At 59.5% G+C, this 112,388-nt stretch carries 111 protein-coding genes, 1 tRNA gene and 1 pseudogene (1 of these 113 running past the window's edge); 58 read left to right on the top strand and 55 right to left on the bottom strand.

Annotated features, from left to right (window positions below; translation table 11 throughout):
* Positions 1–890, top strand: partial view of a mandelate racemase/muconate lactonizing enzyme family protein gene (locus BMX04_RS12145; protein WP_074786859.1) — the 3' portion only. 214 nt of this gene lie to the left of the window's left edge; only the last 890 of its 1,104 coding nucleotides appear in the window; its start codon lies beyond the left edge, outside the window; the stop codon is at positions 888–890.
* A gap of 158 nt (positions 891–1,048) precedes the next feature.
* Positions 1,049–1,750 carry a Crp/Fnr family transcriptional regulator gene (locus BMX04_RS12140; RefSeq protein ID WP_074786857.1) on the top strand — a complete coding sequence of 234 codons (702 nt, stop codon included), beginning with the start codon at positions 1,049–1,051 and terminating at the stop codon, positions 1,748–1,750.
* A 363-nt stretch (positions 1,751–2,113) separates the two neighbouring features.
* Here BMX04_RS12140 and BMX04_RS12135 read toward each other — a convergent pair whose 3' ends face one another.
* The 6 genes from BMX04_RS12135 to betI form a co-directional block, all read right to left on the bottom strand.
* Positions 2,114–2,497, bottom strand: a complete 384-nt coding sequence (locus tag BMX04_RS12135; protein WP_074786855.1) for a DUF3307 domain-containing protein — start codon at positions 2,495–2,497, stop codon at positions 2,114–2,116.
* 223 nt (positions 2,498–2,720) lie between these two features.
* Entirely contained in the window at positions 2,721–2,957 is a 237-nt protein-coding gene (locus BMX04_RS12130; RefSeq protein WP_050661976.1) for an HP1242/YdcH family protein, read from the bottom strand.
* 129 nt (positions 2,958–3,086) lie between these two features.
* Positions 3,087–3,755, bottom strand: coding sequence for a thermonuclease family protein (locus BMX04_RS12125; RefSeq protein WP_074786853.1), 669 nt, complete (start codon positions 3,753–3,755; stop codon positions 3,087–3,089).
* Between the two features lie 66 nt (positions 3,756–3,821).
* Positions 3,822–5,477, bottom strand: a complete 1,656-nt coding sequence (gene betA, locus BMX04_RS12120) for a choline dehydrogenase (RefSeq protein ID WP_074786851.1) — start codon at positions 5,475–5,477, stop codon at positions 3,822–3,824.
* A gap of 58 nt (positions 5,478–5,535) precedes the next feature.
* Positions 5,536–7,044: a choline-sulfatase gene (gene betC / locus BMX04_RS12115; RefSeq protein ID WP_074786849.1), complete on the bottom strand. Its 1,509-nt coding sequence runs from the start codon at positions 7,042–7,044 to the stop codon at positions 5,536–5,538.
* Positions 7,041–7,631, bottom strand: a complete 591-nt coding sequence (betI, locus tag BMX04_RS12110; RefSeq protein ID WP_083398173.1) for a transcriptional regulator BetI — start codon at positions 7,629–7,631, stop codon at positions 7,041–7,043. Before betI ends, betC begins: the two co-directional genes overlap by 4 nt.
* Positions 7,632–7,863: 232 nt before the next feature.
* Here betI and BMX04_RS12105 point away from each other — a divergent pair, with 232 nt between their 5' ends.
* The 5 genes from BMX04_RS12105 (at position 7,864) to choV (ending at position 13,035) form a co-directional block, all read left to right on the top strand.
* Entirely contained in the window at positions 7,864–9,417 is a 1,554-nt protein-coding gene (locus BMX04_RS12105) for an ABC transporter substrate-binding protein (protein ID WP_074786847.1), read from the top strand.
* Between the two features lie 102 nt (positions 9,418–9,519).
* On the top strand, positions 9,520–10,446 hold the full coding sequence (gene choX / locus BMX04_RS12100) for a choline ABC transporter substrate-binding protein (protein WP_074786921.1): 927 nt from the start codon (positions 9,520–9,522) through the stop codon (positions 10,444–10,446).
* Positions 10,447–10,448: 2 nt separating this feature from the next.
* Positions 10,449–11,174, top strand: coding sequence for a GIY-YIG nuclease family protein (locus BMX04_RS12095; RefSeq protein WP_074786845.1), 726 nt, complete (start codon positions 10,449–10,451; stop codon positions 11,172–11,174).
* Positions 11,174–12,010 (top strand): choline ABC transporter permease subunit, encoded by an 837-nt coding sequence (gene choW / locus BMX04_RS12090; RefSeq protein WP_074786843.1) that lies wholly within the window; start codon positions 11,174–11,176, stop codon positions 12,008–12,010. Before BMX04_RS12095 ends, choW begins: the two co-directional genes overlap by 1 nt.
* Positions 12,007–13,035, top strand: coding sequence for a choline ABC transporter ATP-binding protein (gene choV, locus BMX04_RS12085; protein ID WP_074786841.1), 1,029 nt, complete (start codon positions 12,007–12,009; stop codon positions 13,033–13,035). Before choW ends, choV begins: the two co-directional genes overlap by 4 nt.
* Positions 13,036–13,292: 257 nt before the next feature.
* On the opposite strand, the gene BMX04_RS12080 is transcribed toward choV, so the two are convergent.
* The 3 genes from BMX04_RS12080 to BMX04_RS12070 all read right to left on the bottom strand — a co-directional run bounded on the left by BMX04_RS12080 (position 13,293) and on the right by BMX04_RS12070 (position 17,750).
* Positions 13,293–15,650 (bottom strand): TRAP transporter large permease, encoded by a 2,358-nt coding sequence (locus BMX04_RS12080; RefSeq protein WP_074786839.1) that lies wholly within the window; start codon positions 15,648–15,650, stop codon positions 13,293–13,295.
* Positions 15,651–15,664: 14 nt separating this feature from the next.
* Positions 15,665–16,555, bottom strand: coding sequence for a TRAP transporter small permease subunit (locus BMX04_RS12075; RefSeq protein WP_050661968.1), 891 nt, complete (start codon positions 16,553–16,555; stop codon positions 15,665–15,667).
* Between the two features lie 112 nt (positions 16,556–16,667).
* Positions 16,668–17,750 carry a TRAP transporter substrate-binding protein gene (locus BMX04_RS12070; protein ID WP_074786837.1) on the bottom strand — a complete coding sequence of 361 codons (1,083 nt, stop codon included), beginning with the start codon at positions 17,748–17,750 and terminating at the stop codon, positions 16,668–16,670.
* A gap of 222 nt (positions 17,751–17,972) precedes the next feature.
* Here BMX04_RS12070 and BMX04_RS12065 point away from each other — a divergent pair, with 222 nt between their 5' ends.
* From BMX04_RS12065 to BMX04_RS12055, 3 genes are read left to right on the top strand one after another with little or no spacing between them, the layout of a single operon-like run.
* Positions 17,973–19,235, top strand: coding sequence for a SulP family inorganic anion transporter (locus tag BMX04_RS12065; protein ID WP_074786835.1), 1,263 nt, complete (start codon positions 17,973–17,975; stop codon positions 19,233–19,235).
* A 47-nt stretch (positions 19,236–19,282) separates the two neighbouring features.
* The gene (locus BMX04_RS12060) at positions 19,283–20,716 is read left to right on the top strand and encodes a cache domain-containing protein (RefSeq protein WP_074786833.1); all 1,434 of its coding nucleotides are present in this window, start codon (positions 19,283–19,285) and stop codon (positions 20,714–20,716) included.
* Positions 20,713–21,360, top strand: a complete 648-nt coding sequence (locus BMX04_RS12055) for a response regulator transcription factor (RefSeq protein WP_074786831.1) — start codon at positions 20,713–20,715, stop codon at positions 21,358–21,360. Before BMX04_RS12060 ends, BMX04_RS12055 begins: the two co-directional genes overlap by 4 nt.
* A gap of 9 nt (positions 21,361–21,369) precedes the next feature.
* On the opposite strand, the gene BMX04_RS12050 is transcribed toward BMX04_RS12055, so the two are convergent.
* Positions 21,370–22,878 (bottom strand): PqqD family protein, encoded by a 1,509-nt coding sequence (locus BMX04_RS12050; protein ID WP_217644472.1) that lies wholly within the window; start codon positions 22,876–22,878, stop codon positions 21,370–21,372.
* A 527-nt stretch (positions 22,879–23,405) separates the two neighbouring features.
* Between BMX04_RS12050 and BMX04_RS12040 the strand changes: the two genes are divergently transcribed.
* The 4 genes from BMX04_RS12040 to BMX04_RS12025 all read left to right on the top strand — a co-directional run bounded on the left by BMX04_RS12040 (position 23,406) and on the right by BMX04_RS12025 (position 27,288).
* Positions 23,406–25,160 carry an acetolactate synthase 3 large subunit gene (locus BMX04_RS12040; protein ID WP_050661962.1) on the top strand — a complete coding sequence of 585 codons (1,755 nt, stop codon included), beginning with the start codon at positions 23,406–23,408 and terminating at the stop codon, positions 25,158–25,160.
* Positions 25,161–25,239: 79 nt separating this feature from the next.
* Complete coding sequence (gene ilvN / locus BMX04_RS12035) at positions 25,240–25,800, top strand: acetolactate synthase small subunit (protein WP_050661959.1); 561 nt, start codon at positions 25,240–25,242, stop codon at positions 25,798–25,800.
* Positions 25,801–25,918: 118 nt separating this feature from the next.
* On the top strand, positions 25,919–27,079 hold the full coding sequence (locus BMX04_RS12030; RefSeq protein ID WP_074786827.1) for an aromatic ring-hydroxylating oxygenase subunit alpha: 1,161 nt from the start codon (positions 25,919–25,921) through the stop codon (positions 27,077–27,079).
* Positions 27,076–27,288 carry a hypothetical protein gene (locus BMX04_RS12025; protein ID WP_074786825.1) on the top strand — a complete coding sequence of 71 codons (213 nt, stop codon included), beginning with the start codon at positions 27,076–27,078 and terminating at the stop codon, positions 27,286–27,288. Before BMX04_RS12030 ends, BMX04_RS12025 begins: the two co-directional genes overlap by 4 nt.
* Positions 27,289–27,305: 17 nt before the next feature.
* On the opposite strand, the gene bla is transcribed toward BMX04_RS12025, so the two are convergent.
* From bla to BMX04_RS12000, 5 genes are all read right to left on the bottom strand, one after another.
* Positions 27,306–28,178: a class A beta-lactamase gene (bla, locus tag BMX04_RS12020; protein WP_083398176.1), complete on the bottom strand. Its 873-nt coding sequence runs from the start codon at positions 28,176–28,178 to the stop codon at positions 27,306–27,308.
* Between the two features lie 65 nt (positions 28,179–28,243).
* On the bottom strand, positions 28,244–29,029 hold the full coding sequence (locus BMX04_RS12015; RefSeq protein ID WP_074786823.1) for a DUF2189 domain-containing protein: 786 nt from the start codon (positions 29,027–29,029) through the stop codon (positions 28,244–28,246).
* Between the two features lie 68 nt (positions 29,030–29,097).
* A complete protein-coding gene (locus tag BMX04_RS12010) occupies positions 29,098–30,489 on the bottom strand; it encodes an amidase (protein WP_074786917.1) in 1,392 nt (463 codons plus the stop codon).
* Between the two features lie 90 nt (positions 30,490–30,579).
* Positions 30,580–34,038 (bottom strand): transcription-repair coupling factor, encoded by a 3,459-nt coding sequence (mfd, locus tag BMX04_RS12005; protein WP_074786821.1) that lies wholly within the window; start codon positions 34,036–34,038, stop codon positions 30,580–30,582.
* A gap of 30 nt (positions 34,039–34,068) precedes the next feature.
* Positions 34,069–34,596 (bottom strand): component of SufBCD complex, encoded by a 528-nt coding sequence (locus BMX04_RS12000; protein WP_074786819.1) that lies wholly within the window; start codon positions 34,594–34,596, stop codon positions 34,069–34,071.
* A gap of 123 nt (positions 34,597–34,719) precedes the next feature.
* Here BMX04_RS12000 and hemB point away from each other — a divergent pair, with 123 nt between their 5' ends.
* The 7 genes from hemB to BMX04_RS11965 all read left to right on the top strand — a co-directional run bounded on the left by hemB (position 34,720) and on the right by BMX04_RS11965 (position 41,351).
* Positions 34,720–35,715: a porphobilinogen synthase gene (gene hemB / locus BMX04_RS11995; protein WP_074786817.1), complete on the top strand. Its 996-nt coding sequence runs from the start codon at positions 34,720–34,722 to the stop codon at positions 35,713–35,715.
* A 133-nt stretch (positions 35,716–35,848) separates the two neighbouring features.
* Positions 35,849–36,409 carry a lipid-binding SYLF domain-containing protein gene (locus BMX04_RS11990; RefSeq protein ID WP_082237464.1) on the top strand — a complete coding sequence of 187 codons (561 nt, stop codon included), beginning with the start codon at positions 35,849–35,851 and terminating at the stop codon, positions 36,407–36,409.
* Between the two features lie 292 nt (positions 36,410–36,701).
* Entirely contained in the window at positions 36,702–37,601 is a 900-nt protein-coding gene (locus BMX04_RS11985) for a 5-bromo-4-chloroindolyl phosphate hydrolysis family protein (RefSeq protein WP_074786815.1), read from the top strand.
* Between the two features lie 12 nt (positions 37,602–37,613).
* Positions 37,614–38,813 carry a toxic anion resistance protein gene (locus tag BMX04_RS11980; RefSeq protein WP_074786813.1) on the top strand — a complete coding sequence of 400 codons (1,200 nt, stop codon included), beginning with the start codon at positions 37,614–37,616 and terminating at the stop codon, positions 38,811–38,813.
* An 8-nt stretch (positions 38,814–38,821) separates the two neighbouring features.
* Complete coding sequence (locus BMX04_RS11975) at positions 38,822–39,772, top strand: DUF2927 domain-containing protein (protein WP_074786811.1); 951 nt, start codon at positions 38,822–38,824, stop codon at positions 39,770–39,772.
* 24 nt (positions 39,773–39,796) lie between these two features.
* The gene (locus BMX04_RS11970) at positions 39,797–40,924 is read left to right on the top strand and encodes an SPFH domain-containing protein (RefSeq protein WP_074786810.1); all 1,128 of its coding nucleotides are present in this window, start codon (positions 39,797–39,799) and stop codon (positions 40,922–40,924) included.
* 4 nt (positions 40,925–40,928) lie between these two features.
* Positions 40,929–41,351, top strand: coding sequence for a hypothetical protein (locus tag BMX04_RS11965; RefSeq protein ID WP_074786809.1), 423 nt, complete (start codon positions 40,929–40,931; stop codon positions 41,349–41,351).
* 23 nt (positions 41,352–41,374) lie between these two features.
* Here the strand turns inward: BMX04_RS11965 and BMX04_RS11960 are convergent, their stop codons facing one another.
* Positions 41,375–41,743 carry a CZB domain-containing protein gene (locus BMX04_RS11960; protein ID WP_074786808.1) on the bottom strand — a complete coding sequence of 123 codons (369 nt, stop codon included), beginning with the start codon at positions 41,741–41,743 and terminating at the stop codon, positions 41,375–41,377.
* 77 nt (positions 41,744–41,820) lie between these two features.
* On the opposite strand from BMX04_RS11960, the gene BMX04_RS11955 reads away from it, so the two are divergent.
* From BMX04_RS11955 to BMX04_RS19420, 7 genes are all read left to right on the top strand, one after another.
* Entirely contained in the window at positions 41,821–42,918 is a 1,098-nt protein-coding gene (locus BMX04_RS11955; protein ID WP_074786807.1) for a TFIIB-type zinc finger domain-containing protein, read from the top strand.
* Positions 42,918–43,958, top strand: a complete 1,041-nt coding sequence (locus BMX04_RS11950) for a trans-3-hydroxy-L-proline dehydratase (RefSeq protein ID WP_074786806.1) — start codon at positions 42,918–42,920, stop codon at positions 43,956–43,958. Before BMX04_RS11955 ends, BMX04_RS11950 begins: the two co-directional genes overlap by 1 nt.
* The gene (locus tag BMX04_RS11945; RefSeq protein WP_074786805.1) at positions 43,955–44,629 is read left to right on the top strand and encodes a nitroreductase; all 675 of its coding nucleotides are present in this window, start codon (positions 43,955–43,957) and stop codon (positions 44,627–44,629) included. The genes BMX04_RS11950 and BMX04_RS11945 overlap by 4 nt, the downstream gene beginning before the upstream one ends.
* A gap of 360 nt (positions 44,630–44,989) precedes the next feature.
* Complete coding sequence (gene dtd, locus BMX04_RS11940; RefSeq protein ID WP_074786803.1) at positions 44,990–45,427, top strand: D-aminoacyl-tRNA deacylase; 438 nt, start codon at positions 44,990–44,992, stop codon at positions 45,425–45,427.
* Positions 45,428–45,510: 83 nt separating this feature from the next.
* Positions 45,511–47,166, top strand: coding sequence for an energy-dependent translational throttle protein EttA (ettA, locus tag BMX04_RS11935; RefSeq protein ID WP_074786801.1), 1,656 nt, complete (start codon positions 45,511–45,513; stop codon positions 47,164–47,166).
* 94 nt (positions 47,167–47,260) lie between these two features.
* Positions 47,261–48,004, top strand: a complete 744-nt coding sequence (locus tag BMX04_RS19080) for a hypothetical protein (protein ID WP_478013374.1) — start codon at positions 47,261–47,263, stop codon at positions 48,002–48,004.
* A 188-nt stretch (positions 48,005–48,192) separates the two neighbouring features.
* Entirely contained in the window at positions 48,193–48,336 is a 144-nt protein-coding gene (locus BMX04_RS19420; protein ID WP_175477357.1) for a hypothetical protein, read from the top strand.
* A 142-nt stretch (positions 48,337–48,478) separates the two neighbouring features.
* Here the strand turns inward: BMX04_RS19420 and BMX04_RS11925 are convergent, their stop codons facing one another.
* Together BMX04_RS11925 and ygfZ are read right to left on the bottom strand one after the other, a co-directional pair.
* Positions 48,479–48,799: a BrnA antitoxin family protein gene (locus BMX04_RS11925; RefSeq protein ID WP_244888538.1), complete on the bottom strand. Its 321-nt coding sequence runs from the start codon at positions 48,797–48,799 to the stop codon at positions 48,479–48,481.
* A gap of 127 nt (positions 48,800–48,926) precedes the next feature.
* Positions 48,927–49,676, bottom strand: a complete 750-nt coding sequence (gene ygfZ, locus BMX04_RS11920) for a CAF17-like 4Fe-4S cluster assembly/insertion protein YgfZ (RefSeq protein ID WP_074786795.1) — start codon at positions 49,674–49,676, stop codon at positions 48,927–48,929.
* A gap of 64 nt (positions 49,677–49,740) precedes the next feature.
* On the opposite strand from ygfZ, the gene BMX04_RS11915 reads away from it, so the two are divergent.
* Together BMX04_RS11915 and BMX04_RS11910 are read left to right on the top strand one after the other, a co-directional pair.
* The gene (locus BMX04_RS11915; protein WP_074786793.1) at positions 49,741–50,418 is read left to right on the top strand and encodes a TIGR04283 family arsenosugar biosynthesis glycosyltransferase; all 678 of its coding nucleotides are present in this window, start codon (positions 49,741–49,743) and stop codon (positions 50,416–50,418) included.
* A 98-nt stretch (positions 50,419–50,516) separates the two neighbouring features.
* Entirely contained in the window at positions 50,517–51,713 is a 1,197-nt protein-coding gene (locus tag BMX04_RS11910) for a pyridoxal-phosphate-dependent aminotransferase family protein (protein WP_074786791.1), read from the top strand.
* 56 nt (positions 51,714–51,769) lie between these two features.
* Here BMX04_RS11910 and efp read toward each other — a convergent pair whose 3' ends face one another.
* The gene (efp, locus tag BMX04_RS11905) at positions 51,770–52,333 is read right to left on the bottom strand and encodes an elongation factor P (RefSeq protein ID WP_074786789.1); all 564 of its coding nucleotides are present in this window, start codon (positions 52,331–52,333) and stop codon (positions 51,770–51,772) included.
* A 216-nt stretch (positions 52,334–52,549) separates the two neighbouring features.
* Here efp and BMX04_RS11900 point away from each other — a divergent pair, with 216 nt between their 5' ends.
* Together BMX04_RS11900 and BMX04_RS11895 are read left to right on the top strand one after the other, a co-directional pair.
* Entirely contained in the window at positions 52,550–52,870 is a 321-nt protein-coding gene (locus tag BMX04_RS11900) for a DUF6280 family protein (RefSeq protein ID WP_037248548.1), read from the top strand.
* A 109-nt stretch (positions 52,871–52,979) separates the two neighbouring features.
* On the top strand, positions 52,980–54,431 hold the full coding sequence (locus BMX04_RS11895; RefSeq protein ID WP_074786787.1) for a cobyric acid synthase: 1,452 nt from the start codon (positions 52,980–52,982) through the stop codon (positions 54,429–54,431).
* On the opposite strand, the gene BMX04_RS11890 is transcribed toward BMX04_RS11895, so the two are convergent.
* The 3 genes from BMX04_RS11890 to BMX04_RS11880 all read right to left on the bottom strand — a co-directional run bounded on the left by BMX04_RS11890 (position 54,428) and on the right by BMX04_RS11880 (position 57,439).
* A complete protein-coding gene (locus BMX04_RS11890; RefSeq protein WP_244888537.1) occupies positions 54,428–55,126 on the bottom strand; it encodes a hypothetical protein in 699 nt (232 codons plus the stop codon). The genes BMX04_RS11895 and BMX04_RS11890 overlap by 4 nt on opposite strands.
* 213 nt (positions 55,127–55,339) lie before the next feature.
* A complete protein-coding gene (locus BMX04_RS11885) occupies positions 55,340–56,755 on the bottom strand; it encodes a TolC family outer membrane protein (protein ID WP_074786783.1) in 1,416 nt (471 codons plus the stop codon).
* A gap of 30 nt (positions 56,756–56,785) precedes the next feature.
* Positions 56,786–57,439: a protein-L-isoaspartate O-methyltransferase family protein gene (locus BMX04_RS11880; protein ID WP_050664110.1), complete on the bottom strand. Its 654-nt coding sequence runs from the start codon at positions 57,437–57,439 to the stop codon at positions 56,786–56,788.
* A 154-nt stretch (positions 57,440–57,593) separates the two neighbouring features.
* Here BMX04_RS11880 and BMX04_RS11875 point away from each other — a divergent pair.
* Positions 57,594–57,667, top strand: a tRNA-Cys gene (locus BMX04_RS11875).
* 62 nt (positions 57,668–57,729) lie between these two features.
* On the opposite strand, the gene BMX04_RS11870 is transcribed toward BMX04_RS11875, so the two are convergent.
* On the bottom strand, positions 57,730–58,806 hold the full coding sequence (locus BMX04_RS11870; protein WP_083398170.1) for a tyrosine-type recombinase/integrase: 1,077 nt from the start codon (positions 58,804–58,806) through the stop codon (positions 57,730–57,732).
* Between the two features lie 471 nt (positions 58,807–59,277).
* Between BMX04_RS11870 and BMX04_RS11865 the strand changes: the two genes are divergently transcribed.
* Positions 59,278–59,583: a hypothetical protein gene (locus tag BMX04_RS11865; RefSeq protein ID WP_074786781.1), complete on the top strand. Its 306-nt coding sequence runs from the start codon at positions 59,278–59,280 to the stop codon at positions 59,581–59,583.
* A 2-nt stretch (positions 59,584–59,585) separates the two neighbouring features.
* Here the strand turns inward: BMX04_RS11865 and BMX04_RS11860 are convergent, their stop codons facing one another.
* The gene (locus BMX04_RS11860; RefSeq protein WP_074786779.1) at positions 59,586–60,227 is read right to left on the bottom strand and encodes a hypothetical protein; all 642 of its coding nucleotides are present in this window, start codon (positions 60,225–60,227) and stop codon (positions 59,586–59,588) included.
* A 157-nt stretch (positions 60,228–60,384) separates the two neighbouring features.
* On the opposite strand from BMX04_RS11860, the gene BMX04_RS11855 reads away from it, so the two are divergent.
* Together BMX04_RS11855 and BMX04_RS19070 are read left to right on the top strand one after the other, a co-directional pair.
* Positions 60,385–60,597, top strand: a complete 213-nt coding sequence (locus tag BMX04_RS11855; protein WP_074786777.1) for a helix-turn-helix domain-containing protein — start codon at positions 60,385–60,387, stop codon at positions 60,595–60,597.
* 2 nt (positions 60,598–60,599) lie between these two features.
* A complete protein-coding gene (locus BMX04_RS19070) occupies positions 60,600–60,800 on the top strand; it encodes a hypothetical protein (RefSeq protein WP_139194545.1) in 201 nt (66 codons plus the stop codon).
* Between the two features lie 335 nt (positions 60,801–61,135).
* On the opposite strand, the gene BMX04_RS11850 is transcribed toward BMX04_RS19070, so the two are convergent.
* The 4 genes from BMX04_RS11850 to BMX04_RS11835 all read right to left on the bottom strand — a co-directional run bounded on the left by BMX04_RS11850 (position 61,136) and on the right by BMX04_RS11835 (position 64,509).
* Positions 61,136–62,074, bottom strand: a complete 939-nt coding sequence (locus BMX04_RS11850; RefSeq protein ID WP_244888536.1) for an alpha/beta fold hydrolase — start codon at positions 62,072–62,074, stop codon at positions 61,136–61,138.
* Between the two features lie 132 nt (positions 62,075–62,206).
* Positions 62,207–63,124 carry a PDR/VanB family oxidoreductase gene (locus BMX04_RS11845; protein WP_074786773.1) on the bottom strand — a complete coding sequence of 306 codons (918 nt, stop codon included), beginning with the start codon at positions 63,122–63,124 and terminating at the stop codon, positions 62,207–62,209.
* On the bottom strand, positions 63,121–64,074 hold the full coding sequence (locus BMX04_RS11840) for a pyridoxamine 5'-phosphate oxidase family protein (protein ID WP_074786771.1): 954 nt from the start codon (positions 64,072–64,074) through the stop codon (positions 63,121–63,123). Before BMX04_RS11840 ends, BMX04_RS11845 begins: the two co-directional genes overlap by 4 nt.
* Before the next feature lie 57 nt (positions 64,075–64,131).
* Positions 64,132–64,509 carry a DsrE family protein gene (locus BMX04_RS11835; protein ID WP_074786769.1) on the bottom strand — a complete coding sequence of 126 codons (378 nt, stop codon included), beginning with the start codon at positions 64,507–64,509 and terminating at the stop codon, positions 64,132–64,134.
* A 122-nt stretch (positions 64,510–64,631) separates the two neighbouring features.
* Between BMX04_RS11835 and BMX04_RS11830 the strand changes: the two genes are divergently transcribed.
* Positions 64,632–65,237, top strand: a complete 606-nt coding sequence (locus BMX04_RS11830; protein WP_074786767.1) for a TetR/AcrR family transcriptional regulator — start codon at positions 64,632–64,634, stop codon at positions 65,235–65,237.
* On the opposite strand, the gene BMX04_RS19415 is transcribed toward BMX04_RS11830, so the two are convergent.
* Positions 65,203–65,508, bottom strand: a complete 306-nt coding sequence (locus tag BMX04_RS19415; RefSeq protein WP_074786765.1) for a thioredoxin domain-containing protein — start codon at positions 65,506–65,508, stop codon at positions 65,203–65,205. The two genes, BMX04_RS11830 and BMX04_RS19415, sit on opposite strands and share 35 nt — an antisense overlap.
* A 157-nt stretch (positions 65,509–65,665) precedes the next feature.
* Between BMX04_RS19415 and BMX04_RS11820 the strand changes: the two are divergent.
* A pseudogene (locus BMX04_RS11820) lies at positions 65,666–66,297 on the top strand (tyrosine-type recombinase/integrase).
* A 295-nt stretch (positions 66,298–66,592) separates the two neighbouring features.
* Here the strand turns inward: BMX04_RS11820 and BMX04_RS11815 are convergent.
* Positions 66,593–66,997 (bottom strand): winged helix-turn-helix transcriptional regulator, encoded by a 405-nt coding sequence (locus BMX04_RS11815; RefSeq protein ID WP_074786763.1) that lies wholly within the window; start codon positions 66,995–66,997, stop codon positions 66,593–66,595.
* A 90-nt stretch (positions 66,998–67,087) separates the two neighbouring features.
* Here BMX04_RS11815 and BMX04_RS11810 point away from each other — a divergent pair, with 90 nt between their 5' ends.
* Both BMX04_RS11810 and BMX04_RS11805 read left to right on the top strand, forming a co-directional pair.
* The gene (locus BMX04_RS11810) at positions 67,088–67,504 is read left to right on the top strand and encodes a 4-oxalocrotonate tautomerase (protein WP_074786761.1); all 417 of its coding nucleotides are present in this window, start codon (positions 67,088–67,090) and stop codon (positions 67,502–67,504) included.
* Between the two features lie 87 nt (positions 67,505–67,591).
* Positions 67,592–68,308: a cupin domain-containing protein gene (locus BMX04_RS11805; protein ID WP_074786759.1), complete on the top strand. Its 717-nt coding sequence runs from the start codon at positions 67,592–67,594 to the stop codon at positions 68,306–68,308.
* A 246-nt stretch (positions 68,309–68,554) separates the two neighbouring features.
* Here BMX04_RS11805 and BMX04_RS11800 read toward each other — a convergent pair whose 3' ends face one another.
* Genes BMX04_RS11800 through BMX04_RS11790 form a run of 3 tightly spaced genes read right to left on the bottom strand, consistent with a single transcriptional unit; the run spans position 68,555 to position 70,473 of the window.
* Entirely contained in the window at positions 68,555–68,983 is a 429-nt protein-coding gene (locus BMX04_RS11800) for a DUF6326 family protein (RefSeq protein ID WP_074786757.1), read from the bottom strand.
* Between the two features lie 4 nt (positions 68,984–68,987).
* Entirely contained in the window at positions 68,988–69,689 is a 702-nt protein-coding gene (locus BMX04_RS11795; RefSeq protein ID WP_074786755.1) for a DUF2306 domain-containing protein, read from the bottom strand.
* A 10-nt stretch (positions 69,690–69,699) separates the two neighbouring features.
* A complete protein-coding gene (locus tag BMX04_RS11790; protein ID WP_074786753.1) occupies positions 69,700–70,473 on the bottom strand; it encodes a class I SAM-dependent methyltransferase in 774 nt (257 codons plus the stop codon).
* Positions 70,474–70,569: 96 nt separating this feature from the next.
* On the opposite strand from BMX04_RS11790, the gene BMX04_RS11785 reads away from it, so the two are divergent.
* Positions 70,570–71,454 (top strand): LysR family transcriptional regulator, encoded by an 885-nt coding sequence (locus BMX04_RS11785; RefSeq protein WP_074786751.1) that lies wholly within the window; start codon positions 70,570–70,572, stop codon positions 71,452–71,454.
* Between the two features lie 246 nt (positions 71,455–71,700).
* Here the strand turns inward: BMX04_RS11785 and BMX04_RS11780 are convergent, their stop codons facing one another.
* Positions 71,701–72,573 (bottom strand): LysR family transcriptional regulator, encoded by an 873-nt coding sequence (locus BMX04_RS11780; protein WP_074786749.1) that lies wholly within the window; start codon positions 72,571–72,573, stop codon positions 71,701–71,703.
* Positions 72,574–72,667: 94 nt separating this feature from the next.
* On the opposite strand from BMX04_RS11780, the gene BMX04_RS11775 reads away from it, so the two are divergent.
* The gene (locus tag BMX04_RS11775; RefSeq protein ID WP_074786747.1) at positions 72,668–72,949 is read left to right on the top strand and encodes a DUF1330 domain-containing protein; all 282 of its coding nucleotides are present in this window, start codon (positions 72,668–72,670) and stop codon (positions 72,947–72,949) included.
* A gap of 139 nt (positions 72,950–73,088) precedes the next feature.
* Here BMX04_RS11775 and BMX04_RS11770 read toward each other — a convergent pair whose 3' ends face one another.
* The 7 genes from BMX04_RS11770 to BMX04_RS11740 all read right to left on the bottom strand — a co-directional run bounded on the left by BMX04_RS11770 (position 73,089) and on the right by BMX04_RS11740 (position 77,059).
* On the bottom strand, positions 73,089–73,658 hold the full coding sequence (locus tag BMX04_RS11770; RefSeq protein ID WP_074786745.1) for a hypothetical protein: 570 nt from the start codon (positions 73,656–73,658) through the stop codon (positions 73,089–73,091).
* A gap of 161 nt (positions 73,659–73,819) precedes the next feature.
* A complete protein-coding gene (locus tag BMX04_RS11765) occupies positions 73,820–74,143 on the bottom strand; it encodes an NIPSNAP family protein (RefSeq protein ID WP_338101070.1) in 324 nt (107 codons plus the stop codon).
* An 11-nt stretch (positions 74,144–74,154) separates the two neighbouring features.
* Complete coding sequence (locus tag BMX04_RS11760) at positions 74,155–74,658, bottom strand: GFA family protein (protein WP_074786741.1); 504 nt, start codon at positions 74,656–74,658, stop codon at positions 74,155–74,157.
* Between the two features lie 44 nt (positions 74,659–74,702).
* Positions 74,703–75,131: a lactoylglutathione lyase gene (gloA, locus tag BMX04_RS11755; protein WP_074786739.1), complete on the bottom strand. Its 429-nt coding sequence runs from the start codon at positions 75,129–75,131 to the stop codon at positions 74,703–74,705.
* Positions 75,132–75,208: 77 nt separating this feature from the next.
* The gene (locus tag BMX04_RS11750; RefSeq protein ID WP_074786737.1) at positions 75,209–75,694 is read right to left on the bottom strand and encodes a hypothetical protein; all 486 of its coding nucleotides are present in this window, start codon (positions 75,692–75,694) and stop codon (positions 75,209–75,211) included.
* Positions 75,695–75,820: 126 nt separating this feature from the next.
* Positions 75,821–76,252, bottom strand: a complete 432-nt coding sequence (locus BMX04_RS11745) for a tautomerase family protein (RefSeq protein ID WP_074786735.1) — start codon at positions 76,250–76,252, stop codon at positions 75,821–75,823.
* A 24-nt stretch (positions 76,253–76,276) separates the two neighbouring features.
* Positions 76,277–77,059 carry a YdhR family protein gene (locus BMX04_RS11740; protein ID WP_217644468.1) on the bottom strand — a complete coding sequence of 261 codons (783 nt, stop codon included), beginning with the start codon at positions 77,057–77,059 and terminating at the stop codon, positions 76,277–76,279.
* Positions 77,060–77,212: 153 nt separating this feature from the next.
* Here BMX04_RS11740 and BMX04_RS11735 point away from each other — a divergent pair, with 153 nt between their 5' ends.
* The 15 genes from BMX04_RS11735 to BMX04_RS11660 all read left to right on the top strand — a co-directional run bounded on the left by BMX04_RS11735 (position 77,213) and on the right by BMX04_RS11660 (position 90,029).
* A complete protein-coding gene (locus tag BMX04_RS11735; RefSeq protein WP_074786733.1) occupies positions 77,213–77,791 on the top strand; it encodes a TetR/AcrR family transcriptional regulator in 579 nt (192 codons plus the stop codon).
* A 130-nt stretch (positions 77,792–77,921) separates the two neighbouring features.
* Entirely contained in the window at positions 77,922–78,389 is a 468-nt protein-coding gene (locus BMX04_RS11730) for a nuclear transport factor 2 family protein (RefSeq protein WP_074786731.1), read from the top strand.
* A gap of 825 nt (positions 78,390–79,214) precedes the next feature.
* Positions 79,215–79,532: a hypothetical protein gene (locus BMX04_RS11720; protein ID WP_244888534.1), complete on the top strand. Its 318-nt coding sequence runs from the start codon at positions 79,215–79,217 to the stop codon at positions 79,530–79,532.
* 64 nt (positions 79,533–79,596) lie between these two features.
* The gene (locus tag BMX04_RS11715) at positions 79,597–80,175 is read left to right on the top strand and encodes a lytic transglycosylase domain-containing protein (protein WP_074786729.1); all 579 of its coding nucleotides are present in this window, start codon (positions 79,597–79,599) and stop codon (positions 80,173–80,175) included.
* Positions 80,175–80,465 carry a TrbC/VirB2 family protein gene (locus BMX04_RS11710; RefSeq protein WP_074786907.1) on the top strand — a complete coding sequence of 97 codons (291 nt, stop codon included), beginning with the start codon at positions 80,175–80,177 and terminating at the stop codon, positions 80,463–80,465. The genes BMX04_RS11715 and BMX04_RS11710 overlap by 1 nt, the downstream gene beginning before the upstream one ends.
* A gap of 7 nt (positions 80,466–80,472) precedes the next feature.
* Positions 80,473–80,751 carry a VirB3 family type IV secretion system protein gene (locus BMX04_RS11705; protein ID WP_074786727.1) on the top strand — a complete coding sequence of 93 codons (279 nt, stop codon included), beginning with the start codon at positions 80,473–80,475 and terminating at the stop codon, positions 80,749–80,751.
* Positions 80,741–83,101, top strand: a complete 2,361-nt coding sequence (locus BMX04_RS11700; protein WP_074786725.1) for a VirB4 family type IV secretion/conjugal transfer ATPase — start codon at positions 80,741–80,743, stop codon at positions 83,099–83,101. The genes BMX04_RS11705 and BMX04_RS11700 overlap by 11 nt, the downstream gene beginning before the upstream one ends.
* Before the next feature lie 150 nt (positions 83,102–83,251).
* Positions 83,252–84,400, top strand: coding sequence for a lytic transglycosylase domain-containing protein (locus tag BMX04_RS11695; protein WP_074786723.1), 1,149 nt, complete (start codon positions 83,252–83,254; stop codon positions 84,398–84,400).
* Positions 84,397–85,176, top strand: a complete 780-nt coding sequence (locus BMX04_RS11690) for a type IV secretion system protein (protein WP_074786721.1) — start codon at positions 84,397–84,399, stop codon at positions 85,174–85,176. The genes BMX04_RS11695 and BMX04_RS11690 overlap by 4 nt, the downstream gene beginning before the upstream one ends.
* 4 nt (positions 85,177–85,180) lie before the next feature.
* Entirely contained in the window at positions 85,181–85,831 is a 651-nt protein-coding gene (locus BMX04_RS11685; RefSeq protein WP_074786719.1) for a VirB8 family type IV secretion system protein, read from the top strand.
* 3 nt (positions 85,832–85,834) lie between these two features.
* Positions 85,835–86,530, top strand: coding sequence for a TrbG/VirB9 family P-type conjugative transfer protein (locus BMX04_RS11680; protein WP_074786717.1), 696 nt, complete (start codon positions 85,835–85,837; stop codon positions 86,528–86,530).
* Positions 86,523–87,839, top strand: a complete 1,317-nt coding sequence (locus tag BMX04_RS11675; protein ID WP_074786715.1) for a TraB/TrbI/VirB10 family type IV secretion system protein — start codon at positions 86,523–86,525, stop codon at positions 87,837–87,839. The genes BMX04_RS11680 and BMX04_RS11675 overlap by 8 nt, the downstream gene beginning before the upstream one ends.
* A 2-nt stretch (positions 87,840–87,841) precedes the next feature.
* The gene (locus tag BMX04_RS11670) at positions 87,842–88,837 is read left to right on the top strand and encodes an ATPase, T2SS/T4P/T4SS family (RefSeq protein ID WP_074786713.1); all 996 of its coding nucleotides are present in this window, start codon (positions 87,842–87,844) and stop codon (positions 88,835–88,837) included.
* Positions 88,830–89,021, top strand: coding sequence for a DUF4177 domain-containing protein (locus BMX04_RS11665; RefSeq protein ID WP_074786711.1), 192 nt, complete (start codon positions 88,830–88,832; stop codon positions 89,019–89,021). Before BMX04_RS11670 ends, BMX04_RS11665 begins: the two co-directional genes overlap by 8 nt.
* 9 nt (positions 89,022–89,030) lie before the next feature.
* Complete coding sequence (locus BMX04_RS11660; protein WP_074786709.1) at positions 89,031–90,029, top strand: TrbL/VirB6 family protein; 999 nt, start codon at positions 89,031–89,033, stop codon at positions 90,027–90,029.
* A 125-nt stretch (positions 90,030–90,154) separates the two neighbouring features.
* Here BMX04_RS11660 and BMX04_RS11655 read toward each other — a convergent pair whose 3' ends face one another.
* The 9 genes from BMX04_RS11655 to BMX04_RS11615 form a co-directional block, all read right to left on the bottom strand.
* Entirely contained in the window at positions 90,155–92,857 is a 2,703-nt protein-coding gene (locus BMX04_RS11655; RefSeq protein WP_074786707.1) for an AAA family ATPase, read from the bottom strand.
* 109 nt (positions 92,858–92,966) lie between these two features.
* Positions 92,967–95,243 carry an nSTAND3 domain-containing NTPase gene (locus BMX04_RS11650; RefSeq protein ID WP_074786705.1) on the bottom strand — a complete coding sequence of 759 codons (2,277 nt, stop codon included), beginning with the start codon at positions 95,241–95,243 and terminating at the stop codon, positions 92,967–92,969.
* 186 nt (positions 95,244–95,429) lie between these two features.
* Positions 95,430–97,307, bottom strand: coding sequence for a type IV secretory system conjugative DNA transfer family protein (locus BMX04_RS11645; RefSeq protein WP_074786703.1), 1,878 nt, complete (start codon positions 97,305–97,307; stop codon positions 95,430–95,432).
* On the bottom strand, positions 97,300–99,117 hold the full coding sequence (locus BMX04_RS11640; protein WP_074786701.1) for a relaxase/mobilization nuclease domain-containing protein: 1,818 nt from the start codon (positions 99,115–99,117) through the stop codon (positions 97,300–97,302). The genes BMX04_RS11645 and BMX04_RS11640 overlap by 8 nt, the downstream gene beginning before the upstream one ends.
* Entirely contained in the window at positions 99,104–99,694 is a 591-nt protein-coding gene (locus BMX04_RS11635; protein ID WP_074786699.1) for a hypothetical protein, read from the bottom strand. The genes BMX04_RS11640 and BMX04_RS11635 overlap by 14 nt, the downstream gene beginning before the upstream one ends.
* A gap of 177 nt (positions 99,695–99,871) precedes the next feature.
* Positions 99,872–100,153: a hypothetical protein gene (locus BMX04_RS11630; RefSeq protein ID WP_074786697.1), complete on the bottom strand. Its 282-nt coding sequence runs from the start codon at positions 100,151–100,153 to the stop codon at positions 99,872–99,874.
* Positions 100,150–100,365, bottom strand: a complete 216-nt coding sequence (locus BMX04_RS11625) for a hypothetical protein (protein ID WP_074786695.1) — start codon at positions 100,363–100,365, stop codon at positions 100,150–100,152. The genes BMX04_RS11630 and BMX04_RS11625 overlap by 4 nt, the downstream gene beginning before the upstream one ends.
* The gene (locus BMX04_RS11620; RefSeq protein WP_074786693.1) at positions 100,362–100,565 is read right to left on the bottom strand and encodes a hypothetical protein; all 204 of its coding nucleotides are present in this window, start codon (positions 100,563–100,565) and stop codon (positions 100,362–100,364) included. Before BMX04_RS11620 ends, BMX04_RS11625 begins: the two co-directional genes overlap by 4 nt.
* Positions 100,562–101,440 (bottom strand): ArdC family protein, encoded by an 879-nt coding sequence (locus BMX04_RS11615; RefSeq protein WP_074786691.1) that lies wholly within the window; start codon positions 101,438–101,440, stop codon positions 100,562–100,564. Before BMX04_RS11615 ends, BMX04_RS11620 begins: the two co-directional genes overlap by 4 nt.
* Positions 101,441–101,917: 477 nt before the next feature.
* On the opposite strand from BMX04_RS11615, the gene BMX04_RS11610 reads away from it, so the two are divergent.
* Positions 101,918–102,835 (top strand): GIY-YIG nuclease family protein, encoded by a 918-nt coding sequence (locus BMX04_RS11610; RefSeq protein ID WP_074786689.1) that lies wholly within the window; start codon positions 101,918–101,920, stop codon positions 102,833–102,835.
* Positions 102,836–103,009: 174 nt separating this feature from the next.
* Here BMX04_RS11610 and BMX04_RS11605 read toward each other — a convergent pair whose 3' ends face one another.
* From BMX04_RS11605 to BMX04_RS11585, 5 genes are all read right to left on the bottom strand, one after another.
* Positions 103,010–105,796 carry a phospholipase D-like domain-containing anti-phage protein gene (locus tag BMX04_RS11605; RefSeq protein ID WP_074786687.1) on the bottom strand — a complete coding sequence of 929 codons (2,787 nt, stop codon included), beginning with the start codon at positions 105,794–105,796 and terminating at the stop codon, positions 103,010–103,012.
* A gap of 16 nt (positions 105,797–105,812) precedes the next feature.
* On the bottom strand, positions 105,813–108,749 hold the full coding sequence (locus tag BMX04_RS11600) for an anti-phage-associated DUF1156 domain-containing protein (RefSeq protein ID WP_074786685.1): 2,937 nt from the start codon (positions 108,747–108,749) through the stop codon (positions 105,813–105,815).
* 10 nt (positions 108,750–108,759) lie between these two features.
* Positions 108,760–109,332 (bottom strand): anti-phage-associated DUF3780 domain-containing protein, encoded by a 573-nt coding sequence (locus BMX04_RS11595; RefSeq protein ID WP_074786683.1) that lies wholly within the window; start codon positions 109,330–109,332, stop codon positions 108,760–108,762.
* On the bottom strand, positions 109,332–112,109 hold the full coding sequence (locus tag BMX04_RS11590; RefSeq protein ID WP_217644466.1) for a DUF499 domain-containing protein: 2,778 nt from the start codon (positions 112,107–112,109) through the stop codon (positions 109,332–109,334). The genes BMX04_RS11595 and BMX04_RS11590 overlap by 1 nt, the downstream gene beginning before the upstream one ends.
* Before the next feature lie 66 nt (positions 112,110–112,175).
* Positions 112,176–112,388: transposase (locus BMX04_RS11585; protein ID WP_139194544.1), on the bottom strand; the 213-nt coding region annotated here is incomplete at its 5' end.

Here is a 112,388-nt window from a genome sequence, read left to right as displayed (position 1 = left end):
AATTCCCCGGTGCCTACCTGCGCCGGGCCATGGGCGGGGTGGACACGGCCGTTTGGGACATGCGCGGGCGGCGCGAGGGCAAGCCGGTCTGCGCACTGATCGGCGGCACGCCGGGTCCGGTCCGGGCCTATGGCTCGTCGATGAAGCGCGATATCACGCCAAAGAATGAGGCCACGCGCCTGCTGCGGCTGCGCGACACGCACGGGTTTGACGCCTTCAAGTTCCGCATCGGCGCAGAGGTCGGGCGCGACCGCGACGAATGGCCCGGCCGCACCGAAGAGATCGTGCCCACCATGCGCCGCGCCATGGGCGACGACGTGGCCCTGCTGGTCGATGCCAATTCCTGTTACTCCCCCGCCCGCGCCATCGAGGTCGGGCGGATGCTGCAGGACAACGGCATCTCACATTACGAGGAACCCTGCCCCTATTGGGAATTCGCGCAGACGAAGGAAGTGACCGACGCGCTCGGGATCGACATCACCGGTGGCGAGCAGGATTGCATGATGGAACGCTGGCAGACCATGATCGGCGACCGCGTCGTCGATGTGATCCAGCCCGATATCTGCTATCTGGGCGGCTTGTCGCGCACCCTGCGCGTGGCCCGCATGGCCGAGGCTGCGGGCCTGCCGGTGACGCCGCACGCGGCCAACCTGTCGATGGTGACGCTGTTCACGATGCACCTGCTGCGGGCGATCCCGAATGCCGGGAAGTATCTGGAATTTTCGATCGAGGGGCTGGACTACTACCCCTGGCAACAGGGTCTTTTCACCTCTGACCCCTACCGGATCGAGGACGGGCACGCCACGGTGACCGACGCCCCCGGCTGGGGGGTCGAGGTCAGCCCAGAGTGGCTGGCAAAGGCGCAATACCGGGTAACCGAGACGGAGTGACGACACAGGACTCGGACCGCGCGCGACGGCACGATCCGGGCGGTCAACCGTGCCCCCTTCCGGATTTCTCGCCGATCAGCGGCCGCGTGCCGGTCATTTCACCTTGAACCCGGTCGCGCGGTCTGTATCGTCGCGCGCATGTTCAGACGGACTGCACCATGAAAATCGCCGCGTCCCAGAAGGAGCGGTTCCTGCGGGCCTGCCCGCTGTTCGACGGGCTGGAACCCGAGGTGATCACCCGCATGGCGACGTGGACGCGCGGCGTTGCACTCGCCAAGGGCGAGGCGCTCTTTCACGAAGGCGATCCCTCGGACGGGCTCTATGTGCTGTGCAGCGGGCTGGTTCAGGTCAGCATCACCGATGCTGACGGCAACACGCTCGTGCTGGCGCTGCCCGAACATGGTGCACCGCTGGGCGAAATGACCCTCGTGACGCCCGATCCCCGCTCGGCGACGGTCACCGCCCTGGAGGATTCGGTGCTTTTGCATGTCGGGACCGGGACCATGGTCGCGCTTCTGGCAGAGGAACCCGCGCTCGCGCGGCATCTCATCGCCTTTCTGTCGCGGCGCCTGCGGCAATCGAATGACAGCCTGCACCGATTTGCCTTTGACAACCTGCAACGCCGGCTCTTGCAAAAGCTGACGGAACTTGGCCTGCAACATGGCGACTTGCGCCCCGAAGGTCTGAGCCTGGGGCGAAAGTTTTCGCAAACCGCGCTCGCCGAAATGCTGGGCGTGACCCGCGAAGCCGTCAACAAGCAATTGAAATTGCTGCAGGATCAGGGGGACATTGAAATCGAGACAGGCGTCATTCGCCTGTGCCACCCCGCCGAAATCATAAAAAACACGCCCAACCTGTGAAGCGGATCACAGCGGCGTGAGCGCGCCCGTCGCATAGTGGATTCAGGAAATCGGGGTTTACCCCTTCGGCGGGCAGGTGGCGATCACGAGTTGGTCCCGATCGACACCGGATCAGCGCAGTGAGTGTATGCTGATCAACGTCCGGAACGCATCGTCGAGACTCCCGTGCGGTGCGGGCACCCGGAGGGGCTGGGTAGTGAGTGGCCCTCTGGCACCGGTTTCCGAGGGTGGCGTGCAGTTTTTTCCGTCACCTGTCCTCTTGATTGTAAGCAGTCATTTTTATGACCAACTGATGCCCTCGATCGAACCCAAGACCGTGTCCAAGCGTGTTGCCGGTTCGGTCGGGGGCTTTTCCCTGCCGGATCACCCCTGGATGGCCAGCACCGCGAGCACACCCAGATAGGTCATCTGATGCGCCATCTGGTCGAGCCCCACAAGATGCCAGAATTCCCGGTCGTCAGGTCCGATGTCGCGCGCCGCACCGAGGCGCAGCTTGAGCCAGTCGATATGGTAATGAACCAGCCCTTCCGCGATCAGCACCCCCGCGACTGTCCCGCTCCAACCGCCTGTCACGAAGAGAAGGATCGGCAGCGACAAGAGCGCATGCAGCCCGGCATGCGCCACGCCGCCCGGATGGCCATACCGCGCCTTGCCCGCGATCATCCAGCCGTTTTGCCATTGGAAATCCGCCAGATAATGCTTGATCTGAAAGAGCGCGAGCGCGATCAGGGCGAGCGCGACGCTCATGCCACGGCACCGACATGGCCCATCGGGTCCAAGGCGTGCAGCGCGAGAATCTGTGACATTGTGGCACTCGTGGCGAATGAATGGGCTGATGAAAGGCGTTCGATCAACCCGTCCATGGTGGAAAACCCCGCGCCACATTGCAAGAATTTTTACGCTCCGGACGACCGAAGGGCCGGGCGGGACACGTCCCCCCGGCCCCTTTGGCCGTGCCTGCTCCGGCCGTTCAGGCGGTCAGCATGCGATAGATTTCATCCTTGAGCACCGCGCGCTGTTTGCGCATTTCCACCTCAGTCAGCTCTTCCACCGGCGAGACGAGGGTCTCGGCGCGGTGAACCCGGCGGTTGATCTCGTGATATTCATCCGCCAGCCGGGCGAAATGCGCGTCGGACTGTTTCATCTCGCTGATCTTCTCGGCCAGATCGGGAAATTCCTCATGCAGCTCATGGGGGGTGTGGGACATCGCGCGTTGCTCCTTCTGTGTCGTTCGACTCGGAGCCTAGACGCCACACAAGCGGCAAGCCTTGATCCGGATCAAGAAATCCGCCGCAGCGGTCATTCCTTGGCGCGCGGCGCAGCCTGCCCCTGCAGGCTAGCGTTTGGCCCGGCGCCAGCCCGCCGCCCGGGCCGCGGCCTCGTCGCAGAACCAGCGCTCGCCGGTCGCGGGCCGGATCACGGTGCGCGCGTAATCGGCCTGCCCCGGCATGTGGTAGATGCGCCGCCCCTTGGAACTGACGTTGCCCTTGATCGGGCAATCGGCATTCGGCGCGGCATTCTGCTGCGCCCGCTCCTCGCGCACGGCGCGGCGGTGATCCTCGGGGCGGGCCATGAGATGCCCGTGCAAGCCGCGCCCGGCCACGACCGCCGATTTTTCATCGAGGTCATAGGCCATCGAATACTTGCGATAGGCGAGCGCCAGCCCGTCCGTCACCAGCATCCGCCCGACATCCTGCCCCGCCACCCTGCAGGTGGCCACGGTGCGCCCATAGCGATCAGTGTCCACCGTCTCGCAGCGCGCGTCGCGGGTGGCGATCCGCGCGCGCACCTGATCGGCGACCCAGGTGCCGCAATCCCAGGTCGCACCGTCGGGATTGGTGCAGATCTGCCCCAGTTCCGGTGCGTCGATGCCGTGCAGCCGCACCCGCACCGCGCCCACATCGAGCGTATCGCCATCTACCACCCGCACGGGCCCGCCGAACCCCTGCGCCGTGGACGCCACAGGGAACAGACTAAGAACGATGAGTAAAGAAATCCTTAACATGCCCCCTTATGGGCGCAGGTCCTGCTGCCTTTCAAGACGAAAGGTGAACAAAAGGTTAACGCACGCTCAGCGCTGCGCGATCTGCCAATCAGGATGCACCCAGGGCGCGGCGTTGTCGGGCGGAAGGCGACGGCCTAGCACGGCATCGGCGATCTTCTCGCCCGCCATGATCGAGGGCGCGTTGAGATTGCCGTTGGTGATGCGCGGGAAGATGCTCGAATCGGCCACGCGCAAGCCATCGACCCCGATCACCCGGCCTTTTGGGTCGACCACCGCCTCCGGATCATCCGCGCGCCCCATCTTGCAGGTGCCGCAGGGGTGATAGGCGCTTTCGGCATGTTCGCGGATGAAATCATCGAGGGCGTCGTCGCTCTGCACCGCCGCGCCCGGCTGGATTTCATGGCGCACATAGGGCGCAAACGCCGCCTGCTCGAAGATCTCGCGCGTGAGCCGGATGCAGCGCCGGAAATCGACCCAGTCGCTGTCCTCGCTCATGTAGTTGAAGCGGATCACCGGATCATCAGAAGGATCGGCACTGCGCAGGGTCACCGCGCCGCGTGAGGCGCTGCGCATCGGCCCGACATGGGCCTGAAACCCGTGCCCCTCGGCCGCAGCCTTGCCGTCATAGCGCACCGCAATGGGCAGAAAATGGAACTGGATATCGGGGAAATCGACGCCCGCCGCCGAGCGAATGAAACCGCAGCTTTCAAACTGGTTCGACGCCCCCGGCCCCTGCTTTCCCAACAGCCATTGCAGCCCCACCCAACCCTTGCCGACAAGGTTCCAGTATTTGTAGAGGCTGACCGGCTGGCTCGCGGCCATCTGGATGTAAAGCTCCAGATGGTCCTGCAGGTTCGCGCCCACGCCGGGGCGGTCGGCCTGTACCTTTATGCCGTGTTCCGCGAGATGCGCCGCCGGACCGACGCCCGAGAGCATCAGGAGTTTCGGCGAGTTGATCGAGGAGGCCGCAAGGATCACCTCCTCGCGGGCGCGCACGACCTCGGTCCGCCCCCCGCGCAGCACCTCGACGCCGGTCGCGCGGCCCTCTTCGATCACCACGCGCTGCACCAGACCGCGCAGCAGATCGCAATTCTCAAGCCTCAGAGCGGGGCGCAGATAGGCGTTGGCCGCCGACCACCGCTGGCCCTTATAAACCGACATCTCAAAGGGGCCGAAGCCCTCCTGCTTTTCGCCGTTATAGTCGTCGGTGCGCTCATACCCCGCCTGCACCCCCGCCTCGACAAAGGCGCGCACCAGCGGGTTGTCACGCTTGCCACGGCTGACATGCAGCGGGCCGTCGCTGCCGCGCCAGTCGGCATCGCCGCCATGGCCGCTATCGTCCCAATTCTCCATGCGCTTGAAATAGGGCAGCACATCGGCATAGCCCCAGCCGTCGCAGCCCTGATCGCGCCAATGGTCGTAATCATGGGCATGGCCGCGCACATAGACCATGCCGTTGATGCTGCTCGACCCGCCGATCACCTTGCCGCGCGGACAGGCCAGCCGCCGCCCGTTCAGATGCGGCTCGGGCTCGGTGCGGTAGCCCCAGTCGTAACGCTTCATATTCATCGGGTAGCTGAGCGCGCCTGGCATCTGGATGAAGGGGCCCGCATCGGTGCCGCCATGCTCGATCACAAGCACGGATTTGCCCGCCTCGGCCAGACGGTAGGCCATGGCGCAGCCCGCGCTACCGGCGCCGACGATGACGTAATCGGCCTCCATCAGCGGTGCCCTTCGTGGCCGGGGTGAGTATTTGAGTATTTATGGCAAGATGAAGCCATCATTCGCCTCTCGGAAAGCGGGCGTTTTTCTCAACCACGTTGAGATCCATGTGGTTGCGCATGTAGCGCTCGGACGCCTGTTGCAGCGGCTGGTAATCCCAGGGGTAATAGCCGCCCTGGCGCAGGGCCTCGTAGACCACCCAGCGGCGGGCCTGGCTCTCGCGGACCTGCGCATCGAAGGCATCGAGATCCCAGCGCGCGGCGGCCTTGGCCTGCAACTGCGCCAGCGTCCCGGCATGGGCGGAATCGTCGGCGAGGTTGGTCAATTCATGCGGGTCGGCCTCCAGATCGAAAAGCTGATCGGGGTCGAGCACGCAGCGGGTGTATTTCCACTTGCCATAGCGCAGCGAGACAAGCGGCGCGTAGGACGCCTCGGCGGCGTATTCCATCGCCACCGGCGCGTCGCGGCGCGCGCCCTGCCCCAGCGGCACGAGGCTCTGGCCCTCGGTCCATGGCATGACCTCGGACATGTCGGCCCCTGCCAGATCGCACAGGGTGGGGCAGACGTCGATATTGCTCACCGGGTCGGTCACAAGGCCCAGCGTCATGTCCGGCGCGCTGATCATCAGCGGCACGCGCGCCGAGCCCTCGTAGAAGGACATCTTGAACCACAGCCCGCGCTCGCCCAGCATGTCGCCGTGATCCGACACGAAGAGGATCACAGCCTCCTGCCGGGTGGCTTCCAGCGCCTCCATCACCTCGCCGATCTTGTCGTCGAGATAAGAGATATTGGCGAAATAGGCGCGGCGGGAGCGGCGGATATCCTCTTCCGAGATGTCAAACGAGCGCCAGTCATTGGCATCGAAGATACGCTTCGAATGCGCGTCGTGATCCTCGTATTCCATCGCCGGAACCTGCGGCAGAAGATGCTCGCATTCCTCGTAGAGATCCCAGTACTTGCGCCGCGCCACGTAGGGATCATGCGGATGGGTGAAGCTGACCGTCAGGCACCAGGGCCGCGCGTCTTTCCCGCGTGCGAGGTCGTAGACCTTGCGGGTGGCGTTGTAGGCCACCTCGTCATCGTATTCCATCTGGTTGGAAATCTCGGCGACGCCGCTGCCGGTGACCGAGCCGAGATTGTGATACCACCAGTCGATCCGCTCGCCGGGCTTGCGATAATCCGGCGTCCAGCCGAAATCGGCAGGGTAGATATCCGTGGTCAGCCGCTCCTCGAAGCCGTGCAGCTGATCGGGGCCGACGAAATGCATCTTTCCGCTCAGGCAGGTCTGATAGCCCGCGCGGCGCAGGTGGTGGGCATAGGTCGGAATATCCGCCGAGAACTCGGCGGCATTGTCATAGACACGGCTGCGCGACGGCAGCAGCCCCGACATGAAACTCGCCCGCCCCGGCGCGCAGAGCGGCGAGGCCGTGTAGGCATTGGCAAAGCGGGTGGAGCGCGCCGCCAGACGTTTGAGGTTGGGCGCATGCAGCCAGTCCGCGGGGCCGTCGGGAAACAGCGTGCCGTTGAGCTGATCGACCATGAAAATCAGGATGTTCGGGGCGGTCATGTCGGCTCCTTGGATTGCTGGAGAGAGGTGCCGAGATAGCGCAGCAGCACGTCGATGGCGGGCCCCGGTGCGGTTTCACCCTCGCCAAGCGCCTGGCGGATATAGAGCCCGTCGATCATCGCGGCCAAGCCGCGCGTCAGGGTCTGCGCCTCGGTCTGTGTGATCTGGCGAAACGCGTGATAGAGGTTCGAGCGCAACCGCCGCTGATAGATATGCAAGAGCCGCCGGGCGTCGTCAGAGCGCTGCGCCTGCACGTAGAAATTGAGCCAGGCCGAGACCATCTCGGGCCGGAACTGCGCCGGGGTGAAACTGGCGCGAATGATCGCCTCGACCCGCTCTCGCGGGGTCCTGGCCATGATCAGCGCGCCGCGCACCTCGGCCCCGTATAGCGTCAGAATATGGCGCATCGCGGCCACGAAAATCTGCTCCTTGGAGCCGAAATAGTGATGCGCCAAGGCCGAGGACATGCCCGCCCGCTTGGCGATCTGCGCCACCGTCACATCGAGCGAACCGCGCGCGCCGATCTCGTGGATCGTCGCCTCGACCAGCGCACTGCGCCTGATGGGCTCCATTCCAATCTTGGGCATTCGCCCCTCCGCTTGCGTGCTTGCCTGACCGGCGTAATCGTGTTTAATTGACTCGTCAATCAAGAAAACAAGGGGACGCACCGACCGACAGGGACAGATAACGACGTTGTATTTCACTGCGCCGTCATATTAGCCTATTCTTATCGCAACTGACCGCCGCGGCGCGTGGGCCACTAGGCCGACCGCCCGCAGAGCAAGGTCAGGATGAATAACTCGAAGGGAGACCACCAAGATGACCATCCTCAATTCCGGCCGCATGAATCGTCGCGGCTTCATGGCCACGACCGCCGGTGCGGCACTTGTCGCGGGCCTGCCGCTGAGCGCGCGCGCCCAGCCCAAGCGCGGCGGCCACCTGCGCGCCGCCATCGGCCACGGCCAGACCACCGACACGCTGAACCCGGCGACCTATGAAAACAGCTTTACCACCTCGATGTCCTTCGCCATTCATGGCCGCCTGACAGAGGTTGCCGCCGACGGCTCGCTCAAGCCCGAACTGGCCGAAAGCTGGGAGGCCTCCGACGATGCCTCGGTCTGGCGCTTCAAGATCCGCAAGGGGGTGACGTTCCACTCCGGCAAGGAACTCGATCTCGCCGATGTGGTCAATTCGCTCAACCATCACCGGGGCGAGGATTCGACTTCGGCCGCCGGGCCGATCGTGGCGCCCATTCAGGACATCGCAACCGAGGGCAATGACACCGTCGTCTTTACCCTCGATGGCGGCAATGCCGACTTTCCGTTCATCCTCAGCGACTATCACCTGGTGATCTGCAAGGCAGATGGCGACGGCATCGACTGGCGCTCTGGCGATGGCTGCGGCAGCTACAAGCTCAAGGATTTCAGCCCGGGCGTATCCTTCGCAGTGGAACGCCACGAGGGCCACTGGCGCGATGACGTGGCCTGGTTCGACAGCGCCGAGGTTCTGGCCGTCGTCGATCAGAACGCCCGCACATCCGCACTCGTCTCGGGCGATGTGGACGTGGCCGACCGGCTCGACCTCAAGACCGTGGGCCTGTTGGCGCGCCGCCCCGACATCCAGATCAACTCGGTCGCGGGCACGCAGCATTACACCTTCGCGATGGATACCCGCGCCGCGCCCTATGATGACGTCAACGTGCGCCTTGCGCTTAAATACGGCATCAACCGCCAGGAACTCGTGGACAAGATCCTGTTCGGCTACGGCTCGGTCGGCAATGACCACCCGATCGGTCAGGGCCAGCGCTTTTACAATACCGAGTTGGAGCAGAAAGCCTACGATCCCGACAAGGCGAAATTCCACCTCAAGAAGGCCGGGGTCGACAGCGTCGATGTCTCGCTCTCGGCGGCCGATGCGGCCTTTGTCGGGGCCGTGGACGCGGCCGTGCTCTATCAAAGCTCCGCCTCCGAGGCGGGCATCAACCTGACGCCGGTACGCGAGCCCAATGACGGCTACTGGTCCGACGTCTGGATGAAAAAGCCGTTCTGCGCCGTCTACTGGTCGGGCCGCTCGGTCGAGGACCAGATGTTCTCGACCGCCTATAAGTGCGGCGCGTCGTGGAATGACAGCTTCTGGTGCAACGACCGCTTCGACGAGCTGATGCTCAAGGCGCGCTCGGAACTCGACGAGGCCAAGCGCCGCGAGATGTATTTCGAGATGCAGGCCCTGGTCAGCAACGAGGGCGGCGTCATCGTCCCGATGTTCGCCAATTACGTCTTCGGCAACTCGACCAAGGTCGGGCATTCCGACGTGATGGGCTCCAACTGGGATGTCGACGGCCAGCGCTGGATCGAGCGCTGGTGGATGGCCTGACCCTGACCGCCTGACAGACATGCCGGGGCCCGGGGGTATCAACCTCCGGGCCCTTGGCCAAGCGGGCCATGCGCCCGCACCACCGATAACGGGAGAGACATGATGACCCTCAAGACCACCCTTTCCGCCCTCGCGCTCGCCACCGCCGCAGGCCCCGCGCTTGCCAATTGCGAGAGCGTCACCTTCTCAGACGTGGGCTGGACCGACATCACCGCCACCACCGCCGCGACCACCGTGGTGCTCGAAGCTCTGGGCTATGAGACCGAGACCAAGGTGCTGTCGGTGCCGGTCACCTATACCTCGCTCGCGGCAGGCGATATCGACGTGTTCCTGGGCAACTGGATGCCCACGATGGAGGGCGATATCGCCCCCTACCGCGAGGCCGGCACCGTCGAAACCGTACGCGCCAACCTCGAAGGCGCGAAATACACGCTCGCCACCAATGCCGCCGGGGCCGACCTCGGCATCACCTCCTTCGGCACCATAGCCGAGCATGCCGACGCGCTCGACGAGACGATCTACGGCATCGAGCCCGGCAATGACGGCAACCGCCTGATCCTCGACATGATCGAGGCCGATGCTTTTGGACTCTCGGACTTCGACGTCAAGGAAAGCTCCGAGCAGGGCATGCTGGCGCAGGTCAGCCGCGCTGACCGCCGTGAAGAGCCGATCGTGTTCCTCGGCTGGGAACCGCACCCGATGAACGCCAATCACGACATGACCTACCTGACCGGCGGCGACGACTGGTTCGGCCCTGATCTCGGTGGCGCCACGGTCTACACCAACACCCGCGCGGGCTATGTCGGGGAATGCCCGAACGTCGGCAAACTGCTGGAGAACCTCTCGTTCACGCTGGCGATGGAAAACGAGATCATGGCCGCGATCCTTGACGATGGCACCGACCCCGGAGAGGCGGCCACCGCATGGCTCAAGGCCAATCCTGGTGTACTCGACGGCTGGCTCGACGGCGTCACCACCCAAGGTGGCGACGACGCGATGGCGGCGGTCAAGGGTGAGTTGGGGCTGTGAAGATGACGCTCAGGGATGACATCCTCACCCTGATACAGGAAAGGCCCGGGATCACCGATGCCGAGATCGCAGGCATGATCCCGGGGCCAAAATCGCGTCACCAACAAGTAAACGCACGCTGCCGCAAACTTGCCGAAGACGGCCTCATCCAAAGGGTCAAGCCCTCTTTCGGCGCAATTGCCAATCATCCCAAAACGTCAAAATATGTCCCCGAGGGCAGCCCCCGACCGCGGGCGGGGGAGAAGCCCCCGCCCTGGGGGGCGGTCGGGGGCTGCCCGGCGGTGCCGCCGGGCGTCGCGACCCTTGCCGTTGCGCCGACGCGCCTGAGCGTCGAGTTTTATTGGCAAAGCGTGGGTGAAATTACCCTGCAAGCCTCAGCCCTGCGCTTTCCGCGATTGCCAGAATGCGCCGGAATCTACCGTATCAGGCTCCCGATCAGCCGATCCGTCTATGTAGGCGAAACCCTAAACCTACGCCGCCGGATGCAGAATTACCGCACCCCCGGCGCTAGCCAAAAAACGTCGATTTGGGTCAACAGCCTACTACTGGAACGTCTCGACAAAAACGAGCCTGTCATGCTCGAAACCTGCACCGAGGCCGTGATGAGGTTTGAGGCCAACTCGCAAGACGCCGAACTCACCTCCAAGACCGTGCGCGTCATGATCGAACACGCAGCTATCCTATCCGAGCGGCACACCAACTGGAATCCACTGAACAAGGCGAACTGATGGAGTGGCTGAGCGATCACAAGATCCCCGTGGGGACATGGGCCGAGGATTTCTTCCTCTGGCTGCAAGACAATGCCGCCGGGTTTTTCGATGCGCTGGCCGTGCTCATGGAAGCGCTGATCGACGCGTTCCTCTGGGTCCTGCAATCCCCGCATCCGCTGGTGATCATCGCGGTGTTCGTCGGCCTCACATGGGCGCTTCAGCGCAACTGGAAGACCTGCCTTTTCGTGGCCCTCGGCTTTCTCTTCATCCTCAATCAGGGCTATTGGGAGGAAACCACCGAAAGCCTTACGCTGGTACTGTCCTCCTGCATCTTCTGCATGGCCATGGGCGTGCCCATCGGCATTGCGGCGGCCCACCGGCCCCGGCTCTATGACGGGATGCGCCCGGTACTCGACCTGATGCAGACGCTGCCGCCCTTCGTCTACCTGATCCCGGCCATCGTGTTCTTCGGCATCGGCATGGTGCCGGGGCTGATTGCCACGGTGATCTTCGTGGTCCCCGCCCCCATCCGCCTGACGCATCTGGGCATCTCCAATACGCCGCAGCCGCTGCTGGAGGCGGCACAGGCGTTCGGAGCCACCAACCGGCAGACCCTGTGGAAGGTCGAATTGCCCTACGCCCTGCCGCAGATCATGGCGGGGCTCAACCAGACCATCATGCTGTCGCTCTCGATGGTGGTGATCGGCGCGCTGGTGGGCGCGGACGGTCTCGGCGTGCCGGTGCTGCGCGCGATCAATACCGTGAATATCGCGCTCGGGTTCGAGTCTGGCCTGATGATCGTCGTCGTCGCCATCGTGCTCGACCGGATGCTGCGCATGGAGGGCCGCAAATGACCGAGGCCAGCGTCCATTTCAAATCCGTGTCCATCGTCTTCGGCGACGCGCCCGAGACCGCCCTGCCGCTGATGGACGCCGGGCAATCGCGCCCCGAGATCCAGCACGCCACGGGCCAGGTTCTGGGCGTGCATGACTGCGATCTGTCGGTGGCCCCCGGCGAGATCCTCGTGCTGATGGGCCTGTCGGGCTCGGGCAAGTCCACGCTGTTGCGCGCGGTCAACGGGCTCAACCCGGTGGCGCGCGGCACGGTCGAGGTGCATGACGGCACGCAGATGGTCGACGTGACCCATGCCAACGCCCCCACGCTGCGGCGCTTGCGGCAGCACCATATCGCCATGGTGTTCCAGCAATTCGGGCTGCTTCCCTGGCGCACGGTGGCCGAGAACGTGGGGCTTGGCCTCGAACTCGCGGGCATCCCGAAATCCGAGCGCGCACAGCGGGTCACCGACCAGCTTGCCCTCGTCAACCTGTCGGACTGGGCCGACCGCAAGGTGGGTGAATTGTCGGGCGGCATGCAACAGCGCGTGGGCCTTGCCCGCGCCTTCGCCACAGACGCGCCGATCCTGCTGATGGACGAGCCGTTCTCGGCCCTCGACCCGCTGATCCGCAACCACTTGCAGGACGAACTCATCGACCTGCAAAAGAAGCTGGGACGCACGATCATCTTCGTCAGTCACGACCTCGACGAGGCGTTCAAGCTGGGCGATCGCATCGCCATCATGGAAGGCGGGCGCATCGTGCAATGCGGCACCCCGCAAGAGATCTTCACCAACCCGGCGACCGAGTACGTGGCCGAATTCGTGGCCCATATGAACCCGTTGGGCGTGCTCTGCGCGCGCGACGTGATGGAGGCGGCCACCGGCACGCCCACGTCAACGGTGCCGCCCGATGCGACCATTCAGCAGGTGATGGAACAGGCGCAGGGGCACGACACGCCGGTGGGCGTCGAGGAAAACGGCAAACTGCTCGGCCAGATCACCCGCAATCGCATCCTCGCCAAGCTGCTCGACCCGCGCGGCTGAGGCACCGGGATCGTTGGGCATGGCCTTGACCTATCGTTGCGATGAGCCGCGTGTCGTCGTGCCGCGGTGTGGCGATCGGACGTCAGTTTGGCAGTGCTTTATGCCAGCCAAGTCCGAAAAAGAATAGATCGCAGAGCAGGTTGCAGCCAAATCGCCGCGCCGGGGGGCGGCACGGCGATGCGCGGCGGGCTTCGCCCTTGATTCCGCGCAGGTTCTTCAATCCGATGTTGACTCCAAGCCAAAATCACCCCACCCCCTCAATTCGCCATCAGCGCCGGAAGGATCGTCACGATATCCGGGAAGAACCACAGGATCGCCAGCCCCGCCACCTGGATAAGCACGAACGGCAACACCCCGCGATAGATATGCCCCGTTGTCACCTCCTTTGGCGCGACCCCCCGCAGATAGAATAGCGCAAACCCGAAGGGCGGCGTCAGGAACGACGTCTGCAGGTTCACCGCGATCATGATCGTCACCCATTTGGGATCGAAACTGCCGCCATAGATCACCGGTCCGACAATCGGGATCACGATATAGATGATCTCCAGGAAATCGAGCACGAAGCCGAGGATGAACAGCACCAGCATCACGATCAGGAAGACCTTGAACTCATTGTCGAAGCTCTTGAGGAATTCCTGAATGTAATGCTCGCCGCCAAAGCTGATCACCACGAGGTTCAGCAATTGCGAGCCGATCAGGATGGTGAACACCATGCTCGTGACCTTGGCGGTCTCGCGCACCACCGGGGTCAGCACCCCGCCGGTGAACAGCACCCAGCAGGCAAAGAGCAGGCCAAAGGCGGCATAGAGATAGGCCGCATAGGCCGCAAGGAACGCCACCCAGTTCTCGAAACTGACCACCTCGTTGTTGATCCGCAGGTCGAAATTGATGCCGATCAGGATGGCCACCACCACGGCAAGCGTGGAAAACAGGATGATCCGGGGCGACCGGTCCTGATCGCGCAGCTTGCGATAGGCCGCCAGCATGATCGCCCCGCCCGCCCCCAGCGCCGCCGCCGGTGTCGGATTGGTGATCCCGCCGAGGATCGAGCCCAGCACCGCCACGATCAGCACCAATGGCGGAAAGACCACGCGAATGAGCTCGTTCTGCGCCATCCGCCCGGCGCCATGGGCACAGCCATAAAGCGCCAGCGCCAGCGGCAGCGCGAGGATCAGCACCGTAACCCCCGGCGATGTTGTCGGCGCGATAAGCACGATATCCGCCAGAAGGCCCAGCACGATGCCCAGCCCCCCGATCAACAGCGGTGCCGGATTGGCCGACGGGGCCACCCCGCGCGCAACCGCCAGCGTCAGGCCCAGCATGACCATGATCGTCGCCACGCCGGTCCCGATGGGGGCCGCATCGGCGATCTTGTCAATGCGCAGCTGCTCGATCTCCTCGGGGCTCAGACGCACGCTCTGCTCGACGCCGCCCGCCTCGTCTATCGCCTCCTGCTCGGCCACGGCCGCATCCCAGGCCGATTGCCCGTGCAACTCGATCATCGACGCCTGGCACTCGGGGCTCACATTGGTGCGCAGGGACGCCGTTTCGCCCATGTCGGTAAAGCTGTCGATGGTCAGGTTTTGCGTGCCCACCATGCCCAGTGTCGAGAGCAGCATCGTGCCCGCGATCAGCGCCACCGGCACGCCCAGGAACCAGGTAAAGCCCTCGCCGCGCGTGATCACCTCGCCACCGGTGCCGCCGCCCAGCTGCACCGCCGGGGCCTTCGACGGATTCACCAGTGCATAGCCAAAGGCATAGAGCGCATAAAGCAACGCCAGCAATATGCCCGGCAAGAGCGCCGCCTGAAACAGCGTGCCCACCGACACCACCGCAGGCTCGCCCAGAAAGGTCAGCGCATCCGAACACCCGGCGGCAATCGCCCGGTTGTCCTGCGCCACGGAATAGAGATCGCCGGCCAGCGTGCCGAGCAGAACGATCACGATGGAGGGCGGAATGATCTGCCCCAGCGTGCCCGAGGCCGCGATCACCCCGGTTGCGATCTGCGGGGAATAGCCTGCGCGCAGCATCGTGGGCAGGCTCAGCAGGCCCATCGTCACCACGGTCGCACCGACAATCCCCGTGGAGGCGGCAAGGAAGGTGCCCACCACCACCACCGACACGGCCAGACCGCCGGGCAGCGGGCCGAACACCTTGGCCATCGTGGTCAGCAGGTCATTGGCGATCTTCGAGCGTTCCAGCGTGATCCCCATCATCACGAACATCAGGACCGCCAGCAGCGTCTCGATCGCGGCCCCGGCCAGCACCCGCTCGTTGATGCGGTTGACGATGAACGACACGTTGCGATCCAGCGCCACCTCCCAGCCCCGGTCAAAGACCGGCTCCGCCATGCGTGGCAGATCCGGATACCGGAAGATCGAGATCGCATCGGGCCGCACCCCGCTCGCCACCACTGCGTCATAGGCCGCGCTGCCGGTGTCGATCGCCTGATGGATCAGCAACCCCGCACTGTCCAACCCGGCGATGATCGCGAACGACACCACCCCGGCCCCGCCGATGGCAAAGGCCACCGGAAAGCCCGACAGGATGCCGCCGAAGAGGCACATAAAGACGATGATCAGGCCGATCTCGACGCCATCAAGTCCGAATAGCATGTCCCAAAGTCCCCTTAATGCGTGCCTTCATAGGCTTCTTCGCCCGCGCCCAGCGTGTCGCGGTCGAGATGTTTGTTCAGGCTCTCGGGCCCTTCCTTCCATTCCAGCCAGGAGCGCCAGAAAAACGCGCAGGCCTGCAGAAAGATCATGCCCGCAAAGGCCACAAGCAGGACCTTGAACAGGAAATAGCCGTTGAACCCGTTGGGGCTGAACCCGATGGTCTCGACATTCCAGCGCACCGCCCGCGCCTTGAGGATCAGCCGGTCCAGCGTGTCCGACGCCGAGGGTTTCGGCGTGATCAGGTGCCGCCACATGAAATACCAGCCATACATCCATGTCAGCACCGCCATCGGCATCATGAAGACGAGCGAGCCGAACATGTCGATCACCTTTTTGGTGCCGTGCCGCACCGGCGCATAGAACAGATCGACCCGCACATGGTTGCCCTGAACGAAGGTGTAGGTGCAGCACAGCGCCACGATCATCGCGTTATAGAGCTTGAGCTCCTCAGCCCACCAGCTGATGTCGAATTGCAGCGGGATGCCAAAGCCCAGAACGATATCGGGCCGGGCAAAGATGCGTTGAATGAAGACGATGATGATCTGCTGGATCACCATGATCAGCCCGGCCCAGGCGAAAAAGCGCCCCACCGTGTTGGCAAAGCCTTCCAGCCCGCGCACGCAGCCCCATAGAAAGCTGTGCTTCCACATGCCGATCCCGGTGATCACCAGAAAGGCGGTTAAGGCCACAAAGAAGAACTCCACCGACCCGCCATAATAGACGAACCGCATGATCGCTTCCTTGTTCGACCAGTCGAGCCACAGGCCCGGATGGGTCAGCGCATAGCCAAGGTTGTAAAAGGCCATGGCGATATTCTGGATCAGCCAGAGAACAGCGTCGAGCATCTCTCCCCCTCACACGCGCGGCCTCTGACGGGTCGCAACGCCCCCTGTTGGGTAAAGTGGCAGGCCCCGGAGATGCCGGGGCCTGCCTGTCATGGTGCGTTAGTGGCGCGGATCAGCCCAGAACCCGGTCGCGCTGCGCCGTGTAGGCACCGTCGGATTTCTGGATCCACGACGACGAAGAGGCCATCGACGCCATGTAGCTGTCATAGACGCGCTTGTAGATGTCGTCGCCCATGTTCTCCTGATGCACGGCGTTCGATGCTTCGCCGAAGGCATCCCAGACGCTGTCGGGAAACTGCATCGTCTTGACACCGGCCGATTGCAGACGCTGCAGCGCCGCACCGTTATTGGACAGGAACTGCGCGAGGTTCCACTGATGCGCCTCTGCACAGCCGATCTCGACCATCTTCTGCTGCGCCGGCGTCAGTTCGTTGAACACGTCGCGGTTCATGCCGATCGACAGACCCGCGCCCGGCTCGTGGAACCCGGCGGTGTAATAGGTCTTGGTGATCTCCTGGAACCCGGCCTTTTCGTCCGCCCAGGGGCCGATCCACTCGGTGCCGTCGATGGCCCCCGAGGCCAGCGCCTGATACACTTCCGACCCGGGCAGGTTCTGCACCGATGCGCCCAGCTTGCCCAGCGCCAGACCGCCCAGGCCCGGCATCCGGAACTTCAGACCGTTGAAATCCTCGGGCCCGTTGATCTCTTTCGAGAACCAGCCACCGGCCTGCGCGCCGGTATTGCCCGCAAGGAACGACTTGAGGCCGAAAATCTCGCCCAGCTCATCGTGGAACGCCGCGCCCTCACCGTGGTAGTACCAGTTCACCAGTTCCTGCGCGGTCATCCCGAACGGCACCGAGGTAAAGAACGCATAGGCCGGGTGCTGACCCACGAAATAATAATCCGCCCCGTGATAGAGATCGGCCTGACCGGCGGTCACCGCGTCGAACACCTCGAAGGCGCCCACCAGTTCACCGGCACCCTTGACCTCGATGGTCAATGCGCCATCGGCCATGCCGTTGATGTTGTCGGCGGCGCGCTGTGCGGCGTCGAACACACCGGCCAGACCCCGGCCCCATGTGGTGACCATGGTCAGCGTGCGATTGCCTTGCGCATAGGCCGGTGCGGCCAGCGTTGTTGCGGCGGCGGCAGAGCCACCCAGAGCAGTATTTTTCAGAAAAGAACGACGATCCATTATTGGTTTTCCTCCCCATTATGAAAGATGCCGCCCTCGCTCCGGCGGCACCCGGACCCTCTAAAGTGCGCTGACCTTAGACAGCGCTTCAATGTCTGCAAATACCTAGTACTGCGTAGAGGGCACATTTTCCCGGTAAATTCTTCGCGCGTTGCGCGTGCGGATCCCGCAATCACCGGATTGGCGCTTGATCAGGCCGCACCACAGGTGTTGAACAGGTCCATGAAGCCCAAGATCCTCAGCACCCTGCCCGGCTATACCGCCGCGATGCTGCGCACCGATGTGCTGGCCGGGATCACCGTCGCGATGGTGGCGCTGCCGCTCAGCATCGCCATCGCCATCGCCTCGGGCGCGGAGCCCGCCACCGGGCTGACCACGGCGATCATCGGCGGCTTCCTGATTTCGGCACTCGGCGGCAGCCGGGTGCAGATCGGCGGGCCGACGGGGGCGTTCATCGTCGTGGTCTACGGCGTCATCGCCGAACACGGCCATGACGGGCTTGTCCTCGCCACGCTGATGGCGGGGGCGATCCTGCTGATCGCGGGCGCGCTGCGCGCAGGCAACCTCGTGCGGCACATACCAGAGCCGGTGATCCACGGCTTCACCATCGGCATAGCGATCATCATCGCCACCAGCCAGATCCGCGACCTGCTCGGCCTGACAACCGAAGACCTGCCGGGCGAGTTCCTCGACAAAATCGCGGTGCTCTGGCAGGCGCGCGACACGCTGAGCGCCCCGGCCCTGATGACCGGCCTCGGCACCATGATCCTGATCGTCGCCCTGCGTCGCGCCGCCCCGCGCTATCCCGGCCTCATCGTGGCGGTCGGTGCCGCCTCGGCGGCGGTGGCGCTGTGGCACCTGCCGGTGGACACGCTCGGCGCGCGCTACGGCGCACTGCCCGCGACCCTGCCCACGCCCGCCCTGCCCGATATCAGCCTCGCGCGGCTGACCGAACTTTTGCCCTCCGCCCTCGTGATCGCGTTCCTCGCAGGCGTGGAATCGCTGCTGTCGGCCTCGGTCGCCGACCGGATGATCGGCGGCAGATACCGCCCCAATGCCGAGGTGATCGCAGGCGGCGCGGCCAATATCGGCTCGGCCCTCTTCGGCGGGCTGCCCGCCACCGGGGCCATCGCGCGCACCGCAACCAACGTGCGCGCAGGCGGGCTTACCCCCGTGGCGGGCATGGTGCACGCGCTCACCATCCTGATCGTGATGCTGCTCGCCGCCCCGCTTGCGGGCTATCTTGCGATGCCCGCGCTGGCGGGCCTGCTGATCCTGACCGCGTGGAACATGGCAGAGCCGCAGAAATGGCGCGGCTACATGGCCCTGCCCCGCGCCGATCTGGCGCTCTTGCTGCTGACCCTCGTCCTGACCGTGCTGGCGGATCTGACCGTCGCCATCGGCACCGGCGTGGCGCTCGGCCTCGCGCTGCGGCTGCGGCGGCGCAACGTGCCGCCCGCCGACTGGGACACGCCCCACCGGTGAGGCGCGAAATACTGGATATCGCGCGGGTTTCGCCGTATCGCTGAACCATGAGACAGCTCATCTCCCGCCTGCGCCTCAATTACGGGCAAAAGCTTTTCCTGATCGCGACGCTGCCACTGATCCTGACGGCGGTGGCAATCTCGGTCGTGGTGACGCTGCAATCGCGGCAACTGGCGGAACGCGAGATCGAGACGCTGGAGGCGCAGCTGATCGAGGCCAAGCGCGCGGAACTCAAGAATTACCTCTCCATCGCGCGCACCGCCTTCGTGAATATCTACGGCCGCGCCGCCCCCAATGACGACCGCGCCAAGCTGCTGGTCACACAGATCCTCGCGGGCATGCTTTATGGGCAGGACGGCTATTTCTTCGTCTACGATTACGAGGGCACCAATCTGGTCAGCCCGCGCCGCACCGAACTCATCGGGCGCAACTGGACCGGGCTCGAAGATCCCTCGGGCCGCCCAATCACCGACGAACTGATCCGGCTGGCGCGCTCGGGCGGCGGCTATCACAGCTATGAATGGCCCAAACCCTCGACCGGCGAACGCGCACAGATGGTGGCCTATGTGGCGGGGCTTCAGGACTGGCGATGGGCCATCGGCACCGGCGTCTTCATCGACGATGTCGTCGCCACCGTCGCCAAGTCGCGCGAAAAGGTCGAGGCCCGGGTCGAACGCACCTTTCTCTATATCGGGGCGGCGATGCTTGCGGCGCTGCTCTTCGTCTTCGTCTCGGGCCTGTTCATCAACATCCGCGAACGCCGCCTCGCCGATGCCAAGCTCAAGCGGCTGACCCAGCGGGTGTTCGACGCGCAGGAAGAGGAGCGCGGCCGCGTCGCGCGCGAACTGCATGACGGGATCAGCCAGATCCTCGTCGGCGTGCGCTACGCGCTCGACACCGCCAAGCGGCGGCTGGCGGCGGGCGACGCGCGCGCCGCCGACACGCTGGAGCGTGGCATCACCCACCTCTCGGGTGCCATCCAGGAGGTGCGCCGCATCAGCCGCGACCTGCGCCCCGGCGTGCTCGACGATCTCGGGCTGGGGCCCGCGATCAAGGCGCTGGCCGAGGATTTCGGCAAACGCACCGGCATCGAGACCGAGTTCACCACCGTGGTCTTTCGCAATCGGCTCGATGACGAGGCCAAGATCGCGCTCTACCGCGTGGCGCAGGAGGCGCTCACCAATATCGAGCGCCATTCCGGCGCGACCCATGTGGCGATTGACGTGCGCGGCCACCTCAACGGGGCCACCCTGCGGATCACCGACAACGGCTGCGGCCTCGACGAGGCACAGGCCCGGCAGGGCGGCAGCAGCGGCCTCGGGCTGCGCAACATGCAGGAACGCATTGACCAGCTTGACGGCACCCTGCGCATCACCTCCTCGAAATCGGGCACCGGGATCGAGGCCTCGGTCCCGCTGACCCACCTGCTGAAACCGCAAGGCCAACCCGATCCCGCCCCGAAAACAAAGGCACAGGCATGACCACATCCCCGATCCGCATCGTGATTGTCGACGACCACCCGATGGTCGCCGAAGGCATCCAGTCGATCCTAGAGAGCTATGACGATGTCGCGGTGATCGCCACCTGCAGCACCGGGCAGGAGATCATCGACCGGGTCGAACATCTCGCCCCCGACGTGATCCTGCTCGACCTCAACATGCCGGGGCTGGGCGGGCTGTCGACCGCCGAACTCCTGCTGGAGCGCCGCCCCGGCACCCGCATCCTGATCCTCAGCATGCATGACAGCCCCGAATACATCTCCTCGGCGCTCAGCCACGGGGCTGCGGGCTACGTGCTCAAGGACGTGCCCACCGACGAGATCAAGCGCGCCATCGACGCGGTCATGGCCGGGCAGCGGTATCTCTGCACCGGTGCACAGGGCTCGCTTGCACCATTCACCGCGCCCGACCGCGAACAGCTGACCAATCGCGAACAGACCATCCTGCTGCAACTGGCGCAGGGCAAATCCAACCGCGAGGTGGCCGAGACGCTCGACATCTCGGTGCGCACGGTCGAAACCCACCGCAAGAACATCAAGCGCAAGCTGGGCATTTCCTCGACTGCAGGCCTGACCCGCTACGCGCTGGAACACGGCGTCCTGCAGGGCACCGGCGTGCGGCTCTGACGCGGCAGGTCAGGCACTCTCGCTCTCGACCAGCCCCCGCGCGATCATCGGCCCCAGCAGCCGCGCCACGTCTGCCGCGATCAGATCGTGCCCCATGCCGTGGAATACCTCGCAGAGCAGATCGGCGATCTCCTGACCCGTCACCCGATTCTCCAGCAGGGTCCAGACGGCCCCTCCCACGGCGTTCAGCCTGTAAAACTCGCGGCTATCGATATGCCACAGGAACATGTCGGCACCGATCACCCGTTCTATCACGCCGCTCGACCGCTTGAAGCGGTGGTCAAGGGCTGCCGGCACGGCCTCCGCCGCTTCAGGCGCGACCCGGCATTCGGCGCGCCTGTCCACCCATGCCTCCGGTCTCCGGCCACCCGCAAAGGCCGCACGAACAAGGGCCACAGCCTCTTCGAGGTTCGAATACTCAAGCGCGACGCAGGGCAGCCTCTCCACCATACCGGCTATTTCGTCGTAATGCGCAGTCATGTCGCCGGGATCGGCAATGTTCTGGCGGATAAGACATGCCGCCCCGTCTTCGGCGCGCAGCCGGGAAAACCGCGCAGGCATCCCCTCCTGCCGCGTGAGGACAACCACCGCCGCAAGCGGGGCGCGCGTTCCAAGCGGGGCCTGACCCGGCAGCGCGACATAGCCGTAGCGGTGATCGTATAGCGTGATGCTTCGCGTGGCTTGGCGCCGGAACGGCACCGCAATACCATCAGGCAACGGCAAACGCAGGCGTGGCTGAATCCCCAGCGCGACCGCCTCTCCACCCGGCTCCACCGGCAGCACGTCGTCACAGAAAAGCTCGGTGCCCGTCTCCATCCCAAGGCGGGTGACAAGCGTCGTCTTGCCAGCCCTGTAGGGGCCGGTGAAAATCACAAGCTGGCCGTCAATCCGCACAGCACCGCAATGCAGGCCCAGCAGACCGGGCCGCGCATCCAGATAGGCCTGCGTGATATCGGCCACCGCACCGCAAGTGGCTCCCGCCAAACCAAGCCCGGTCAGCGCGTCTCGCCCCCAGCGCGAGCGGAAACTATAGCGGCCATCGGCCTGCATCCGGATTACAGAGGCGCAAGTTTCCTCATGCTTCTCATCCGGGCACGCCGCGAACGCCCAGTCCGGCATCACCGTCGACAGAGCGTCGGGAATTGCATCGCAATCAAGCAACTCCAGCGCATGTTGCGCAGCCGGAATCGACAGGCGAGCGACCCCAGAGGCGGGGGCACGCAGAATGCGCGCCCCCTCGTCCGCAGCGTTGGTGTCACTCCGCGGCATCTCAGAAATTGATACCAAGACCGCGCGCCGCGCCGCGAACGGCACGGCCAAGACCACCAAGATTGCCACCACCCCTGCGGCCACGGCCGCCGCCGGACGGCCCAGACCCACCGCGCGCCCCGCGACCTCCACCCGAGCCACCGGATCCACCACCGCGGCCGCCACCCGAGCCACCGCCGCCGGAGCCGCCACCGCCTCCACCGGAGCCACCACCGCCACCACCAGAGCCGCCACCGCCGCCTGATGCATGCGCAGCACCGAGATGCAACATCACCGGAGCCACATAAACGGCCCCTGCCGAGAGGCCCAGTCGCGCCAGCATACGGCGTCGCGACGTGTTTTTAACGTCTTCATCAGCCATCAAACTCTCTCCTTCTTCGTTCGGTTCCGGCCACCAGCTTGTGCGACCGTGACTGTAAACGTAGCGGCACCGGGATTATTCCCGACGATCACAAAAAAGCAGAGAATGGACCCGTCATCTTCAAAGAGAGCACGAGACCAAGCCGATCCCCGCCAATTCACGCAACAAATGCAAAGAAAACGCCCCCGCTGGCGACATTTTATCCGCCATATCGCCTTGACGCCCCCGCCCACCAGACCTAATGTCTCCGCCACGCAGCAAAGGAGTCGCGCGGGTGGACACGCTAGTAGACATCGTAGGCACGTGGCGCATGGGCCGGTAACGGATACCCTGATGGTTCCCCATGCGCCCCCGTCTCACGGTCGGGGGCTTTTTTATGCGAATTGAAATGACGTCATACACGGAGCACAAGCACATGACACGTCAGATGACCGGAGCGAAAATGGTGGTTCAGGCCCTCAAGGATCAGGGCGTGGACGTCGTATTCGGATATCCCGGTGGCGCCGTGCTACCGATCTATGACGAGATCTTTCAGCAAAACGACATCCGCCACGTCCTCGTGCGCCACGAACAGGGCGCAGTACACGCCGCCGAAGGCTATGCCCGCTCGACCGGCAAGCCGGGTGTCGTTCTGGTGACCTCGGGCCCCGGGGCCACCAATGCCGTCACCGGCCTGACGGACGCGCTGATGGACAGCATCCCGCTGGTGGTGCTGACCGGTCAGGTGCCCACGTTCATGATCGGCACAGATGCGTTTCAGGAGGCCGATACCGTCGGCATCACCCGCCCCTGCACCAAGCATAACTGGCTGGTGTCGGACACCAAGCACCTGTCGGACACGATCCATCAGGCGTTCCACGTCGCGACCTCGGGCCGCCCCGGCCCGGTGCTGATCGACATCCCCAAGGACGTGCAATTCGCCTCCGCCGACTATGTCACGCCGCAAAAGGCGCGCACGCATCACTATCAGCCGCAGGTCAAGGGCGATATCGAAGGCATCACCGATCTGGTCGCCGCCATCGAGAAGGCCAAGCGCCCTGTGTTCTACACCGGCGGCGGCGTGATCAACTCCGGCCCCGCCGCCAGCCAGCTTTTGCGCGAACTGGTCGAGGCCACCGGCATCCCGATCACCTCCACGCTGATGGGCCTCGGGGCCTATCCCGCAAGCGGCAAGCATTGGCTGGGGATGCTGGGCATGCACGGGCTTTACGAGGCCAACATGGCGATGCATGGCTGCGATCTGATGATCAATATCGGCGCGCGCTTCGATGACCGGATCACCGGGCGGCTCGATGCGTTCAGCCCCGACAGCACCAAGGCGCATATCGACATCGACCCCTCGTCGATCAACAAGGTGATCAAGACCGACATCCCCATCGTCGGCGACATCGCCCATGTGCTCGAGGACGTGCTCAAGGTCTGGAAATCGCGCGGCCGCAAGGTGAATGGCGAAGGTCTGGCCAAATGGCGGGCGCGGATCGACGAATGGCGCAAGGTTGACTGCCTGAAGTTCAAGCAGCAGGGCAAGACGATCAAGCCGCAATACGCGCTGCACCGGCTGGAGGAACTGACCAAGGGGCATGACCGCTACATCTGCACCGAGGTCGGCCAGCACCAGATGTGGGCGGCGCAATACCTCGGCTTCGAGGATCCCAACCGCTGGATGACCTCCGGTGGCCTGGGCACCATGGGCTACGGCTTCCCGGCCTCCATCGGTGTGCAGATGGCCCACCCCGAGGCATTGGTGATCAACGTCGCCGGCGAGGCATCATGGCTGATGAACATGCAGGAAATGGGCACCGCCGTGCAGTACCGCCTGCCGGTCAAGCAGTTCATCCTCAACAACGAACGCCTCGGCATGGTGCGGCAATGGCAGGAACTCCTGCACGGTGAGCGGTATTCGTCCTCGTGGTCCGAGGCGCTGCCCGATTTCGTGAAACTGGCCGAGGCCTTCGGGGCCAAGGGCATCCTGTGCAAGGACCCCGCCGATCTCGATGACGCGATCATGGAAATGCTCGACCATGACGGGCCGGTGATCTTCGACTGCCTTGTCGAGAAGCACGAGAACTGCTTCCCGATGATCCCGTCAGGCGAGCCGCATAACAAGATGCTGCTGGGCGAAGCGTCCACCAAGGACGCCATCAAGGAAGGCGGCGCGGTGCTCGTCTGAGCCCGTTTTCTTGAAAAGAAAACGTCCCGAAATTTTTTGAAAATTCCGGGGCAAAAACGCCTCAACAAGGAACACGTCAATGTCCCCGCTGAAAATCAAAAAAGGCTCGTCCAAGCATTCGGCCTATAACCTGCGCCCGCAATTCTCGGACGTGCAGGAAACCCATACCCTCGCCGTGATCGTGGATAACGAGCCGGGCGTTCTGGCCCGCGTGATCGGCCTCTTCTCGGGGCGCGGCTACAATATCGACAGCCTGACCGTGGCCGAGGTCGATCATACCGGCCACACCTCCCGCATCACCATCGTGACCACCGGCACCCCGCAGGTGATCGAGCAGATCAAGGCCCAGCTTGGCCGCATCGTGCCGGTCCACGAGGTGCATGACCTCACCGTCGAGGGCGCGAGCGTGGAGCGCGAACTCGCCCTCCTGAAGGTCGAGGGCGAGGGCGACAAGCGGGTCGAGGCGCTGCGCCTCGCCGATATCTTCCGCGCCAACGCCGTGGACAGCACGCATTCCAGCTTCGTCTTCGAGATCACCGGCGCGCCGGAAAAGATCGACGCCTTCGCCGAATTGATGCGCCCCTTGGGCCTTGTGGAGATGGCCCGCACCGGCGTCGCGGCGATGTCGCGCGGGCTCTGACCGGGGCCCGCCAGCCGCGTATCATGTCGCCTTGAGGCAACTCAGAGGTCGCAAGCGTATGCGCCGAATGCCACGCGCGCCGGTAATCTCCCGTTGAATCAAACGGGAGAGAGACCAGATGACCCAGCCGCTGACCGATCTTGGCCGCGTGCGCGCAAGCGTCGACCAGGCCAACGGGTTGCCCAACGCGCATTACATCGACCCTGCGGTCTACGAGGAAGAAAAGCACGCGCTGCTGTTCGGCCAATGGGCCGGGCTGGCCGTCGCCGCCGATGTTCCCGAGCCGGGCGATGCCAAGCCGCTGGAATTTCTCGGCATGCCGCTGCTGCTCATCCGTGACAAGGACGGTGACGTGCGGGTGTTTCAGAACATCTGCCGACATCGCGGCATGATCCTTGTCGAGGAACCCCACAAGATCGAAGGCGCCATTCGCTGCCCCTACCATTCCTGGTGCTACTCGACCAAGGGCGCACTCGTCTCCACCCCGCATGTCGGCGGGCCGGGCCACAACACCCACGCCTCTATCCGCCGCGATGAGCTTGGCCTCAACGAGGTCCGCAGCCATATCTGGCGCGATATCGTCTGGATCAACGTCTCCGGCGACGCCGCGCCGTTCGAGGAGGCGATGTCCGATCTCATCGCCCGCTGGTCCGAGTTCGACCTGCCGCTCTATCACGGCGGCCATGACAGCCGGTTCGAGCTGGAAGTGCAGACCAACTGGAAACTCGCCGTCGATAATTACTGTGAGAGCTACCACCTGCCCTGGGTGCATCCCGGCCTCAACAGCTATTCCAAGCTCGAGGATCACTACCACATCGAGAAACCCGGCGAATATTCCGGTCAGGGCACGATGGTCTACCGCCAGCTGACCAACGAGAACGGCGAGAAATTCCCCGATTTCGAGGATGTCGGCGCGAAATGGAACGAGCAGGCCGAATATATCGCGGCCTATCCCAACGTGCTGCTCGGCGTGCACCGCGATCACGCCTTCGCCATCATCCTCGAACCCAAGGGGCCGGAGCGCACGGTCGAGCATATCCACCTCTACTACGCTGTCCCGCGCAGCGACGAGGGGCTGCGCATGCGCAACACCCAGCTGTGGAAAACCGTCTTCGAAGAGGACATCTTTGTCGTCGAAGGCATGCAAAAGGGCCGTCACGCCACCCATTTCGACGGCGGGCGCTTCTCTCCGGTGATGGACAGCCCCACCCATTGCTTTCACGATTGGGTCGCGGGCAAGGTCGAGGCGCATCGCGCCATGAAACAGGCAGCGGAATGAAGGATCTCGACGCCAACATGATCAGCGCGCATCAGGCGGGCGACCGCCGCGCGCTGATCCGCCTCTATGCGCAGGCCGCCGATGCGGTCAACGACCTCGACGCGTCGTGCTTCTACCTGACCCATGCCTACGTATTCGCGCTCGAGGCGGGAGCATCCGAGGCCCAGACCCTCCACGCCCGTTTGAAAGCACACGGCCGCGAGGCGTGATCTGACCTGCAGCCAGCCTAGCGGAGCGGCAGCGCGGCAAATATCGCCGCACCGATCTCGGCAATCGCGGCGTTCCGATCTGTCATACCCGCATCGGCCCCGGTCATGAAGATCGTGACCAGAACCGGGTGGTTCGGTGTCGGCCAGACCACGGCAATTATGGAGCGAGAGCCATGACCGCCCGCGCCGGACTTGTCCCCGATGATCCAGCCCTCGGGCAGGCTGGCACGCAGCAGATCATCCGCGACCGCATCCGCGATCATCCAGTCCGAGAGTTGCTCACGTGACGCGACCGTCAACATGTCACCGAACAGCAGCGCCTGCAACGTGGACAGCGCCGCGCGTGGCGTTGTGGTATGCCTCTCATCGCCCGGTGCGCCCTCGTTGAGCGCGGTCTCCCAGCGATCGAGACGGGTGGTGGCGTCGCCCATGTCGCGCAGGATTTCGGTAAATCCCTCTGGCCCGCCAATCGTTGCCAACAGCAGGTTGCCCGCCGTGTTGTCGCTCATCGTAATCGCGGCATGGCACAATTCCCCGACGGTCATTCCGGTCCCGAGATGCCAGTCCGTCACCGGAGAATAGGTGACCAGATCGTCGCGCCCAAAGGTGATGCGGCGATCCAAAGCCTCCGCCCCGGCATCGACGCGGGCAAGAATCACACCGCAGAGCAAAGCCTTGAACGTGCTGGACATCGGGAAACGCTCGTCGGGCCTGGAGCCCCACTCCTGCCCACCGTTCAGATCCGTCACCGCATAGCCGATACGCCCGCCGATCCGCGCCTCGACGTCTTGCACGGTTTGCCGCAAATCATCTTGTGCAGCGGCGGCGGGGCCGCCCGTCAACACGATCAGCGCCAGGAGTCCGACCCCCGACAGGGTGAACCCGCGTATCATCTTCAGCATCGTGACGTCCTCGGTCTGCGTGCAGGTCCTGATCGGCACCTGCCGGGCGCACACTAGGCCGCCTCCGCCTCACACATCAACTTGTAAAGATGCCAGGTCGCGTGCCCCAGCAACGGCAGCACGAAAAACAGCCCCAGGAACGCGGGCAGCATCGCCACGAAGGTCAGCCCCGCGATCAGCGCCGCCCAGATCAGCATCGGCACCGGGTTCTCGATCACCACATGCAGGCTGGTGATCATGGCGGTCACGAAATCCACCTCGCGATCCAGCAGCATCGGCAGCGCCACCACCGTCAGGCTATAGAGCAGCAGCGCAAAGACCGCCCCCACGCCGGACCCGACCGCCAGCATGCTCAGCCCTTGGGACGTGAAATAGATCTCCAGCGACGAGGACACGTTGGTCATGGTCGACAGCCCCAGAAAGAGCGCAAAGATCATATGCGCGAGGAAGAACCAGAACAGGAACACCATGATGATGATCGCGCAGATCGACGGCAACTGCCGCCGCCGCTGATACGCGATCACCGCGAAAATCTCCGACGCCACCAGCGCGCGGCCCTCGCTCAGCCGGTGGCTCACCTCGTAGAACCCCACGGCGGCGAACGGCCCCACCAGCGGAAAGCCCACGGCGGCGAAGATCAGCCAGTAACTCTTGCCCGTGGCCAGCGTGATCCAGGCCAGCAGCATCCCGATCACTACATAAACCCCGGCGAACGTTACCGCATAGCCCGGCGCCTGCCGCATATCCGCCCAGCCCCGGCGCAGCGCCTCGCCCAGCATGCCCGTCCGCACCGCGCCCATCTCCGGCACGCCCAGGGGCTTTACCTCTCTTGCTGGCATCGCGCATCCTCTCCCGTTTCGGCAAAGGTTAGCGGCAGGCGCATCTTATAAAAAGATGCAAGTTGAACTCAGCTTAGCACCGGCGGGCGCTGCCCCGGCCAGTCGGTCGCCGCGTGCCAGGCCTGCGCCAGCTCCAGCAACGCCCTGTCGGCCCCGCGCTTGCCGATCAGTTGCAACCCCATCGGCAGGCCCTGCGGCCCGAACCCCGCCGGCACCGCCACCACCGGCAACCCGGCCAGCGAGGCGGGCACCACCACCTCCATCCAGCGGTGATAGGTATCCATCGCCTGCCCGCCTATGGCGCGCGGATAGACCTCATCGGCTGGAAACGGCCAGACCTGCGCGGTCGGCAGGGCCAGCACGTCATGGCTCTCGAAAAGCCGCGCGGCGGTGGAAAACCACCCGCTGCGCGCCACGCTCGCACGGTGCACATCAAGCGCGCTCAGGCGCTGCCCCGCCTCCACCTCCCAGACCGCCTCGGGCTTCAATCGCCCGCTCTCCAGCAGCGGCGAAAGATTGGCCGACACCGCCCAATGCCGCAGCGTCACCCAGGCCTCCCACAGCGCCTCGCGGCTATAGGGTGCGGCCAATGCCTCGACCTGCGCCCCCAGCCCCTCCAGCACGCCAAGTGCGACCTCGCAGAGCGGCAGGATGCCCTCCTCATAGGGCCAGGCCCCGCCCCAATCGCCCAGCCAGCCGATCCGCACCCCCGCCGCGCGCGGCGCGATCTCCGCCAGATCGGGTGCCTCCATCCCATGCGGCTGCCTCCCGTCGCGCCCGGCCATCACCGACAAGAGCAGCGCCAGATCGCGCGGATTGCGCGCCATCGGCCCGTTCGTCGATAGCTGATGCAGGAAGGTATCGGCGCGCGGCTCCGAGGGCACCAGCGACCAGCTTGGCCGCATCCCGTAAACATTGCACCAGCCCGCCGGGTTGCGCAGGCTGCCCATCATGTCGGACCCGTCCGTCAGCGCCAGCATGCCGCAGGCCAGCGCCACCGCCGCCCCGCCCGACGAGCCGCCACAGGACCGCGCCGGATCATAGGGGTTCACCGTCACCCCGTGCACCGGGTTGAACGTATGGCTGCCCAGCCCGAATTCGGGCGTGTTGGTCTTGCCGATGAAAATCGCCCCGGCCGCGCGCATCCGCGCCACGTGGCAATCATCGCGCTCCGCCACCTGACCCGCGAAGAGCGGCGAGCCCTGCGAGGTCGGCAACTCCGCCACATTCGCCAGATCCTTCACCGCCACCGGCAACCCGTGCAGCACCCCGCGCGGGCCGCCCTGATCCACCGCGCGCGCCTCGGCAATCAGATCGGCGGCGTCGCGCAGGCTGACAATCGCGTTGACCTTTGGATTGACCGCCGCGATGCGGTCCAACGTCTCGCGCATCACCGCCTCGGCGCTCACCTCGCGCCGCACCATCCGCCCGATCACCCCTTCCGCTGTCTCGCTGATCATCTCCACGCCCCTGCTTCATCTTGCCATAAATATTCCGGGGGAGTCGCCGCCCCGCGGCCACGGGGGCAGCGCCCCCCCCCCCACATCGCCTCAGCCCGTGCTCCCGCCCGCCTTCTTCTTCTCCGCCACGACCTTCTCCGCCAGATCGCGCGCGATGGCAAAGGCCCCCTTGATCCGGTCCGCCTCGCCCTTCCAGTCACGCCGCACGACGATCTTGTTGTCGCGCACCTTGGCCAGACCCTTCTGATCGTTGATGAAGTCCACCAAACCCTGCGGCGAGGCGAACTTGTCGTTGTGAAACTGGATCGTCGCGCCCTTGGGCCCGCCATCGAGCTTGGCAATCCCCGCCCGCTTGCACATCGCCTTGATCCGCACGACCAGCATCAGCATGTTGACCTCGCGCGGCAGCTTGCCGAACCGGTCGATCAGTTCTGCGGCAAAGCCTTCCATCTCGACCTTGCTCTCCAGCCCGCTCAAGCGGCGGTAGAGGCCGAGCCGCACATCGAGATCGGGCACATAGGTCTCGGGGATCAGCACCGGCACGCCGAGATTGATCTGCGGCGCCCATTGCTCATCGGCCTCCGACAGCCCGTCAACCTGCCCCGACCTGATCTTGGCAATCGCCTCTTCCAGCATGGATTGATAGAGCTCATAGCCCACATCGCGCATCTGCCCTGACTGTTCCTCGCCCAAGAGGTTCCCCGCCCCGCGAATGTCGAGATCCTGAGACGCGAGCGTGAACCCCGCCCCCAGCGTGTCGAGACTGCCCAAAACCCGCAGCCGCTTTTCCGCGCCGGGCGTCAGCGGCACGCGCGGCTTGGTCGTGAGATACGCATAGGCGCGCGTCTTGGAGCGGCCCACACGCCCCCGGATCTGGTAGAGCTGGCTCAGGCCGAACATGTCGGCGCGGTGGATGATCATCGTGTTGGCGGTCGGAATATCCAGCCCCGATTCCACGATGGTCGTGGCCAGCAGCACATCGTATTTTCCGTCGTAAAAGGCGTTCATCCGGTCGTCGAGCTCTCCCGCCGCCATCTGCCCATGCGCCACCACATAGGACACCTCGGGCACCTGATTGGCCATGAACTCCTCGATCTCGGGCAGGTCCTTGATGCGCGGGACCACGAAAAACGATTGCCCGCCCCGGTAATGCTCACGCAACAGCGCCTCGCGCACGGTGACGGTGTCGAACTCGCTCACATAGGTGCGGATCGACAGGCGGTCGATGGGCGGCGTGCCGATGATCGACAGATCCCGCACTCCCGACAGCGACAGTTGCAGCGTGCGCGGGATCGGCGTCGCGGTCAGCGTCAGCACATGCACATCCGAGCGCAATTGCTTCAATCGCTCCTTATGCGCCACGCCAAAGCGCTGCTCCTCGTCGATGATCAAGAGGCCAAGATTCTTGAAGCGCACGCTCTTGGCCAGAAGCGCATGCGTGCCCACCACGATATCGGCCTCGCCCTTCGCCATCGCCTCGCGGGTCTTGTTGGCCTCGCCTGCGCTGACGAACCGCGACAGCGGCCGCACATTGACCGGAAAGCCCCGGAACCGCGCCGCGAATTCCTGATAATGCTGCCGGGCCAGCAGCGTCGTCGGCGCGATCACCGCCACCTGCAGGCCTGACATGGCCGCCACAAAGGCCGCGCGCATCGCCACCTCGGTCTTGCCAAAGCCCACATCGCCGCAAATCAGCCGGTCCATCGGACGGCCCGCGCCCAGATCGGCCACCACATCCTCGATCGCGCGCAACTGATCGTCAGTCTCCTGATAGGGAAAGCGCGCGGCGAACGCCTCCCACGCGTGATGCTCGGCCTCGACCACCGGCGCGCGGCGCAATTCGCGCTCGGCAGCGACCCGGATAAGGCGGTCCGCCATCTCGCGAATGCGCTCCTTGAGCCGCGCCTTCTTGGCCTGCCACGCACCGCCGCCCAGCTTGTCGAGCAGACCTTCATCGTGGCCATACCTCGACAGCAGTTCGATGTTTTCGACCGGCAGATACAGCTTGGCGCTCTCGGCATATTCCAGCACCAGGCATTCATGCGCCGCCCCCGCCGCCGTGACCACCTCCAGCCCAAGATAGCGCCCGATCCCGTGATCCACATGCACCACCAGATCGCCCGCGCTCAGCGCCTGCGCTTCGGTCAGGAAATTCTCCGCGCGCCGCTTGCGCTTGGCCCCGCGAATGAGACGCTCGCCCAGCACGTCCTGCTCGGCGATCACCGTCAGCCCCGGCGCGATGAACCCCTGTTCAAGCGGCCAGACCGCCAGATGCAGCCCGCGCTTGCCCAGCGCCTTGGCGCTGCGGATGGTGACCGCCCCCAACAGCCCCTCATCCTCCAACAGCCCCTCGATCCGCTCGCGCGCGCCCTCGGAATAGGACGCGACCACCACCGGCCCCTCGGCCATGCGTGCGTCAACATGGTCCTTCAGGACGCTGAAAAGGTTTACGTTTTCCTGCTGCCGCTCGGGTGCGAAACTGCGCCCGATGCGCCCGCCCGCGTCGATCACCCCCGGCCCGGTCGCCTGCGGCAGGGCCACGAATTGCAGCACCCGCCGATCCGCCACCGCCGCCTGCCAGGCGTCATCGTCAAGGTAAAGCAGCCCCGGCGGCACAGGCTTGTAGACCGTGTCGCCGCGGGTCTTCTGGCTTAGCGCATGCTGGCGCGCCTCGTATTGATCGGCAATGCTCTCCCACCGCGCCACGCGCGCCGGACCGACCTGATCATCCAGCGTGATCGACGCCTCCGGCAGATAGTCGAAAATCAGCTCCAGCCGCTCGTGAAAGAACGGTAGCCAATGCTCGACCCCGGCATGTTTGCGCCCCGCGCTCACCGCCTCGTAGAGCGGATCATCGGTGCCCGCCGCGCCGAACTCGATCCGGTAATTCTGCCGGAACCGCCGGATCGCGGCCTCGTCCAGAATGACCTCCGACACCGGGGCGAGCTCGATCCGCTCCAGCGTCTCTGTGGTGCGCTGCGTCGCCGCATCGAACCGCCGCAATCCGTCCAAGATATCGCCGAAAAGATCGAGCCGCACCGGCCCCGCCTCGCCCGGCGGATAGATGTCGATGATGCCGCCGCGCAGCGCGTAATCGCCGGGTTCAGTCACCGTGGGGGCTTGCGAAAACCCCATCCGCACCAGAAAATCGCGCAAGGCCTTCTCATCAATGCGCTCGCCCACCGCGGCGGCAAAGGCGGCCTCGCGCAGCACCTCGCGCGCGGGCACGGCCTGCGTCGCGGCATTGAGCGTGGTCAGCAGCACGAACTGCTTGGGCGCGCCATGCACCAGCGTGGCCAGCGTCGCCATCCGCGTGGCGGAGATATCGGCATTGGGCGACACCCGGTCATAGGGCAGACAATCCCAGCCCGGAAAGCGAATGACCGGCATGTCGGGGGCAAAGAACTCCAGCGCCGCCGCCATCGCCGCCATCCGCTTGTCGTCGCGCGCGACATGGATGACCGGCCCGCCGCGCGTCTCGGCCTCTTTCAGCACCAGACGCGCGTCGAACCCTTCGGGCGCGCCGCCCACCTTGATGTGATCGCTCATTGCCTCACCCGTTCCGTCGCGCCGTGCCGTTCAGCCCAGCACGTTCCCGTTCATGTTCTGATACATGCCCCACATCGCGGTGACAAAGATCGACGCCATGCCTATCAGCTGGATGTGCAACCTGTGGCGCTGAATGCGCTTGACCAGCGCCTCGCCCGCCAGCGCCTGATCCTGGATGATATGCGCCGCGCGCACCGACAGCATCGCGACCATCAGCAGCGGAAAACCCAACAGGAAAATCGCCTGCGCGAACTCGTTGCCATAGACGAAGCCCAGCAGCGCCACGCTTGTCACCGCGAAGGCCACCAGCCCGGCCAACAGCAACCCGCTCTCGCGCGCGACATAGAGAATGCGATTGGTGTTCACCCGCACCAGGTCCTGAAAATCGTGCATCGGCGCGTCGCTCTGGCTCTTGCGCGCACGGATCGCCATGTCCCACGGCACCCCCAGCACCCAATGCGAGGCCGACGACCACGTCACCGCCAGGGCGATCCAATACCAAAGGTTGCTGAAAGAGCGCATGTCGATGAGCTCGAAAACATTGTCGTACCAGTCCAAGGCCACGCCCCTGTTTACTTCCGTCGCCTCTCTTAGCGCCGGTGCGCGGCAATTCCTACCCTTGAGATGTGCGAATTTCCATGCCACTCAATTGGCACCCCGAGATCACCAGAAAGTCCGCCCATGCGCCCGACCCAAGCCGCCTTCCCCGCCACCCGCCTGCGCCGCACTCGCCAGTCGCCCGCAATCCGTGACATGGTGGCGGAAAACACGCTGACCTCGGCCGATCTGATCTGGCCGGTCTTCGTGCGCGACGGCGAGGGCGTCGAGGAACCGGTGCCCTCCATGCCCGGCGTGATGCGCCGCTCCATCGACCGCGTGGTCGAGGCCGCCCGCGAGGCCGCCGATCTCGGCATTCCGGCGATCTGCCTCTTTCCCTTCACCTCCGCAGAGAACCGCACCGCCGATTGCGCCGAGGCGTGGAGTCCCGACAACCTCAGCAATCGCGCCACCCGGGCGATCAAAGCAGCGGTGCCCGACATTGCGGTAATGGCCGACGTCGCCCTCGATCCCTATTCCGACACCGGCCATGACGGCTTTGTGGTGAATGGCGAGATCATCAACGACGCCACCGTCGAGGCGCTGGTGAAACAGGCGCTGAGCCAGGCCGAGGCCGGTGTCGACATCATCGGCCCCTCGGACATGATGGACGGGCGCATCGGCGCCATTCGCGCGGCACTCGAGGCAAACGGTCACCCGAACGTGATACTCATGTCCTACGCCGCCAAATACGCCTCGGCCTTCTACGGGCCGTTCCGCGATGCGGTGGGCGCGGGGGCGGCGCTCAAGGGGGACAAGAAAACCTACCAGATGAACCCCGCCAACACCGACGAGGCGCTGCGCCTCGTCGAGCGTGATCTGCGCGAGGGCGCCGATATGGTGATGGTCAAACCGGGCCTGCCCTATCTCGATATCTGCAGGCGGGTGAAGGATAATTTCGGCGCGCCCACTTTCGCCTACCAGGTCTCGGGTGAGTACGCGATGATCATGGCTGCCGTGCAGAACGGCTGGATCGACGAGGAGCGCGCTATGCTGGAGAGCCTGATGTGCTTCAAGCGCGCAGGCTGCGACGGGGTGCTCAGCTATTTCGCCCCCAAGGTGGCCCGCCTCTTGTCCTGACAGGCCCCACACGCGCAAGAACCCGCGTAGACACGCAATCCCTAGTGACAGCAGCGGACAGCCTGTCTATACTATGTGGCATCAAACCCGGCATCAGACCGGCATTTCCAGAGGCAACGAAACGGGCAATGACATGAGCAACCTTTCACGACGCGGATTCACCTTCGGCCTTTTGGCTGGCACCCCGCTGCTTGCGGCCTGCGGCAACGGCGTCGGCAGTCCGGGCGCGGCCCGCATCGACGCGCGCGTCGCATCCACCAAAAGTCACATGTTCGCCAACTATCCCGGCACCCGCGATCTCGCCGAGAAATCGACCGGGATCCTGATCATGCCGGTGATCACCGAAGGTGGCTTTTTCGTCGGCGGCGGTTATGGCCAGGGCGCGCTTCAGATCGACGGTGTCACGGTCGATTACTACTCCGCCACCAAGGGCAGCTTCGGCCTGCAATTCGGGGCCCAGCAATTCGCCCATGTGCTCTTTTTCATGACCGACGAGGCGCTCCAGCGTTTCCGTCGCTCCTCGGGCTGGGCCGCGGGCGCCGATCTTGAATACGTCTTCAACGATCGCGGCGATAACCTGCGCGCCGAAACCACTACCTCCACTGCCCCCGTCGTGGCGGTGATCTTCGGTCAGGCGGGGCTGCTTGCCGGGGCCTCGCTCGAAGGCATGAAATACAGCCGCATCATCCCCTGACACAGGGCAAAGCTCAGACGGACGGCCGGTCTTGCACCGGCCGTTTTGCATTGCCCCCGCCCACCTTCCCGGCACAAGTGCTTTCTTTTTGGCAAAAATACTCAAATCCCCCGCCTGCGCCCTGTGCCACATCGGGCAATCTTCCCCCTAGCAAGCCCGCCCCCCATCGCCTAAGTTCATCCCCAAGTGAAACCGGGCCCGGGGGCGTCATGAGTGAGACCGGACTACAGAAACTGGCGTTTTTCCTGCTGGTGGCGCTGATCCTGTTCGTCGCCGCCGCAGGAGGCGTGTGATGGCACAGCGCTTCGGCGGAAAGTTCAGCCCCGACGGCAATGGCACCACGCCCCCCGCCCAGACCGGCGGCTATCGCGGCGCGCGGCGCACCCGCGCGGGCGGGCGCGTCAACCTGCTCTTCATGGCCCCGCTGCCCCTCGCCGTGCGCGCCTTCACCTCCGGCCCGGTCGAGATGGCGTTCAACCTCGCCGCCCTCGGGCTGTTGCTGCTCGCCGCATGGCTCACCCGCGAGGGCATTCTTGCGCAAGAGGCCTATGAGGAGCGCAAGATCGCGCGCCGTCCCGCCTTTCCACGCAAGATATTCGCCTCCTTGCTCACCGGCGCAGGTCTTGGCGTCGCGGGCTTTGCCACCGGCGGCGGCCTGCTGGAGTCGCTGATTTACGCGGTCGCGGGCACCGCCCTGCACAGCCTCGCCTTCGGGTTTGACCCGCTGCGCGACAAGGGCACCGAGGGCGTCGACAGCTTTCAGACCGACCGCGTCGCCCGTGTCGTCGATCAGGCCGAGGATTATCTCAAATCCATGTCCGACACGACCCGCCGCACCGGCGACCGCGCGCTCGAATCGCGGCTCGACCAGTTCCAGAACACCGTGCGCGACATGCTGCGCACGGTCGAGGACGACCCGCGCGACCTCACTGCGGCGCGCAAATATCTGGGCGTCTATCTCATGGGCGCGCGCGACGCTTCGGTCAAATATGCCGACCTCGCCACCCGCGCCCCCAACCCCGAGGCCCGCGAGAAATACCTCGCGCTGCTGTCGGACCTAGAACAGAATTTCACTGCCAAGACCCGCGCGCTCATGGCCGACAGCACCACCGATCTCGACATCGAGATCGAGGTGCTGCGCGACCGGCTGGAGCGCGAGGGCGTTCACCTTGAGACCAAAGATTTAGCGTAAGAGGACCAATCCATGTCAGAGACCACCCGCCAGAAGGCCGAAGCCGCCCTCGCCGATGTCGAGGCCGTCAGCCGCGCGATCCTGCCCGAGCCGTCGGAGGCCAATGCCATCGTCGCCCTCGATCAGGCCGACGCCCCCGCCAGCGCCGAGATCACCCGCCGCATGGGTGAAATCGACATGGCCGACACCCAGTCCATCGTCTCCTTCGGCTCCGCCGCGCAGGCCGAATTGCAGGAAATATCGCAGAGCATGCTGCAAGGCGTGCGCAACAAGGATGTGGGCCCGGCGGGCGACTCCTTACGCGGCATCGTCACCACGATCCGTGGCTTCTCGGTCTCCGAACTTGACGTGCGCCGCGAGCGCTCGTGGTGGGAGAAACTCTTGGGCCGCGCCGCCCCCATCGCCAAGTTCACCGCGCGCTTCGAGGAGGTGCAGGGCCAGATCGACAAGATCACCGACGACCTGCTGACGCATGAGCATACCCTCCTGAAGGACATCAAGTCGCTCGACATGCTCTACGAAAAAACGCTCGCCTTCTATGATGAGCTGGCCCTCTACATCGCGGCGGGCGAGGCCAAGCTCAAGGAACTCGACGAAAAGGACATCCCCGCCAAGGAGGCCGAAGTGCAGGCCGCCCCCGAGGCCGATCAGGTGATGACCGCGCAGGAACTGCGCGACCTGCGCGCCGCGCGCGACGATCTCGAACGCCGGGTGCATGACCTCAAACTGACCCGTCAGGTCACCATGCAATCCCTGCCCTCGATCCGCCTCGTGCAGGAAAACGACAAATCGCTGGTCACCAAGATCAACTCCACCCTCGTCAACACCGTGCCGCTCTGGGAAACCCAGCTGGCACAAGCGGTCACGATCCAGCGTTCGGCAGAGGCCGCCGCCGCCGTGCGCAGCGCCAATGACCTGACCAACGAGCTTTTGACCGCCAACGCCGCCAACCTGCGCGAGAGCAACAAGATGATCCGGCAGGAAATGGAGCGCGGCGTCTTCGATATCGAAGCGGTGAAAAAGGCCAATGCCGACCTGATCGGCACCATTCAGGAAAGTCTCCAGATCGCCGACGAGGGCAAGGCCAAACGCGCCAAGGCCGAGGAAGACCTCAAGAAGATGGAAGCCGAGTTGCGCGACACGCTGGCCTCGGCCAAGGCGCGGCGCGATGGCACAGGCGACACCGCCGGCACCGCCGTGCCCAAGGGCTGAACCGGGGCATGCGGGCAAAGCAGTACACGGCATGGATTGCGGGCGCGGCCCTTGCCGCGCTCGCGGCCTGCGACGTACCCGCCCCACCGCCCGCAGAGCGCCCGACGGCACGCCCGCCGGGCGGTGCGCCCACACCCGCCCCCGGCCCCTCCTACGACAGCAGCGCTCTCGCCAGCTATTACGAGCGGATCGAGCGCAACCTGCTGTCGCGCGGCCTGTTGCGCACCGATGGCGGCGGGCCGGACACGCCCTATACCGACACCGATCTCCTCCGCAATTTCGAGCGGATCGTGTTCTTCGACGAATACGCCCCCGGCGGCGGCTATCGCCCGTCCTCGGGGCGCGCGGGCGGCTTGCGCAAATGGCAGGGGCCGGTGCACATGGGCATCGAATTCGGCGCCTCGGTGCCGCGTGATCAGCAGGTGCAGGATCGTAACACCATCACCGCCTATGCCAACCGCCTCTCGCAGGCCGCGCGCCACCCGATCAGCGCAAGCACACGCAACCCCAATTTCCACGTTCTCGTGATGTCCGAGGATGATCGCGCCGAGGGGCTCGCCCGCATCCGCCAGATGGTGCCGGATATCGACCCGGCCACCCTGGGCATCTTCCGCTCGATGCCGCGCAGCATCCACTGTCTGGTCGTGGCCTTCTCCGGCAAGGGCGACCCCCACACCTATACCCAGGCCATCGCCTGGATCAGGGCCGAACATCCGCCGCTGATGCGCGAATCCTGCGTCCACGAGGAACTGGCGCAGGGCTTGGGCCTCGCCGATGACAGCCCCGCCGCCCGGCCCTCGATCTTCAACGACGACGACGAATTCGCCTGGCTCACCACCCAGGACGAGGAATTGCTGCGCCTGCTCTATTCACCCGACCTGCGCCCCGGCATGACCCCCGACCAGGCCCGCCCCATCATCCGCCGCCTTCTGGATGAGCGCGCGGGCGGGCCGGTCTGACCCCCGATCACAGGAGCTTTTCATATGCCCATCTTCGATTTTCTTTCCGGCCAGTTCATCGACGTCATCCACTGGACCGACGACACCCGCGACACCATGGTCTGGCGCTTCGAGCGCGAGGGCCACGAGATCAAGTACGGCGCGAAACTCACCGTGCGCGAGGGGCAGGCGGCCGTCTTCGTCCACGAGGGGCAGCTGGCCGACGTCTTCACCCCCGGTCTCTACATGCTCGAGACCAACAACATGCCGATCATGACCACCCTGCAACACTGGGATCACGGCTTTCGTTCGCCGTTCAAATCGGAAATCTACTTCGTCGCCACCAACCGGTTCACCAATCTCAAATGGGGCACCAAGAACCCGATCATGCTGCGCGATCCGGAATTCGGCCCGACCCGCATCCGCGCCTTCGGCACCTACACCGTGCGGGTGAGCGATCCGGCTAAATTCCTGTCCGAAATCGTCGGCACCGACGGCGAATTCACCATGGACGAGATCAGCTACCAGATCCGCAACATCATCGTGCAGGCGTTTTCCCGCATCATCGCGGGCAGCGGCATCCCGGTCCTCGACATGGCCGCCAACACCCGCGACCTGGGCAAGCTGGTGGCCGGAGAGATCACCGCCGTGGTCGCCGAATACGGGCTGGAAATCCCCGAATTCTACATTGAAAACATATCCTTGCCGCCCGCAGTTGAAGAAGCGCTCGACAAGCGAACCTCCATGGGGCTGGCGGGCGATCTGGGCCGCTTCACCCAATATTCCACCGCCGAGGCGATGACATCGGCGGCCAAGAACCCGTCGGGCGGAGGCGGCATCGGCGCCGGTCTCGGCATGGGGATGGGCATGGCGATGGCGCAGCAGATGGCCGATCAGAGCCGCGGCCAGGGACCATGGGGCACGCGCCCCGAGGCCGGTGCCGCAGCCCCCCCGCCACCGCCGCCCGTCGAACATGTCTGGCACATCGCCGAAGACGGCCAGACCCACGGCCCCTATTCCAAGGCCCGCCTCGGGCGCATGGTGACCGAAGGCAGCCTCACCCGCGACAGCCATGTCTGGACCGCCGGTCAGGACGGCTGGAAACGCGCCGAGGACGTGACGGAACTGGCGCAGCTCTTCACCGTCATGCCGCCGCCCCCGCCGGGCGCGTAAACTCATGCGCCGCCGCACCACCATCATGCTGCACTGGCTGAACCTGCTGCTTTTGCTCTTCGTGCTGGGCGATGGCGGGGCGACGACATGGCTCTCGCTGCTCTACGCCACCTGCGCGCTCACCATGTGTGCGCTGGCGCTGGTCTTCGGATTGATGAGCGGGCCGGGGCCGAAACTCGAAGGCGCGGTGCGCGCCCTGCACCCGTGGCTGCATCGCGGCATTTACGGGCTGTTGGGCTGGGGCGGGCTGGCACTGGCCGCCGAGGCGTTCGGCACCTCCCTGCCCGGCCCCACCGCGCGCACGCTGCTCCTGACGCTGCTGGCGGTCACCGCGCTGCACGCGGTCTTCAACCTCTGGCGGCACACCGCGCTCGGCGACGGCGCGCTGCGCCGGATCACTCCGCGCCGCATTCACCACATTCTGTGATCGCGCTGCGGCCCCTCTGCCGGTCAGCGGCTCGCGGTCATACGCCAGCGCGACACCGCTGCGGTCAGCGCCTGCGACGCTTCGGTGAAGTCCGCCTCAAGCATATCACCCGCGGCATCCGGTCGGCCCTGCTTGATCAGCTGCGCCGCGCGCGACGCCGCACGATGAAACGCGGCATGCCGCAAAATCGTTTCACTCGCCTCCTGCTCCAATCGCACGTCGCTCGGCAGGCTGTCCAGCCACCGCCCGAAAGCACAGCCGTGATGGTCGCCCGCCTGCGCCACAAGCGCCTCATCGGCCCCCTTCCGGATCGCAGCCCGGAGCCGGAATTTCCATGCACCATGCGCGCCGATGGCGTCGGTCAGATTGTCGTAGAGCGCGAGGTCAGTCATTGTGCATCCTTGTCTTGCGGGGTCATTCAGGTAAACGGTCACATGACCTGTGACTTTAGCAAGAAGGGGGGCAGGACATGTCGGTGACAGATCACCGCTTTCCCTGTGCAAGCTGCGGGTCGGATTACCGCTATGATCCCGGCGCGGGCCAGCTGATCTGCGATCATTGCGGCGACGTGGCCGAGATCGAGACCGGCGGACATTGGCAGGGCGGCATCAAGGAACTCGATTTCCGCGCCGCGCTCCGCGACCAACTCCCCGCGCAGGAGATGGAAGAGACCCGCACCACCAAATGCACCAGCTGCGGCGCGCAGGTCGAACTGGGCACCGACACCCACGCCACCGAATGCCCGTTCTGCGCCTCGCCCGTGGTCACCGATACCGGCACGCACCGCCATATCAAGCCGCGCGCGCTGCTGCCTTTCGCGCTGGATGAAGCGCAGGCGCGCAAGGCGATGACCGACTGGCTCGGGCGGCTCTGGTTCGCGCCGAACGGCCTGCAAGACTACGCCAGAAAAGGCCGCAAGATGGAAGGCATCTACGTCCCCTACTGGACATTCGACGCCGACACCAAATCGCAATATCGCGGTGAGCGCGGCACCGTCTATTACGAGAGCCGCACCGTCATGCGCGACGGCAAGCGCCAGACCGTTCAGGTCGCAAAGGTCCGTTGGCGCGCCGTCTCGGGCCGGGTCGCGCGGTTCTTCGACGATGTGCTGGTGCTTGCGTCCACCTCCCTGCCCAAACGCTTCACCGACGCGCTGGAGCCGTGGGATCTCTCGGCGCTGGAGCCCTACACGCCGGAATATCTCGCCGGTTTCCGCGCCGAAGGCTACAGCGTCGACCTCGACGACGCCTTCGCGCAGGCACGCGACAAGATGGACGCCACCATCGCCCGGGATGTGCGCTTCGAAATCGGCGGCGACCGGCAGCGCATCCACGACATCGACACCGCCGTGAGCGGTGTCACCTTCAAGCATATCCTGCTCCCCGTATGGCTCGCCGCCTACAAATACCGGGGCGAAACCTATCGCTTCGTGGTCAACGCCCGCACCGGCCGGGTGCAGGGCGAACGGCCGTGGTCGGCGTGGAAAATCGCCGTCGCGGTCATTCTGGGCGCGGCCCTTGCAGGCGGCATCGGCTATCTGGTCGCGCTGGAACAGGGCGGTTTCTGATGCGCTCCACCGTCGCGATCCAGATCACCACGGCGCATGCCGGTGGCGAGGTGGGCGATGTCATCACCGGCGGCATCGCCCCGCCGCCGGGCACCACAATGTGGGAGAAATCCCGCCACATCGCCCGCGATGACCGGCTGCGCCGCTTCGTGCTGAACGAGCCGCGCGGCGGTGTTTTCCGCCACGTCAAACTGCTGGTGCCGCCAGTGGACAGCCGCGCCGACATGGGCTTCATCATCATGGAGCCTTGCGACACCCCGCCGATGTCGGGCTCCAACACGATCTGCGTCGCGACCGTGCTGCTGGAGACCGGCATCCTGCCCATGCAAGAGCCCGAAACCCGCCTCACACTCGAAGCGCCCGGCGGGCTGGTCGCCATACGCGCGCGCTGCGAGGCGGGGCGTGTGACGCAAGTGGCCCTCGAAAACCTGCCCTCCTTCGCCGCCCGCCTCGACGCCACGCTCGACGTGGCCGGACTGGGGCGCATCCCGGTCGATACCGGCTTTGGCGGCGACAGTTTCGTGGTGGTCGATCCCGCCACGCTCGATCTGGCGCTGACCCCCGAAAATGCCCGCCACCTGGCCGAGACCGGCACCCGCATCACCCGCGCCGCGACCGAGCAACTGGGGTTCGACCATCCCACCAACCCCGATTGGCGGCATATCTCCTTCTGCCTCTTCGCCACCCCGCCCGAGCGCAACGGCACCACGCTCCACGCCAGCCACGCCGTCGCCATCCGCCCCGGCAAGATCGACCGTTCGCCCACCGGAACAGGCCTCTCGGTGCGCATGGCGCTCCTGCATGCGCGCGGGCAGATGACGCAAGACGACCGCTACAGCGCCACCGCGCTCATCGGCGCGCGCTTTGACGGGCGCATCCTCGGGACCACCACCTGTGGCCCCTTGGCGGCGATCCGCCCGGAAATCGCGGGCCGGGCATGGATCACCGGGCAATCAACCCTTATGCTGGACCCCGAAGACCCCTGGCCCGAGGGCTATCGTCTCTCCGACACATGGCCCGGCACAGAGGAGCCTGAATGACCAACGCCTACGACACGCTCCACACCATTCTCGATGCGCGCCGATCCTGCCGCGCCTTCCTGCCCGATCCGGTAGCGACAGACGTGACAGAACAAATCATACGGTCTGCAGGCCAAGCGCCCTCATGGTGCAACGCGCAGCCCTGGCAGGTGACGGTCACGCGCGGGGCCGAAACCGACCGCTTTCGCAGCGCCCTCCTTGATGCGGTCGGCAATGACACCCCGGCCCCCGACCTGCCCTGGCCCGACAGCTATCCGGGCGCGCATGGCGCGCGCCGCCGCGAATGCGGGCTGCAACTCTACGAGGCCGTGGGCATCGCCCGCAACGACCGCGCGGGTCGGGCCGAGCAGAGCATGCAGAACTACCACCTCTTCGGCGCACCGCATGTGGCCATCGTCCATTCCACAGCCGCTCTCGGGCCCTATGGCGCAATGGATACCGGCGGTTTCATCACCGCCTTCATGCTGGCGGCGACAGCGCTTGGCGTGGGCAGCATCGCGCAGGCCTCGGTCGCGGCCTACGCGCCGATGATCCGGCGGCATTTCGACCTGCCCGAGAGCCGGCTGATCCTCTGCGCCATCGCCTTCGGCCTGCCCGACCCAGACCATCCCGCCAACACGTTCCGGACCACGCGGGCAGACCTCGACGAGGTGCTCGATCTGCGGGGGTAGTAGAGGAAAGGCCCATTGCCGTCGTTTCACCGAGCCGCGCAGCGCCCGACCGCGGGTGGGCGCCGCAAGCTCTGTGGAATGCGCTTTATGGCAGCCAAGTACTGCAACGATTGCGCGGGTTTGTGACGTTGCAAAAGCGCCCGCCCGGGGGGCGGTCGGGCGCTGCGCGGCGGCGCGTTCCGCGCCTTGATTCCGCGCATTGGCCCCTCAATCAACCGGCAGTTCCAAGACCAAACACCCCCTCCGCCCCTTGATCGCCACCTTGCGCCCCTCTGATACGCCTTCACGTTGAACACGGCGCAAGCCTGCTCTAACACCTGAACCACGGCCTTGCCCCGTATCAAACCCAAAGGTTCCCCCATGCGCGCCCTTCTGCAACGTGTCTCCCACGCCTCCGTCGCCGTCGACGGCGAGACCATCGGCCAATGCGGCCCGGGCCTGCTGATCCTCGTCTGCGCCATGCAGGGCGACACCGAGGCCGAGGCAGACCGGCTGGCGGCAAAAATCGCCAAGCTGCGCATCTTCACCGACGACGCGGGCAAGATGAACCGCTCGGTCGTCGATGCGGGCGGCTCCGCCCTCGTGATCAGCCAGTTCACTCTCGCCGCCGACACCTCGCGCGGCAACCGGCCCGGCTTCTCCACCGCCGCCGCCCCCGACGAGGGCCGCCGCCTTTACGAGTATTTCGCCACCCGGATCGCGGCCCAGGGCATCGCCATCGAAACCGGGCGCTTCGGGGCGGATATGAAAGTGTCGCTGCTCAACGACGGCCCCGTCACCATCTGGATCGAAAGCTGAGCCGCGCGCAAGCCATTGCCCCCGCCGCCCTTGGGCGCTATCACCACCTCTGATCACCCCACACGCAACGGAGGGCCAGCGCGATGGCAGCCTATCAATACGTCTATCACATGCAGGGCGTCTCCAAGACCTACCCGGGCGGCAAGAAATGCTTTGAGAACATCCATCTCAGCTTCCTTCCCGGCGTGAAGATCGGCGTCGTCGGCGTGAACGGCTCTGGTAAATCCACCCTGATGAAGATCATGGCCGGGCTCGATACCGATTTCACCGGCGAGGCCTGGGCCGCCGAGGGCGCCAAGGTCGGCTACCTCCCGCAGGAGCCGCATCTCGACGAGAGCCTCACCGTGCGCGAGAACGTGATGCTGGGCGTCGCGGGAAAAAAGGCCAAGCTCGACCGCTTCAACGAGTTGGCGATGAACTACTCGGACGAGACCGCCGACGAGATGGCGCAGCTTCAGGACGAGATCGACAGCGACAACCTCTGGGATCTCGACGCCCAGATCGACGTCTCGATGGAGGCGCTGCGCTGCCCCCCCGACAATGCCGACGTCACCACCCTCTCGGGCGGCGAGAAACGCCGCGTGGCGCTCTGCAAGCTGCTGCTCGAAGCCCCCGACATGCTGCTGCTCGACGAGCCGACCAACCACCTCGACGCCGAGACCATCGCCTGGCTGCAACAGCACCTGATCGACTACAAGGGCACGATCCTGATCGTCACCCATGACCGCTATTTCCTCGACTCGATCACCGGCTGGATTCTGGAATTGGACCGCGGCCGCGGCATCCCCTACGAGGGCAACTACTCCGCCTGGCTGGAGCAGAAGGCCAAGCGGCTGGAGCGTGAAGCCAAGGAAGACAAGTCCAAGCAAAAGACGCTGGAGCGCGAACTGGAATGGATGCGGCAGGGGGCCAAGGCGCGCCAGGCCAAGCAGAAGGCCCGGATCAACGCCTATAACGAACTGGCAGGCCAGTCCGAGCGCGAAAAGGTCGGCCGCGCCCAGATCGTCATCCCCAACGGCCCGCGTCTGGGCAGTAAGGTGATCGAGGTCGAGGGGCTGAAAAAGGCCATGGGCGACAAGCTCCTGATCGAGGATCTCAGCTTTTCCCTGCCCCCCGGCGGCATCGTCGGCGTGATCGGCCCCAACGGCGCGGGTAAATCGACGCTCTTCAAGATGCTGACCGGGCAGGAAAACCCGGACGAGGGCAGCATCGACTACGGCGACACGGTGGAGCTGAGTTACGTCGACCAGTCCCGCGATGACCTCAAACCCGATGAGACGGTGTGGGAGGCGATTTCCGGCGGCGCCGAGATCATCCAGTTGGGCGACGCCCAGATCAACTCCCGCGCCTATTGCGGCGCGTTCAACTTCAAGGGCGGCGACCAGCAGAAAAAGGTCTCGCTGCTCTCGGGCGGCGAACGCAACCGGGTGCACATGGCGCGGCTTTTGAAAGAGGGCGGCAACGTGCTCCTGCTCGACGAGCCGACCAACGACCTCGACGTCGAAACCCTCCGCGCTCTGGAAGACGCCCTCGTCGATTTCGCCGGCTGCGCCGTGGTCATCTCCCACGACCGCTTTTTCCTCGACCGCATCTGCACCCACATGCTGGCCTTCGAAGGCGACGCCCATGTCGAATGGTTCGAAGGCGCCTTCTCGGATTACGAGGAAGACAAGAAACGCCGTCTGGGGCCGGATGCGCTCGAGCCGAAGCGGGTGAAGTACAAGAAGTTCGCGAGGTGATATGCGCTTAGAGCCTTGGGGGACTTGCGTTTACTGCGACGGTCCGCCCGACGGATCAATCGAACACATTATACCAGAATCACTCAACGGAAGAATGGAGCTTCCGAATGCCACCTGTGCCGATTGCAAGCAGGTAATCAATCGAGAAATAGAGACGCCGTTGATGGGATTTCATTACAAGAATTCGCGAAATCGACATGGCTACCGATCAAAGCGTAGAGGCGCTAAGAATAAATCCATCATCAAGGGAAATCATTTCTACTTTTTAGCAAATCGAAGCATTCCACCATTTCAAAAAGCAATACCAATGTTCGCTGAAGTGAACCCGATGACGGACGTTATTTATACTTATCGAATCCCAAAGTTCTTGGAAGGGTGTTGCGAATATAAAGAGAACAGCATAGCGGTTAATTTTCCTTGGGCTTTACGCGATGTTGATAAAGCTGAGCAAAAATTGCGTGCAGGTGACCAGTTTGTTACTTCTGTAAAGCGGCAGACTCCAGTTTTTCAGGCTAGCTTGATGCAGAGGCTGATTGCAAAGATTGCATGCGGCGCATATTGTGGCTTGCTCAGAATTGCCGGTCATGAAGGTATCCGCAGCATAGTTCTGAATGGACCAGAAAAAATAAACAATCCCTTTATTCGAAGTGCACCACTTGAATGTTTTCCAATGAAGACGCGAGAAATTCGGTTTTTCAATCGGATAGAGCATGGAGTGAACATCTTGTACTGCGCAATGAATATCCTCCCTGAAGAAATCCCGCACATCTATTTTTGTCGGGTACAATTGGAGGATATAAACTATCAGATTGATCAATCTTTCGACTATGGGTTGTAATAGCGCCGGAGCAAGCAAAGTGCGTTTTAAGTACAAATAGCACAGGTGCTCACTCACCATGTTATCAATAATGTCACCCTTCCCTCGCGCGGAATCGAGGGCCGCAGGCCCGCCGCGCGCGCTTCGCGTATGACGACGGTCCGGTACGTGATAAAAGCCACTAAATTACGTGAAAGGTGGACTTCGATATGAAACTGCATTCGATCCCCGACATGACAACCGATGAGGAGGCCGAAGCCATCCTCGATCAAGACCTGTCCAACCTCGATTTCACCCAATTCCGGCCACTGGACTGGAACCGGCAGAACGACCGCGCCCGAGAACGGGAGTGAAACGCGCGCAACGCAACCCCACCACCCCGTCATCCTCGGGCTTGACCCGAGGATCTCCCCGCCAACAGATCCTCGGGTCAAGCCCGAGGATGACGATCAGACAGCAAGCGTAGGAAGGGTGCCAACCCACCACACCCCCGCGTCACTCCTCCCCCGTCACCCGCTTCTCCAGATAGGCATCCAGCCGCACCTCGCCCGCGATCTTCATCTGCGCCCATGTCCTCAAGAGCCGGTTGATCCGCGCGTGGTAGCCCCGCCCCATGCCGCGATAGAACCGCGCCACCGACCGGTCGAGGTAGAGCGTCACCTTCTCGCGCGGCTCCTCGACCTCCAGATCGGCCTCCAGGGTGTGCCAGGCTTCGGGCACGATCTCGGCCAGCGTGGCGGGCACCCAGTCCTCGCGGCTGAGATGAATAAGGTCGCGCATCAGCATGTCGCGGGCGCGGGCTTCGGTCTTGGTCATGCGGGCCATTGGGGTCTCCGGTTTGCTGAAAACGCACCTTGCCCGCAGCCACGTTAACGCCACCCTGCCAGCGCGCACGGGCACCGACGCGATACCGACGCAATACCGACGTGATACAGCCCCCGCCTCAGGGCTCCGCGCTCACCTGCAACGGATCGACCCGCGCCTCGCCCGCGCGCATCCCCGGCACTGCCCGGTCAAAGCGCAGATAGGCAATCGCCCGGCCCCCGGCCTGGGTGAAAAGCGTGCCCGCAGCCTTGCCCTCGGGCGTGGTGACGGGCGTGCCGATGGGCGCCTCGCCATGCACTGCCACCAGCGTAAGTCCTTTGCGCAGCTCGGTTTTATGCCGCATCCGCGCGGTCACTTCCTGCCCCACGTAACAGCCCTTGCGGAAATCCACCCCGTTGATCCGGTCGAAGCCGGCCTCCAGAATGAACGTGTCGGGGGTCAGCTCTACGCCCGTCTCGGGGATGCAATGCGCGACGCGAACAAGGTCGAAATCGCTGCCATCGTCGCCCTCCTCCGCGCCATAGAGCCGCCAGCCCAAATCCGGGTGCCGCGGGTCGGTTAACGCCCCGTCCAGTGCCTCTCCGGTGCCTCTGCGGACCCGCAAACCACTCTCGGAAATCGCCACATCGGCGCGTAATTTATACATGTTGAGCCGTTGCGCCAACCCGTCGGCAAGGCTCTCATCCACGTCAAGCAGGATCGCATCGCCTTGTCGCAAAAGGAAAAAATCCGCGAGATACTTGCCCTGCGGGGTCAGCATCGCGGTGTAGACAAGGCCACGCTCCAGCCCGCTCAGGTCATTGGTGATCAAGCCTTGCAGAAAATGCTCCGCATCCGTGCCGGTGATCTCGAAAATCTTTCGCGCCATGCCGTTCCCCTGCCGTTTGCGGTGTAATATAGGGCGTCATGCCTGACACGAAAGGGGTCCTCGCATGCGCGCCGCGCTCTCGGTGATCATTCCCACGCTCGACGCGGGCCAGGGCCTGCCCGCCTGCCTCGGCGCATTGGTCGAAGGGCTGGAGGCCGGGGTCATCCGCGAGTTGATCGTAAGCGACGGCGGGTCCGGCGACGCGACCCTGCAACTCGCGGACGCGGCAGGCGCGATCATCGTACAAGGCGCGCCGTCACGCGGCGGGCAGCTGAGGCGCGGCGCACAGGTCGCGGGCGGCGACTGGCTCCTCTTCCTGCACGCCGACACGGTGCTGCCGCCCAACTGGCCCCAAGCCGTGCAGGCACAGATCGCCGAAGGCGGCCCGGCGGCCTTTCGACTCCGCTTCGACACATCCGGCCCGATGCCCGCACTGGTCGCGGGCTGGGCCAACCTGCGCAGCCGTCTGTTCGGCCTGCCCTATGGCGATCAGGGCCTGCTGATCGCACGCGCCGATTACGAGGCGGCGGGCGGCTTTGAGGATATCCCGCTGATGGAGGACGTCGCGATGGCCCGCGCCCTCAGGGGTCGGATCAGGCTGTTGCCACTGGCGGTGACCACCTCGGCGGCGCGCTACCGGCGCGACGGCTGGCTGCGGCGCGGGACACGCAACGTGTTGACGCTGATACGTTATCTCTGCGGAACGGACCCGACGCGGCTGGCAAAGGCCTATCGACGCTAGCGCCCTTCGGCATGGTGGGCCTGCACAGGCCGGAGCCGGATTGACGCCGCCCGGCAAGGGCGTAAGGTCTGCCCGACCCGCACAGGAGACCGACCCAGATGAGCCTTGCCAACGGCCGCCCCTATCTCGCTATTCCCGGCCCCTCCGTCATGCCCGAAGAGGTGCTGCGCGCGATGCACCGCGCGGCGCCCAATATCTATGAAGGCGACCTGATCGAGATGACGGCGGGCCTCATCCCCGATCTGCGCTACGTGGCGCGCAGTCAGGGGCACGTGGCGATCTATATCGCAAACGGGCACGGCGCATGGGAGGCCGCACTTGCCAATGTCATCGCCCCCGGAGAGCGCGTTCTTGTGCCAGCGACAGGCCGGTTCGGGCATGGCTGGGCCGAGGTCGCCGAGGGTCAGGGCATCGCGGTTGACCTGATGGATTTCGGCAAGCGTGCACCGGTTGACCTGAGCCGGTTGGAAGCGGCGCTGCGGGCCGACAAAACCCATGAAATCAAAGCTGTACTTGCCACCCATGTCGATACCTCCACCTCGGTGCGCAACGATATTGCGGGAATGCGCGCGGTGCTCGACGCAGTGGGCCATCCGGCGTTCCTGATGGCCGATTGCATCGCCTCGCTGGCCTGTGACCGGTTCGAGATGGACGCCTGGGGCGTCGATGTGATGGTCGCGGGAAGCCAGAAAGGACTGATGGTGCCGCCGGGCCTCAGCTTTGTCTTCTTCTCTGACAAGGCAGCGGATGCCCGGCGCAGGATGGAACGGGTCAGCCGCTATTGGGACTGGACCAACCGGGCCGATCCGCAGATGTTCTACCAGTATTTCGGCGGCACCGCGCCCACCCATCACCTTTTCGGCCTGCGCGCCGCGCTCGACCTTATCAAGACTGAAGGTATCGAAGCGATCTGGGCACGGCACGAGACGCTGGCACGCGCCATCTGGGCCGCCTGCGAGACATGGGGGCAGACCGGGCCGCTGGAGCTCAACATCGCCGATGCCGATCTGCGCAGCCGCGCCGTGACTGCGCTCCGGATCGGTGCGCCGCATGGATCGGCACTGAGGCAATGGGTGCAGGACAACGCCGGTGTGACGCTCGGCATCGGGCTGGGCATGGCAGAGCCCGGCGACCCGGCCTGGCACGGATTCTTCCGCATCGGTCATATGGGGCATGTGAACGCACATATGATCCTCGGCGCGCTTGGCGCGATCGAATCCGGCCTGATCGCGCTTGATATCCCGCATGGCCCGGGGGGCATGGCGGCGGCGGCGCGGGTGATCGCCGGACGCTGAATGGCAAACGGGCCCCGAAACGGGGCCCGCGTCAACTTCTGTCGCGGCAGCGCCGATCAGGCGCGTTCTGCGTATTCCATGGTTTCGGTGTTGACGATGATATCCTCGTCCTGCCCCACGAAGGGCGGCACCATTACCTTGACCCCATTGTCGAGGATCGCGGGCTTGAAGCTGTTGGCCGCAGTCTGGCCTTTGACCACCGGCTCGGTCTCGGCGATCTTGCATGTGACTTTCTGCGGCAGGGTCGCGTTCAGCGCCTCGCTGTCGTGGAATTCCACGGTGATCGTCATGCCGTCCTGCAGGAAGGGGCGACGCTCGCCAAGGATTTCGGCGGGCAATTCGATCTGCTCGTAGGTCTCGGTATCCATGAAGACGAGATTCTCGCCCTCCTGGTAGAGAAACTGCTGATCCTTCTGCTCCAGCCGCACACGCTCGACCTTGTCGGCGCTGCGAAAGCGTTCGTTCAACTTCGATCCGTTGCGCAGGTTGCGCATCTCAACCTGGGCAAAGGCACCACCCTTGCCGGGCTTCACGTGATCGACCTTGACCGCGGCCCAGAGGCCACCGTTATGCTCCAGCACGTTGCCGGGGCGTATCTCGTTTCCGTTGATCTTGGGCATTGTGTTCAAACCATGACAAAAGGTTGATAAATCATCAGGGGCACCTATATCTCGCGTCATGCTGGGTGGCAAGACAACGAGATATCGTCTGGTGGACAGCGAAGCTATGCAAAAATTGCATAGATGTTATGCGTTTCCGCTCTATCCGAATCGCTCAAACTCCGTCATAACCACCCTCACGCCCAAAACGCAAGAGCAATAAGAACAGGACGAATGATGAAGGATTTCGTTGACGGCACGGCTTTCAATGCTGAACAGGGCAACCGTGCGCGCAAACTTTTTGCAGCCGTTGTACTGGCTGCGTTGGATGATGCCATTTCCGACGACAAGAAATATGGCAATGGCCCCGAGCAGATCGCTCGTTGGGCACGCTCCCGCGACGGCCGTGAGGTTCTCAGCTGTGCGGGTATCGATCCGAACGAGCGCGTTGTCTCTGGCCTGATGGACTTCGTGTCCAAGGGGGTTCGCACCTCCGTGGCGCTGTCGCGCGAGGAAAGCGAGCGGCGCAATGCCGCCGCACAGGCCGAAGCCGCCTGACCACCGATCGAACGACCGGATTCAAGGGCCCTGCCGCACGCGGCGGGGCCTTTGCTTTATGGCATCCGGTCGATATCACGACGCGAGCGGACCACAGCAGGGGCAGGCCATGACACGCACAATCATGATACAGGGCGCCGGGTCCAATGTCGGAAAATCTATGCTGGTGGCCGGTCTGGCGCGCGCGTTCACACGGCGTGGGCTGAATGTCGCCCCGTTCAAGGCGCAGAACATGTCCAACAACGCCGCAGTGACCGAGGATGGCGGCGAAATCGGTCGTGCGCAGGCCTTGCAGGCGCTCGCCGCAGGCCGCGCGCCACATACCGACATGAACCCGGTGCTTCTGAAACCCGAGAGCGAGACCGGCGCGCAGGTGATCGTGCAGGGGCGGCGCGTGGGCACCCTCGGGGCACGCGACTATACCGGTGAGAAGCCCCACCTGCTGGCCCCGGTGATGGAGAGTTTCAAGCGCCTGAGCAGCACCGCCGATCTGGTTCTGGTCGAGGGCGCGGGCAGCCCGGCAGAAATCAACCTGCGCAAGGGCGACATCGCCAATATGGGCTTTGCCGAGGCGGCAGGGGTGCCGGTGATTCTGGTCGGCGATATCGACCGGGGCGGCGTGATCGCTCAGGTGGTCGGCACGCAGGCCGTGCTTGCCCCACAGGACGCCGCACGCATCAGGGGCTTTGCCATCAACAAGTTTCGCGGCGATGTCAGCCTGTTCGATGAAGGGCTGCAAGAGATCGTCACCCGCACCGGCTGGCCCTCGCTCGGCGTGGTGCCGTGGTTCCACGATGCCTGGCGCCTGCCGCCCGAGGATGTTCTGGAATTGACCTCATCCCAGGGCGGCCCCTGCAAGATCGCAGTGCCACATCTCGGGCGGATCGCCAATTTCGACGACCTCACACCCTTGGCCAATGAACCGGACATCACCGTCGAGATCGTCGAACCCGGCACCGCCCTGCCCGGCGATGCCGACCTGGTGCTGATCGCGGGCAGCAAATCGACCATCGCTGATCTGGCGGCCTTCCGCGCCAACGGCTGGGATATCGACCTCGCCGCCCATATCCGGCGCAAGGGGCACGTGCTGGGGATCTGCGGCGGCTACCAGATGCTGGGCCGCAGCATCGCCGACCCGGACGGGATCGAAGGCGCGCCCAGCAGGGTCGACGGGCTGGGGCTTCTGGACGTGCACACCGTGATGCAACCGCACAAGCGCCTCGCGCTCAGCGACGCACAAGACATTGCCACCGGCGCGCCCCTTTCGGGCTATGAAATCCACTTGGGCGAAACCACCGGGCCGGATTGCGCCCGCGCCTGGCTAAAGGTGGGCGAACGGCCCGAGGGCGCGATGTCCGATGACAGGCGCATCCGGGGCACCTACCTGCACGGGCTCTTCGGCAACGACGCCTTCCGCGCCGCCTATCTGGCCGGGCTCGGGGCGTCCTCGACCCTGCGTTATGACAGCACGGTCGAACGCACGCTGGATGCGCTCGCCGCGCATCTGGAGATGCATATGGATCTGGATTTGCTGCTGTCGCTGAGCGCGGACTTGCCCTAGTCGAAGTCTTGGCTCGTCAAGGCACGGTGGATTTCGCGGCGCACCAGCTTGCGCACGTTGCGCGTGATCCGCTCGCCAAGAGTGCCCTGCAATTCCTGCCGCACGATCTCCGCCACCATGTCGCGCAACGTGTCCTCGTCGATCACAGCATCATCGAGGGAAAAGGCGTTCTCCGACGTGCGATTCTCTTTCGGCTCATCCGTATCCCATGCCTGCGCATAGGCATCAGAGGTCTGCTCGTCCGCAGGATCCAAATCCGGGTCCGATGACAGCTCGTCCGCATCCTGCCAGTCAAGCGCCGTTACCGCGCCGCCGGCGTAGTCATCCTCTGACAGGCCATCCGGCTCCCATTGATCGTCGCGACCGGCCACGGCCGTCTCGAACTCCGCCGCCTGTGCACCAAGCGGCGTTGTCTCGTCATCGCCCGGCGTGTCGCACGCGTCATCATGCGCTTTGAGCACGCTGGTTTCAGCGGCGCTTTCCGCCTCCTCCGAACCATCATCCTGCGTCACCGGACCCTGCGCGCCGGTCTCCTCCACCGCAGGGCCATCGCCGGTGGAAGTATCATCGCCGTACGGAGGTGCCGTGTCTGCGACCGAGGCCGTGGTGTATGGCCCCGCATCAGCCGCAGGCGCGATTTCCTCGGCGGCCGCCTCGGCACCGGTTGCCTCGGCCGCCGAATCGTCAATCCGCAAGGATGGGGTCAAAACAAGCTTGTCCGACTTGCTCTCACGAGGCGACGCATGGTCACCCTGTCCATCATTGCTGTTGGACACGAGACGGCGGATTGAGGACAACACATCCTCAATATCAACATTGGTCACGGGTTCGGACATGCTCTGCTACCATTCTTGCCTCGCCCGAGTTTACCCCCGGGTGCCATTTCACACAACCGATTCAGAAAGTTTTCACTTTTTCCCAAGCGCGCGCAGCACTTTGTCGAGCTTCTGACCCTGCGGGCTGATCGGAACCGGGGCTGTCTTGACCAGATCGTAATAAGCCGCCGGATCATAGGTCTGCACCCCGAGGTTCAGATCCCCTGCCGTCAACTCTCCGATTGCCGCCAGCACCGAGTAGGCGGCGATCACCACGTCGGCATTGGCCGAGATCAGGTTCGCCTGCGCGTCGAGCAGATCCTGCTCAGAATCGAGCACGTCCAACGTGGTGCGTGCGCCCAGCTTGGCCTCTTCGCGAGTGCCCTCGAACGCGACCTGCGCGGCGCGCACCGCCTCGCGGCTCGCATCCCGGCTGGCCCGCGCGGCACGCAGATTGGCATAGGCATTGCCCACATCCTGCTTGACCTGCAGCCCCACCAGATGCAGCTGCGATCGCTGTGCATCACGCTGCGCCATCGCCTGCCGGACCTGAGACGAGAGCCGCCCGCCCTGATAGATCGGACCAGTCAGTTCCAATCCGACGCTGCCGCTGCGCGACCCGTCCGAATCCATGATGTCATCCGAGGTTCCCAGACGCGCGGTCAGGTTGAGCGTCGGCTTCATCGCGGCGTCTGCCGCACGCATGTTCAACTCCGCAGCCGCAACATTCCGCTGTGCTTCCAAGATATCGGGATGGCGACGCACCGCGACAGCCTTGGCCGCGTTCACGTCACCCGACAGGCCGGGCAGATCCCCAGGGGCCCGCAACGCACCCGGATCACGGCCCACGGCCTCACGGAATTCCTCGATTGCACGGGTCAGATCACCCTGCGCAGCCGCCAATCCGCTCTGCGCGAGCGCCACCGCTGATTCGGCCTGCGCCACATCAGTCCGCGTCACCTCGCCGACCTCGAAACGGTCCCGCGCCGCGCGCGATTCCTCGCGCAAAAGCCTCAGGTTGTTCTGCCGCAGCGCAACGAATTCCTGATTTCGGATCACGTTCATATAAGCCTGCACCGCAGTCAGCAGCACGAGTTGCTCGACGCTGATCAGCGTCTGCCGCGTGGCGAGGACGGTCTCTTTCGCGGCTTCGACCAACAGGTCATTGCGCCCGAAATCATAGAGCAGAAGGCTACCGGTGATCCCCAGATTGGCGGTTGTTCCAGTGCTTGCGGTGTTACGGGTCTGGCCAGAGATACGAGCACTGCTGAAATCGCGTGTGATATCTGCCGTCCAGTTGATGATCGGCCGCAGCGCCGATAGCGCCTGCGCGACATCCTCATCCGCCGAGCGCAGCAGCGCGCGGTTCTGCTCCAGCAACCCACTGTTGAGATATGCACTTTTAAGCGTATCCGCCAAGGTTTCCGCGCGTGCCGCAACCGGCGCGGTCAGCATCCCCACCATCGCAACAGCGGCACAAAGACCTGCGGGGTTCCACCTGAACGTCATGTCTTCGCCCTTTCTGCGCGGCGCGCGGTTTCAGAGTGTAAAGGCCGCGTGCCGCTCAAAGCCCGGAAGCACGGGTGCCCCGGCATTGAACGCATAGCGCCAGTTGAGCCGGCCATCGATCTTGTAGCCGATGCGCACCACGCCAAGCGCCCCCTCGAGGAACAGGCACGCCATGCGTCCTCCCTCCTTGAGCTGGTCCGTAATCGCCTCGGGCAAATGCTCCACCGCACCTTGCAGCAGTATAACGTCATAGGGGCCGTGATCCGGCGCACCTGTGGCCAGATCGCCCTGCTGCATGATGACATTGTCTGCACCATGCTCAAGCAGCGTGCGCTGCGCCTCCTCGACGAGGTTCGCGTCAGCCTCGACCCCGACAACCGCTTCGGCCATCCGTGCGATCACCGCCGACGAATAGCCATGCGCAGCACCGATATCGAGCACAAGATCGTCGCCTTCAATGTCGAGCGCATCAAGCATCTTGGCCAATGTGCGCGGGTCGAGCATCACACGCCCCTCTCCCAGATCGAGATTCTCGCCAAGGTACGCGGCCTCGCGCAGACGATCCGGTACAAATGCCTCACGCGGGACCGACAACATTGCGTCGATGATCGGAAACTTGGTTACATCGGAGGGGCGAACCTGCGTGTCCACCATCATGGTGCGACGGGCGGCATAGTCGGTCATGAGCTAAACTCTCGCGTTCGGAATCCTGTGGTTCGGTTCTGACACAGAACCCGGGCGGCGGCAATGTCTATGGCCCCGCCTCCCGGTCAAAACGCCGCTTTGACCACTTGCGCCGAGGCATCGGATCGGATAATCCGGCGCAATCACCTGGAGCGGCGAGTTGGCGGAGTGGTGACGCAGCGGATTGCAAATCCGTGTAGACCGGTTCGATTCCGGTACTCGCCTCCATTTAAAATCAATCACTTAGAGTATTCCTTCCCATGCTTGGGCCCCACCGTTTACAGGGGCGTTTACATTTTTGTGTCTTGAGACAGTGATTTTGCCCGATTGAGCTTGCGCAAAACAGCATCGCTTTCGTCAGGGCTAACCTGCGCATAATGTTCGATAACCTGCGCGGCGTAGCGCACAGACCACCCCATCAAGACTGCTATTTGGCGCAAAGACAGGTCTGCATTCAGCAATCTTGTTGCAGCCGTACCGCGAGTATCGGACAGAGTTTTTTCACGACCATCAATCCACGGGGGTATCTGCGCTACGCGACGCCATTTCGTGATCTGGTTCGACGCCCAACGAGCCGTGAGAGGCCTCCCCAACTCAGAAACAAGGAGCATTTTCTGATCTTCCGGCGTCTCGACTATCAGTTTCTCAAGGGCTGAAGTCGCTGGGATGAAAGCGATTTGCCCACGTTTACTGGTGCGAAAGCGAAGTCGTTTACCATGCGGGGTGTCTTCGAACTGGTCCATCTTGACTTGGACCAGATCGGCCGCACGTAAACCCGTTTCACATCCTGCGGTTAAGATTCTCTGGACCCACTCGGGCGCATACTTTTTGAACTGAGCGAAATCGCCGTTCGTCCAAATGATTTCGGTACGGTTCGATTGGTAGAGCTTCTTGAGCTTATGGCAGTGGTGCTCTTTGAGCTTCCCCTCTTCCACCGCCCAATTCAAAACGCGAGTCGCATGTGTGCCCGCCATGTCGTGCTGCTTGGGCGAATGCAGCCATTTCTTGCGCCAATTGTTCACTTCACCCCTTGAAGCGCGCTCTTCGAACATTGCAATTGGATCCGCCCCGAACTCCTCGCGGAAAAACTCCAACCACTTTCTAATATCTGCTTTGGAGCGCGCGGCTTTAGGCAAAGAAGCACTCGAGAGAAAATCATCAACCAAATGGGTCGTCAGGTATTCGGCAGGGCTGATCGGCATGCCGCACTGTGAAAAGGCATGGAAAAATTCTGGCTCTTTGGGATTCGGCTCTTTCCCTTCCCAAAACTTGGGACCACCTCGCCAAGCATAAAAATGATATCGAACACCGGACACGACTTTGCGCCGCACACGGTGAACCCCTTTGGGTAGGTTACTTCTGGGCATGTCGCGCTCTCCGTTGTGCAACAAGGCTCGGTTGCGTAGCCGCTTCTCGCTCGGCGGCGCTTATGCCCTGAACAGCATCCAATCGCGCCCGAATGAGTTTCGGATCATACCATCCCCGTCGTCCAGGTACGGGGGCGATGCCCGTCCGGCGGCAGAAATCGTAGAATGACGCGCTTGGTTCATTGTACCCAAACAAAAGCGCCAGTTCCGGCGTCGGAATCAGTTGGATTTGGCTCAGGCTCATTTCTCAGCCCCCTCGCGCAGCGTCTCTTGTCGGGACATTGCGGCTCTTAGACAGGTCACAACCTGCGCGCCTTGCGAACGCAGGTTCCGCACTGCTTCCTCTTCAAGCCAAGCCTTCACGTCCGCAGGCAGGACAAGTTTAAACTGGGTTGCTTTCATATTCACACCTCGACAAAGGGACACAAAATGTCCATATCATTAAGGACAAATATTGTCCATCATGCAATCATGAAAGATGAAGCCTTGCTCCAATTCAAACTCTTGCTCCCCGCCGCGCTCAAAAAGCGGTTGGAAACGCATGCCTCAATCAACAGGCGCAGCCTGTCTCAGGAAATTGTTGTCGCACTGGAAGAAAAATACCCTGCAGCAGAACCGGATGCGACCTCCGATCCAGCTGCTAGGATGTTGTTTTGGCTCGCCAAAAGAATCCGTCGTCGAAATCCCAAACCCGGTTCGGCCAGAGACAAGCAAGCCACCCTATATGAGCGCATTGCTGGCGATATCGCAGAGCGCATGAAGGAAATCGGGGACTAGCCTCAATAAGCCACCCACTCATATCCGTGGTTGCCTTCGTGATCTTCCCATTCAACCCCAACTCCTCGCCGCCAATTTGACGAAAAGCAACGACGCGATGGTAGAACCCATAGCGGGGCGGCCGCAGGCCTGCTGCGCTGCCATCCAAACTCGCCCTGGGAGCCATAAGTTCCCAGCCTAATGTTGTGACTTTCAGAGCAATCGTCGTCGCGCCCTCGTTCACGATGGCTATAGTGGCGCACGTCCCAAACGCGGATCGAGCGCACAAAATCGAACTCCAAGCCGCTAATGTCGACATCAGCATGGCCTTCCGCGACCTGAGCCAAAATAACTTTCGCAACATCCATCCTGACTTGGTTATTTGCCTGCCAAAGCTCAGGAGCCGTGCTTTGCAATGGAGCCCGATCCGCTACCCCCATCGGGCATCGCCAGATCTGCAATGGCGGCTCGATCGGCCAAGGCGTGATTCGCCTGATGAACACGGCACGGGCATGAGCACATTCTGCTGAAGCTGGCCATCCACCAGCAAGGCAAAGCAGAATGGCACAGTCAACCTGATAGGCCTTTGCAGCCTGCGGAGCCGTGCTGGAGAGGAAAGCTAGGACTAACCCACCAAACCAGTTGCGAATGATCTTGAGCGACATTTCAATAAATACCTTCCGACTACATTACAATAATATTGATAGTTTCACTTAACTTCCCCCTCCACACCATATGCGAGCAAGCGCCTAGAACCGCTCGCGCGCGTTTTGTGGAATATATTCCGTAGAGTACCCTGCATGATTTGGCCGAAGACAGGCCATGAAATTGAGGGAACGAGTAGGGCTAAATATCCAGAATCTAAGAAATTCCAGGGGATTGAGCCAAGAACAGTTAGCTTTAGCTGCGGACATGGATCGCAGCTATGTAAGCGAGATAGAACTCGCAAAATTTTCAGCATCATTAGATGTTCTGGAGCGGATAGCGCGCGCCCTTGAGGTCGATGCAAAGGAATTATTTAACGAGAGGGGCTAGTTTTGCCCGAATTTGAGAATGTTCGCACAACGGCTGAAGCCATCGGCCGCGTTACGTGCATTAAAACAGGCGTTGAAATTGGCCTGCTCTATCAATGGGGCAACGGCGAAACGCAGGCCGCGCTGTATGGAGACGGCCTGCCTCAATCTGCAAGCTGCCCAGAGCAACAGGCAGAACCGGACCTTGGTGCAAATGGCAGCTAACGGCTGGAAAGAGCCCACAGGAGACCAACAGAATCTTCGCTGCGTGCGCTCGCAGCACGGTTCATGCTGCGACTGCTAAGAACTCGGCGCCGCAACGCGGCATGAAGACCAGCCGTCCATTCAAACTGCAGCATGGAAGCGCAGGTCAAGGATCAAGTCGCGGACAAAGTGTGAATTCGCGGCATTTGAACAAATGTCTGCAAGTGGAAGCTAGGACAATGCGGCACACCAGCCTGATTGCTACACACTCTAGTGACTGCGCTAATCGTTCCTAACAATATAAATTGGGAAGATCAGAGACGGCCCAATGCGTTGTTTGCATTGGGCCAGACAGATCACTCAATGACTTCACTTGCTATAAAGTCAATGATTTCCGCCGCGATGAAATCGCGATGAGTTTCCAAGGCGAAATGACCTGTATCGAGGAGATGGGTCTCGATGGTGTCAAGATCGCGTGCATAAGGACTGGCACCTTCGACTGGGAAAATATGGTCTCCTACGCCCCAGACCACGAGCGCCGGAGGCTGATGTTCGCGAAACAGCTTCTGCCAATCTGCATAGAGTGGCACATTGGTGCCATAGTCGAGGAACATTTGAAGTTGAATGTCCCGGTTACCAGGCCGATCCATGCCAAACTGGGCGTGGATCGCGTCGTCGGGGGACACCAGTTCCAGTGAATGTTCAGGAACGCCGTGCGAGTACTGCCATTGCGTGACCTCATATTCAAAGGTTGGGCGGAGCGCATTTCCATTTTCAGAAGTTGGATTTGCCCAATAGGTTTTCAGCGGGTCCCAAAACTCGCGTAGACCCTCTTCGTACGCATTTCCGTTCTGAATCACGAACCCTGTAACCCGATCTGGGTTCTCTGCGAAAACACGAAATCCGACGGGTGCACCGTAGTCCATGAGATATAGCGCATAACGGTCTTCGCCCTTTGCCTCGAGAAATCCGTTCATCAGCTCGGCGAAAGTTGCAAAGGAATAATCGAAGTCTGCAAGCGCAGGCGCATCAGATCGCCCATAGCCGGGGTAATCCGGAGCAAGGACATGATAGTCTTCTGCCAGAACCGGAATCAGATCGCGGAACATATGGCTTGATGTTGGAAAGCCGTGCAAAAGAACGATGGTCTCATTTGCCGGATCGCCTGCTTCGCGATAAGCAATGTTGATCCCATCGACATTTTCAACTCGATGCCGACTTCTTGTCAGGCTTTCATCTGGTGCGATCAATTGGGAGTCAGCGATGGCTGTGGTCGGTATCGAAGTAGAAAGCATAAGGGTCGATGCGAGTAGTGCGGAAACTGCGCTGAGATGTATTGTAGACATTGTTCAAGTTCCTTGGTTTGGGTCCGAGTGTAGACCGAGTTCGGGCAAGCCCCGCCCGCGGGGATCTTTTCTGTCGAAGAGTCAGATATTTAGTCTTAGGGTGTCGGTCTTAGCGCGCGATACACAGGTGCAGAGCCCATGCGCGCGTTGAGCCGGCGTTAGACAATGATCTCGGTGGTCCGCTTCACCTGCCAGCAGTTCGATGTGGCATGATCCGCATGTGCCTCGACGGCATTCAAATGGTGCCCAGACCCCTGCATCGAGCAAAGCATCCAGAATTGTAGTGCCTGCCGGCACCGTTACAGTGGTGCCGGTCATGGCCAACTGGAGTTCGATGCGAGTGTCGGATCTTTTTGTTACTGCACCAAAGCTTTCGAAATGGATGTGACTATCGAGCCATCCACGCGCCGACGCACCTATACGGACTGCCTCAATAAGGGGGCGCGGGCCACAAACGTACAGGTGCGTGTTGCGATCAAGGCCATCCAAAAGGAGCGGGACATCGAGCGTCGGTTTGCGATCGCGGTCGAGATACCGACTGACACGGTTGGATGAGAAAGGAAGTGGCAGCAGGCGGCCTTCAACCTGACCTGAATAGTGAAGTTCCCATTCGGCTTTTTCGATTTCCAGCCGTTCGATCATCGACAGGAACGGCGTGATACCGATGCCGCCCGCAATAAACACGCTATGAACTGCATTCGTCTCTAAGCGGAAAGCGTTCTGTGGTGCGGACGCGTCGACAACGTCACCAACGGCCAGCTGATCATGAATATAGGCGGAGCCTCCGGTTCCGGGGCTGGTTCGAAGAACGCAGATCGAGTAACGACTTAGATCGTCGGGATAAGACGTTAGCGAATATCGCCGAACCATCCCTGCGAAGGACAGTTCAATATGCGCCCCCGGGTCAAATGACGGCAAGTCTCCTGATGAAGGATCAATTAGGTCCAGCTGAAGCGTGTCTTCTGCTATTTGGCCTCGTTTTGCTACGATCAGCCTCATAGCGCAGCCGCTGTATTGCTGGGGTTGAATGGAGAAGGGTTAGGCGCAGACCATCCGCTCACAGGTGCGCCAGTCGTGACGATCCAGCGTTCGGGCCTGAAAATCCACCAACGACCGGTTCCACCGGTCGGGTCGTTTTTGCTTGTAACGGTCTGAGACAAATGAAGTTCGACTTGACCCACAAGAGCGAGTTGCCGGCCGGAGTTAAAGTCGGGGAAGACCAGTCCGGCTGATGGATCAAGCGAGAGGTTTCCCAATGTGTTGAACATTGAGTTTCCAGAAAAATCTGGCACGATAAGTGAGCCGTCCTCGACACGTACAAATCCGGGTGTTCCGCCCCTGTGTGAGACATCGAGCCGCCCATCAGGACCAGCGCTCGCTACAAACAATGTGTCCGCGGCCTCGATGAGCGCTTCAAGTGTAGGGTCTAGATTAGTTCCGGTCGTGACGGCGATTGGTTGGAGACTGCCGCAATCACCCTTAGGTGTTCGTTTCTGGATGTATTTTGGACAGGCAGGATATGCTTCCACGACCTGGATTCTTATCCGTCCGACATCTAGCTTGGTGACCCTGCCATTGACCCGCAACCGTCTGCGTGTGGCCAGTTCAATGAAGAGTGCGCCGACGTGATCACCTTCCAAGATGCGGTCCAAAGGACCATCGGGTGGAAGAGGACCAACCTCGGCCATTGACAGATTTAGTGAAGTGCGATCTTCCGAGACATTTGCAAATCCCGCCAGGCCAGAAAGAATGACCGGCCAAAGAGACCCAGTGTTGTCCCGTCGCACGATCACGATCAGGGTCTGAGCAGCAACGAAGGACACTGCCAGGGCGGGTATCCGATCAGAAATGACACCGCCGTTCATGACAGCCGCGGCACGTTCTCCGGTTAGCTCCTGAATGGCGCGTTCGCCTTCATGAAATGGATCGTGTTTAAGTGTTTCGGACATAAGATTACCCCGCTTTGATGGCACCGGCCGACCGAGGAGGTCGACCGGCGGCTATGGTCAGAATGTGATGAGCGTGTCGCCAGCGGCCACGTAGGCGGATAAGTCAAGAACCCCAGTTGTGCCGGGAATATCCTTGTCGCGCACCAGTTTCAGGCCCGATGCCTCGGCTTCCTCTGTGGCGCCGAACACATCAGCGCAACCGCCACACACACCACGGACCTTGTCTTCGACCGCTTTGAAGGCAGCGTGTGCCGGGTGATCCGGCTTGACAATCTCAGCGGCCCAGCGGGCACCTGCGCCTTGGAAAATCAGGTCCACGTCCACTCCGCGATCCTTGAGTTCAATGGTCAGAAACAGTGCGTTGAAGAGGCGTCCTAGAGCTTCATCGGAGCCGGAAGATGGATCAGAGAAGACAGCGATTGCAGTTTTGGTCATGAGAATATTCCTATGGTTAAGGTTTAATTACCGAACGAACGGTAAAAAACACTTCACTCTTTTCAACCGAATGGTCAAGTGTTATATACTGATCGTTCGGTAACTTACTTGTGAGACAATAGATGGGCAGACCCGCACTAGTTCAGGACGATGATCTTTTGCAGAGACTGAGTCTGACCTTCCGAGACGTGGGTTTCGAAGCCGCGTCCATGGCAATCTTGTCTGAGAGGACAGGGTTGAAGAGACCGAGCCTTTACCACCGGTTTCCGGGCGGTAAGGAGCAGATGGCTCAGGAAGTGCTCACAGGAGCGCATGACTGGCTCGATAAGAATATATTGCAGGTTTTGAGATCTGATAGCGCTCCAGAAGATAGAATTAACGATATGATAAAAGCGCTAGATCGATTTTATGAAGGTGGTCGTCGGGCATGCCTGCTCAACATGTTGTCGTCACCTTCTGGCGAAGGCGGAAGGTTTGCCGACGCGGTTCATCAAACATTGACCTGCTTTATCGAGGCACTGGGCAAATGTGTGGAAGACTCGGGCCGTGCTTCGCCAGAAGCAAAGGCTGTGGCGCTCAAAGCTGTTAGTCTAATTCAAGGTAGTCTTGTCGTTTCGCGCGGTTTGGGTACAACTAGCGCATTCGAAGCGGCTCTTGAAGACTTGCCTAACTTGCTTCTTACTTCAGAATCCGCTACGCCCAAAGCATCCCGACCTGCGCGCCAATGACCATATCAGAAACATGTCCCATATGTTCTGCACACAATCTTCTCTCCTGGTCGAGCAACCACAAGGTCGGTGTCCCGCGCTGTGACCAGGTATCCATCGAACGCGGAATCGGCCCGTTGTCGTTTGGCATGTCGATCCCGACCGGAAGGGTCACTTTGAACTCATGCAGGAATGTTTCGATTGAGACCCGCGTCATCGCTGGACGATGCTCAAACACGGTATGAAGACCGATCACGGCGACATAGCTGTTTTGCTGCCATTCGTGCATCATGCAGCATCGGTCAAGAAGGGCTCGAAGCGGCCCAATGCATTTGCAGAAATACCGCTTGCCAGCGACTTCGGACACCAGCCGTTCAACAGGATGCTATGCTCTTGTTGTCAGCGCGGTGCTGATTTGTGGGTTTGGAGGGAGGATTGGAGGGCGTATAATGCGAAGAGTCCAACTTCCCGCAGTCACCCCAAAACACAAAGCATGGAACAAAGGGCGGATAATAGGTCAGAAACGACCGCTCCTTCCCAACAAGTGTGGGCCATACGTGCCCGGCTCGAACTTGCAGGTTATCTTCGCGATCTTGCGCTGTTCAACGTCGCAATTGATAGCAAACTGCGTGGTTGCGATCTGGTCACTCTCGCCGCCACGGATTTGGTCAAGGAGGATCGCGTGCGTGAACGGGTGTCAGTGATCCAAAGCAAAACCAAGAAGCCAGTTCAGTTTGAACTGACTGAAAACACGAGGGATAGCGTCATTGCATGGGCAAAATCACCCGAGATGATCGGATGCCGCTTTATGTTCCCGAGCCGTTTTCATAACCGTCCGCATATCTCAACACGTCAATATGGTCGACTTGTGCGTGACTGGGTAACAGCGATTGGTCTGGAACCCAGCGGATACGGCACACACTCGATGCGCCGCACCAAAGCTGCGGAAATTTACCGCAAAACGGGCAACCTTCGCGCCGTGCAGCTTTTGCTTGGCCACACGAAGGTAGATAGCACGGTGCGTTATCTGGGCGTTGAGCTGGAAGATGCGCTAAGCATAGCAGAACGGATCGACATCTGATCGTCGTTGGCGGGCGGTTGCAGCCGTTCGCCAACCCAGAACGGACCTAGGAGTTTCATGCCACGGTCGGCGGTAGCGAGCCCATTCTGTGAGTTGGATTTTCGCGCTGCGTGCGCTCGCAGCACTAAAAATGTAGCGTGAGCGTGAAGTCTAGTGCCGCCTTGCCGTGGGAAAACCGGCCATTCATGCAGATCGCAGCAAGCACGAGTGGTCGAATTCACAGACTGCGGGACGAACTCGCCGTTCTGACAATGAAACCAAATGCTAAATTCTCGTGTTTCTCCAAAATCCCGCACTAGCCCTTGCGTAGCTTCGCTTCGAACCCGCTACGGTCACGAAGAATCTTCTCTAAAACTTCACGCATCGCATTCGGTCGATAGTCGTAGACACCACTCCAAATCACGATCTCCAGAATAATGGGTGCAAGGTCTCGTCCCTTTTGAGTGAGGTGGTAGACGAAACTGCGACGGTTATTTGGATCGCGATATTTTTCAACAATCGCGTCATTTTCAAGTTGTTTCAGACGACTGATCAGAATGTTTGTGGCAATGCCTTCATCAGCTTGAAGGAACTCGCTGTAGGTCCGTTTACCGTTAAGCATGATCTCTCGGATGATGAGCAAAGTCCACTTATCCCCAAAGACATCAAGCCCATAGGAAATGGGACAGCCGGACGAGCGTCTATTTGTTTTAGGTTTCATCTCACCTTTTTAAACAAATAACTTGCAAAATGCAATACCTGTAGCTATCGACATACGTATTGCATTTTGCAAGTTAAAAGGAGAAATCAAATGCCAATCACTCTGACGCTGACTGAGGGGGTACTTCCCGAAGGACAAGAAGCCGTCGCCATCGCCAAAATTACGGAATCATTCCTCAAACATCACGGCATGAGCGGGAACACTGTGATGACCCCAAACGTAACCGCGCACGTCGCTATGCTACCTGAGGGTCACACCTTTGCCGGTGGTAAGCTAGTTAAGGGGGCTTGGGTTGAAACCAAAACCCCATCGTTTGCCTTGGCGGACCGCTCCGTGCAGATGTCGTTTTTTGGGGAAGCGGTACAAATTCTTCATGATCTATCGAATGGCACACTCGCGAAGGATCACATCTGGGCGAACGGCGTTCATGCGGTTGATGGTACATGGAATATCAACGGTAGCCCCCTGACCAACGCCGAAATCGGTGACGCTGTGTCCGCTGGATAACATAGTCCGTCAACTTCAATACAGTTAACAACACACAAAACGACGCGTGGACGGAATCTCCACACCGATCGTAAAAGGATATCAGATATGACTTTGAACTCAAACATCTCAAGGGTCTTCGCCATTGCAGCGTTGGCCCTAGCCGCGACAAATTTTGCGGGCGCGGCAAAAGCAGAAGAGGCGAATTTTGTTAAACTGATGACGGCGAATTTTTTGCCACGTGATGTGGCTCAGGTTGAAATTGGGGCTTTCCGGTTTTTGCCTGGCCAGATCGCTCCCATTCATACCCACGTTGCGCCCGCCGTTGGCTACGTAGCAAAAGGCTCTATAGTCTATCAAGCCGAAGGAGGAAAACCAGTCGTTCTGCGCGAAGGCGATGCATTCTATGAGCCTGCAGGGCCTCGCATTTTACGATTTGATAATGCTTCTGCCACTGAAACAGCGTTATTTTATGACTTCAGCCTAGAGCAAACCGGGGAACCATTTTTTGTACTTGAAGAGCAACCCAGACGACCCATTGATAGATCCGGCCTTCCAACGGTCGATATTGGAGGTAAAACTATCGATCATGTGGACGTTTACGAGACCGAGCTGGAAAGTGGGCAAACTGTAACTTTAGAAAACTCTGACCCGACAATTTTTCTGGTTGCGCAAGGAGTCATCGATGTTCAAATCGATGAAACCACATCACAACACCTTGTGACTGGGGAGACCTTTGCTATGCCGTCATCCGGCTCGAATGCCTCGTTAACAAATGCGTCATCCGAAGTAGAAGCCAAAGTGATTTCGTACGTCTTGCGCTAAGCTGGTGAAGTACAAACTTCCTTCGCAAACGATGATAAATCCAACTTCGTAATTTGTGACTGGCGGAGCTTATTGGCTTCGCCAGCTCACTCCAATTTCAATGGAAGAGTTATGCAATCCAATGCGCAATCAGCTGAACAGCCATCGCGTAGAGGCCATGCTGGGTATGTTCTTACAGCCAAGCGAAACTAAATTCTCATAAGCACGGCGGCTATCGGTGTTTAGTCCCGATGTTGGACCAAGCGGTCAGACGCCGGTTGATTGCGATGTTGTTGCATCTATCTGCTCTGGGGCTTGCAACTGCGATGCTATCCCAACAATGGCAATTATAGCGATCAACTGAATACTCATGAAAAAGACGTTGTCGTGGTCAGGTTGGAGATTCATCGCAACGATCATGGCGGCCGTCAAAAAGCCCACCACGATGTTCGCCCATCGATTGAATCCACGTGGCAGAAGCAACGCAAGGACGGTCATCAAGATCGGGATCTCTATCATGATCCAGCCTAACAGCATCAACATTTCTGTCACGACTACGCCGTCAATTGTGCCAGACATCATCTGTTCCAGCATACCGGGGCGGATCAACTCGTGAATGTCGCGCGCAAAAAAATTCAGGATAACGAAGACCCAAAGGATCGACAAAAGGATACGGGGATTCCCATTTTGGTACATTATTTCAAGTCTCTTCTCTTGGTGTCGAAGGGCGTACAGCGATCAGTGATCGTTTCTTCTGCGGTCGCTTTGCGGGTCTCAACATTGAGCGGATCAAGATTTCTGCGCCAAGCAGATTAAGCACCCAAGCAAAGATCATAAGTCCGTCGCGCAGAGGGCCCATCGCCTCGGAACCCGTAGCAATGATCCAAGTGATGCCGATGACGGTTTGGGTCGCTGCACCTTGCCCAATGGCGTAGGCCCGCACCATTGATGCGCTATGTCGATAGATGTTGCGAGACCTGATAGCGATCACTGCCCAGATGATCAGCGCAAGCATCGACGTGCCCAGAACGATCCGCACCCAGTAAAGCGAGGCACCTTGAAGCGCCTCGGTAAATACATAGAAGTGCGTCATCCACAAACCACTGAGAGCCGCAACACACCCAGCCATTGCGATCACCCGCCCGATCACCCGATGCGCGGCCGGACGCTGGTGTCGGATGCTTGGCAAGAACTGAAGCGCACCGACGACGCAAAATAGAAAACTGCTCAGGATGTGGAGAATGATGGGTGTAGGAGCCAATAACGCCCGTGGGTTCATTGGTGCGATTTGTGGCCCACCTGCGAGCTCAAGAACCCGAATCAATCCACCAAAGGAGGGTATAAACGAATAGACAAAGATGAGACCAAAGAATGCCCACTCAGATTTTTGCAAACGTATCATAGGGAACCTTTCACTGAGCGTCTGGTAACGTGGTGCGTCGCGCCCAAAATGCCGTGCTTGCGGTACCGGCACAGGACGTGAAGTGAACAGGTTGGCATCCAATGTCGGCGAGGTCGCAATCCTGCAACCAAGCAATTCCTTGTTGTTCAGTGATCGCCCATGTTCGCCACTTCAGCTGGACAAAGCCTCCGAAAATCGAGGGGCGTGTCATGCATACGAAAATCATTCCGCCTGGCTTAAGTACACGGATCATCTCTTTGAGTGCGCGTTTTGGGGCTGACAGATGCTCGAGGACATGCGCGGCCATGACCACGTCGAATGACTGATCGTCATAGGGCAACGACAATACATCCGCTTGCTGAAGTTGAGGGCGTAGCCCTGCGTGCCGCATCATCGTGCTGGCCTGCACAATCATATCAGCAGAGGTATCAATTCCATGGTAATCAACCTGATTTTCCAGAATTCCGTGGAGTGCAATCGACAGGCTGCCGTTTCCGATGCCGCAATCAAGGATACGTGGCTTTGGTCCAACTTGCGTAAGACCCTTCGCGATCTGAGATATCATAAGCGGCTGTTGATACGCAGCAGTCAGTTGGAACCGACGTGCGGTGCGTTCCCAACGGCCCGACATTGCATCATATCTCCTGGTAAGGTCCGTCGTAGAAAGCGGATGCCTGCTAATGCGAACTTCCCAAGAGCCGATGCGACGCGTTGCCATAGGAATTGCCTGTTCCATCGCGGGGGTATTCGATAGAAAAAGGCTTTTGGTGTCGAGCTGCGTCATCTTTTTTGCCTGCTTAAAGTTGGTCGATAACCATTTATAGACCGCAGCTTACCAATACGAAATTGCGTAACTATCTTGGTGTGGTATACAAAAATAATGGAGTGGAGACGATCAGCCTTCGATTGGAATCAAGCACGGGCGTTTCTCGTCACCGCTGAGGAAGGGTCGCTATCCGCGGCTGCACGCGCACTTGGGCTTACGCAGCCAACGCTGAGCCGACAGGTCGCGGGCCTTGAAGAGGCGCTTGGCGTGACACTTTTTGAACGGACATCGCGCGCGCTTTTGCTGACACAATCAGGCATAGAATTGCTTGCGTATTTTCGGATGATGGGCGATGCGGCGAACAACATATCCGTTGCCGCGACGGGCCAATCCGAAGCGGTGACCGGACACGTGTTGATCTCTGCTACAAATCTGATGGCGACATATTTTTTGCCACCTGTCTTAAAGAACTTGCGCAAAACCGCGCCGGATCTTCAGATCGAGATTATCGCGTCAAATGAGTTGAGCGATCTGCGACGGCGAGAAGCTGATATCGCGATCCGTCATAGTCGACCCAAAGACGAGGCCCTATTTGCAAAGCGGTTAAAGGGAACAACTGCGCATCTGTTTGCGTCAAAGCAGTATCTCGACGAAGTTGGACGCCCCAAGACGCTCACTGATCTGGAGAAGTTAAAGTTTGTGGGTTTTGACGAACCTGCGCTACGGCTTGGATTGATGGCGTCACGCGGGCTGAACCTGACGACAGCCAATTTCAATTTCTCGACGTCGAGTACCACGGTAGCGCTCGAACTTGTCCGGCAGGGCTTTGGGATTGGCATTTTTCCGATCGAGATGGGCGCGGCTTATCCAGAACTCGAAAACCCATTTCCGGGGTTTGAACCCATCAGTATTGAAACATGGCTGGTGGCGCACCGCGAACTCAGAACAAATCTGCGCATCCGCTTGGTTTTTGATCTGCTGGCAGAAGGCATTGGGTAAGACCAATAAGGGGTGGGATAATCACTTGGCCCGCATGCGAGCATCTGTTCACGGCGAATAGAAAGCTCTCATTCTCGGCATGGGTGATTATTTCCTCGAGGCTGGTAATAATAACTTCGACATTCAACCTACCAAAAAGGACTTTACCTGCATCGCAGAGGATTCGTTAGATTGGTTCCAAATCTGGCGACGAAATGAAGGCGTACTATTTTCCATGACCGCCCCAAAATCTCCGCTAGTCTAAAATCAACCGATGAACTTTTGTCGATCAGCCCTGCAACGTTTGATCAGAATTTTGCGGAAGGCTTCCACTTTTTTGGAAGGCCAGACGTCTGGATGCCCGACGACCCAGATATCCGCATAGGGTTGTGGCGGCAACACAGGCACTTGCACAAGACCGGCAGAGCACCGCCCAAGAAACATCGGCATTCTTACTACGCCCAAACCCGCTTGCGCTGCGCCGACCATCGCCACCATATCATCAAACCGCAGGTAGACACGGTTGTTTGGGAAATCATCCGAAATCCCCTTTGGCACGTCCGGATGGCTGTCATAGACAACCCAGTTGATCACCGCCGACGCGTCAGCGGCAATGCGCTCTGCCACCTGAGGACTGCAAAAGCTGGCGGAATGTTGGCTCAGTAATCTGAGACCCGTCAATGTATCACCAGGGCTTCGGCTTATGCGAATAGCAAGATCGGCCTCGCGCCGCGTCAAATCCAGCAGATCGTTCGTGGCCAAGACACGCAGTTCAATCTGCGGAAATGTTTTGGCAAACTGATCAATCACCGGAACTAAAAATTTCGCAATGAGCAATTGGGGAGCTGTTATCGTCAAGGGCCCCGAAAGCGCACTTTCAGAGCCTTGCAAGTGCCGCATCAGGCTGTGTTCTGCGTCTTCCATCTGGCTCGCATGTTTGGCCATCAGCTGCGCCGCTTCCGTTGCCTGATACCCATCAGGCAAGCGTTCAAAAAGTCGCTGGTTCAACGTTGTTTCTGCCCGTCTAATGCGGCGCGCGACGGTCGTGTAATTGACATCAAGGGCCTTGGCGGCAGCCGCCAGCGAACGGTGGCGCACCAACATCATTACCGTACGAAGATCATCCCATGCAATACTCACCCATGCGTTTTCGCATGTCGTCTATGCAGTTGCACGCGTTTTCACCTGCCGCAGGATTGATATGTATTCAACGTACAAAATAAAGGAGCCACCCATGATCTACGCTTACGCAAAACTCACGATTACCAATCCAGACGCTTTAGCCCAATATCGCGATGTGGCAGGTCCAGCTTTGGCCAAACATGGTGGAAAAGTTGAAAGCACCGCCCGCGATTGTACTGTGCTGGACGGCACGCCGGACATACCAAATGTCGCAGTCTTGTTAAGTTTTCCAGATAAAGATGCAGCACTCGCATGGGCCAACGATCCGGAACTTGAGGATGTACATGCTTTGCGCCGTAACGCGGGTGGATCAGATATTCATCTTCTCGGTTAGTCCGCGCGTTCAAAATATGAAGGCGGGTCATCTAAAAAATTGTTGGCTGCGCATTCCTAGAGTTCATAGACAAAATGGCCGAAAAACAAGTCGAGCATCGTACCGAAGATCGCTGATCTTAGGGTCCGTCCACAAGGACCTACTTTTGCAGGTCTTTCGCGTCGATCGGCAGTATGACGTGCTCCATCGGTGTTCCCCCCCACATGACATAGGGGCCGCCAGCAACGGGGCCAGGCGGAAGATCGGCAAGAACGTCCATGTCTGGAAAAAGCAGCATGACATGTGCGCCCTCTTGTCGCCACACACCGCCATCGTTCGGATCAGTTGCCATCGGGTTATCGACGTTCAACCACGGGTCACCGGCCATCATATACGCGACACCAATCACATCGGTTGTGAACTCAGTTCCTAACGCCATTGCCGCCATCCATTTCATCCAAACAGGGTCATTGCACATTGGGTGCTTATCGCCTGGGATCAATCCAACACCTGGTATACACACCCATCTGTTTATGCCTGAGCGCAAAATTGTGCCGTCGACGTCCATAATCGTGGCCTCGTTCGTGATGTCCGACGGAGCCGCAGAGATCGCGCGTGCGATTTTGGCCTCAGTAGTTTCGGCGTTGGAAACTGTGGCCCCGCTGAGTAGTACAATCGACAAAATTGCGGTCGTGAAAAATCTTTGAGAGCGGATTATGGTGTTCAACATGTTGGTAACTCCATTGATGGGTTGTCAAATCTGCGTGAATCGATTTATCGAAGCCGCACCACTTTTCGGGGCGGCGTCATTATTCGCTTTTTGCGTATGCCTTTGCTGAGTCACAGCATGGTCATTTATGAATGCTTGCTTCGTGTCCGGTAGACGATGCATTACGCCTGTGGCTCAAGAACACCTGATATATCTCCGTCCAGAACAGGCCGCAGGAAATGTCTATCGTACCGAAGGATGCACTTGGTTCTGACGGCAAAATCATATGCCGCCTTGCAGTCCGGATCGGCAGCGCTGTCTGTGCGATAAGTTTCATAAGCCGCCAGAGACGGGAATGAAAATGCCGCAAACGCCAGATCATTTGGTCCTTCGTGTGGCAGGAAATATCCATGATGGGTGCCCCCAAATCGCTTTACCAGAGGGATCCATGCTTTTGCGTAGATCTCAAAGTCGGAGACTTTCGCAGGGTCAATCTTATAGGTCACGTGACAGGTAATCATGATTTCTCCGATCTGGTTTTGTTGCTGTTTTTCGTTAGCAGGGGTTTTGCACTCATAGGCTCTGATCCCAGACCCTCCGGGAACGCCGCGTGTGTGGAGACCTGCTCCAGACCAGATGCCCACGCGGGTTGCTCTGAGGCGAATATTCTTACCCGTTCGACCACATTAACCGGGGCGCTCAGAGATCCAGCCGGAACGATCATCTTTGTTCCGTCACCATTTGGCCAAGGAACGCCCGACCCGCAGACCCGGCAGAACGACTTGGAGATATCCCGCCCCGGCACTTGGTAGCTGACGATATCGCCCGTGCCCGCTAGCCAGTCGAACCCTTTGATGCTCACGAACAGATTGGAAGCAAAAGCCGATCCGGTGATTTGGCGGCACTGATCACAGCTGCACAGAAACAGTTTTTCGAACGTGTTGATAACCGCGAACGAGACGGCACCACACAGGCAGCCGCCCTTGATTTTTTGAACCGGTCGGTTGTCTGGAGAGGTCATCACCTGCGCCTTTCATAGTGCATCACGCCGCCTGTTTTCGCGCGCTACTTAGCCGTTTCGATCAGCTCAATGCTATATCCGTCGGGGTCGTTCAGAAACGCGATAACTTCTTTTTCACCAGTCTCGGTGGGCGCGAATTTCATCGGACCTGCTGGTCTTGTGACTCTTACACCCATCTCTGTCAGACGCTCGCAAGCCGCGTAGATATCCGATACTCCCAGTGCGATATGACCGTAGCCGGTGCCGTGCTGATAGCTGGTTTCGTCCCAGTTCCATGTCAATTCAACCGTGGGCGCTGACGGGCTGTTGCCGTATCCCATAAAGACTAAGGTGAAACGACCTTCGGGGAATGTCTCGCGCCGAATCTCGCGCATACCCAACGCGTCTTGGTAAAAAGCGATTGAGCGATCAAGATCGCCCACACGCACCATTGTGTAAAGAATGCTTGTAGGAAGGTTAGGTTGTTCAGTCATTTAAATGGTCCTTGCGAGAAGTAAGATGCCGACAAGCCGCGACACGCGGCTTGTCGGCGAAAGCACGTGACTTAGGCTTATTGGCAAACTTCGCCGCTGTAACGGACCAAGCCTTCCATGTTGTTCGGGTCGCGCAAATCAACGAGGCCGTAGCTGCTGAAAGAACCGTTGGCACCCTCCATCGTGCCGCGTCCGGTACCCTCTTGGATATCATAGGTAATCTCGAGCATGAAACGTCCGGGCTTGCCCGGTACAGATGTCAAAATCCCAAGATCCTTGGTCAGGAACGCGCCGCCATCGGCACGGCCAAAGTAATGCTCCATGTCCATTTCGAGGCCCGTAGCTGTTTCGCGCTGGCCAGTGATTTTGCCCGCGGCGTTTTGTACTGTGCCCGTCAACGTGGCGGAGATAATAATAGGATTGCCTTCACCTTCTGCGAAGAAATTAGGGACTGCGACGCCACCGATAGGGGCGCAAACACCTGTAGCGGCGGATGCGCTTGTGGTTCCTGAAAGAGAGATACCGGAAGCCAGTGCCAGTGCAACGAGCGATAGTCGTATCATGTTATTTTCCTTTGATTAAGTTATGTTGAGACGTGGTCGTTTCGATAGGGCGCGTGCTCCCATGCGCTGGCCCAGATTAGGGGCCAACAGCTTGTTCTAAATAAATTATTGGGTTGGCTTCGCCGCTTAGGCGGCCTTGATTTCCATCACCTGCTGGATGTCACCAAGGCGAAAAACCTGTCCCGCACCGGCCCAGCCGCCGTCTGTCACCTCATAAAGCATGGCCCAGTGGTTCAGCCTGCCGTCGTAGAGACCAACAATATCATCAACGATGCGCCCGATCTCAGCGACGAGGCTCTTTCTGGTCTCGTCGTTCAGTGCACCCTGTGGCGTTGTCACAGCAATGCGAAACGGAGGTTTTTCCTGCGGCGCGCCGCCGACATAAAACGTTCCCTGAGGTTTTTCATTGAAGTGTGCCCAAACCAAAGACTGCCCGCCTGCACTTTCCAATGGAGCGCCTTCAGCCTTGAGCACGGCGTTTGAGAGTTTCGACATCAACGCGTCTTGCTGCGATTTATCCAGATCACCCTCTGGGGCGTCTACTTGAATGAGTGGCACGGTTCTTTCCTTTTCTTGGTTGAGTTAAGTGTAATATGGAGAACGGAGCCCGCGGCTGGCAGCTTCAGCGACTTTTGCGTCAAACACGCGGGTGTAGAAGGCCGCGTTCATCTTCGCTGCGGTTTTTGGGAAATCATCAACCGCAAAGGCAAGCGCATTCTCGACGGTGTCAAATGCGTCAACACCGCCAAGAGTATTTGTGTTCAAACCACTCAGCCACAGCTTGGAAATCAATCCTTTTTGCTGCTTTAGAACAGGGTTTCGACCCTGCCACGGAGCTTTTTCAAAAGGCACATTGACCTGGACCTCGGTGTAGACAAAGGCACCGGGGGCCTGAGTTGGGACAGCCCCAAAATGCGGCGAACCCATATCGCGACTTGCATCCTCAACGACGCTGGCATCAAACACGCGGGTTGTCTGAGCGACGCCGAGGTTTCGGGCAACTGCAGGGAAAAAGGTGGTGCAATAGCGCTGCGCTGTCTCAACACTGTCAAAGCTGTAGATGCCACCAACCGAGTTATTCCCTACCCCCGAAAACCACGTTTTGTTGAGAAAACCCGGCTCATTCGCGATCTGATCGTTCAACTCCTGCCATCGAGCATTCTCGAACGGAGCAGAAATTTGCAATTCTGTGTAGACGAATGCTCTGGGGGTCATGTGGTTTTCTCCGTTGTTAACTGCGGCACCGGCCATCACCAGCTTGCCGCCTGGTGCAAGGTTGGTGGCGGCCGCGGCCGCTACCGCGCCCACAATGACTTTGCGGCGGCTGATCCCTGTTTCGATTTGCGACTTTGTCTGGTGCTTCATCGGGCTTTCCTTTGTGACAGCAGCGCGCGGTTTGATTGGTTGCGTTGCGGTGGAACTGAATATATAACGATCACTATAAACTAACTATATAACGATCGTTATGTCGTCAAGAAAAAAATACCGATCGCTATATAAAGGCCGAAAGGACAGCGGATGGCGCAGTTACCAACGAAGAAAGAGCAAACCCGCGCGCGCATTCTGGACGCTGCAAGCCAGAGCTTTAGAAGCAGTGGTTATGCGGGAACTGGAGTTGACGGCATTGCCAAGACTGCCGGTGTCACTTCAGGCGCATTTTATGCTCATTTCGGATCGAAAGATGGTGCGTTTGAAGCCGCGCTGGCGACTGGGCTGGACGAGGTGATTCAGAGCATTCCGAACTTTCAAAGCGAGTTTGGAGCTGCTTGGGTTGGTGCCTTTGCCGATTACTATCTAGGTGAGGCGCACCGTAATGACCTCGCCTGCGGCTGTGCGATGACAACACTTTCACCCGAAGTTGCACGGGCTGATCCCGATATGCACACGGCTTATGAAGCGAAAATGAACCGAATTGTGAGTCTGATTTCCGATGGTTTGAGTGGTAACTCAGAGGAGGCTCGACACACACGGGCCTGGGCGATGTTAAGTACACTGATCGGCGGGCTGACGCTCTCACGCGCAGTTGCAAATCCCGACATCGCGAACCGGATCGCAGAAGCGGCCCACGCAACTGCATTGGCCGCCTCCCAAGACTGAATTTCTGGCCAAGCCTTCCGAAGGCTGAAGTTGTTATTAAACTTCCGTTAGGCACTTTACCCTTCGCCAGACAACCCTCGGGACCTCTGTAATCCCGCTTTGACCCCGAACCCTGAAAGGACACAATTCCATGCAAAACCGCCGCCCATTGCCGCCTTTCACCCGCGACACCGCTTTGCAAAAGGTGCGCCTCGCCGAGGACGGCTGGAACTCACGTGACCCCGCCAAAGTCGCCACGGCCTACACGCTCGACACCGAATGGCGCAATCGCGTGACCTTTGTGACCAACCGCGAGGAGGCGGAAGCGTTCCTGAAAGCAAAATGGATACGAGAACTCGACTACCGCCTGATCAAAGAACTCTGGGCCTTTACCGACGACCGCATCGCTGTCCGCTATGCCTATGAATGGCACGATGACAGCGGCAACTGGTTTCGCTCATACGGGAATGAGAACTGGGAATTTGCCAAAATCGGGCTGATGCAAAGCCGCTTTGCAAGCATCAATGACCTGCCGATTGCTGAAGCCAACCGCAAGTTTCATTGGCAGCAAGGTCGTAGGCCAGACGACCATCCGGGGCTTTCTGAACTGGGTTTGTGAATGCGTGAAAATTGGTAGTTCGAGTAAAACATCGGTGAGGGTAGATCAGCTGCTGACCGGTCTGCGCATTTCACTCATTTATTTACACCGCAATATTGAAGACCTCGAGCCCGAAGTTACAAACTGCACCGCAGCAACCCAGTTATAGGACAGACCTTCGCGAATTGAAGGTTTCGACTATGGCCAAGTCACCGCCTATAAACGGCCGCTCTCGCGATACGCGCTGCGTCGCAGAGCTAGCATCGCTGTGATGGATGCACGTTGCTGCACTCGCATCCGCCGCACCAGCAAAAGGCAGGATTGTCCGCATTTGCGACCTTCCCCGCCATGATGATGAGTGGCCGCTTTTACGTTGACGCACCCCCCCTCAAACTATCACTCCCCAAAACTTCTAAAACGCGCGCATAGTCTTTGCTGAGCTCTCGCGCTTGCTCAAACACCCCACGTCGCTCCTCGACCTGGCACCGAAAATACTGCTCGACATCGTCGAAGTATGTCTCTGCGTCGCGTCTCAACAAGTCAGCATACGCCCGAACATCACCGGCATCGGTGGGCATAAAGGGCACTATCGGAGGTAAACAATTCCCTGCGACTGAGGCAGATCCCCAGCTCAAAACGGCCAGAACCGCCCATGTCTGTTTCAAAATCCCCATATTACCTTGGCTCAGCCACTCCGTTGCAGTAAGTTCGTTTCAACGCATAAAGAGCGCATTAAATCAAAATGCACCTCTTGATTGCAAGATTATAATCATGTATCGATCTGGTAGTCCATGAGGGACTGCCGGGTCCATGCACAGTTCTGCAAGGCTCGTTTCAATGAATTTGATGCAAGACGCCCCCAATGTTGTTAGCGAAGAAGGGCTGCGCACACTGCTTGCCGAGGGACACTCGGCGGATGTCGTGTGCCGCGTTACGCCCAAACGAACAAGTGCTCAGTGGTCCGGGATTTGGACCGTGCATTGCGTCTCGCCTGACGGCGAGACGCGCCGCCTGCTCGTCACTGCACGCAACAACATGGCCGCGCGAGAATTCAAGACAATCAACGGCTTATCGAGCTTCCTTGCTGGGCTGGACGTATCGGTCATTTCAATCCCTATGGTCGAAGGCAAAGTCGCTTCTCACAAGCCAGGCGACACCGACTAAAGCACTTGCCGTCCTTGCTGCGCTCATCGCAGCCCCAGCTGGCGCTGAAGGTTTTGTGCTCTCAATGCGGGCTGATGGCCAGTTGGAAACCAAAGCTCCTCAGTCTGGATTCGCACAAAGCTACATCGACGGCGTAGGCGCGAATGCATCAGAGCCGACCGTCTTCGCAGCGCCTGAACCGCAAGCGCCCCGCACTTCTCCTGCGCCAGCAATCCCCCGCCCCGAAATCCTCGCTGCCCTTGAAAGCACCGCGCATCGCTATGGCGGGCACCCCGCGCTGCGGCGTGCAGGTCTGTCTGTTTCCGAATGGCAGACGCTATTTCAAGCGAATATCGAGATCGAAAGCGCCTATCGCGCAAACGCACGCAGCTCTGCAGGCGCGATCGGCCTCGGCCAATTGATGCCAGCCACAGCTGCGCAGCTTGGTGTGGACCCTCACGACTGGCAGGCCAATCTGGATGGCTCTGCTCGATACCTTCTGATGATGCTTGCCCAATTTGGCACGCCGGAACTTGCACTTGCGGCTTACAACGCGGGGCCTAACGCGGTCGCGCGCTACGGCGGTATTCCCCCTTACCAAGAAACCCAAAATCACGTGCGCCGTGTCATGGCCGCGCGTGATCGACTGACTGGAGCCTCATGATGCACACACAAATCCGCATGATCCTTTCGCTGGCTCTGGCCAGTTTGATGATTGCCAATCCCGCGCTCGCGCAAAGCATCGACCTCTCACCGGTGCAAAACCTTCTGCAAGGCATTGTCGACACGATCACCGGCCCCTTGGGCATCGTGATCGGAACCTTGGCTCTGATCGGTGTGTTCCTGTCCTGGCTCTTCGGGATTTTGGACTTCCGCCAAGCCCTTTGGGTGCTCATCGCAATCGCGGGCATCGCGGCTGCGCCGACCATCGTGACCGCCATCTGGGGCGCGTGAATCCGACATGGCAACGCAAACCCTTCTTTTCCTGGGCCTAATCCGGCCACCAAAGCTCATCGGGCTGCCGATCATGTATGCGATGGTCTGGCTCTTCGGGTTTGTGTTGCTTTTTCTGTGGATCCAAAGCTGGCCGGTGATCATCGCCGCCGCTCTGGCCTATCCCGCCCTGTGGAAAGCGGCTGACTGGGATCCTGCGTTTCTTGAAGTGCTGGTAACCGCGCTGCAGGAAACGCCACCAACACCAAACCGCAATATCCATTCAGGGGACAGCTATGCTGCGTGACCCTTCAGATGATCTTGCCATGTTGCCAGACTGGGCGCGCAAAGAGCGCCCCATGGCCAGCATGCTGCCCTATGTCAGCCTCGTGGATGACAGAACGATCCGCACGCGCGGCAATGCCCTCTTCCAGTGTATCCGCCTCGATGGCGTCAACAGCATGACCAGCGATGACGCGCACCTAGAGAAAATCCGGGCACTCTTCGCTGCCATCATCGCGCAGATCGGGCCCGAATATAGTTTTTACGTGCACAAGGTTTCAAAAGCGATAGAGACCACGCTGCCGCCGGTGCCCGACGAGGGATTTGCGCAAGCGCTCGATACCCGGTGGCATGCAGCCATGGCGCAAGCAGGCCTGCGCGACAAAACACTCACGCTCACGGTTCTAAAGCGTCCGCCGCTGGCCGCGCGGCTGCGCCTGAAACGCACAGACTCAATCGCCCAGCTAAAAGACCAGACAGCTAAGCAATTGCGCAAACTCAGCGAGGTCGTCGGGTTTCTTCTGTCGTCCTTTACCGAAATGAACCCGCGCCTGCTCGGGGCCGAAAGCGGCGAGTTGCTGGGCTTCCTTGGTGCGCTCAACATAGGTCAAGAACGGCCGCTCTTCGCAAAATCGCGCTTTGGCATCGTTGCCGAGGATGTGGCCAACACACGGGTCACGTTTCAGGGCCGCAGCTTCACGCTGGACGACGGCGCGGCAGGCAAGCGGTTTGGCACCAGTTTCGCGATCAAGACTTATCCTGCAAGAACCAGCTGCACCATGTTCGATGAGCTCAACCTGCCCATCGACATGGTGGTCACCCACTCCTTCACACCTATCAACGGCAACATCATGGCCAGCCGGATCAAGCGACAACAACGCCTGATGAAGGCCAGCGATGACGGAGCCATCTCACTGGCCGAAGAACTGGTCGACGCGCTGGATGATCTGGAATCCAAACGGCTCAGCTTTGGTGATCATCACATGACGGTCACCGTCTTTGCGGAAACCGAAGAAAAGTTGGAGACCATCGCTGCCGAGGTGCGCAACATCGCCGCCAGCGAAGGCGTCAATCTGGTCAACGAGAGCTTTGCCGCGCGCACTCATTATTTTGCGCAACACCCGGGCAATGGGCAGATGCGCAGTCGCAAAGCCGCCATCACAAACACGAATTTTGCCGACCTTGCAGCGCTTCATCGCAGTCAGCTGGGCAAGGCTGGCCATAAAGTGCCCTGGGGCAAACCGATCGCCCTGTTCCCGACACCAGAGCGCTCGGGCTTTCTCTTCAACTACCACGAGACTGGCCAGCCCGACAAAGAACCGACCGGTGGTCATACCTTGATCCTTGGCCGCCCAGGTTCTGGCAAATCAGTTTTGTCTGCTTTCTTGATGACCCAGGCCCGGCGCTGCGAAGCACGGGTGTTTGTGTTCGATTATCGCATGGGCATGGAAATGGCCGTGCGCGCGAATGGCGGGCGCTACAGCGCAATCAAGGCTGGCGAAGCAACTGGCCTCAATCCCCTTCGCACCGAAATTGATGGGCGCGGCCAAGCTTGGCTCTCTGACTGGCTCGCCACGCTTTTGCACCGCGCGGACAAACCGTTAAGCCCCGTCCAGATCAACCGCATCCAGGAAGTGGTGCGCCAGAACGCAGGTGCTAGTGAGGCTGCGCTGCGCAACTGGCAAGACCTGGCTTCCCTCTTCGTCGCAGGTGCCGATGAAGGAGACATGTTTGAACGGATCCAGGAATGGACGGCCGATGGGCGTTATGGCTGGATCTTCGGGCAAAGCCTCGAGGACAGCTTTTCGCTCGAAGGCGATGTGGTGGGCTTTGATCTAACCGGCATTCTCGACAGCGAAAGCGAGAAAGAACGCATGGCTGTCCTGTCCTATCTGTTTCGGCGGGTGGAACGCGTCATCGAGGATCGCAAACCGACGCTGATCATCATCGATGAAGCCTGGAAGGCGCTCGATAACCCGTATTTCGCGGACCGTCTTAGCAACTGGCTTGTGACCGCGCGCAAACAAAACGCGGTCGTCGTGATGATGACCCAATACGCAAGCCAGCTCGAGAAAACCCGAACAGGCAAAACGATTGTCGAGGCCGTTCCGACGCAAGTCTTGCTTCCCAATATTCGTGCCTCGGCCAGTGATTACGAGATGCTTGGGCTCACTGACAAAGAGCTCAGTGTGCTGCTCGGCACGGGCAGCAATTCCCGTCTGGCGCTGGTGCGCGATGATCAAGGCTCGGTCGTGATCGACGCCGATCTCAGCGCCCTTGGCCCGTATCTCACGATCCTTGGCGGCATGGAAAAAGGCGAAGCGCTGGTCGGCGCGGATTATCGCCAGAACCCTAATTTTTGGAGACCGATTTGATGCGCAAGCTTTTCACCCTGACACTCACCCTTCTGACCCTCACGGCCTGCGCGGAATACCGGCCGTCTGAGGCAGAATGTTTCACCTCCTTTGCCGAAGTCAGCCGCAGTAATTGCAATTTCGAGATGCTTGGACCGATTGGCGTCCTGAATGAATAGCCTTTGCCCGCATATCCTTGCGGGCTTGGTATCGCTCGTAGCGCCCATGGCGTTTGCGCAAGGCGTGCCGACCTTTGATGCAGGCATGTTCTTGCAGCGTGAACGCGTGTTGAACCAAGGCGCGCAGGATCTGGCTCTACAGCAGGACCGCCTTTCCAGAGAAGACGCGCTAGAGCAGCTCGAAGAGGAACAACTGCAAGCTCTGGAAGACATCCTCGATGCATCCACGCTCGGCAGCGGAAATTCAGGCGTTCTGGTCGCCAGTTTGGAAGCAGGCACTTCACCGGGAAGTGCTGCAGATGCGCTCTACGGCGCGATCGACCCTAACCCCGGCGCTGCCCAAATGTTTGGCGATGCCGCAGGCTCTATTGAGCAGCTGATCATTCGCGCGGCGATGGAAACGCACAATATGTCCGGCGTGCGCGCGGCGGGCCTGTCCCCTAAGCAATGGCGCTGCCTGTTGCAGGCGCTGATCTGGCAAGAAAGCCGTTTCACAATTGGTGCGCGCTCCCCCGTGGGCGCGTTTGGCCTTACCCAGATCATGCCAGGCACAGCACAAGATCTCGGGATCTATCCCGCCTATTATGAAAACCCCTACATCCAGGTCAACGGCGGCGCACGCTATCTGGCGCAGATGCTGGCCATGTTTGACGGCAACATCATTCATGGACTGGCCGCCTACAACGCGGGCCCTGGCAATGTGCAACGTTATGGTGGCGTGCCGCCTTTCGCAGAAACCCAGCATTACGTTCAGGTCATCCCGGAGCGCTACAACCTTTACCTCGCGCGCGTTGGCGGCGTCGATGCGCTTGGCACCATCGATCCGGTTTTACTCGCAAATTCTACCATGAGCCTCACCTCCTTTGGTGCGGGGATCTATGGCGATTATTCCATGGTCTCCGTGCGCGCGGCAGCACTGCGCGTGCAGGACATCATCACCCGTATTGGCGAAACCGATGACATCCATGCGGCCATGTCGCTCAACACCTATGCCCGCGCTGAACTGGCCCGCCTAGTAGCAATCCGTACCCGCCTCAAAGCCACTCATACCCGCCCCCTTGGCGCTGCCGAGCTGGCCATGGCCGCCGCGCAAGCTCGTGAACAGGACTTCATGCAATTCGATCTGGAGGCACTTCAATGATCCGTATCATCTCAGCCATCATCACCTGCGCAATGCTCGCGGTCTCACCTGCAATCGCCCAAGGCGTGCCGACGATCGACACCCGCAACATTGCGCAGGAAATTCGCCAATTGCAGCAGATGCTCGAAGATTTTGGCATTCAGACCGATCAGCTCGACACGCTTCTCGAACAGCTTGATCTAGTGCAGCAGCAACTCGACACGTTGAACGAAACCTACGCAGCCCTGACCGGCGCGACGGACATTATCGAAATGGCCATGGGCGGCGATCTCGACGGGCTTCTCGATCAAGAGTTCGGCGATCTTCTTGGCACCATCCGGCAAATCCAAAGTGGCGATTTCAGCGGCCTTATCGGCAATGCCGCCCCTCAAATGGAAGGCCGTATGACGCAAGCCCTGGAAGACGCGGGCTTTGATCAAGACAGCCTGTCGGACATGGCCAGCAGCGGCAATCCGGGGGCTGAACGTATTGCCAGCCAAGCAGGCACCGGGGCGATGATGTCAGCGGCGGCCGAGAACAGCTACGATGAGGCCGCGCAATCTCTGGAACGGGTCGGGCAGCTGGTCTCGCTGATCCCGGACATGGAAACGCTCAAGGAAGCCGTAGATCACAACACCCGCGTTACCGCCGAGCTGGCCATCGCCATGACGCGCATGTGGGAGTTGGAGGCAATCCAGACCGTCGGCGCAGGCCAATCCGGCGTTGTCGATGCCGCCACGCTGGCTGAAGAGCGCCGCTATATGGACTTCACTTTGCCAGACCTACGTGCGGATTGATCCCATGAGCAACGAGGCAGAGATCATCGAAGAAGAACTTGTCTATGGGGCGCGACGCCGCGAGCTCCTTTGGCAAAAACTAGGTCTGACAGGCATGGGCTTTGGCATGGCAGGTTGCCTTGCCGCTGCCCTCGTGGCCCTGTTCGACGTGGACCCGCCGCCCATGATCGTGCCCTTTGATTCTGAGACCGGCATGGCCCTCCCCAATGCCATGGTTGAAGCGATCTCACTCAGGGAACGCCCCGCAATCATCGAGGCACAGGTCTACCGCTATGTCATCGGTCGAGAGACGTATAATCAGCTCGACAATGACGTGCGCGTGCGGCGGGTCCTAGATCAGTCGGATGGGGCGGCAGCAACAGGTCTGCGTGCGCTCTGGACCAGTGGTCACGAGGCATATCCACCCAACAGCTACGGCACAGATGCGCGGCTCGAGGTCGAAGTGCTCTCGATCACCCATATCAGCGCAAACCGCGCGCAGGTGCGCCTGCGTAAACGCCTCAGCACGCCGCGCGGCAATCAAAACGGGCTCTTCACCGCAACGCTGATGTTCGAGTTTCGACCCGAGAACAGCCGGTCGATCGACGACGTCTGGCAAAACCCTTTCGGCTTCACAGTCACTGAATACGCGATCCGCTCGGATCGTTTGGAGTAACCTATGCCACGCCTGTTCTTGATCCTTGCCATCCTCCTTCAGCTCGCTGGCACCGCCCATGCAGAAACCCAACCGCGACAGGGCCCCTATGATGCCCGCGTCCGGCTGGCCACCTATCAAGATGGGCAAGTCTATCGCATCAGCACCAGCCTAACCCATGTGACCAGTATCGAATTTGGCCAAGGCGAGACCATCCGCTCGATCATCGCGGGCGACACCGAAGGTTTCCTTTTGGACGGCGTACCGGGTGGTCAGGCTTTTGCAATCAAGCCGGTCTCGCGCGGCGCGCATACCAACATCACCGTCTACACCAACCGGCGCAGCTATTATTTCAACGTAACTGAGGCGAGCTCACCGACGTTCTATGTCATCCGCTTCACCTATCCCGATTCTGCCCCTCAGCAGACTCGAGCTGCCGCAAGTGAGCCCGCGAACCATGCTTACGGGGTCAGCGCGCGATCAGAGATCACGCCGCGTGAAATCTGGGACGACGGTACATTCACGTATTTTCGCTTTGCCGCAAACGCGCCGCTGCCCGCGATCTTTCGTTGGTCCGGCGGCAATGAGCGCAGCGTGAATGCGCTTGCCCAAACAGACGGCATCATCCGCGTTTCAGGTGTCAGTGATCGTTGGGTACTACGGCTTGGCAAGGATGAGATCTGTGTGCAGGAGATGAGCGAGGCAAATCACAATGAGTGAAACGGCTGAGTTGAATAAACGCCTAGAAGTTATTGAAGAGACTACACAAAAGGCCCGCAAGAGATCGCCACTTCTGACTGTAGCCGTCGCCATCGGGGGCATCGTTGCCCTCGGCAGCCTGTTGTTGCTGTTCTCCGGTGGCTCAGAACAGGAATCCCTTGAAACCGCGTCGCCTGATGAATTCCAAGCGGCCGGACCGGGCTTTGGCGTTGTAGAGCCCGGCCCTGCACCGATCGATACAACGCCGCCTCCATCGGAGCCGGGACCCAACTTAGAGTCCGAAGAACTGCGCGCGCAAATGGATGCGATGCGCACCGAACTCGAGGCATTGCGCAATGCGCCAGCACCCGAGGCCCCTCCGATCGATACCGAAGCATTCGATACTCTGAGCGCAGAGGTCGATGCCCTGCGCAGCGAGGCCGCGACCGCCCAAGCCGCCTTGCGCGAAGAACTGGAAGAACGCGCGCGCCAGATCCAGCGGCTACAGAACGATCTGGAACTCGCGCGTCTGGAATCCCCGCGCACGCCCGTACCAACTGGCCCCACTGCCGACGAGCTGCGCCTTCAGGAGCTCGAGCGGCGGCGGCAAGCGGAGCTTGAAGAATTGCAAGCCCGCATCGCCAGCCCGATCATCGCTTTTGGTGGCACCGGCGGCGGAAACAGTGAAACAGCCGCCGAGCAGCGACGGCTTTATGGCGACACCGAGTTTGTCCGCAATGGAGCCGAGCCAGCCGAGGTGACGCAGGCACAGCTGATCGTAAACCCATCCAACACAGTTGTTCAGGGCACGATGATTCAAGCGGTGTTGGAGACAGCAATCGACAGCTCGCTGGCCGGTCAAGTGCGGGCCATAGTCTCAGAAGACGTTCATGCCTATGACGGCTCACGGATCCTGATCCCGCGCGGATCACGCCTTATTGGACGTTATCAGTCTGGCCTCGACATTGCACATCAACGCGTGACCATCGCTTGGGACAGGATCATTCTCCCAAGCAATCAAACCGTTGAAATCAGCGCTTTTGGTGGCGATGAACTGGGTCGCTCTGGCACAACTGGTTTTGTCGACAGCCGCTTTGGTACGAGGTTCGGTTCGGCCGCGTTAATATCGCTGATCGGGGCCTTGCCTGCCGTCGCCGCGCAGAACGCCGAAGACGCAATCACCTCGGACGTGTTTGAGGGCATTGGCGAAGATTTCCAAGACAGTGCGCAAAGCGTAATCGGCGAATATCTCTCGGTCTCGCCCGTGATCTATGTCGATCAAGGTGCTCGCGTCACGGTGATGGTCGACCGTGATCTGGAGATTTTCTGACCATGGCTGCCAGCTATCTTCAAAGCTCATTGGACAAGATCCCCGAGGCGCGTGATCCAAAGCTGATTGAGCTTTGCATCAATCCTGATGGAACGCTTTGGGCTGAGTTTCAGGGGGACCACTTCATGCGGAGCGTCAATCGACAACTCTCGGCGAATGAGATCAAAGACCTTGGCAACCAGATTGCCTCGGCTGCAAACACCACGCTCAGCCGAACCAAGCCTATCGTGTCGGTCAGCATCAGTTACCGCGACCGTCCCATTCGCGCGCAAGTCATTCAGCCCCCAGCCGTTGATGGCGGCTATGCGATTTCTTTGCGGTTCTTCTCAGATTTGCCGTTGGAGCAGATCAAACTGTCATACCTCTTCGGCAAAGAGCGCAGCAATGAAGGTGCGCGGCGCAAGCGCAACGCCGAGCTGCGCGATGTCGTAGCGACGGGTGACATCGATGCCGCAATCAAATTCTGCGTCGTCCATAAGCTCAACATGATCGTATCCGGCGGCACTTCGACCGGCAAGACCGTCACTGCGCGCAAGATCCTCTCCTTTGTCCCAAAGGACGAGCGCATCGTTACCATCGAAGAGGCAGCCGAGCTGCGTCCAGCACAGCCCAATGTTGTCACGCTGATGTCCGACCGCGATGAAGCCACGCGCAGCGCGGATGTGCTGTTAACCTCCACCCTGCGGATGCGGCCGGACCGCATTGTCCTTGGCGAAGTGCGCGGCAAAGAAGCCATGACCTTCCTCGAAGCGATCAACACCGGCCATGGCGGCTCACTGACCACGCTTCACGCCGAAACACCGCAACTTGCGGTACAGCGTCTGGCCATCGCCGCCCTGAAAACCGATGTGCCTATGACCTATCAAGACATGAACGACTACATCACCCGGTCCATCGATGTGATCATTCAAGCCGGTCGCCATGAAGGCGCGCGCGGCATAACCGAATTTTACCTGCCGATTGATCCGGCCCAAACAAAGGAAAAAGCCCATGTTTGAATACAAGATCGAACTGATCAACACCGCTAAGACGAAACCACCGAAGATCGAGACACAGCTAACCGCTCTCGGCCAAGATGGTTGGGAGTTGGTGTCCGTGGTGCCGGATTTCGATGGCGAACATATCCTGAAGGCCTTCCTGAAGCGCGACATCTGGCGTGTCAAACCGACCGAAAAAGCATAGGAGCACCCAATGGGCGTCGTCACATGGATGGTCGAGACAACCGACAACTTTATGGACGACGCGGCCCAAACCACCTTTGGCAACGTCGCTGGCCAGCTTGGCGGCGTCATCGCAGTCGCCTCTACGCTCGCTGTGATCGGCGTCTTCATCAATATGGTGTTTCAATACAAGTCCATGGATGGGCGGACCGCGTTCTGGTTCGCCCTCAAACTCATGCTCATCTCGCTGTTTGCAATGAATTGGGTCCAGTTTAACGCGGTCGCCAGCGCCCTCATCGATGGGCTCGACCAGCTCGCAGGCGGTATGGTGGCTGGGCTCGGTGGCGGCGGTGCTGGGGCTGGATATTTTGCCAATGCTTTTGACGATCTGATCGAAGAGTTCGGTAATTACCTAAACGCCGCCGGTGACAATATGCATTGGATGGCGGGGGCTCTCATCGGCGCGATCGGCGCTTTCCTCCTTGGCGTGATCGGCGCGCTCTGCGGCCTTGTCCTGATCTTTGCGAAGATCATGCTGGCCTTCATGATCGGCATCGCCCCGATCATGATCGCGCTTTCGCTGTTTGATGTCAGCAAGGATTACTTCCACCGTTGGCTGTCCAGCACCGTATCTTACGCGCTCTACCCTCTCGTGATCGCCGGGGTGTTTTCCACCGTCGTCGGCATGTCGCGCTCGCTCATGACCGAACTCGGTGATCCTTCTGGGGCAAGCAACATCGGCGCGCTGGTGCCCTTCTTCATGATGATGTTCCTCGCAGGTGGTATGATCATCGCCACACCGCTGATCGTCCGCTCCATCTCAGGCAACTTCATGATGGCCGGGCCGCCAAGCATTCCTGGACCTAGCGGCTTTGCAAAAGGGTTGATCGGCACAAAGGGTTCTCGAGCGAGGGCGCGGTTTGGAAGTAGATCTAGTGCTGAGATCGCGGGGGCAGGAATACGGCAGGCAGGCAATGCCACCGTTTCGATGGTTCAGAGGGTGGCTGAGCGGGCAAAGCGGTTAGAGTAAGATCGGCCCACAAGAGCCATTCACCGCCGCACAATTAGGTCCCCGGAAGCTGACATTGGTACAACTCGCAGCAATACTCTCTATCGAACGATTGGGATGAACCAGCTTAGCCTACTGACGCAATATCAAAGGAACTCTGGCACTGGACCTTTCTCATACTGATGCCCTTTCTCAAGAATGGCTTTTCGCTCTGAGACCTTCTGGTAAAAATTGCTCAAAGCTTGAAAATCTGCATCGATGTCGACTTTAGTTGGCAGGTCTTGCGGCAAGTCTGCAGCCCTATCGTGCCCGGAGTAATGCGAGCATCGCTTCATTCCCTCGAAGATCGCCGGGTAGTCATCTGAAGGATGATAGCAGGCATGTTTAAGACTTTGGGTCATTACACCTGGCTGGAAACGCTGGATAGTACCGTTGAATAGGATTTCTTCAACGATCCGCTCCCAAGTCTCGCGCATCAGTGTATAGACGGCTACGAGTGAATCGCGAAATTCCTGAACCCCCGGATCATAACCGTCCTTGTACAATTTGGCCTTAGCTTCGTTGAGTTCGCCGATGCGCTGCTTCGCCTTCTTGATGTGATTCGGCTTACCCGAGTCATCAATAATCCCGAACTTGGTTCCACCCAGACTCGACATCCATTCGGTATGGCAGGGAATATCGGCACGGCGTGCTTCATTCTCCATCATGTAATGAAACATGATATTGTGCGTAAAGATGATGACCTGGCGGCCAGCCGAGGCCTCCGCCACAAGCCGCTTTGCCACAGCTTCAATTCGGGAGTGGTCCAGAGAGGAAACCGGATCATCGACTATAATGCCGTGTTCGGCGCCAACCTCGATCAGTTCGGCAAGGAAACATGACAACGCGAGCGCTCTTTGCTCACCCTCGCTGAGCACATCGCTGTTGTTTGCCACACGCTGATGGGCAGTCAGACCAACTTCAATAACACTGTCAGGGCCCGCACTGCGGTCGGAAAGATCGATGGGAATATGCGCGAGCTTGAGTGTATCCAGTTCGGCTTTGAGCTGCGTTTTCAAGCTGTTGGTTAAAATCACGCGGCGACGGGCCGTGAGCTGCCGTGCAATTGGCCCAGAGGCACACAGCTTGCGCGCCTCTTTGATCTTGAGCAGTTCCACGAGCTGTTTGAGCCGGGCGACCACAAATTCGATCTCCTCACTCAGCTTTTTTGCATCTTTGAGCGCCGCCTCTTGGGATGCGAGCGTTGTCATGCGCTCTTCATCGTCATCTGCGTTTTCCAGAGCATCGATCTGCGTCTGTAGTTCTTCAAGCGCTGCATCGATCTTTTGGGTGAGATCGGCTTGGACAGCTTCTACAGCATCCGCCCCATCAAAAATGCCCACTGCGATCATCGCCTTCACTGCCTCAAGACGCGAAGCAAGAACACGGTAGCCAAGAGCAAGCTCATCAACAAATGCCTGATGATCATCGCTCAACCCACCATATACGCCAAGAAGCGTTTTGGTTTGATCCGGCGTGCGAATGCGGAGAGTATTGATCGAAGCGACAAGCACCTCGTAGTCTTCTGTGGCTTTCTGACTGTCGCTGGCAGTACGCCCTGAAATATACTCATCGAACTTCGCCATCCGTGATGCTGCGTCAGCCTCCAAAGGTTGTTGGCAAAGGACGCAGGCTTCGCCAGTGACCAGCTTGGGGTCATCGCGCTCAGGGAAAGCCTCACCGGCGAAGTCACGGGCATAGATCAGCATCAGTCGCCAGGATTCCGAACCGATTTCCCGGATTGGCATGCCTGCTCCCAGGCCTTGCGCTGCAGCCTTGGCCGCCTCGGCCTTTGTCGTCATATCGGTGTGGGCATCTTTGATCTTTGCAATGCCATCATCCGCAAGAAGTCCAAGGTGACCGGAAAGCTCCGTCTTTATATTCTCTAACTCTTGCTTCGCCGATCTGTGAGACCGCAGCCGCACATTAGGATCATCGCGAATTTCATCGCTCACGCTCTGGAGAGCGGCCTCCTTTTCATCATTCCATTCGGAGAGCGCGCGCAGGCCCGCTTCATCGGGCAGATCGGCTAGCTCTGTTTCAGCGACGAGTTTTGCAAGAACCTGCGAGACAGCGGTGCCATCCGTATAACCAGTAGGTAGTGGCGTACGGATCGCCACATCGATCCCGTTTTCCCGCACCTCAAAATGACCGTCCAGCGCCTTTGCTGCCAGAGCGAGCTTGTTCAAAAGGTCGAGCTCATAGGGCAGGAATTCAACCTTGCGGTCTTTGTCTACGTAAACGCGCGCCGTCGCCGTATCGAATACGGATATCCTTGCTAGTTCTGCCGGAGACGGATCGCCATGTCGCCAGGTTGTCTCTTGGCGCTTGGGTTTGTCGCCTTCCATACCGAACACAAGGTCAACTTCTGGTGGGTCGGCTGCGGCGGCTTCATAAACATTGCCTTTGAGGTCCTGAGGACTGAGAGACCTGCAAAGCTGTTTAGCTATTCGGCAGTAGCCGCTTTTACCTGAAGCATTGGCACCATAAACAAGTGTGATCCCATTTTTCGCGAATTTGATCGGAGGCTGGTCGCCTGCTAACCGGTCTACCCGACGGACCGGTCCAATCGCACCAAGAATTGTGCGTGGCGCGTCGGCAGCCGGATCAGCTAGGTGCTCCGCAACTAGGGGAGTAACCGCAGCGACCTCGTCGTTGATCAGTTCGGTTGCCTTTTCAACAACCCTTCGCAGGTCCGACAAGTCTTCTTTGCTCAACTCGCCTGTTGTCGCCAGCCGTCGAAGCGCATCCTTTTGCCAGTCGGGGCGTACTTTTTGATCAGACCAAGTAATAAGCTCCTCAAATGCCATTTAACTATTGTCCTTATAAATGCCGAACAGCGATGCGCCGCTGTAGGTTCGCCACAAGCTAAGCCAAGTGGCCGTTACGAGAAAACGCAGAATCGTTGGAGCAAGAGAATTATTTAGAAAAAGTCGAAAACAAGCTTTCGAGGTCTTTATCGGAGAACTCTGCGTCGGGGTTACTATTTTGCCCGCGAGAACTCGGTTGGTAATCATCATAATCAGGCACTTCAATTTCACTGATTTTCTCTTGTACCACCCTTTTCGCAGTTTCGGCACTGCGACCAGTGTGCTGTGCAATGAACTCCAGCATCTCTAGGTGCTCATTCAGCTGACTTTCGGAAGAAAGGTCAGAGATTCTTTCTGAAATCTCATCAAACTCATAGTCAATCGCGGAGTTGATCGCGTCCTCGATGGGTCCGAGATCAATAGCGTCACCAAGGTGCTCGGCTATGGCGTCATTCACGGCGACCAACTCGTCCATCGGAACGCCGGTTTCGATTGCCGTCATCAGAACGGCTTTAACTGCTGTTAGCAGTTCTTCTTTGCCGTCAACATCATCATCGACAAAGCTTGAAATCCTCCAATGAAGTTCTGGCAATTCTCTGGAATCTCGTGACGCATCTACCTCAAGGGTATCGCTCTTCAAAACTGAGATTGCGGCATCGAGAAAATCACGGTCGCCAGAGTGCTCAAACAGGTCGAGCAGAAGGGATCCGCGATCTGCTATAGCGAGGTCATCGAGTTCGCGGTACCAATAATTGTACTGCTCCAACTTCACCTTTTTGAAATTGGGAATTTGGCTCAGTTTGGTTGCAAAATAGAAGAATGCCTGCGCCAGAGCTCTTAATTTATCGGGATCGGTCTGGAGCGTATACTTCAAGTGGTTCCACAGATTCTGAGCCCATTCAGCCCGAACACAAAGAGTCGGGAGTAGGCGCAGAAAGTCTCCATCAGATAAATGCTCCTTTAGAAAGTCGCGGACTGATGGGTTCACAAAACGTACTTGGTTCCCGGATATAGCAACAAAACCCGACTCTAGTGATTTAAGAGCTTCTTCGAAGTCCTCTGGCTTTGACGGCTGAGAATAGTGTTCGCAGATCTTATAATGTAGCGCATTGAAGTTTTCCCGCAGAACCTCAATGGATTGACGATATTGATTGCCAAAGTAGAGTGCCACAAGCAGATTCTGGCAGCGCATACTGAGACTGCGGTATGCCTTGGCCCAGATCAGCGCAGGATTTTCTAGGGTCTTGAAGACAAATTTTGGATAGGCGGATGGTTCCAAATCCTCAGGACATTCGGCAGTAACATACGCGATTAGGCGCGGATTGTAGTTTGGGTGGTCGACGATCTTCTTAAGCCAATCATCTTGAAGCAGAGCTTCTACATGGTCACCATTCAAATCTGACGCGGCAAGATGGTTGAACAAGATACGCGCTTTGATTGAGCGAGTATATTGGCCAACATCCAGCAAAAATTTTGAGAGCTGGAAGCGGCCTTCATCCATATGATCTGAAAGCCGTCGGGCTTCCTCAAAAATGTGCGCGCGCGTGGTAAGAATGAAACGGGAGTTTTGGGATGCTCTAACGCGTTTCACAAATCTCGCAAGTTGCCCATCCCGTTGAACAAGCGCTTGGCGATCGAGTTCAATCTGACCGAGAAAATCGTCAAAAAAGAAAATGGTTCGCTTTTCCTCATCGAGTTTGGCAAAGCCATCGTCGAGAGATCTTATCGCGCAAAATTGCCAGTCGTCATTGAGATAGTGATAGGTGAGCATTTTGGCCAGCGTGGTCTTCCCCACCCCTGGCGGGCCAGACACAACGAGGACACGATGTCGTTCGAGCTTTACAAAAGCGGCGTCAAAACTTGGGTTACGAACATATACTCGCAACTCGTCCAAGATTTCAGCTTTGGTCGCTGCCGTGTGTGCCTCAAGACCTGACTGCAGCACTTTCTCCAAAACTGCCGTACTGGTCATCCAGAGTTTCAGATGTGCCTTTTCGATGTCGGGGTGACGCTTCAGCGCGGCCTCAATGTCTTCCGCCCCCCAAATGTCTTCTGGACGTTTTAGGCGGTCACCTAACACATCTGCCAGTTCGTCGCTGCGTGCTGGTGTCAACGATTGAGACGTCAAAAAAATGTAACGCCTTGGTTTGAGAAGATCGATCTTCGGCACTTCCTTTTTCAAAGCCGCCTTCAACTGAGAAAAAGTTGAATTCAGATAATGCTTACACTGAAGAATGGTCGACTTAGGACCCTTGGAATGCCTGCCATCGACACCGCCATCAGCTCCTGCGCCAAACGCAGAAAACCGCTGCCCGGTTTCAGCTTGCAGGATATCACGACAAATATCTTCAAAATCCGGAGGTGACAGATTTCCAAGCCTATTCATGTCACAATCCCACCAACTATTTCGTTAATAAGTCTACACTACCAGAACTGCAATTGGATGAGAAAGTCAGCATAGTCCACACGAAGGGGGCGACTCCCAATCCACATTACGACCTCCCGCGAATGCCTGCTTAACTAACAAATCAAGTGTAACGATACCAGTGGAGCGAAAGTCCGGTTTCCACCATCACCCCCGAGCGGCCCCTTCCATGAACTTCTCCACCCTTTCAGTTCCAGCCTGATAATCAACCAAACTGGCCTTATCAGCTGACTGTGCATTTTGGCTTCCAGACGCCAAATCCTCAATCTCATCGCGCCGTTTCCCGCCACTGGCAATCTCCTTTGGCACCTCTAGCGCCCCGATTTTCGCCTCCAGTGCCTTGATCTGACCCTGCAGCCCGCGCATTTGATCCCCAGCTGAGGGGTATGGCAGATCGCCGGTCTGTTTGTCGAATATCTGCTTAAAAAACCAGTCATCGTAGTATTTTATCCGCTTAGCGCGCACCGGCATTTGTGCGTCGACGACCAAAATGATGTCATCAAGATCCATTCGTCGCGCCTCATCTTCTGGTAACAATGCTGTTTCCTCGGTCCGCTCGGACATGCTGCGCCCGGCGAAGGGGTTGCGTCCAACCGAACGCGAACGGGTCACGACGCGTTTGGTGGTCTTGCCGACGGCCTTGCTCAGCTCCTCGATGGTCTTCTCATCCGAGGGCGTCAGATAGAGCTTGATACCTGCGTTGCCCTGCAAAGCACGACGGGCATTTTCACCGTAGATTTCATCGAGTGCGGGGATGGTCTGGGTGACGATGGCAAGATTGGCACGGTAAGATCGCAGGGTTTCGATGCTATCGAGGACGATCGGCATTTTGCCTAGGCGATTGAACTCATCAAGCATGATCATCACCGGCCAAGGCTCGTCCTTACCCGGTTCATGGTTCTGCAATGATGCCAACAAGTCTGAGAAGAACAGACGGATCAGCGGCGCGAGCGGTTTCACCATCAGCGGCTCAACCACTAAATAGACGGAAAACGGCGTCTTGCGGATGTCTCTGAAGTCAAAATCCGAGCTTTGGGTCACGCGATCGATCGCAGGGTTTGACCATTGCTTGAGGCCTGAGGTCATCAGAAGCGACAAATAGGAGGTCAACGTGTCATTGTTGGTCGATGCCATGCGCATGAATATCAGTTTGGCGGCTGGACTGGCCACCTCGTCAGCGCGACGGCGGTATTCTTTTTGTTTATCACCGCCTGAAGCAGTGATCCGGTAGATCTCGCCCAAGGTCGGCCGTTTGCGCTCAAACGCCAACAGGCCTGCCGCCACAAAGAGATCAATCCCACCGTCGAGCAGACCTTGCACGCGGTCGCTTTCAGCCTGCAAAAAGAGTGACGCCAAGAGCTGCAGTTCCATTTGCTGCCGATCGACATTCTCGAGCGCCGCGATGCGCAGCAAAGGGTTGTAGCGGTGCGAACGACCGTCTTTCCAGTCTGTCGGCGCGAACCGAAACACTTTGTCGCCCTGCGATGCTCTGTGACGCGATGTTGCCTCGAAGTTCTCGCCTTTCACATCGAGCACGACCGCGCTGCCCTGATACGTCAGAAGGTTCGGGATAACGAAACCCGTCGTCTTACCGCGCCCTGTCGGGGCCACGATCAAGGCATGCGGGAAGACCTTGGACATGACGAATGGCTTTCGGCTCTTGGGCTTGCCCATTTTGCCCAGGATGAAGCCGTGGCCGGTCTTGCCGAAAAAGCCATTCCGCTTCATCTCGGACATGTGCTGCCAGTGGGTTTCACCGAACTTGGTCAGCGCGTCGTTCATCAATACGGCGCTGAGAAGAACACCGGCAGCGGTGCTGATCCCGATGATTAAGTGGACGATCTGAATACCGTCTGGCTGGGTTGTACGCAAATCCGCGTAACCGCGTGCCAACATCAGAAAATCAATATCCGCGCCAACCCCGAACCAGTGGAAGGTCAGATAGGCGGAGGCCAGCACATAGCCCAAAGCAGCGCCGAGCAGGGCAAAGCTGAAGACGCCAAGCGCGATCCGCGTTTTACCCATGTGTCACGCCTTTCTCTCCGTCCGCATCAACGTGCCGCTCGCGTTGAACGTCGACCTCTTCATTGGCAATTTCATCAAGAACGTGCTCCATCGCTTCGCTGTTCGCCAAGGCAGCATCGCTCTGAAGATAAGCCTTGGCCGCATAGAGCTGGTCCAGACGGTCTTCAATATGCTCGTCCAGCGGACTCTCGTCGCCAATCGCAAGATCAGGAACATGTTCTTTACCAACCAGGTCTTCCAACTCGGCCCGCAAAGTTTCGCGTTCCTGATCATTCCGAAAAGGATCCGTGGTCGGATATTCTCTCAGTCGGTCGAGAATTTCAGAAGTGAGGGGTGGCAATCGATCGCTGATGATTTCCCGTTCAATGGGCTCTACGTCCTGTGCCTCCCCACTGTCGTTGAGAACATCTGCCTCCGCCAACACACGACCCAAGTCTGTGTGGATCTGATCAAGGCGGTCGATCGCTCGTTCGAGCTCGTCGGGGCGTGATACGTCAAAGCCCTCGCGTTCAGCGATTGCCTTCAAATCCTGCCCAAGCCACTGCCGCTCCAGAGCAGCGTTTCCCGCGCCGATTTCGATGCGACGGGTCACCTCTTGCACACTGATGCCAGTGCCTTTCAAAGCGACCTCGAGACGCTCAGCCAGATCTGGATCCCGCAATGTGTCTGCTACCTCGGCCTGAATGTTGACGGCAGAGTAAATTCCGCTCTTTGAAGCATCCTTCAGCAATGTGTGGGACTGCGTGCCAATCGGGCTGAGATGCGACAAGGAGCGATAGATGTCGTTCAGCCCGTGTTCGAGCTCGGCCCGGCGCTCGACTGGGGCCTCGGCGACAACACGCTCGGCCTGGCCAATCTTGTCATGGAAAGCATCCACGACCTCATCAAACGAATGCTGTTCTTCTGCCATGCCATATACCTTTCCATCTGCTTCAATTGGTTTTCCCTGCGCCAAAAGCATCGCGGCCTTGTCCAGGGCTGCCGCGATATCAAGTTGGTTCTCACGCGTGGCTTCGGCTGCCAGGCCGCGATACAGCCGCGCGTTCTGCGCTACTTCGGCCAAGGCGCGGTCGAGCTCTGGTCCCACGCGCTCCCGTTCGCTTAGCGCTTGCCCTGTGGCTGTCGCACGGCGATATTCTGTATCGCTTGCGCTTGTTGTCGTGACCCCGCGCTCGACCTTGCGGGTCGCCTCAAGCCGCAGCCCGTAGCGGTCAGACACCTCGACCATCGCCTCGCGGAAACTGTCGTAGTTGAAGTGGTGCCCCTGCTTGAGAAAGAAGAACTCGCCGTCCTTGCTGCGCCGGTTCAGGACGATATGTGCGTGCGGGTGATCGCGGTCTTCGTGCACCGCAGCGACGTAATCGAAGTGACTGCCTTCGCCTTGAAAGAACCGCTCGCAAATCTCGCGGGTAATCTCGGCTACGTCCGCACCGCGCGTCCCAATCGGGAATGCCATCAATAGGTGCGAGGTATGTCCCAGCTTTGGATGAAACCCCTCGTTCCACTGCGCCGAAAACCGACGTGTGACCTGCTCGATTTCTTTGGCTGACAACACATTTTGGCCGTCATAAGTGCCACGGCTGTCGATGATAAAACTCGACTTCGTGGTGAGATATTCCAGCTGGTTGCGCAGCTGCGCTTTGCTGTGCGTCCCGCCGTCGCGAATGCCTTTGAAGATCGCGGGCGAATGCCCCATGGCAGCGCGCGCCATCTGCTTTTGACGCTGACGCGGCACGCTTCCGCGAATGCGGCTCCAGTCGCGATCAAAAAAGGCATCTTGGGCTGCGACAACGGCACTATTCCGGACCATCGGCAAAGCCTCCCAGAACGCGAGCAACCTCTTCAGACAGAGCACTGCGGCGACGCTGCGCCATGTCCTGAACCTGGTCCGCGATGTTGAAGATCAATCCCGCCAAGGCACGAACCTGGCCATGTGCAGAATTGCCATAGGGTGGCGTTTTGCCCTGGCGCTTCGCCTCGTTCAGGCGCTGCGCAATCTGGTTAATGTTGTTAGCGGTGCGATTGAGCGAGGCCGACAATCCCTGCATCTGTTCGGCCAACTCGTCATCGGGAACAAACAGGTCATTGGATGCATAGATGAGCCTCCGCAGCCCCTCCGCGCGGCTGGCGATGTCATGCCGCGTAAGAGCCGCATCAAAGCCCAAGAGCTCTTTCGGGGTGAGCCGGACATTCACCAATTCAGACCGCACGCGCCCGTCCAGTTTGCGGCTTTGGTCGGCCTTCAATGTGTAGAAGATGCTGCGGGTTGTGACGCCAAAATCACGGGCCAAATCCTCGACCGGGATGCCCTCAGCACGCTTGCGCACAATGGCAAAACGCTGGGATTGCGTCAGTCGTTTGTGCCGTGGTGCGCGCGGTCGGACCATGTGAAGTAATCACCCCTATTTCTTGCCAGCATCATACAGGCAGCCCTGTTATGGCATTTTGCCATAATTGATGCAATATTATAATATTGGATCAACTGCCTGTATCCCGTTTGGAGCGGCCGTAGGTTGCGACCGCCGGGCCAAGCCCGGCCCCATGCGCAAGGCATGCAGCACGACTCAATCGTGGTTCCATGCCTCAGCATCGCCCAGCAATTGCCGTGCAAGTGCGCGGGCCGCGCCTTTGGCGCTTTCATAGGTTGGATGATCAGGCAGCTCATGCAGATCAAAAGGCTGTTGCGGATCGTCAGGTGTCTCGACCCTGATATAGATCGCCCAGCCATCGATCTGCGCTGGATCATCACTATATTCCTGCCCGCCATCGGGTAGATTGCAGAACCCATGCAGACGCACGCTGGCGCGGCCCTCGCGGGCTGCTTGTTTGATTTCAGAATACTTCATTGCAAAACCTTCGCACTGTCGGTGATGAAAAACTCTTCCGGCCGTCCGTTCAGGCGTGTGCCGTCACGATTGGTCAAACCGATCGCTGAGCCGTTCCGTGTGAATGTGATGAGGTACTTCCCGAGGCAATCGCGCGTCACGACATACCCGTTGTTCATCCAGTAGACGCCGTTGCCCGCGTCCACTGCCGTTCTGATCTCGACCAAGGTCATCGCAGCGCCTCTTCGAGAATTGCAAGAGCTCCCAAACAGTCGTCAATGTAGGGCTGCTCCTCGCCTTCCAGATCTCCCCGCTCCAGCCGGTTCAACACCTTAAAGAGCGTGGCGCGGGCCTCACGGGCAGCGCTCCGAAGGCTCACGGTATCCTCCGGACGCGCGATCGAGAAATCATCGCTGTGATAATCAGGGATCATGCTGCCACCTCCTTGCTTTGACCTGCTGTGTGCAAAACAAAGTCGGCAGCTTTCTGCGCCTCAGACGCCGCACGAAAAATCGCCCGCTTGTCTTCTTTGAGGGCCGTCAGCCAACCCTCTACATACGCTGCGCTTTGGCCAAACTCCGGCAAAACGCCAATCTGTGCCCCCAGAAAACAGGCTCCGATCTCAGCTACCAATTCTTCGAAAGCGTAGGCCTCTCGGTTCGCAAATTTCTTGATCCGCTCCAGACGTTTTTCGCTGCCGGTCCAATGGATCGCCTCATGGGCCAACGTCCCATAATAGCCTGCCGCATTGTGAAACGTGGCAATCGGCGGCATATGGATTTGATCTTTTGCGGGGCTGTAATAGGCGCGCGGGTCGTCACTGGTGAGGATCTCCGCCCCTGTCCGGCAGAAAAACGCCTCAAGCTCTGGATCTTTCGCTGTGCCAAGGTCGCGCGGGGCCTCGGGCCGAATGTAGTAGTCTTCGGGCAAACCTTCGATCTGATCCGCATTGAATACGCGATAGGCGCGCGCATAGGGCAATTCTTCCTCAACGCCAAAATCGTTCTCTCGCGTGAAAGTGCCGTATTTGACAACGGTCGAGGATGTCTGTCCCTTGAGAACCTGACCGCCTAACTCTTGCGCCTGTTTATAGGTCATCCAGCGGCTGGACACGTAACCGTTCTTTGCCGCCATGACCCAGAGCATCAGGATATTGATCCCGCGATACTCTTCGCCATTGTGACGGGTTGGCAAGGCAATGCCGGACGCGCTACCAGTCCACGGCTTGCGCCATGGCGGCGTGCCTGCTTCGATCTCTGCAATAATGGTGTCGGTGACATGGGCATAAACATCAAATTTCGGTGCCATTTGTGGCCTCCTGTTCAAAGTGACGCGGGCAAGGCTTGGTGCCTTCCTCCCGCAGATGGGCTGCGCCTCGGCCACCTGATCTGACCGAATACGCATGTATTTGGCGGAACAGAGTGGGAGAGGGCAAAGCCCGACCCATGGCCCTGAACGGGGCTGTCAATCGGCCACATTTGCGAAGAAAATGTCTGCGCCAAAAACCGACGCAAATTTGCCGCGCGAGGAATGGCTCGCTTGCGAGACAGGGGAAATTGGTGGCTGTTTTTGGGGATGGACTAAGGTTGACCGCCACGGTCAGGGATGTTGGGCGGACCAAACAAAGAAAGATGCCTGGATTGGGGAGAGCGGGCCATAGGCCCGTTGAGCCCCGTTACAGTCCGTTTTTAACAAGCCGTCCTCACGGGACGACAATCATGTAATTTCGTGTTTTAAGTGTGCTGCGCAAGAAATTGTTAGAATCATGTTTTTAGGGAAGAAATCGTGCAAGCAGAGGGCTCATTCGGTCGAACAATCCAGCTTTTTCTCGTAGACGGGAAACCAACCGGGTTACGAAAAGCGACGATCCATGGTTGGACAGGTTTGCTTTTTGTAAGCGGGGCTTCCGCTTTCGGTGACCTTACTGCTCGTGACGAGGTCGATCGGACCGGCATCTACATACTGTCGGGTCCCGATCCTGAAAAAACCGGTGCGACCCGCACCTATATTGGCTCTGGAAACTCCGTGGCTGAGAGGATCAAGCAAAGCGCAATCAAAAGAGACTTCTGGGAAACGGCCATCACCATCACAACAAGTGACGATGACCTATCCAAAGGGCACGCGGAATACCTTGAGGCGCGGCTTATAGAACAAGCCGCCCAAGCAGGCCGCGTCACGTTGGACAATGGCACTCAGCCGGACACAACCAGACGAAGATTACCAGAGGCCGACGTCGCCAATATGGAGCAGTTTCTTTCAAACCTGCGCATCATCCTGCCCGTGATCGGCCTAGAAATGCTCAAACCACAACCGCGTGCGTTGACACAGACAGCGAAGCCGGTCGATGAGCGGACAGAAGGTGATGTGCAGTTCGAGATCCGCCACAAGAGCGGCGTCAAAGCGACGGCTGTCGAAGAAGACGGAGAGTTCATTGTGCTGGAAGGTTCCGAAGCGCTCTCCGAAACCGGCTATGTGCAACAAAGCTATGGGGGCTTGAAGGAAAAGCTTATCTCAGATGGCGTGCTAATTCCGGTCGACACTCAAAAACTAAAGTTTGCAAAGCCTTGGCCATTTACCAGCCCGTCAGCCGCAGCAGCGGTCGTCTTAGACCGAAACAGCAATGGACGAACCGAATGGAAGGTAAAGGATTCGAAGCAAACATACCATGATTGGCAACAAGCAGAAGCCAACACACGTATCTAGGTTGGGCGCCTATCATGCTCGCTTTATCGTCGCTTTTAATTTGAAATCTTCCACTCTAAAATTACTGATTGGACGTAGAGCGCAAATACGCAACCAAAAACAACATATAGCACCCATGATAAATATCACTTATAAATCAGTATATTACGGAAAGCCCTTCTCCATGAAGTGTGACTAAATCGCTTCTGGATTTTGATCTCGCTTTTTCCAAGGACGCATCAACTTCTCTTCAATATCACGCCGCGCGACGACTTTGGTCCAGACTTCCCATCCCCTATCATCTCCATCTACGCTGAGAAAGTCACCATATCGAAGACTAAAAACATCAGCAGGACTATCGGGCTTCGTGAATGTCTTTAGCTCCGCCTCAAGGAGCTCAATATCTTCAATCCAGCCATCCTCAATCGTATCGGGCAGCGAGCCAAGTATATCATAACGATCCTGCATCCGTTCAGACAGGCGTTGATAGACAGTTTCGTCGATTGTTCCTGCGTAAACTAAATTCGCCATGTCCACCTCACGGCGTTGCTGACCATACCGTTTGATCCGCCCAATTCTCTGCTCAAGCCGAGAGGGGTTCCAAGGTAGATCGACGTTAATCAAAGAACCCAATGTCTGCAGGTTTAGTCCCTCACAAGCCGCATCGGTGGCACAGACGACCCTAAGTTTACGCTCTTTGACACCCTTTTTGATGTCTTCGCGATCCACGCTCCGCCACTCTCCTCCAAGAAGTACACCGGACTTCCCAACCCCAGCATAGACGGCGACCGGCTCAGATGGATGTTTTTCGCTAATCATCTCTCCGACCCAACGGGCAGTATCATAGTATTGTGAAAATATTATGCATCCGAGCGCTAACCACCCCTCCTGATCTAGGTAATGCATCACGGCGCGACCTTTAGGATCTTCTTGGCGTGCAGATGTGAGGACTTCAAGTACACGCTCGAGGTGTTGTGCTTCCACATCAACGGCAGCGGAATAGGCTTCCACTCCCATATCCTCGATAGCTTCAAGAAGATCTGGATCGTCGGTCTGTTCCAACAAAAGCCCCTCTCGCCTACGTTCTAGCATCTTCGTTGCAGTCGAAATTCCGGCGGCAACGGATGAGCAGATACGCTGCATCATCAAGTTGCCGAGGAATCCTGTCCCAGCCTGACGTGCTTTCATGGCGCGCGTAAATAAACGCACTTCGTCGTAAGCGCGATCGTAGAAATGAGGAGTTCGGACTGCGTTTCTCTCGAATACGCCTGGAGCCGTCCCCGTTCGCGGGTGTATATTGACCGCAATCCTATCTAACAGTCCTGCATCCTCCAACGTCTTACGACGTCGCAAAACCACGTGACGTCCGAGCGGATTGTGATAGCGCATAAACGGCAGCTTTCGGGCGATCTCACCGCGCTCCAATAAATCGTCAAGTTCTCCCCGAGTAAAATCGTCCAGATCCGCAACGCCCTTGTCGGTAAAGAACGAGCGATCTTCGACCTTAAGGTCGTCACGGACATCCCGGAAAACCGAAGCTTCGCTTGAGTGAGGCAGCGGTGACCGGAGCCATGGCCAGGCGGTTTCTGGGTTAGGAAGAGTTTCCTTTCCGGAAATCAAGTCGAGCGATTGCTCTGCGTCCCACCATCGAGAGACACTTGGCCTACCGAGAACGTGATCCTGTCCATAAGCTAGGAGTTTCATCAGATCCCAGATTTCGTCTCGATTGGTCTGAATAGGGGTCGCAGTGCCGATAACTAAATGGCGCGTCCGACCAGCAAGTCGTTCCATTGCCTGATAGAGCTTTCCTGGCTCAGGTTCTTCAATACCAATACCACGTCGCACACGTGCCTTATGACCTTCATCAAGGGCAATCATGCCATAAGTGCCGCGCATCAGGGCCTGCGCTTCTGGACCTCCTTTTACCAGAAGTCCCGTCGAGACAATCCCGATCTGAGATGGACAGCGCAAAACATCTTCAGGGTCACGAGACCGATATAGATGCCCTCTATGATCGAGCCATCCTTTCTGTGGTGCACGCGCCCATACGCACGCGGGAAGACCGAGCTTATCCCAAAGTTCCATTTGCCATTGAAGAGTGAGGGTTGCTGGGCAGAGGATTAAAAATGGACCTTGCCCCATTAACACTGTTAGAGCGCCCGCCGCAGCCATCGACAAGGTCTTTCCAACTCCGACCTCATCCGCGAGCAGAAGGCGGGCTGCGCCATAATTCTGGTCGTGCTCAACGAAGATCTTAACAAACGCCTTTTGCCAGGGAGCCAAGCCCTCTCCACGGCGCACGAGCGGACTCTCCACTGTAACCGACTTAGCCAACCCTATCGGGTCATCGCGCATTTCTTCTACATGCACTTCGACCTTCTCGGCAGTACGACCAATTTCGTCGATCACTGCTTGTGAAAGCGGAACACCTTTCTTCCAAAGCCAATCAAACTCATCTTGAACCCAAGACGCCGCTTCTGGCGCGGGATCTTCCCAAATCATCTCATAGGATTGAGCCCAACCGTTTGCAGTCTCATTGATGGATCCGATGAAACTTGACGTCGTGCCGTCAGGCCTTGTGATCACGCCAGCCTTCCCATGCAAGAATGGAGCATTGTCGCGAGAAACAACCCTAATTTCAACATTCCCAGCGGTCAGGATTTGATAGAGGCGTCGCCAGCGTGGACGCTCCAACAAGGCATCAAGTTCGTCACCTTGCTCGTGCCAACGCTCGACCTGCGCTTGGTCGCGAGCCTTTTGACTAAGGGTGGCTGCGGTTAAGTCACGAGGGTCTAGATCTGCATTACAAACAATTCGGACACGACCAATAGTGCTGATTTCTTCATGAATTAAGTCGAAAACCGATGAGCGAAAGTACCCTGCGATCCGGTCATAGGTCTCAGCCCCCTGAAGCCGATCTTTCAGAAAGACGTGGCTCAAACGTTGATTGCGTGAAGAGAAGCGAGAGATCAGATCTGCCATCTTGCGACCTCCCGCATCAAATTCGTTCCGTCTGGATTGCTGTACCAAGGATCCGAGCCGCGCTAGCTTCTTCAGGCTCGGACTCCCCTCGCTTCGACGCCATATAAGCGCAAAGTTGGACTAAAACATCACGTTTTCGTACATAGTCTGGGATCAGGTCGCGCAACTCTTCGAGGACATCCTCTACCTCATCCTCTTTTCCAACACGCCATATCCCGCGCAAGGTAAGGCGCACGATGCTATCCCGACCAAACGGGACGCCTTCTGCCATTGAGGTTTTGCCAAGTTTGGTCCCTGTTTTTAGCTTAGCGTCATTGGGACTATTCGATGCCATCATGTCGTCATAGTCCCCAACTCGGAACGCCTTAGCAAAGTTCTGGAACTGGTCCAACTTCGCCTCACCGGCTTCCTCAACATCCATCATCTTGAGGTAAAAGCGCTCCGATCCGTTGAAATCAAGCCAGAGCTCTCTTTCAAGCCCTTCAGGAACCAGAAACTCGTTGGCGGTCTGAACGGCGAATTCGGTTAGCTCGTCGACGAGGGTTTTCTCACCTTTCTTACGGGGGCGCAGCGCCTCGCGGGTCATGTCGTTGCCATCGATCTTAGTATAAGCGGTTAAAACTCGCAGTGCGGCTGCATAGCCTGCCATCTGCAAGTCAGCGTCATTGAAGATGTTTTCTCCTCTGGCGGCGTCCATCTGATCGTTAAGTCCGATCATGTCCTTAATCTGGCGCTCAACTTCGTCACGAATTTCGTGGACGATTTCGTCTGTATACCCAGATTGCGCACCTTGACGTTTCTTCAAAACAATCATGTGTGTACCCTGAACGTAGCCGCCTTTCTTCAGTTCTGTCATAGTCTCGGTTGAAACGTACCAGTCCTGGACGACTTGGAGCCCAGCACCCCAGAAAATTTGAGCCATATCCGACCATGTCTTGGCGTCCTGATGGGTGAACTGGACGATTTGCAAGCCATTGTCCGACATTTGCTCGGTCATTGCCTCGTAAGCATCAATCATCGCAACCTTGAATGGCTGACCTTCTCCTTTGATGGCGAGACTTCGGCGCGAGTCCCAAATCCAATCATTGAATGGTTCTGGCGGATCTTTTCGAAGCCAAGCGATGAAGAATTCGGTTATTTCATCATAGTTAACAGCATCCGCATATGGAGGATCAGTTAAGTAAATATCTGCGGATTGCGACACACCGGCGGCTGCCACGTTGCTAATGTTGCCAGAGCCGCCAACTGGAGCGCATCCAGGGACGTCTTCCAAATACGTCCTAGCGAAACCAAAAGATCTGACGCCATAGTTGGGAAAGGTATTGAGTGCCTGATTGTAGAAGGTTTGCGCCACGGACTCGCGTGCGGCGCCCGTGCCATAGCGGCAGAGCTTGGAATTCCAATCGATAAATTTCGCGGTGAAGACATGTCCTTCCGGGGAATTTTTCGCTTCACTTCTGGTCATCGCAATAAACATTATCTGCCTTGGGCTGAAGAGTTGGTGCCAATACGCCCAGCCTCTTTCCCGGATAGGTTGACTATTGTTGTTTCCATGCTCGATCTGCATATCCGAAACAAATCCAACCTGCTGCCAAGCGGCCAAATTCTCTGCTACATAGTCGATGACCTCTTTCTCGCGAACGAGGTCTTTTGCCGTTACCGTTGCAAACCATGTACGAGGGTTTGCTTTGCCTTTTTTGAGATCCTTCGCGTCCATCCATTGGATTGCGTAGAGCCTCTCCTGGAAAATATCATCTGGGCGGGGAATTACTTCATTTTCCTCCCAGAGCCGAAGGGCGTTGCCATTTGCTCCGTCTTCGCCTCGATAGTCGCCTCGGATCTCCTTGATTGACACACCCAGTTCGTCATTGAGCATCGGATGAAACATGCGACCGCTCTGAATCGTACCAGTCTCTGCAGCTTTCACCTCCGCGTCTGTGACGCCATTGAGAATCTCAATATCGTAGCGCTTGTTGGCATGGTCTGGAACCAAACGCGCAATCGTATTCCGCTTTTTCGAAATCATCCAAGTTGGTGAGAGGGGGACCATCCAACCGGTTCGGGGGCACATGGTCTCGATGCAATACAAGTAGAGTTTTGCGCGATTACCCTTCTCATCGTGCTCGATCCCCAAATCGCTGATCTTTCGATCGACGCGATCAGCGATATCTTGCATCTCGCGCTCGATCTGCCCGTGACGTTCAGGGGTGGCCCCCACGATATTAAAGGAGGCCCAGCTAAGCATGCACGCCACAGGATTCAAATCCGACGCAAGGACATCGCAACCAACCCGTGCAGCCTCGAACGGAATTGACCCAGACCCTGAGAATGTATCAGCCAGAAGAGGCCGCCGACCAAACCGCATTATCCCGAGTTGCTCCACTAACTCGGGAATTGAACGCGCATTTGTGCCGAGGTGATCATTCACCTCCTGCCATATGCCGCTCAGAAGGTCTCGTTCGGCCAACTCCTCTGGCCGTTTCACATGCGCAAGCCGTTCTGCATAAGGCATGTCCATAAAGGCACGCGCGATACGTTTCTGGCGCTCGCGCGGGTCAAGATCATCCCGCCAGTTCCAACGTCCGGTGTCATCAGCAACTTCGTGGGCGTGTTCTGGAAATAGTTTTGCGAATGCGGTCGGTCCGCCTTCAAAACGTCGGCCGAATGTCTCATCCGACATGCCCATAAGCTTCTCGAAAATTTCGACATCGCGTTCTAAGTCTTCCGTCGCTGGGAGCAACGTGGCGAGCACACAAGCACGCGTCAAGATCAATGGCTTACGCCCTTTCCAATAGGACCCGAGGCCCGTCAGGGTCTGGCCTTGAACAGCCTTTCGCTCCTTTTGTGTCTCCGCCGATATTTTAGCAGTCGGCCATGCCTTCTCAATTAAAGAAGGTTCATCACGCAGGCTGAACGGCACGACTTCTGAGGCCTCGTTGGCGGTAAGTGTCATTATTAATTCCTCAAAGGTCTTTAAATAAATCTGGGGTCTTTTCGGCGGTGGATTGGGGCCGTGGTCGACGGGTAGCAGCTGCAACCTCATCACCCTCTCGGATCAACGCATGACGGATAGCTGCACGCCAACCAGTTTTTGGACTGTCCCACTCACCTCCATCCTTGTCGATCTGCTGAAACAGCCACCAGAGCTCCTCCGGGCGATGAGACGACCAACGCGTGAACGCGATGGCTGCCTCGTCGGATGTTGCATCCTCAATGGCCCAAGCAAGTACGCAGAGTTCGCGCCCCAGTATGCGTTCGATACGGTTTTCGCCGGTGGCGAAACGGGACGATTTTAGATCTTTCTCTTTCAGGCGTCGATTTAGATGCCCTTTCACCCCCTCCGACACCTGTCTCCAAGCATCTCGGGGGATCGCAACTCTACACAGCTTTTGTGCCGAGGTTCCCAAGGCTGCCGCACCGAAGTCTTCCCATACCTCGACCAGATCCGTGCGGCCTGTTGGGATCTTTACTAGAAACTGATGTGGAAGCGGGTCATTAGGCACTCCGAATCCGTGCGTAATTGCTTTTTCAGACATCACGTTCCTTCCTGCTCAACATCCTCGACTGAGATATCGATGCCGACTTGGGTCGCGAAATCCTTCATTGTATGCCCATCGGGAAAGTCAGCCTCTCGGAACCGGAGTTGTACTTCGGCGTCGGCCTGTCCGAGTGCTGCTCGCAATCCCTCGATTATCGCCTCAATTTCCTGGCCGTTCAGGGCAACATCTCCGCCGCTGCGGACTCGGAGGCTTTTCTCACCTTCCCCGACCGTAACGCTAACCCCGTGGAACACGATGGTTTCTCGTCCCTTAGATGCGCGAACAACCCGGAGAACTTCGCCCTTTGTTGCAAACTGAAAGTCCCGCTTCGCTTTTGCAGGAAGATCATTGTCGATCGTTTTCTTCGCACCGACAGCATCAAAAGTGAAGCGACGTTCGGCCGAGACCCCCCCTTTGATAGCATAGACATAGAGAGTTGTTTTCTGGGTCCCATCGATTTCAATCGGAGCACCATCATAGACGGCTCCATCCTTTGGATTAATCCCAGTTATGTTCCAACGCAATTCAGCGTCCGGCTTAGCTTCAAGGGCAACCTGCCACATCCCCGCGTTGTCTCGTCTGTCATGCGTAATGTTGATTGACCCAGTCCAACGATATGGCTCAGAAGAATCTCCTGAATCCAAATTGCGTATTTGGAACCACAGCTCCACCTCAGTTGTACGATAAGTCCTATCAATAATTAGCTCGGCAGAGCTTAGCCCATCTTTGGTTGTAGCGACGAGCACCTCAGGGGTTTTGCCAGCATTTGAAACTGCTATTTCAAGTTCACTTTCCCCGATCGCATCCTCACCACCGATGCGCGTGACTCTGATCGTGGGGTGAGGCGGCGGTGGATTCTTATCGACATATCCGTTTTCTTCAATCCAACGGCCTTCTGCTAAAGCCGCCGCTTTAATTTCTTCCATACCTTTGGGAGGAAGCCATATCCATCGAGGGTTTGACGCAGCCCGCTCCAGCACATCAGACCATCGCGTTCGAGAAGTAGCGTCAGGAAATAGCTGATCCTCACAGCGTTGAATCAAACCATCCATCCGGTCGGGGTCCAATTCCACGAGCTTTTTTGCTCCCCCCCCGGAGAGAGCAGCCTCCACCGCTTTTTCCCCTAGGATAACGCCCTTTTCCTGGTAGTGGCTCAGATCGATACGTGCGCTCTTCAGGTCCTTGGTCTGCGGATACCAAACTGCGTTGAAGAGGCTTTTTATGGTAGAATTAAACCCGATCTCAGTGGTTTCCTGCTCCGCTTCGATCTCCCGCTGGTGACGAGGCGTGTCAGCCACAATCGACTTCACGGCGGCAATGGCAAGAAGTCGACGAACGCTGTCTTCCGCACTAGCCATCTTCGATCCATCGCCTGCAACGACGCAGAAAGCATTTTTATAGACAACATCATTGAAGAAGCGAGCAGCAGCCGCTGGCGGGGATTTCGCATCAGGGGAGAGAACTAGACAGGTCCGCTTTGAAGGGGTCAAGTTCACTTCGTCAACTCTGGGCAGAACTACCAAATCCGCGTAAGCGAGTTTAGTTACAGGCCTGAAGATGTCAGTCAGGCGGCGGCGCATTTCTTCGTCGACGCGGTCTTGCGGAACCTTTCCAACCTTATCTTCAATCTGCTTTCGGACGTTGGCGATGTCTGAGAAATACCACCTGTTTCCATCCCTATTGTGCAAATACCAGCATCGGTCACGCAGTTGGTCAAACGCTTCGATGAAGCGCGTCGCTTCTTTTCCAGGGGCCACCAAATACTCGACCACCGTGTCGCGTGGCAAGCCGCGAATGCCGTCTGTGTTGTCCGACAATGAAGTTATAAACAGAAGGGTCGCGACCTGCGAAGCGGCCCTATCGTTTCGATCCCCATCGATCCCCTGCGCGTGCGCTGATCCGTCTGTGTCGTAGATATCGCTTGCGAGAGCGGACTCAAGTGACCGCTCGATCTCCTTGACTTGGTCTCGTGTTTCCTGGTCCGAAAAGTCTAGAAACTGAGCACCAACCAGAAACACCTCTTCTTCCTTGTTCGCCCAAACCCCGCGTAACAGGTTCGCAGTGAATTGGATCAGACCTCTGGTTTGGCGGAACTTCTCATTCTCTTTAAAAAGAGACAGGATGTCTTTGTAACTCGGGTGAAAAGGGTAGGAACCAACTATTTCATCTGCCATCTGTTCTGCAGATTTCGCGAGAGCGCGGCCCCGAATGGCCTCCTGGTACGTGGCAAGGTAAGCTTGGGATACCCGCTCAACTTCATCCCCACTTGGATCCGGTAGCTTGGTGAACAAGCGTTTTCTTAGGATATCGTAAATTTCTCCAGTGTTTAAGTCGACTGGCGTGATCGACTTTGCCCCGCGACTGGTTTCCTTTTGAAGGTCAGCAAGTTGCCCCCCAAGAATTCTACGCGCTTCGTCGTAGGCCGCGTCAAGAGATGCAACCACCACAACACAGCGCTTAAGCTTCATGGCCGCAGAAAAAAGGTTCGCAAGGGAATATTTAAGTAGATCCAGCAAGGTGCCTTGTCCTACTGACTTCGTGTGAGCCATCGCAAGATACGTAGGTAACTCATCAAGCATGATGAGAGTGGGGCGATCGCCGATCAGCCGCATCCAATCACCTTCGGTCATCTCCCTTGGCCCATTGATCCAGTGATCCCTAAACGTATCAGCCTGACCGAGCTGTTCCGCGATATCTCCCCAAAGGCTTATCCCTTTTGTTCCGGCGGGACTACATGTTGAGGCGACAGAGTTCTTGATTGTGGATTGAGGCACGGATTAGATCCGTTTGCAGCGTTGCTCGGGCATGCAGAGCGTAGCTTTTACCGTGAAAGACGGTTCTCAGACGCGCTGATCGACGAAATCACGATAGGTCGCCGGTGCGAGACCGGCCCCGATCCCGAGCAGCGTATCAAAAGCGCTCTGCATGTGTCGCCGCCGGTTCCAGCGGAACACGAACTCGTCAAGGTAGCGTTGCAGATGGCGTTTCCTGAGGCCGTGAAACACACCTTTCGCCCATCGCTTCAGGTTGGAGAACACGCGGTGAACCCAGTG

The sequence above is a fragment of the Roseovarius tolerans genome (assembly GCF_900109855.1).
In the GTDB taxonomy this organism is placed as follows: domain Bacteria; phylum Pseudomonadota; class Alphaproteobacteria; order Rhodobacterales; family Rhodobacteraceae; genus Roseovarius; species Roseovarius tolerans.
The sequence above is the reverse complement of the archived record's forward strand: the minus strand, read 5'-3'. Positions and strand labels throughout refer to the sequence as shown.

What these genes read in the sequence shown, in the direction of transcription:
- BMX04_RS12140 (WP_074786857.1), top strand. Translation starts at nt 1,049, where the DNA reads ATGAAAATCGCCGCGTCCCAGAAGGAGCGGTTCCTGCGGGCCTGCCCG.
- BMX04_RS12135 (WP_074786855.1), bottom strand. Translation starts at nt 2,497, where the DNA reads ATGAGCGTCGCGCTCGCCCTGATCGCGCTCGCGCTCTTTCAGATCAAG.
- BMX04_RS12130 (WP_050661976.1), bottom strand. Translation starts at nt 2,957, where the DNA reads ATGTCCCACACCCCCCATGAGCTGCATGAGGAATTTCCCGATCTGGCC.
- BMX04_RS12125 (WP_074786853.1), bottom strand. Translation starts at nt 3,755, where the DNA reads ATGTTAAGGATTTCTTTACTCATCGTTCTTAGTCTGTTCCCTGTGGCG.
- betA (WP_074786851.1), bottom strand. Translation starts at nt 5,477, where the DNA reads ATGGAGGCCGATTACGTCATCGTCGGCGCCGGTAGCGCGGGCTGCGCC.
- betC (WP_074786849.1), bottom strand. Translation starts at nt 7,044, where the DNA reads ATGACCGCCCCGAACATCCTGATTTTCATGGTCGATCAGCTCAACGGC.
- betI (WP_083398173.1), bottom strand. Translation starts at nt 7,631, where the DNA reads ATGCCCAAGATTGGAATGGAGCCCATCAGGCGCAGTGCGCTGGTCGAG.
- BMX04_RS12105 (WP_074786847.1), top strand. Translation starts at nt 7,864, where the DNA reads ATGACCATCCTCAATTCCGGCCGCATGAATCGTCGCGGCTTCATGGCC.
- choX (WP_074786921.1), top strand. Translation starts at nt 9,520, where the DNA reads ATGACCCTCAAGACCACCCTTTCCGCCCTCGCGCTCGCCACCGCCGCA.
- BMX04_RS12095 (WP_074786845.1), top strand. Translation starts at nt 10,449, where the DNA reads ATGACGCTCAGGGATGACATCCTCACCCTGATACAGGAAAGGCCCGGG.
- choW (WP_074786843.1), top strand. Translation starts at nt 11,174, where the DNA reads ATGGAGTGGCTGAGCGATCACAAGATCCCCGTGGGGACATGGGCCGAG.
- choV (WP_074786841.1), top strand. Translation starts at nt 12,007, where the DNA reads ATGACCGAGGCCAGCGTCCATTTCAAATCCGTGTCCATCGTCTTCGGC.
- BMX04_RS12080 (WP_074786839.1), bottom strand. Translation starts at nt 15,650, where the DNA reads ATGCTATTCGGACTTGATGGCGTCGAGATCGGCCTGATCATCGTCTTT.
- BMX04_RS12075 (WP_050661968.1), bottom strand. Translation starts at nt 16,555, where the DNA reads ATGCTCGACGCTGTTCTCTGGCTGATCCAGAATATCGCCATGGCCTTT.
- BMX04_RS12070 (WP_074786837.1), bottom strand. Translation starts at nt 17,750, where the DNA reads ATGGATCGTCGTTCTTTTCTGAAAAATACTGCTCTGGGTGGCTCTGCC.
- BMX04_RS12065 (WP_074786835.1), top strand. Translation starts at nt 17,973, where the DNA reads ATGAAGCCCAAGATCCTCAGCACCCTGCCCGGCTATACCGCCGCGATG.
- BMX04_RS12060 (WP_074786833.1), top strand. Translation starts at nt 19,283, where the DNA reads ATGAGACAGCTCATCTCCCGCCTGCGCCTCAATTACGGGCAAAAGCTT.
- BMX04_RS12055 (WP_074786831.1), top strand. Translation starts at nt 20,713, where the DNA reads ATGACCACATCCCCGATCCGCATCGTGATTGTCGACGACCACCCGATG.
- BMX04_RS12050 (WP_217644472.1), bottom strand. Translation starts at nt 22,878, where the DNA reads ATGCATCAGGCGGCGGTGGCGGCTCTGGTGGTGGCGGTGGTGGCTCCG.
- BMX04_RS12040 (WP_050661962.1), top strand. Translation starts at nt 23,406, where the DNA reads ATGACACGTCAGATGACCGGAGCGAAAATGGTGGTTCAGGCCCTCAAG.
- ilvN (WP_050661959.1), top strand. Translation starts at nt 25,240, where the DNA reads ATGTCCCCGCTGAAAATCAAAAAAGGCTCGTCCAAGCATTCGGCCTAT.
- BMX04_RS12030 (WP_074786827.1), top strand. Translation starts at nt 25,919, where the DNA reads ATGACCCAGCCGCTGACCGATCTTGGCCGCGTGCGCGCAAGCGTCGAC.
- BMX04_RS12025 (WP_074786825.1), top strand. Translation starts at nt 27,076, where the DNA reads ATGAAGGATCTCGACGCCAACATGATCAGCGCGCATCAGGCGGGCGAC.
- BMX04_RS12015 (WP_074786823.1), bottom strand. Translation starts at nt 29,029, where the DNA reads ATGCCAGCAAGAGAGGTAAAGCCCCTGGGCGTGCCGGAGATGGGCGCG.
- BMX04_RS12010 (WP_074786917.1), bottom strand. Translation starts at nt 30,489, where the DNA reads ATGATCAGCGAGACAGCGGAAGGGGTGATCGGGCGGATGGTGCGGCGC.
- mfd (WP_074786821.1), bottom strand. Translation starts at nt 34,038, where the DNA reads ATGAGCGATCACATCAAGGTGGGCGGCGCGCCCGAAGGGTTCGACGCG.
- hemB (WP_074786817.1), top strand. Translation starts at nt 34,720, where the DNA reads ATGCGCCCGACCCAAGCCGCCTTCCCCGCCACCCGCCTGCGCCGCACT.
- BMX04_RS11990 (WP_082237464.1), top strand. Translation starts at nt 35,849, where the DNA reads ATGAGCAACCTTTCACGACGCGGATTCACCTTCGGCCTTTTGGCTGGC.
- BMX04_RS11985 (WP_074786815.1), top strand. Translation starts at nt 36,702, where the DNA reads ATGGCACAGCGCTTCGGCGGAAAGTTCAGCCCCGACGGCAATGGCACC.
- BMX04_RS11980 (WP_074786813.1), top strand. Translation starts at nt 37,614, where the DNA reads ATGTCAGAGACCACCCGCCAGAAGGCCGAAGCCGCCCTCGCCGATGTC.
- BMX04_RS11975 (WP_074786811.1), top strand. Translation starts at nt 38,822, where the DNA reads ATGCGGGCAAAGCAGTACACGGCATGGATTGCGGGCGCGGCCCTTGCC.
- BMX04_RS11970 (WP_074786810.1), top strand. Translation starts at nt 39,797, where the DNA reads ATGCCCATCTTCGATTTTCTTTCCGGCCAGTTCATCGACGTCATCCAC.
- BMX04_RS11965 (WP_074786809.1), top strand. Translation starts at nt 40,929, where the DNA reads ATGCGCCGCCGCACCACCATCATGCTGCACTGGCTGAACCTGCTGCTT.
- BMX04_RS11960 (WP_074786808.1), bottom strand. Translation starts at nt 41,743, where the DNA reads ATGACTGACCTCGCGCTCTACGACAATCTGACCGACGCCATCGGCGCG.
- BMX04_RS11955 (WP_074786807.1), top strand. Translation starts at nt 41,821, where the DNA reads ATGTCGGTGACAGATCACCGCTTTCCCTGTGCAAGCTGCGGGTCGGAT.
- BMX04_RS11950 (WP_074786806.1), top strand. Translation starts at nt 42,918, where the DNA reads ATGCGCTCCACCGTCGCGATCCAGATCACCACGGCGCATGCCGGTGGC.
- BMX04_RS11945 (WP_074786805.1), top strand. Translation starts at nt 43,955, where the DNA reads ATGACCAACGCCTACGACACGCTCCACACCATTCTCGATGCGCGCCGA.
- dtd (WP_074786803.1), top strand. Translation starts at nt 44,990, where the DNA reads ATGCGCGCCCTTCTGCAACGTGTCTCCCACGCCTCCGTCGCCGTCGAC.
- ettA (WP_074786801.1), top strand. Translation starts at nt 45,511, where the DNA reads ATGGCAGCCTATCAATACGTCTATCACATGCAGGGCGTCTCCAAGACC.
- BMX04_RS19080 (WP_478013374.1), top strand. Translation starts at nt 47,261, where the DNA reads ATGGAGCTTCCGAATGCCACCTGTGCCGATTGCAAGCAGGTAATCAAT.
- BMX04_RS19420 (WP_175477357.1), top strand. Translation starts at nt 48,193, where the DNA reads ATGAAACTGCATTCGATCCCCGACATGACAACCGATGAGGAGGCCGAA.
- BMX04_RS11925 (WP_244888538.1), bottom strand. Translation starts at nt 48,799, where the DNA reads ATGACCAAGACCGAAGCCCGCGCCCGCGACATGCTGATGCGCGACCTT.
- ygfZ (WP_074786795.1), bottom strand. Translation starts at nt 49,676, where the DNA reads ATGGCGCGAAAGATTTTCGAGATCACCGGCACGGATGCGGAGCATTTT.
- BMX04_RS11915 (WP_074786793.1), top strand. Translation starts at nt 49,741, where the DNA reads ATGCGCGCCGCGCTCTCGGTGATCATTCCCACGCTCGACGCGGGCCAG.
- BMX04_RS11910 (WP_074786791.1), top strand. Translation starts at nt 50,517, where the DNA reads ATGAGCCTTGCCAACGGCCGCCCCTATCTCGCTATTCCCGGCCCCTCC.
- efp (WP_074786789.1), bottom strand. Translation starts at nt 52,333, where the DNA reads ATGCCCAAGATCAACGGAAACGAGATACGCCCCGGCAACGTGCTGGAG.
- BMX04_RS11900 (WP_037248548.1), top strand. Translation starts at nt 52,550, where the DNA reads ATGAAGGATTTCGTTGACGGCACGGCTTTCAATGCTGAACAGGGCAAC.
- BMX04_RS11895 (WP_074786787.1), top strand. Translation starts at nt 52,980, where the DNA reads ATGACACGCACAATCATGATACAGGGCGCCGGGTCCAATGTCGGAAAA.
- BMX04_RS11885 (WP_074786783.1), bottom strand. Translation starts at nt 56,755, where the DNA reads ATGACGTTCAGGTGGAACCCCGCAGGTCTTTGTGCCGCTGTTGCGATG.
- BMX04_RS11880 (WP_050664110.1), bottom strand. Translation starts at nt 57,439, where the DNA reads ATGACCGACTATGCCGCCCGTCGCACCATGATGGTGGACACGCAGGTT.
- BMX04_RS11870 (WP_083398170.1), bottom strand. Translation starts at nt 58,806, where the DNA reads ATGCCCAGAAGTAACCTACCCAAAGGGGTTCACCGTGTGCGGCGCAAA.
- BMX04_RS11865 (WP_074786781.1), top strand. Translation starts at nt 59,278, where the DNA reads ATGAAAGATGAAGCCTTGCTCCAATTCAAACTCTTGCTCCCCGCCGCG.
- BMX04_RS11860 (WP_074786779.1), bottom strand. Translation starts at nt 60,227, where the DNA reads ATGTCGCTCAAGATCATTCGCAACTGGTTTGGTGGGTTAGTCCTAGCT.
- BMX04_RS11855 (WP_074786777.1), top strand. Translation starts at nt 60,385, where the DNA reads ATGAAATTGAGGGAACGAGTAGGGCTAAATATCCAGAATCTAAGAAAT.
- BMX04_RS11850 (WP_244888536.1), bottom strand. Translation starts at nt 62,074, where the DNA reads ATGCTTTCTACTTCGATACCGACCACAGCCATCGCTGACTCCCAATTG.
- BMX04_RS11845 (WP_074786773.1), bottom strand. Translation starts at nt 63,124, where the DNA reads ATGAGGCTGATCGTAGCAAAACGAGGCCAAATAGCAGAAGACACGCTT.
- BMX04_RS11840 (WP_074786771.1), bottom strand. Translation starts at nt 64,074, where the DNA reads ATGTCCGAAACACTTAAACACGATCCATTTCATGAAGGCGAACGCGCC.
- BMX04_RS11835 (WP_074786769.1), bottom strand. Translation starts at nt 64,509, where the DNA reads ATGACCAAAACTGCAATCGCTGTCTTCTCTGATCCATCTTCCGGCTCC.
- BMX04_RS11830 (WP_074786767.1), top strand. Translation starts at nt 64,632, where the DNA reads ATGGGCAGACCCGCACTAGTTCAGGACGATGATCTTTTGCAGAGACTG.
- BMX04_RS19415 (WP_074786765.1), bottom strand. Translation starts at nt 65,508, where the DNA reads ATGATGCACGAATGGCAGCAAAACAGCTATGTCGCCGTGATCGGTCTT.
- BMX04_RS11815 (WP_074786763.1), bottom strand. Translation starts at nt 66,997, where the DNA reads ATGAAACCTAAAACAAATAGACGCTCGTCCGGCTGTCCCATTTCCTAT.
- BMX04_RS11810 (WP_074786761.1), top strand. Translation starts at nt 67,088, where the DNA reads ATGCCAATCACTCTGACGCTGACTGAGGGGGTACTTCCCGAAGGACAA.
- BMX04_RS11805 (WP_074786759.1), top strand. Translation starts at nt 67,592, where the DNA reads ATGACTTTGAACTCAAACATCTCAAGGGTCTTCGCCATTGCAGCGTTG.
- BMX04_RS11800 (WP_074786757.1), bottom strand. Translation starts at nt 68,983, where the DNA reads ATGTACCAAAATGGGAATCCCCGTATCCTTTTGTCGATCCTTTGGGTC.
- BMX04_RS11795 (WP_074786755.1), bottom strand. Translation starts at nt 69,689, where the DNA reads ATGATACGTTTGCAAAAATCTGAGTGGGCATTCTTTGGTCTCATCTTT.
- BMX04_RS11790 (WP_074786753.1), bottom strand. Translation starts at nt 70,473, where the DNA reads ATGACGCAGCTCGACACCAAAAGCCTTTTTCTATCGAATACCCCCGCG.
- BMX04_RS11785 (WP_074786751.1), top strand. Translation starts at nt 70,570, where the DNA reads ATGGAGTGGAGACGATCAGCCTTCGATTGGAATCAAGCACGGGCGTTT.
- BMX04_RS11775 (WP_074786747.1), top strand. Translation starts at nt 72,668, where the DNA reads ATGATCTACGCTTACGCAAAACTCACGATTACCAATCCAGACGCTTTA.
- BMX04_RS11770 (WP_074786745.1), bottom strand. Translation starts at nt 73,658, where the DNA reads ATGTTGAACACCATAATCCGCTCTCAAAGATTTTTCACGACCGCAATT.
- BMX04_RS11760 (WP_074786741.1), bottom strand. Translation starts at nt 74,658, where the DNA reads ATGACCTCTCCAGACAACCGACCGGTTCAAAAAATCAAGGGCGGCTGC.
- gloA (WP_074786739.1), bottom strand. Translation starts at nt 75,131, where the DNA reads ATGACTGAACAACCTAACCTTCCTACAAGCATTCTTTACACAATGGTG.
- BMX04_RS11750 (WP_074786737.1), bottom strand. Translation starts at nt 75,694, where the DNA reads ATGATACGACTATCGCTCGTTGCACTGGCACTGGCTTCCGGTATCTCT.
- BMX04_RS11740 (WP_217644468.1), bottom strand. Translation starts at nt 77,059, where the DNA reads ATGAAGCACCAGACAAAGTCGCAAATCGAAACAGGGATCAGCCGCCGC.
- BMX04_RS11735 (WP_074786733.1), top strand. Translation starts at nt 77,213, where the DNA reads ATGGCGCAGTTACCAACGAAGAAAGAGCAAACCCGCGCGCGCATTCTG.
- BMX04_RS11730 (WP_074786731.1), top strand. Translation starts at nt 77,922, where the DNA reads ATGCAAAACCGCCGCCCATTGCCGCCTTTCACCCGCGACACCGCTTTG.
- BMX04_RS11720 (WP_244888534.1), top strand. Translation starts at nt 79,215, where the DNA reads ATGCAAGACGCCCCCAATGTTGTTAGCGAAGAAGGGCTGCGCACACTG.
- BMX04_RS11715 (WP_074786729.1), top strand. Translation starts at nt 79,597, where the DNA reads ATGCGGGCTGATGGCCAGTTGGAAACCAAAGCTCCTCAGTCTGGATTC.
- BMX04_RS11710 (WP_074786907.1), top strand. Translation starts at nt 80,175, where the DNA reads ATGCACACACAAATCCGCATGATCCTTTCGCTGGCTCTGGCCAGTTTG.
- BMX04_RS11705 (WP_074786727.1), top strand. Translation starts at nt 80,473, where the DNA reads ATGGCAACGCAAACCCTTCTTTTCCTGGGCCTAATCCGGCCACCAAAG.
- BMX04_RS11700 (WP_074786725.1), top strand. Translation starts at nt 80,741, where the DNA reads ATGCTGCGTGACCCTTCAGATGATCTTGCCATGTTGCCAGACTGGGCG.
- BMX04_RS11695 (WP_074786723.1), top strand. Translation starts at nt 83,252, where the DNA reads ATGAATAGCCTTTGCCCGCATATCCTTGCGGGCTTGGTATCGCTCGTA.
- BMX04_RS11690 (WP_074786721.1), top strand. Translation starts at nt 84,397, where the DNA reads ATGATCCGTATCATCTCAGCCATCATCACCTGCGCAATGCTCGCGGTC.
- BMX04_RS11685 (WP_074786719.1), top strand. Translation starts at nt 85,181, where the DNA reads ATGAGCAACGAGGCAGAGATCATCGAAGAAGAACTTGTCTATGGGGCG.
- BMX04_RS11680 (WP_074786717.1), top strand. Translation starts at nt 85,835, where the DNA reads ATGCCACGCCTGTTCTTGATCCTTGCCATCCTCCTTCAGCTCGCTGGC.
- BMX04_RS11675 (WP_074786715.1), top strand. Translation starts at nt 86,523, where the DNA reads ATGAGTGAAACGGCTGAGTTGAATAAACGCCTAGAAGTTATTGAAGAG.
- BMX04_RS11670 (WP_074786713.1), top strand. Translation starts at nt 87,842, where the DNA reads ATGGCTGCCAGCTATCTTCAAAGCTCATTGGACAAGATCCCCGAGGCG.
- BMX04_RS11665 (WP_074786711.1), top strand. Translation starts at nt 88,830, where the DNA reads ATGTTTGAATACAAGATCGAACTGATCAACACCGCTAAGACGAAACCA.
- BMX04_RS11660 (WP_074786709.1), top strand. Translation starts at nt 89,031, where the DNA reads ATGGGCGTCGTCACATGGATGGTCGAGACAACCGACAACTTTATGGAC.
- BMX04_RS11655 (WP_074786707.1), bottom strand. Translation starts at nt 92,857, where the DNA reads ATGGCATTTGAGGAGCTTATTACTTGGTCTGATCAAAAAGTACGCCCC.
- BMX04_RS11650 (WP_074786705.1), bottom strand. Translation starts at nt 95,243, where the DNA reads ATGAATAGGCTTGGAAATCTGTCACCTCCGGATTTTGAAGATATTTGT.
- BMX04_RS11645 (WP_074786703.1), bottom strand. Translation starts at nt 97,307, where the DNA reads ATGGGTAAAACGCGGATCGCGCTTGGCGTCTTCAGCTTTGCCCTGCTC.
- BMX04_RS11640 (WP_074786701.1), bottom strand. Translation starts at nt 99,117, where the DNA reads ATGGTCCGGAATAGTGCCGTTGTCGCAGCCCAAGATGCCTTTTTTGAT.
- BMX04_RS11635 (WP_074786699.1), bottom strand. Translation starts at nt 99,694, where the DNA reads ATGGTCCGACCGCGCGCACCACGGCACAAACGACTGACGCAATCCCAG.
- BMX04_RS11630 (WP_074786697.1), bottom strand. Translation starts at nt 100,153, where the DNA reads ATGAAGTATTCTGAAATCAAACAAGCAGCCCGCGAGGGCCGCGCCAGC.
- BMX04_RS11625 (WP_074786695.1), bottom strand. Translation starts at nt 100,365, where the DNA reads ATGACCTTGGTCGAGATCAGAACGGCAGTGGACGCGGGCAACGGCGTC.
- BMX04_RS11620 (WP_074786693.1), bottom strand. Translation starts at nt 100,565, where the DNA reads ATGATCCCTGATTATCACAGCGATGATTTCTCGATCGCGCGTCCGGAG.
- BMX04_RS11615 (WP_074786691.1), bottom strand. Translation starts at nt 101,440, where the DNA reads ATGGCACCGAAATTTGATGTTTATGCCCATGTCACCGACACCATTATT.
- BMX04_RS11605 (WP_074786687.1), bottom strand. Translation starts at nt 105,796, where the DNA reads ATGGCAGATCTGATCTCTCGCTTCTCTTCACGCAATCAACGTTTGAGC.
- BMX04_RS11600 (WP_074786685.1), bottom strand. Translation starts at nt 108,749, where the DNA reads ATGACACTTACCGCCAACGAGGCCTCAGAAGTCGTGCCGTTCAGCCTG.
- BMX04_RS11595 (WP_074786683.1), bottom strand. Translation starts at nt 109,332, where the DNA reads ATGTCTGAAAAAGCAATTACGCACGGATTCGGAGTGCCTAATGACCCG.